At 38.1% G+C, this 115,343-nt stretch carries 98 protein-coding genes and 1 tRNA gene (2 of these 99 cut by a window edge); 46 read left to right on the plus strand and 53 right to left on the minus strand.

Features of this window, described 5'->3' with window-relative positions; genetic code table 11:
• The 3 genes in view from Q2T41_RS10830 to Q2T41_RS10840 are tightly spaced (at most 40 nt apart) and all read right to left on the minus strand, a layout consistent with a single transcriptional unit that may run on beyond the window.
• On the minus strand, positions 1-1,652 hold the 5' portion of the coding sequence (locus tag Q2T41_RS10830) for a hypothetical protein (protein WP_304436098.1). The gene continues 130 nt to the left of window position 1, outside the view; 1,652 of the gene's 1,782 nt are visible here — the first part of the coding sequence; its start codon is at positions 1,650-1,652; the stop codon falls past the left edge of the window.
• Positions 1,653-1,661: 9 nt separating this feature from the next.
• Positions 1,662-2,963 carry a DUF4249 family protein gene (locus tag Q2T41_RS10835; RefSeq protein WP_304436099.1) on the minus strand — a complete coding sequence of 434 codons (1,302 nt, stop codon included), beginning with the start codon at positions 2,961-2,963 and terminating at the stop codon, positions 1,662-1,664.
• Positions 2,964-3,003: 40 nt separating this feature from the next.
• Positions 3,004-5,739: a TonB-dependent receptor gene (locus Q2T41_RS10840; RefSeq protein WP_304436100.1), complete on the minus strand. Its 2,736-nt coding sequence runs from the start codon at positions 5,737-5,739 to the stop codon at positions 3,004-3,006.
• 1,211 nt (positions 5,740-6,950) lie between these two features.
• Between Q2T41_RS10840 and Q2T41_RS10845 the strand changes: the two genes are divergently transcribed.
• The 11 genes from Q2T41_RS10845 to scpA all read left to right on the plus strand — a co-directional run bounded on the left by Q2T41_RS10845 (position 6,951) and on the right by scpA (position 30,993).
• Entirely contained in the window at positions 6,951-13,646 is a 6,696-nt protein-coding gene (locus tag Q2T41_RS10845) for a choice-of-anchor L domain-containing protein (protein ID WP_304436101.1), read from the plus strand.
• A gap of 44 nt (positions 13,647-13,690) precedes the next feature.
• Entirely contained in the window at positions 13,691-18,664 is a 4,974-nt protein-coding gene (locus Q2T41_RS10850) for a T9SS type B sorting domain-containing protein (protein ID WP_304436102.1), read from the plus strand.
• A gap of 30 nt (positions 18,665-18,694) precedes the next feature.
• The gene (locus Q2T41_RS10855; RefSeq protein WP_304436103.1) at positions 18,695-19,633 is read left to right on the plus strand and encodes a PorP/SprF family type IX secretion system membrane protein; all 939 of its coding nucleotides are present in this window, start codon (positions 18,695-18,697) and stop codon (positions 19,631-19,633) included.
• A gap of 12 nt (positions 19,634-19,645) precedes the next feature.
• Positions 19,646-21,601 carry an OmpA family protein gene (locus Q2T41_RS10860; RefSeq protein ID WP_304436104.1) on the plus strand — a complete coding sequence of 652 codons (1,956 nt, stop codon included), beginning with the start codon at positions 19,646-19,648 and terminating at the stop codon, positions 21,599-21,601.
• 186 nt (positions 21,602-21,787) lie between these two features.
• A complete protein-coding gene (locus Q2T41_RS10865; protein WP_304436105.1) occupies positions 21,788-24,424 on the plus strand; it encodes a PAS domain-containing sensor histidine kinase in 2,637 nt (878 codons plus the stop codon).
• 7 nt (positions 24,425-24,431) lie between these two features.
• Entirely contained in the window at positions 24,432-24,857 is a 426-nt protein-coding gene (locus tag Q2T41_RS10870) for a response regulator (RefSeq protein ID WP_304436106.1), read from the plus strand.
• A 222-nt stretch (positions 24,858-25,079) separates the two neighbouring features.
• Positions 25,080-26,030: a DUF4382 domain-containing protein gene (locus Q2T41_RS10875; RefSeq protein ID WP_304436107.1), complete on the plus strand. Its 951-nt coding sequence runs from the start codon at positions 25,080-25,082 to the stop codon at positions 26,028-26,030.
• A 144-nt stretch (positions 26,031-26,174) separates the two neighbouring features.
• Positions 26,175-26,327 (plus strand): YqaE/Pmp3 family membrane protein, encoded by a 153-nt coding sequence (locus Q2T41_RS10880; protein WP_089258762.1) that lies wholly within the window; start codon positions 26,175-26,177, stop codon positions 26,325-26,327.
• Positions 26,328-26,550: 223 nt separating this feature from the next.
• Positions 26,551-27,354, plus strand: a complete 804-nt coding sequence (locus tag Q2T41_RS10885; protein ID WP_304436108.1) for a DUF6503 family protein — start codon at positions 26,551-26,553, stop codon at positions 27,352-27,354.
• Positions 27,355-27,464: 110 nt separating this feature from the next.
• Complete coding sequence (locus Q2T41_RS10890) at positions 27,465-28,838, plus strand: methylmalonyl-CoA mutase subunit beta (RefSeq protein ID WP_304436109.1); 1,374 nt, start codon at positions 27,465-27,467, stop codon at positions 28,836-28,838.
• Positions 28,831-30,993: a methylmalonyl-CoA mutase gene (gene scpA, locus Q2T41_RS10895; protein WP_304436110.1), complete on the plus strand. Its 2,163-nt coding sequence runs from the start codon at positions 28,831-28,833 to the stop codon at positions 30,991-30,993. The genes Q2T41_RS10890 and scpA overlap by 8 nt, the downstream gene beginning before the upstream one ends.
• 58 nt (positions 30,994-31,051) lie before the next feature.
• On the opposite strand, the gene Q2T41_RS10900 is transcribed toward scpA, so the two are convergent.
• Positions 31,052-32,296 carry an MFS transporter gene (locus Q2T41_RS10900; protein WP_304436111.1) on the minus strand — a complete coding sequence of 415 codons (1,245 nt, stop codon included), beginning with the start codon at positions 32,294-32,296 and terminating at the stop codon, positions 31,052-31,054.
• A 242-nt stretch (positions 32,297-32,538) separates the two neighbouring features.
• Here Q2T41_RS10900 and Q2T41_RS10905 point away from each other — a divergent pair, with 242 nt between their 5' ends.
• A complete protein-coding gene (locus tag Q2T41_RS10905) occupies positions 32,539-33,114 on the plus strand; it encodes a RidA family protein (protein WP_304436112.1) in 576 nt (191 codons plus the stop codon).
• A gap of 69 nt (positions 33,115-33,183) precedes the next feature.
• Positions 33,184-33,255, plus strand: a tRNA-Arg gene (locus Q2T41_RS10910).
• Positions 33,256-33,286: 31 nt separating this feature from the next.
• On the opposite strand, the gene Q2T41_RS10915 is transcribed toward Q2T41_RS10910, so the two are convergent.
• On the minus strand, positions 33,287-34,024 hold the full coding sequence (locus Q2T41_RS10915) for a DUF4488 domain-containing protein (protein ID WP_304436113.1): 738 nt from the start codon (positions 34,022-34,024) through the stop codon (positions 33,287-33,289).
• Between the two features lie 478 nt (positions 34,025-34,502).
• Here Q2T41_RS10915 and Q2T41_RS10920 point away from each other — a divergent pair, with 478 nt between their 5' ends.
• The 6 genes from Q2T41_RS10920 to rimK all read left to right on the plus strand — a co-directional run bounded on the left by Q2T41_RS10920 (position 34,503) and on the right by rimK (position 41,325).
• On the plus strand, positions 34,503-35,915 hold the full coding sequence (locus Q2T41_RS10920; RefSeq protein ID WP_304436114.1) for a type III PLP-dependent enzyme domain-containing protein: 1,413 nt from the start codon (positions 34,503-34,505) through the stop codon (positions 35,913-35,915).
• 119 nt (positions 35,916-36,034) lie between these two features.
• Positions 36,035-36,973 carry an agmatinase gene (gene speB / locus Q2T41_RS10925; RefSeq protein ID WP_304436115.1) on the plus strand — a complete coding sequence of 313 codons (939 nt, stop codon included), beginning with the start codon at positions 36,035-36,037 and terminating at the stop codon, positions 36,971-36,973.
• A complete protein-coding gene (locus Q2T41_RS10930) occupies positions 36,960-37,937 on the plus strand; it encodes a deoxyhypusine synthase family protein (protein ID WP_304436116.1) in 978 nt (325 codons plus the stop codon). The genes speB and Q2T41_RS10930 overlap by 14 nt, the downstream gene beginning before the upstream one ends.
• Positions 37,938-37,939: 2 nt before the next feature.
• Entirely contained in the window at positions 37,940-38,263 is a 324-nt protein-coding gene (locus Q2T41_RS10935) for a hypothetical protein (RefSeq protein WP_089258780.1), read from the plus strand.
• A gap of 125 nt (positions 38,264-38,388) precedes the next feature.
• On the plus strand, positions 38,389-39,915 hold the full coding sequence (locus Q2T41_RS10940) for a GNAT family N-acetyltransferase (protein ID WP_304436117.1): 1,527 nt from the start codon (positions 38,389-38,391) through the stop codon (positions 39,913-39,915).
• A 39-nt stretch (positions 39,916-39,954) separates the two neighbouring features.
• Entirely contained in the window at positions 39,955-41,325 is a 1,371-nt protein-coding gene (gene rimK, locus Q2T41_RS10945) for a 30S ribosomal protein S6--L-glutamate ligase (RefSeq protein WP_089258784.1), read from the plus strand.
• A 17-nt stretch (positions 41,326-41,342) separates the two neighbouring features.
• Here rimK and Q2T41_RS10950 read toward each other — a convergent pair whose 3' ends face one another.
• Positions 41,343-42,290 (minus strand): NAD-dependent epimerase/dehydratase family protein, encoded by a 948-nt coding sequence (locus Q2T41_RS10950; protein ID WP_304436118.1) that lies wholly within the window; start codon positions 42,288-42,290, stop codon positions 41,343-41,345.
• A gap of 64 nt (positions 42,291-42,354) precedes the next feature.
• Here Q2T41_RS10950 and Q2T41_RS10955 point away from each other — a divergent pair, with 64 nt between their 5' ends.
• Together Q2T41_RS10955 and Q2T41_RS10960 are read left to right on the plus strand one after the other, a co-directional pair.
• Positions 42,355-42,855, plus strand: a complete 501-nt coding sequence (locus tag Q2T41_RS10955; protein ID WP_304436119.1) for a hypothetical protein — start codon at positions 42,355-42,357, stop codon at positions 42,853-42,855.
• Entirely contained in the window at positions 42,842-43,336 is a 495-nt protein-coding gene (locus Q2T41_RS10960) for a nuclear transport factor 2 family protein (protein ID WP_304436120.1), read from the plus strand. The genes Q2T41_RS10955 and Q2T41_RS10960 overlap by 14 nt, the downstream gene beginning before the upstream one ends.
• A gap of 49 nt (positions 43,337-43,385) precedes the next feature.
• Here the strand turns inward: Q2T41_RS10960 and Q2T41_RS10965 are convergent, their stop codons facing one another.
• The 4 genes from Q2T41_RS10965 to Q2T41_RS10980 all read right to left on the minus strand — a co-directional run bounded on the left by Q2T41_RS10965 (position 43,386) and on the right by Q2T41_RS10980 (position 47,811).
• Positions 43,386-44,090: a hypothetical protein gene (locus tag Q2T41_RS10965; protein ID WP_304436121.1), complete on the minus strand. Its 705-nt coding sequence runs from the start codon at positions 44,088-44,090 to the stop codon at positions 43,386-43,388.
• A gap of 133 nt (positions 44,091-44,223) precedes the next feature.
• Positions 44,224-44,598, minus strand: a complete 375-nt coding sequence (locus tag Q2T41_RS10970; RefSeq protein WP_304436122.1) for a hypothetical protein — start codon at positions 44,596-44,598, stop codon at positions 44,224-44,226.
• Between the two features lie 125 nt (positions 44,599-44,723).
• Positions 44,724-45,533 (minus strand): SDR family oxidoreductase, encoded by an 810-nt coding sequence (locus Q2T41_RS10975; protein ID WP_304436123.1) that lies wholly within the window; start codon positions 45,531-45,533, stop codon positions 44,724-44,726.
• Positions 45,523-47,811 carry a M28 family peptidase gene (locus Q2T41_RS10980; RefSeq protein WP_304436124.1) on the minus strand — a complete coding sequence of 763 codons (2,289 nt, stop codon included), beginning with the start codon at positions 47,809-47,811 and terminating at the stop codon, positions 45,523-45,525. Before Q2T41_RS10980 ends, Q2T41_RS10975 begins: the two co-directional genes overlap by 11 nt.
• 120 nt (positions 47,812-47,931) lie before the next feature.
• Between Q2T41_RS10980 and Q2T41_RS10985 the strand changes: the two genes are divergently transcribed.
• On the plus strand, positions 47,932-48,396 hold the full coding sequence (locus tag Q2T41_RS10985; RefSeq protein WP_089258801.1) for a CBS domain-containing protein: 465 nt from the start codon (positions 47,932-47,934) through the stop codon (positions 48,394-48,396).
• 62 nt (positions 48,397-48,458) lie between these two features.
• On the opposite strand, the gene Q2T41_RS10990 is transcribed toward Q2T41_RS10985, so the two are convergent.
• The 7 genes from Q2T41_RS10990 to Q2T41_RS11020 form a co-directional block, all read right to left on the minus strand.
• A complete protein-coding gene (locus tag Q2T41_RS10990) occupies positions 48,459-48,809 on the minus strand; it encodes a hypothetical protein (protein ID WP_089258803.1) in 351 nt (116 codons plus the stop codon).
• Positions 48,810-49,301 carry a DUF6265 family protein gene (locus Q2T41_RS10995; protein ID WP_304436125.1) on the minus strand — a complete coding sequence of 164 codons (492 nt, stop codon included), beginning with the start codon at positions 49,299-49,301 and terminating at the stop codon, positions 48,810-48,812.
• A gap of 52 nt (positions 49,302-49,353) precedes the next feature.
• On the minus strand, positions 49,354-49,734 hold the full coding sequence (gene gloA2 / locus Q2T41_RS11000; protein ID WP_304436126.1) for an SMU1112c/YaeR family gloxylase I-like metalloprotein: 381 nt from the start codon (positions 49,732-49,734) through the stop codon (positions 49,354-49,356).
• A gap of 98 nt (positions 49,735-49,832) precedes the next feature.
• Positions 49,833-50,060 carry a hypothetical protein gene (locus tag Q2T41_RS11005; protein WP_304436127.1) on the minus strand — a complete coding sequence of 76 codons (228 nt, stop codon included), beginning with the start codon at positions 50,058-50,060 and terminating at the stop codon, positions 49,833-49,835.
• Positions 50,061-50,227: 167 nt separating this feature from the next.
• Complete coding sequence (locus Q2T41_RS11010) at positions 50,228-50,404, minus strand: hypothetical protein (protein ID WP_304436128.1); 177 nt, start codon at positions 50,402-50,404, stop codon at positions 50,228-50,230.
• 6 nt (positions 50,405-50,410) lie between these two features.
• Positions 50,411-50,629 (minus strand): DUF6500 family protein, encoded by a 219-nt coding sequence (locus Q2T41_RS11015; RefSeq protein WP_304436129.1) that lies wholly within the window; start codon positions 50,627-50,629, stop codon positions 50,411-50,413.
• 22 nt (positions 50,630-50,651) lie between these two features.
• Positions 50,652-51,236 carry a pentapeptide repeat-containing protein gene (locus tag Q2T41_RS11020; protein ID WP_304436130.1) on the minus strand — a complete coding sequence of 195 codons (585 nt, stop codon included), beginning with the start codon at positions 51,234-51,236 and terminating at the stop codon, positions 50,652-50,654.
• Between the two features lie 219 nt (positions 51,237-51,455).
• Between Q2T41_RS11020 and Q2T41_RS11025 the strand changes: the two genes are divergently transcribed.
• Positions 51,456-54,044, plus strand: coding sequence for a cyclic nucleotide-binding domain-containing protein (locus tag Q2T41_RS11025; RefSeq protein WP_304436131.1), 2,589 nt, complete (start codon positions 51,456-51,458; stop codon positions 54,042-54,044).
• 9 nt (positions 54,045-54,053) lie between these two features.
• Here Q2T41_RS11025 and Q2T41_RS11030 read toward each other — a convergent pair whose 3' ends face one another.
• Genes Q2T41_RS11030 through Q2T41_RS11060 form a run of 7 tightly spaced genes read right to left on the minus strand, consistent with a single transcriptional unit; the run spans position 54,054 to position 59,846 of the window.
• Positions 54,054-55,601 carry a M20/M25/M40 family metallo-hydrolase gene (locus Q2T41_RS11030; protein ID WP_304436132.1) on the minus strand — a complete coding sequence of 516 codons (1,548 nt, stop codon included), beginning with the start codon at positions 55,599-55,601 and terminating at the stop codon, positions 54,054-54,056.
• Between the two features lie 58 nt (positions 55,602-55,659).
• Positions 55,660-56,100, minus strand: coding sequence for an SRPBCC family protein (locus tag Q2T41_RS11035; protein ID WP_304436133.1), 441 nt, complete (start codon positions 56,098-56,100; stop codon positions 55,660-55,662).
• Between the two features lie 11 nt (positions 56,101-56,111).
• Entirely contained in the window at positions 56,112-57,077 is a 966-nt protein-coding gene (locus Q2T41_RS11040; RefSeq protein ID WP_304436134.1) for a 2-hydroxyacid dehydrogenase, read from the minus strand.
• The gene (locus Q2T41_RS11045; RefSeq protein ID WP_058104161.1) at positions 57,070-57,564 is read right to left on the minus strand and encodes a VOC family protein; all 495 of its coding nucleotides are present in this window, start codon (positions 57,562-57,564) and stop codon (positions 57,070-57,072) included. Before Q2T41_RS11045 ends, Q2T41_RS11040 begins: the two co-directional genes overlap by 8 nt.
• Before the next feature lie 3 nt (positions 57,565-57,567).
• On the minus strand, positions 57,568-58,731 hold the full coding sequence (locus Q2T41_RS11050) for a mandelate racemase/muconate lactonizing enzyme family protein (protein ID WP_304436135.1): 1,164 nt from the start codon (positions 58,729-58,731) through the stop codon (positions 57,568-57,570).
• Complete coding sequence (locus tag Q2T41_RS11055; RefSeq protein WP_089258823.1) at positions 58,728-59,615, minus strand: sugar phosphate isomerase/epimerase family protein; 888 nt, start codon at positions 59,613-59,615, stop codon at positions 58,728-58,730. Before Q2T41_RS11055 ends, Q2T41_RS11050 begins: the two co-directional genes overlap by 4 nt.
• Before the next feature lie 21 nt (positions 59,616-59,636).
• Positions 59,637-59,846, minus strand: coding sequence for a CDGSH iron-sulfur domain-containing protein (locus Q2T41_RS11060; protein ID WP_304436136.1), 210 nt, complete (start codon positions 59,844-59,846; stop codon positions 59,637-59,639).
• 18 nt (positions 59,847-59,864) lie between these two features.
• Here Q2T41_RS11060 and Q2T41_RS11065 point away from each other — a divergent pair, with 18 nt between their 5' ends.
• From Q2T41_RS11065 to recQ, 6 genes are all read left to right on the plus strand, one after another.
• A complete protein-coding gene (locus Q2T41_RS11065; protein WP_304436137.1) occupies positions 59,865-60,020 on the plus strand; it encodes a hypothetical protein in 156 nt (51 codons plus the stop codon).
• 34 nt (positions 60,021-60,054) lie between these two features.
• Entirely contained in the window at positions 60,055-60,690 is a 636-nt protein-coding gene (locus tag Q2T41_RS11070) for a CatA-like O-acetyltransferase (protein ID WP_304436138.1), read from the plus strand.
• 44 nt (positions 60,691-60,734) lie between these two features.
• Entirely contained in the window at positions 60,735-61,427 is a 693-nt protein-coding gene (locus Q2T41_RS11075; RefSeq protein ID WP_304436139.1) for a GNAT family N-acetyltransferase, read from the plus strand.
• Positions 61,428-61,681: 254 nt separating this feature from the next.
• A complete protein-coding gene (locus Q2T41_RS11080; RefSeq protein ID WP_089258831.1) occupies positions 61,682-62,014 on the plus strand; it encodes a single-stranded DNA-binding protein in 333 nt (110 codons plus the stop codon).
• Between the two features lie 192 nt (positions 62,015-62,206).
• The gene (locus tag Q2T41_RS11085) at positions 62,207-62,428 is read left to right on the plus strand and encodes a GIY-YIG nuclease family protein (RefSeq protein ID WP_304437433.1); all 222 of its coding nucleotides are present in this window, start codon (positions 62,207-62,209) and stop codon (positions 62,426-62,428) included.
• A 259-nt stretch (positions 62,429-62,687) separates the two neighbouring features.
• Positions 62,688-64,772: a DNA helicase RecQ gene (recQ, locus tag Q2T41_RS11090; RefSeq protein WP_304436140.1), complete on the plus strand. Its 2,085-nt coding sequence runs from the start codon at positions 62,688-62,690 to the stop codon at positions 64,770-64,772.
• 16 nt (positions 64,773-64,788) lie between these two features.
• On the opposite strand, the gene Q2T41_RS11095 is transcribed toward recQ, so the two are convergent.
• The 11 genes from Q2T41_RS11095 to Q2T41_RS11145 all read right to left on the minus strand — a co-directional run bounded on the left by Q2T41_RS11095 (position 64,789) and on the right by Q2T41_RS11145 (position 78,162).
• Positions 64,789-65,940, minus strand: a complete 1,152-nt coding sequence (locus Q2T41_RS11095; RefSeq protein WP_304436141.1) for a T9SS type B sorting domain-containing protein — start codon at positions 65,938-65,940, stop codon at positions 64,789-64,791.
• 26 nt (positions 65,941-65,966) lie between these two features.
• Positions 65,967-67,562, minus strand: a complete 1,596-nt coding sequence (locus tag Q2T41_RS11100; RefSeq protein ID WP_304436142.1) for a hypothetical protein — start codon at positions 67,560-67,562, stop codon at positions 65,967-65,969.
• 35 nt (positions 67,563-67,597) lie between these two features.
• A complete protein-coding gene (locus Q2T41_RS11105) occupies positions 67,598-68,161 on the minus strand; it encodes a phage tail-like protein (RefSeq protein ID WP_304436143.1) in 564 nt (187 codons plus the stop codon).
• A gap of 118 nt (positions 68,162-68,279) precedes the next feature.
• Positions 68,280-69,566, minus strand: a complete 1,287-nt coding sequence (locus Q2T41_RS11110; protein WP_304436144.1) for a serine hydrolase domain-containing protein — start codon at positions 69,564-69,566, stop codon at positions 68,280-68,282.
• A gap of 92 nt (positions 69,567-69,658) precedes the next feature.
• Positions 69,659-70,795 (minus strand): T9SS type B sorting domain-containing protein, encoded by a 1,137-nt coding sequence (locus tag Q2T41_RS11115; RefSeq protein WP_304436145.1) that lies wholly within the window; start codon positions 70,793-70,795, stop codon positions 69,659-69,661.
• A gap of 4 nt (positions 70,796-70,799) precedes the next feature.
• Positions 70,800-72,491 (minus strand): hypothetical protein, encoded by a 1,692-nt coding sequence (locus Q2T41_RS11120; RefSeq protein ID WP_304436146.1) that lies wholly within the window; start codon positions 72,489-72,491, stop codon positions 70,800-70,802.
• 44 nt (positions 72,492-72,535) lie between these two features.
• A complete protein-coding gene (locus Q2T41_RS11125; protein ID WP_304436147.1) occupies positions 72,536-73,231 on the minus strand; it encodes a hypothetical protein in 696 nt (231 codons plus the stop codon).
• Between the two features lie 30 nt (positions 73,232-73,261).
• Entirely contained in the window at positions 73,262-73,894 is a 633-nt protein-coding gene (locus Q2T41_RS11130) for a phage tail-like protein (protein WP_304436148.1), read from the minus strand.
• A gap of 325 nt (positions 73,895-74,219) precedes the next feature.
• A complete protein-coding gene (locus Q2T41_RS11135; RefSeq protein WP_304436149.1) occupies positions 74,220-75,053 on the minus strand; it encodes a phosphatase PAP2 family protein in 834 nt (277 codons plus the stop codon).
• 75 nt (positions 75,054-75,128) lie between these two features.
• Entirely contained in the window at positions 75,129-76,031 is a 903-nt protein-coding gene (locus Q2T41_RS11140) for a histone deacetylase family protein (RefSeq protein ID WP_304436150.1), read from the minus strand.
• 7 nt (positions 76,032-76,038) lie between these two features.
• Positions 76,039-78,162 carry a Tex family protein gene (locus Q2T41_RS11145; protein WP_304436151.1) on the minus strand — a complete coding sequence of 708 codons (2,124 nt, stop codon included), beginning with the start codon at positions 78,160-78,162 and terminating at the stop codon, positions 76,039-76,041.
• A 187-nt stretch (positions 78,163-78,349) separates the two neighbouring features.
• Here Q2T41_RS11145 and Q2T41_RS11150 point away from each other — a divergent pair, with 187 nt between their 5' ends.
• Positions 78,350-80,908 (plus strand): hypothetical protein, encoded by a 2,559-nt coding sequence (locus tag Q2T41_RS11150; RefSeq protein ID WP_304436152.1) that lies wholly within the window; start codon positions 78,350-78,352, stop codon positions 80,906-80,908.
• A 79-nt stretch (positions 80,909-80,987) separates the two neighbouring features.
• Here the strand turns inward: Q2T41_RS11150 and metG are convergent, their stop codons facing one another.
• Positions 80,988-83,078 (minus strand): methionine--tRNA ligase, encoded by a 2,091-nt coding sequence (gene metG, locus Q2T41_RS11155; RefSeq protein WP_304436153.1) that lies wholly within the window; start codon positions 83,076-83,078, stop codon positions 80,988-80,990.
• A gap of 170 nt (positions 83,079-83,248) precedes the next feature.
• Here metG and Q2T41_RS11160 point away from each other — a divergent pair, with 170 nt between their 5' ends.
• A complete protein-coding gene (locus Q2T41_RS11160) occupies positions 83,249-83,413 on the plus strand; it encodes a hypothetical protein (RefSeq protein ID WP_304436154.1) in 165 nt (54 codons plus the stop codon).
• Positions 83,414-83,471: 58 nt separating this feature from the next.
• On the opposite strand, the gene Q2T41_RS11165 is transcribed toward Q2T41_RS11160, so the two are convergent.
• Both Q2T41_RS11165 and Q2T41_RS11170 read right to left on the minus strand, forming a co-directional pair.
• The gene (locus tag Q2T41_RS11165; RefSeq protein ID WP_144804155.1) at positions 83,472-85,175 is read right to left on the minus strand and encodes a DUF1501 domain-containing protein; all 1,704 of its coding nucleotides are present in this window, start codon (positions 85,173-85,175) and stop codon (positions 83,472-83,474) included.
• Positions 85,176-85,186: 11 nt separating this feature from the next.
• Complete coding sequence (locus Q2T41_RS11170; RefSeq protein ID WP_304436155.1) at positions 85,187-86,680, minus strand: DUF1800 domain-containing protein; 1,494 nt, start codon at positions 86,678-86,680, stop codon at positions 85,187-85,189.
• Positions 86,681-86,867: 187 nt separating this feature from the next.
• On the opposite strand from Q2T41_RS11170, the gene Q2T41_RS11175 reads away from it, so the two are divergent.
• Together Q2T41_RS11175 and Q2T41_RS11180 are read left to right on the plus strand one after the other, a co-directional pair.
• The gene (locus Q2T41_RS11175; protein WP_304436156.1) at positions 86,868-87,227 is read left to right on the plus strand and encodes a YraN family protein; all 360 of its coding nucleotides are present in this window, start codon (positions 86,868-86,870) and stop codon (positions 87,225-87,227) included.
• Between the two features lie 95 nt (positions 87,228-87,322).
• Positions 87,323-87,982, plus strand: a complete 660-nt coding sequence (locus Q2T41_RS11180; RefSeq protein WP_089258864.1) for an aspartate kinase — start codon at positions 87,323-87,325, stop codon at positions 87,980-87,982.
• Here Q2T41_RS11180 and Q2T41_RS11185 read toward each other — a convergent pair.
• The 7 genes from Q2T41_RS11185 to mfd form a co-directional block, all read right to left on the minus strand.
• Positions 87,979-89,298: a thioredoxin-like domain-containing protein gene (locus Q2T41_RS11185; RefSeq protein ID WP_304436157.1), complete on the minus strand. Its 1,320-nt coding sequence runs from the start codon at positions 89,296-89,298 to the stop codon at positions 87,979-87,981. The genes Q2T41_RS11180 and Q2T41_RS11185 overlap by 4 nt on opposite strands.
• Positions 89,299-89,414: 116 nt before the next feature.
• On the minus strand, positions 89,415-89,759 hold the full coding sequence (locus tag Q2T41_RS11190; RefSeq protein ID WP_304436158.1) for a tellurite resistance TerB family protein: 345 nt from the start codon (positions 89,757-89,759) through the stop codon (positions 89,415-89,417).
• 4 nt (positions 89,760-89,763) lie between these two features.
• Positions 89,764-90,093, minus strand: a complete 330-nt coding sequence (locus tag Q2T41_RS11195; RefSeq protein ID WP_089258870.1) for a TerB family tellurite resistance protein — start codon at positions 90,091-90,093, stop codon at positions 89,764-89,766.
• Positions 90,094-90,187: 94 nt separating this feature from the next.
• Positions 90,188-91,456, minus strand: a complete 1,269-nt coding sequence (locus Q2T41_RS11200) for a serine hydrolase domain-containing protein (RefSeq protein WP_304436159.1) — start codon at positions 91,454-91,456, stop codon at positions 90,188-90,190.
• 53 nt (positions 91,457-91,509) lie between these two features.
• Complete coding sequence (gene yiaK / locus Q2T41_RS11205; RefSeq protein WP_304436160.1) at positions 91,510-92,523, minus strand: 3-dehydro-L-gulonate 2-dehydrogenase; 1,014 nt, start codon at positions 92,521-92,523, stop codon at positions 91,510-91,512.
• Between the two features lie 148 nt (positions 92,524-92,671).
• Positions 92,672-93,004: a TerB family tellurite resistance protein gene (locus Q2T41_RS11210; RefSeq protein ID WP_304436161.1), complete on the minus strand. Its 333-nt coding sequence runs from the start codon at positions 93,002-93,004 to the stop codon at positions 92,672-92,674.
• On the minus strand, positions 93,004-96,372 hold the full coding sequence (gene mfd / locus Q2T41_RS11215; protein ID WP_304436162.1) for a transcription-repair coupling factor: 3,369 nt from the start codon (positions 96,370-96,372) through the stop codon (positions 93,004-93,006). The genes Q2T41_RS11210 and mfd overlap by 1 nt, the downstream gene beginning before the upstream one ends.
• Before the next feature lie 236 nt (positions 96,373-96,608).
• Here mfd and Q2T41_RS11220 point away from each other — a divergent pair, with 236 nt between their 5' ends.
• The 8 genes from Q2T41_RS11220 (at position 96,609) to Q2T41_RS11255 (ending at position 102,066) form a co-directional block, all read left to right on the plus strand.
• A complete protein-coding gene (locus Q2T41_RS11220; protein ID WP_304436163.1) occupies positions 96,609-97,505 on the plus strand; it encodes a hypothetical protein in 897 nt (298 codons plus the stop codon).
• A complete protein-coding gene (locus Q2T41_RS11225) occupies positions 97,444-98,157 on the plus strand; it encodes a hypothetical protein (RefSeq protein ID WP_304436164.1) in 714 nt (237 codons plus the stop codon). The genes Q2T41_RS11220 and Q2T41_RS11225 overlap by 62 nt, the downstream gene beginning before the upstream one ends.
• 365 nt (positions 98,158-98,522) lie before the next feature.
• Positions 98,523-98,798: a DUF6973 domain-containing protein gene (locus Q2T41_RS11230; protein WP_304436165.1), complete on the plus strand. Its 276-nt coding sequence runs from the start codon at positions 98,523-98,525 to the stop codon at positions 98,796-98,798.
• Positions 98,799-99,164: 366 nt separating this feature from the next.
• Positions 99,165-99,377 carry a hypothetical protein gene (locus Q2T41_RS11235; protein ID WP_304436166.1) on the plus strand — a complete coding sequence of 71 codons (213 nt, stop codon included), beginning with the start codon at positions 99,165-99,167 and terminating at the stop codon, positions 99,375-99,377.
• An 18-nt stretch (positions 99,378-99,395) separates the two neighbouring features.
• Positions 99,396-99,539: a hypothetical protein gene (locus tag Q2T41_RS11240; RefSeq protein WP_304436167.1), complete on the plus strand. Its 144-nt coding sequence runs from the start codon at positions 99,396-99,398 to the stop codon at positions 99,537-99,539.
• Between the two features lie 226 nt (positions 99,540-99,765).
• Positions 99,766-100,086 carry a hypothetical protein gene (locus tag Q2T41_RS11245; protein WP_304436168.1) on the plus strand — a complete coding sequence of 107 codons (321 nt, stop codon included), beginning with the start codon at positions 99,766-99,768 and terminating at the stop codon, positions 100,084-100,086.
• Position 100,087: 1 nt separating this feature from the next.
• On the plus strand, positions 100,088-100,498 hold the full coding sequence (locus tag Q2T41_RS11250; protein ID WP_304436169.1) for a hypothetical protein: 411 nt from the start codon (positions 100,088-100,090) through the stop codon (positions 100,496-100,498).
• 218 nt (positions 100,499-100,716) lie between these two features.
• Positions 100,717-102,066 (plus strand): dihydrolipoyl dehydrogenase family protein, encoded by a 1,350-nt coding sequence (locus Q2T41_RS11255; protein ID WP_304436170.1) that lies wholly within the window; start codon positions 100,717-100,719, stop codon positions 102,064-102,066.
• Here the strand turns inward: Q2T41_RS11255 and Q2T41_RS11260 are convergent.
• The gene (locus Q2T41_RS11260) at positions 102,063-102,866 is read right to left on the minus strand and encodes a TspO-related membrane protein (protein WP_304436171.1); all 804 of its coding nucleotides are present in this window, start codon (positions 102,864-102,866) and stop codon (positions 102,063-102,065) included. The genes Q2T41_RS11255 and Q2T41_RS11260 overlap by 4 nt on opposite strands.
• A gap of 60 nt (positions 102,867-102,926) precedes the next feature.
• Positions 102,927-103,598, minus strand: coding sequence for a ligase-associated DNA damage response endonuclease PdeM (gene pdeM, locus Q2T41_RS11265; protein ID WP_304436172.1), 672 nt, complete (start codon positions 103,596-103,598; stop codon positions 102,927-102,929).
• Positions 103,599-103,674: 76 nt separating this feature from the next.
• On the opposite strand from pdeM, the gene Q2T41_RS11270 reads away from it, so the two are divergent.
• Positions 103,675-104,106, plus strand: coding sequence for a lipocalin-like domain-containing protein (locus tag Q2T41_RS11270; protein ID WP_304436173.1), 432 nt, complete (start codon positions 103,675-103,677; stop codon positions 104,104-104,106).
• A gap of 55 nt (positions 104,107-104,161) precedes the next feature.
• On the opposite strand, the gene Q2T41_RS11275 is transcribed toward Q2T41_RS11270, so the two are convergent.
• The 3 genes from Q2T41_RS11275 to Q2T41_RS11285 are packed head-to-tail and all read right to left on the minus strand — an operon-like array spanning position 104,162 to position 109,404.
• Entirely contained in the window at positions 104,162-106,630 is a 2,469-nt protein-coding gene (locus Q2T41_RS11275) for a ligase-associated DNA damage response DEXH box helicase (RefSeq protein ID WP_304436174.1), read from the minus strand.
• A 30-nt stretch (positions 106,631-106,660) separates the two neighbouring features.
• Entirely contained in the window at positions 106,661-108,382 is a 1,722-nt protein-coding gene (locus Q2T41_RS11280; protein ID WP_304436175.1) for an ATP-dependent DNA ligase, read from the minus strand.
• Complete coding sequence (locus Q2T41_RS11285) at positions 108,379-109,404, minus strand: ligase-associated DNA damage response exonuclease (RefSeq protein ID WP_304436176.1); 1,026 nt, start codon at positions 109,402-109,404, stop codon at positions 108,379-108,381. Before Q2T41_RS11285 ends, Q2T41_RS11280 begins: the two co-directional genes overlap by 4 nt.
• Before the next feature lie 102 nt (positions 109,405-109,506).
• Between Q2T41_RS11285 and Q2T41_RS11290 the strand changes: the two genes are divergently transcribed.
• A complete protein-coding gene (locus tag Q2T41_RS11290; protein ID WP_089258909.1) occupies positions 109,507-109,929 on the plus strand; it encodes a tellurite resistance TerB family protein in 423 nt (140 codons plus the stop codon).
• A 46-nt stretch (positions 109,930-109,975) separates the two neighbouring features.
• Here Q2T41_RS11290 and fbp read toward each other — a convergent pair whose 3' ends face one another.
• Complete coding sequence (gene fbp, locus Q2T41_RS11295; RefSeq protein ID WP_304436177.1) at positions 109,976-110,986, minus strand: class 1 fructose-bisphosphatase; 1,011 nt, start codon at positions 110,984-110,986, stop codon at positions 109,976-109,978.
• A gap of 108 nt (positions 110,987-111,094) precedes the next feature.
• Here fbp and Q2T41_RS11300 point away from each other — a divergent pair, with 108 nt between their 5' ends.
• From Q2T41_RS11300 to Q2T41_RS11310, 3 genes are all read left to right on the plus strand, one after another.
• Entirely contained in the window at positions 111,095-111,574 is a 480-nt protein-coding gene (locus Q2T41_RS11300) for a GNAT family N-acetyltransferase (protein ID WP_304436178.1), read from the plus strand.
• 42 nt (positions 111,575-111,616) lie between these two features.
• Positions 111,617-112,864: an aspartate kinase gene (locus Q2T41_RS11305; RefSeq protein WP_304436179.1), complete on the plus strand. Its 1,248-nt coding sequence runs from the start codon at positions 111,617-111,619 to the stop codon at positions 112,862-112,864.
• A gap of 80 nt (positions 112,865-112,944) precedes the next feature.
• Positions 112,945-114,774: a GNAT family N-acyltransferase gene (locus Q2T41_RS11310; RefSeq protein WP_304436180.1), complete on the plus strand. Its 1,830-nt coding sequence runs from the start codon at positions 112,945-112,947 to the stop codon at positions 114,772-114,774.
• A gap of 1 nt (position 114,775) precedes the next feature.
• Here Q2T41_RS11310 and Q2T41_RS11315 read toward each other — a convergent pair whose 3' ends face one another.
• Positions 114,776-115,276, minus strand: coding sequence for a GNAT family N-acetyltransferase (locus tag Q2T41_RS11315; protein ID WP_304436181.1), 501 nt, complete (start codon positions 115,274-115,276; stop codon positions 114,776-114,778).
• An 11-nt stretch (positions 115,277-115,287) separates the two neighbouring features.
• Positions 115,288-115,343: the 3' portion of a DUF6428 family protein gene (locus Q2T41_RS11320; RefSeq protein ID WP_089258921.1), read on the minus strand. The gene runs 433 nt beyond the window's last position; 56 of the gene's 489 nt are visible here — the last part of the coding sequence; the start codon falls outside the window, past its right edge — the gene reads right to left on this strand; its stop codon occupies positions 115,288-115,290.

Below are 115,343 nucleotides of genomic sequence, written 5' to 3' on the forward strand. Positions count from 1 at the left end.
GTACTTTCGTTAATCCTTAATTGCGGTTGCCAAAACAACAAGTTTCTATAGTCTGGTATACGTTCATAAGAGGTGTCTTCCGTTAGATATTTTTGTACAAAATAATTTTTTTTGGACACTGGCCTTTCAAAAGGAACTACGGTACTATTGGGGGCGCTATAACCTTCAACGTAATCTCCCTTAAAGGTTTCAATAGATACAATTCCTTGATAGTCTTTTTGGCCCAAACGAAACTGATCTCTTATCAAACTAATTTTTTCAATGGTACGGGCATCCATAGTTTGTATATCACTATGTTGGGGAATAAATACGCCATCCACCAAAACAATAGCGGGAAAATCGTTGTATTGCTCATTATAGTCCTTAAAATCTTGGGAAACCTTTATATAATCCTTACCCTGGTCGTTCTTTCTATAACCGGAGTATTCGACCACTTCTTTTAGGGTTTCCTCAAGAGTAGGGAAACGGGTATACTCTTCTAAAAAAACTACCTCTGGTATTCCTCCGTCAAATGGGTCAATGGGATCGCTGGCCAGAATAGAGTCTGGTTTTGCGGTAAAAAACTGGTTTTCTATTTGGTTTGCAATGCTACGGTCCTTTATTGATTGTGCCATTTTATCGGTGAGTACAAAATCTGAAAATGATAAACCTGTAAGGTCCAATTTTCTTGTACTGGATTTTTCAATCGTATAGCTTTTATCTTGATTTTCTATTTGAACTATAGCCATGGCATGCTTGTGGTCCTTAATGAAATAGGAATAAAAATTACCCTTATCGTCCGTTTGTGAAAACTTCAGTAAAAACTCTTTACCAGGTATTGAAATGACTACGGGTATATTGGGTACAGGTACCTTAGTCTCCTTATCCACAACTTTTCCAAAGAAAAGTTCACCACGCTGTTCCGGTAAAAAAATACTATCACCTACCGCTTGTGTAATCTGTTTATTGGCATTAAAGTAATTTGTGGCATACGTGGTAGCCTCTAAAGCGGTCATACTGTTAAGTTCATCAATTTTCTTGACTTTTATGCTATAGGTTCCATAGCCTAATGGACCTTTATAATTTTTAATGGTCAACCCTACTTTTTCCCTTGTTTGGTAGGTAGATTTATTGGTAGAAAGGGCTATTGTGGCAGAATCTATGCTCCTTTTTGTTTCCTTTTCATCCACATAATTTTCTAAATCCGTATTGGACATGGGGAGTAGGGCAGTTTGGTCCGCTAAATAAGGGTTTATAATAATAATATCATCTTTAAAGACTTGGGAAAGACCAGCGTTTTTCATCCACTGTGTATACCCTAATAATTTGTATTTACCAGATGGAATTTCAGTGGTTATGAAAAAATCTCCTGCACCATGGCCTTTTGCCAGTTTAATCTTGTGTTCAAAAATGAATTGCTTGGATTCGTTGACCAATGCCACGTAACCAATTTTACTCACATCTGTAAGTTTATTGGTCTGTGCATTGAAAAAGTGTACACTATAATACAAATATTCACCAGATAGAAGAATAGGTCCATTGTGATCAATATAGGCTTTTTCTTGGGGTACTTTTTTAAGTTTTAAAAGATCGGCACCATCCTTTATTACATATTGGGCTTGAGCATAAAAAACACTCAACAGAAATAAGATGGCTATAGTTTTTGTTTTCATATCATTAATTTATTCTTCCCAAAAATCGGGTACTATATTACTCCCTAATAGTGTGCAATCTCCGCATATCTTTGGTACAAATAGATGAGGTCCAAAACATTGCTCCGTATCAGAATTAGGGCCTACATAACTGATTAAATCAAGGTTTACCTGTTCTATAATGGACTGTGGGCAGGGATTGGGCCCAGAAGGACCACTATAACAATACGATTCGTGAGATTCCGGCGCAGTTTTTACTGCGCAGTTAAAAGGATAAGGAGGTAAAGGTTGTCCCTCATATAAATCCGTATAATTAAGGAACAATCTCTTTTTGGAAACAGAAACAACATCAAAAAATCCAATAACCGTTCCCTGGCTGCCATCATCCAAGGAGAGATTTCCTTCTAAAAATCCCGGTTGCACCTGTGAAAAAATGTTGCCGGACTGACTAAAATTATTTAGTTGTTCGTAAAAACCGTAGGATTCTGAACCTGCGACGGACTGCGTTACCTCTATGCTATATCTATGGGTTAATATGTAATTGTCCTTGGCTACAAAGTGAACCATGAAATTATTTATACCACTACTGTTCGTATTGGTATTTTGAGTCTGTATAATGGTGTTGGACGATGCATAGCCGTAACAGGTTTGTTGTTCGTTTACCCGATCCACGATTTCTAGGTCATAAGTTGGTACAGGTAAGGCACAAGGGTCGTAATTCGTTAATTTAAAATCTTTCTGGGTCCAGTTTGGAGCAATAATCTTATAGGTTTCTTCATAGGTGTAGCGTAAGTTTTTTACATTGCCCTCAACCCTGGAATTGTTCAGGAAAATGCCAATTCCTTCAATGCCCGAGGCATTGGTGGTTTTAGCGGCATAAACATCTGCAATAGTGGAAATTCCTTCAATTTTCATGGCTTTGGATGAATATGTTGATCCATCTGTCGTTGCTATGTTCAAAGCATAGGTATTAGAAGGATCGGCAGCAAATTCAGTACTGCTTTCATATATTCCCGGGCTAGTTTCATTAAAGCCATAGATGGTTCCAGATCCGTCTACTATGGATACCGTGGCATTACGTTCATAAGGGACCAAATCCCTGTTGATATCACGTATAGGAACATATGGATTGTAAATGGAATCTATGCCAAGGTCCGTTAGGGTATCCATTCTGCTCAGGACCACACGATGTGTTTTAAGTTCGTTGGTCAACGTAGCCTCTACTATTAGGATTTTTCTGGTAGTGTCATTGGAACCAATTCCTAGGTCTACCTCGTCAATGCAGGAAACCAATAGTGTAAAAAGGGTTATGATGATCGCTATTCTTTTCATTGAATATTGTTTATATCAGAGGGACTTATTAACGCTATCTTTAAAATTTAAAATTGTAGGTGATAGATGGTATGGGGATTGCAAAAATTGAACTTTGTAATGCTTTGACCTCACCATCATCTGTAACAAAAAATACGGAGTAAGGATTGTTTCTCCCTAAAACGTTATAAACCGAAATGGTTACAAAACTATGTGCCAACTTATTTTTTTTATGGTTTCCCTCAATATTCACCCCTAGGTCCAATCGGTAGAAATCAGGAATCCTAAAAGCATTTCTATCGCTAAAGGCTACATAATCAGAATTGTTATATCTAAATGTACCTATAGGGTAAGTAATGGGCCTACCGGTTTGGTACACGAAATTGGCAGATACACTATACCTTCTTGAAAATTTATAATTGGTCACTAAACTTACATCATGGGGCTTATCAAAATTTGATGGAAAGTAGTTGCCATTATTGATACGTTCTTCGCTAAAATCACTATCAAATTTATAAAACGATCTAGAATACGTATAGCCCAACCACCCGTTTAAGTTTCCGGATTTCTTTTTTAATAAAAGTTCCACACCATACGCTTTTCCATCACCCTGTAACACTTGGGTCTCTACATTTTCGTTCAAAAAAAGATTGGCGCCGGTTTTAAAATCAAGTACGTTCTGCATTCGCTTATAATAGCCTTCCAAACTAATTTCAAACATATTGTCCTTTAAATTCTTATAAAAACCTAATGAAGCTTGATAACCAGTTTGTGGTGAAATATTTAAATCTGATAACTTCCAGGTATCAATTGGCGAAACTGTGGTATTGTTGGATAGGGTGTGCAAAAACTGATATGAATTATTGATACTAGCCTTTATCGAAAAATCCGGGGCCAATAGATATCGGGCAGAAATTCGAGCTTCTGGTCCACCATATGTTTTAATGGCTTCTGCACTTCCATAGGAAAGGGTATCTTGAACAGTAGATTCGTTTTTTGGCGAATTCTCTTCATATGTACGTTGGGTGGCAGAACCTAGAGCGGCAAAGCCTGCAAGTCTTACTCCCATGTTAACGGTCAACTTATCGTTAACTTTAAGTTCGTCCCCAATAAAAAGGGCGCCCTCTATAGCTTGTTCCTCATCAATATAAATTGGGGATATTGCAGAGGAATTGTCCTTAGGTTCCAAACTGCCCGGGTTTACACCATAATATTTGGCGGAGATACCGTAATCCAATGTATGTTTATCATTTGCTGTCTTGCGTATTTTATACTTTACTTCCGTTTCATTTATACTGTAGTCCAAATCAAAATCTGTATTGGAGGAGCTTTCATAATCAATTCCAAACCCATAGTTACTATTGGCTATTATTAGGGCATTTGTGGTCTTGTCATTAATTCTGTGATCCCATCTGGCGGAAAATAGTCGGTTACTATAATTATAAAGAGAGTCTGAGGTTATACTGAAGGCATCACGACTATAATATGCGGTGGCCTTTATTTCATTGTTATCGTCCAATTTATCATGGTATTTTACAATACCGTCAAAAAAAGATGCATTACTATTCTTTAAAGATTCCTCGTCCAAGGATTTTAAAATCCAATCTGCATAGGCGCCCCTACCTCCTATGATTAAAGATGAACGGTCTTTCTTTAAGGGTATTTCCAATGCTAAATTTCCGGTGACGGGCCCAATGGAACCTTCTCCTGAAAATTTTTCAACATTTCCATTTTTAGTGCGTATATCAAATACAGATGATAGTCTTCCTCCGAATTCTACCGGGATTGCTCCTTTGTAAATTTCTACACCTTTCGTCGTAAAAGGGTTTAAAGCTTGGAATATGCCAAAGAAATGTTGTGGGGTATATATGACGGCATCATCTAGCAGAACAAGATTTTGGTCCGTTTTACCGCCACGTACGTTTAGGCCAGTGGCACCTTCCCCTGCGGATGAAATTCCGGGTAAAGCTTTCGCAACTTGCAAAATATCACGTTCTCCAAGTACCAATGGTATATTTTTGGAGGTTTCGGAATCTATCTGTTCGCTACCTGTAATGGCCTCTTCCACATTTTTAAATGCATCGGCCTCTACCACAACCTCGTCCAATTGTTGCAGTCCTTCTTCAAGAAATAAATTTAAAGAACCGTTATTGTACATGATGATCTCCCTTTCCGTAGATGCTATACCCATGGCCCTAATATTTAATATATGATATCCCACAGGTAATAATAAGGTATAGGTTCCGGTAGCATCTGTAACCGTAGCTAGATTGGTGCCCTTAACGCGTATGGTCAAATCCTGTATTAGTTCTCCGCTCTTGGCATTTATAGCCTTACCGGTTAATACATAACGCTCTTGAAGGTCGTTTAAGTCACTCTTGCCAATTTTTGCAACAGGATAGGTTTTTTTGGTTTGCGAAGTGGTATAGAAAGGAGGGGGTGGTGGAGCCTTAACTTTTGGTTCGTTTGTGCCAATTTGGTCGGTATTTGTTTTGTTTCCGAAAAAACCTTCAGGTAGTTCGTCATAAATTATCGCATTCTCCAAAAGTACGATATGTTGTTCATCTTCAATTATATAATAGTTCAATGAGGTTTTGTTAAGGGCCAAATCAAGAATATTTTTTAGGTCAGAATCGTCAAATGCCAGAGTGACCGAATCATTCTCAATCCATGGGTCTAAATAATAGAATGAATAATTGGTCTTACGTTCAATATCCATTAAAAGCTTAGCTAAGGGGATATTGTTATAATTACCTGACAAGGTTTTCGTTTCCTGACTTACAGCGGTAATAAACATGAATGAAAACAGACATGTAAATATTGTACACTTTATAAGATTTTGGCTTTTATAAAAAAGACGGAAAATAACATTAGGTGTACCTGTACAACAGTGTTTTTGTTTGGTGGTCATGAAATGTAATTGGTTGGCTAGCTACAATATAGCGAAAGGACCATTATAATAAAAACTTGTTCCGTATATATTCTTATGATGCGAGGATAATTATGGGTATAGAAATTTTAGGGTAACAATTTTATGAATTTAAGGACTCTTTAAAAATATATCGGTGTCAAAATTCATTAATGGACTACACCACAAAAAAGGCAATTATTTAGACAAGTCTAAATTTAGTGTTTTTTTAGTTAAAAAATCTTAAAAAAATGGTTTGGTATATTTACTAAAGTAGGAAAAATACTATAATTATTCTGTTGTTACTGTGTTTTATTACACTTTTCGAGTGATGAAATAGGTATAAAATGTATTAGTTACTAATACGTGATATAATAGTATTTTATTTTTCATCCTCTTGGTTTTTATAGAAATCACTATAAAATGGAAACGTGCTATACATCGATAATACGTATAAAATACTGAACTATTAAGTGGTTTAAAAAGTTATTCTGTGTTTTAAGTATGTTGGGTTATTATAAATATTTGGATTTCGATAATTACGCAAACGTTATAGTTATCAGGCAATAAATATATTGGTATGATTTTGCATGATTTTATTACAGTGGTAAAATAAGAAAATAATTTTCTAAAAAGTATATTAATCTTAATTAAAAAGTAAGTAAAGGACTACGTCTACTTTACTTAATGAACGAATGACATACAAATTTCGACAATACACAACAAAAAAGTGATTCCTGCCTACACCATACCATACTTTTATACAACTACGAAAGTTCCCTATTTTTTCGTAGGCTATCTATGAAAGAAAATTATTTAAACTTCATTTTAAAAGTAACAGCTATAATACCAATATTTTCAGAATATAAGGTTATAGGTAAGCTGTACTTAAAAACAAAATATTACTCTCATTTATTAGAATGGGCTAACAATTTAATGAAGAAGCTTTTTCGGATTAAGAAAAACTTTATAGTTGGGATTATACACATTAAAAGGTTCAATTCAGTTAGAAATGCATCATTAAAATTGTCATTGACCATTAAATGATTAGTTGTTAATAGGGTTAATAATTTTTGTTAAAATTTTTATGTAGTACTATTATGAAAATATCCATTATATCAGTTTTAAAAAGTTTAGCTTTCTTATTGTTACTATTGGTATGTCATCATTCTTTTGGGCAGACAATATTTACCTCCGGAGCTAATAATACAACACTCTTAAATCAGTTAGATGGTCCTGGAGTTATTTTGTCAAACGCCACTTTGGAAGCCGGGAATAGGGCTACTCAAATAGGAATTTTTTCAAATGCAATTTCAGGAGGTAATTTTGAAATTGATGAAGGAGTGGTTCTTTCTACTGGTAGTGTAGACCAAGCTTTTCGAGCAAATTCTGAAACTCAGTCAACGATTAATGCCCCTGGTGTTACTCAATATAATGATTCAGATATTGTTAATATTAATCCAAATGCTAATTATGATGTTGTAGTTTTTTCTTTTGATGTTGTATTGGAACCTGGGTATCAGGATCTATTGGTAAATTTTCAATTTGGCTCCGATGAATATCCTGATTATGTAGGCAGTCAGTTTAATGATATTTTTGGTCTTTTTGTTACTGGACCAGGAATAACAGGTTCTGTTAATATTGCCAATGTTCCAGGAAGTGGTAATCCAGTTGCGGTAAATTCTATAAATGCTGGGTTTCTAGGTTGTCAAGATGATGCAACAGCAGAAGATCTTACTCAGTCTGCACTATATATAAATAATGGTCATAATACGAATGGAGCTATATGTAATACTAACCCAGGCCCCTTTACTGTAACAACGGAATATAATGGATTAACTAATCAGTTACGGGGAACAATATTAAGTTTAGTGCCTGGATCGGTTTATAGATTTAAAGTTGCAATTGCCGACACTGCAGACGCGTCGTTGGATTCTGCAGTTTTTATGAATATAATTTCGGCCTCATTATCAATTACAGCTAATGATGATAATGGTACATCCATTAAAGGAGTTGAAGGGGCTGCTGTTAATAATGTTTTAGCAAATGATGAGTATGGTATTAATACACCTAATTTATCCGATGTAATTATTTCTCAAATTAGTACTACAAATCCTGGTGTTACTATTAACACTTCAACTGGTGAAGTAAATGTTAGTTCAGCGGTGCCAGTAGGAACTTATGAATTGGTATATCAAATTTGTGATGTTGCAAATTCGTCTAGTTGTAGTACGGCCAGTGTATTCATCTATGTTTTGGAAGATACAGATGGTGATGGTGTTGCTGATGCGGATGATATGGATGATGATAATGATGGTATTTTAGATACAGTAGAATGTACCAATTTATTGCTGCAAGGTGGATTTGAAAACTTGACTGGGCTTAGTAACGGAAACAATATAGGTGTTGATATTGCTCCTTGGGTTTTGGGAGGTGGAAACCAAGCCAATGTGGTACAAGTAGACGGTGCTGGTGGTTTCGACTATGGAAACGGTGGGCCTTTTGAAGATGCAAACCCCGAAACAGGTTCTGGTGTTTCTCAACGTTATTTAGACATAGCTGGGGGTTCTAACGATTTTTATCAATCCTTTGTAATAGATGGGACTGCAGAAATTACGTTTTCAGGTTACTTTTCAGCACGAGATAATCTATCTGGTAATGGCAGTATTTCTATCCTGAGCGGTGTAGGAATAGCTGGTACCCTTATAGATGGTTCAGGAACATTGGTAATTAATTCTGATGGGGATTCTCAAAACAAACCATGGACGTATTTTGAAAAAATAATAACACTACCTGCAGGAACCTACTCTTTTGTAGTTTCTATGGATGAAAACTTAAATTTTGACGAAGGTAGAGTTAAAAATTGTTTTGATACAGATGCAGACGGTGTACCGGATTATTTAGATTTAGATTCAGATAACGATGGTATATACGACGCAATAGAAGCCGGTCATGGGCAGACACAAACTTCGGGAAAAGTAGATGGTGCTGTTGGTGCTGACGGTGTTCCTAATGCCGTTCAAGATGGAGGACTAGAAGATAGTTCTACAGTAAATTACATTGTAGTAGATTCTGAAGCAACACCAGATAACATTCCAGATTATTTAGATTTAGATGCAGACAATGATGGTATTCCTGATAATGTTGAAGCCCAAACTACTGCAGGCTATGTTACTCCCAATACAGATGATTCTGCAACTTATATTGTAAATAATGGAGTAAACTCCGCCTATTTAGGAGGTCTGATTCCAGAAAATACAGATGGCACAGATGTACCAGATTATTTAGATTTAGACAGTGATAATGAAGGTGGTAATGACACTGCTGAAGCAGGATTAACGTTAGCAAATAGTGATTCTGATAGTGATGGTTTAGATGATAATATTGATACTTCTGCAGATTATTCTGATCCAAATGGAAGTATAAATGACCCAACAGCTTTACCTAATACACAGAATACTACAACACCAGAGGTTGATTATAGAGATGAGAGTCCTGCGGCGATAGTAGCGAACGACGATGCCACACCAGCGGACCTTACCGCCGTAAACGGATTCACGGGCGGCGATGCCGGCGACGTGACTACGAACGATCTACTTAACGGCGTATCGGTCGATGACAACGATATCAACATTACGATCACGGATATAGACGGACTGACGGGCGTAACGATCGCTGCCGACGGTACGATCACCGTACCAGCAGGAACAGCGGCCAGAACCTACAATGTAGAATACAGCATCTGTGAAAAGCTGAACACATCCAATTGTAATACGGCCATCGCAACGATAGTGGTAGAAGCTGCGGCGATAGTAGCGAACGACGATGCCACACCAGCGGACCTTACCGCCGTAAACGGATTCACGGGCGGCGATGCCGGCGATGTGACTACGAACGATCTACTTAACGGCGTAGCGGTCGATGACAACGATATCAACATTACGATCACGGATATAGACGGACTGACTGGCGTAACGATCGCTGCCGACGGTACGATTACCGTACCAGCAGGAACAGCGGCCAGAACCTACAATGTAGAATACAGCATCTGTGAAAAACTGAACACATCCAATTGTAATACGGCCATCGCAACGATAGTGGTAGAAGCTGCGGCGATAGTAGCGAACGACGATGCCACACCAGCGGACCTTACCGCCGTAAACGGATTCACGGGCGGCGATGCCGGCGATGTGACTACGAACGATCTACTTAACGGCGTAGCGGTCGATGACAACGATATCAACATTACGATCACGGATATAGACGGACTGACTGGCGTAACGATCGCTGCCGACGGTACGATCACTGTACCAGCAGGAACAGCGGCCAGAACCTACAATGTAGAATACAGCATCTGTGAAAAGCTGAACACATCCAATTGTAATACGGCCATCGCAACGATAGTGGTAGAAGCTGCGGCGATAGTAGCGAACGACGATGCCACACCAGCGGACCTTACCGCCGTAAACGGATTCACGGGCGGCGATGCCGGCGATGTGACTACGAACGATCTACTTAACGGTGTAGCGGTCGATGATAACGATATCAATATTACGGTTACCAATGCGGGAGGACTAACAGGTGTAACTATTGCTGTTGATGGCACATTAACAGTACCTGTAGGAACCCAAGCTGGTTCTTATAATGTAGTGTATACGATCTGTGAAAAACTAAATTCTTCAAATTGTAGTACGGCAACAGCAAATGTTGTTGTAGAAGCTGCTCCTATCAATGCTATTACCGATGATTTTTCTGGTAATCCTGTAAATGGAAAAGATGGTGGGACCATAGGTGATGTAACCACTAATGATACCTTGAACGGTGTTGCAGTTGACGATAATGATATTAATATCTCGGTTACGGATAATGATGGGTTGACCGGTGTGACCATAGCAACGGACGGAACATTGATCGTTCCTGCGGACACCCCTGCAGGAACCTATAATGTGGAATATAGTATCTGTGAAAAACTGAACACTTCAAATTGTGATACGGCCATTGCAACGATAATAGTAGAAGCTGCTCCAATAGTGGCCAACGACGATGCCACCCCAGCGGACCTTGTTGCCGTAAACGGATTTACGGGAGGTGACGCTGGAGACGTGACCACCAACGATACCTTGAACAGTGTTGCTGTTGACGATAATGATATTAATATTACCGTAACAAATAATGGTGGTTTGACAGGAGTTACTATTGCAACTGATGGTACTATTTCTGTACCTGCAGGTACAGCGGCCGGTAATTATAGTGTGGTGTATACAATCTGTGAGAAACTTAATACTGCAAATTGTAGTACGGCAACAACAACAATAATTGTAGAAGCAGCTCCAATAGTCGCAAATAATGATACTACTCCAGCGGACCTAACCTCCGTAAACGGATTTGCTGGTGGTAATGCAGGAGATGTTACTTCCAATGATACCTTAAACGGTATTTCAGTGGACGATAACGATATCACCATTCTAATAACGAATACAGATGGTCTTACAGGGGTTACAATTGCTACAGATGGTACGTTGACGGTACCAGCTGGAACTCCGGCTGGAACATATGCAATTGAATACAGTATTTGTGAGAATCTGAACACAGCAAATTGTGATACGGCAATCGTAAATGTGGTGGTAGATGCTCCACTCATTGTAGCTAACAACGATGCCACTCCAGCTGACCTTGCAACCGTGAACGGCTTTGAAGGCGGAGTTGCCGGAGACGTGACCACCAACGATACGTTGAACGGAGTTATAGTCGATGACAACGACATCAATATTTTGGTTACGGATGATGATGGATTGACAGGCGTAACGATAGCAACGGACGGTACGTTGACAGTGCCTGCGAGCACTCCTGCAGGAACCTATAATGTGGAATACAGCATCTGTGAAAAACTGAACACTTCAAATTGTGACACGGCCATAGCAACGATAGTTGTAGAAGCTGCACCTATTGTAGCTAATGTCGATACTACACCAGCGGAGCTTGTACCCGTAAATGGATATGAAGGTGGAGTTGCCGGTGATGTAACGACGAACGATACCTTGAACGGAGTTGCGGTAGATGACAACGACATTAATATAACGTTAGATACAGTTAGTAATACTATAGGCGCTTCTGTTGATGCTAATGGAAACATATCTGTACCGGCTGGAACAGCTGCAGGTACATATAATATAGACTATACTATTTGCGAAAAATTAAACACCGCCAACTGTAGTACCGCAACAGCCTCAATTAGTGTTGAAGCTGCACCAATAGTTGCAAATGATGATGCTACACCGGCAAACCTTGCTTCCGTTAACGGTTATGAAGGCGGTATTGCAGGTGATGTAACCACCAACGATACCTTGAACGGTATACAGGTCCAAGATGCTGAAATTACTATTTCTTTGAACGATGACGGTGGATTGTCTGGAGTAACCATAGAATCGGATGGTGTAGTAACGGTACCGGCTAAGATCAAAGCAGGGACTTATAATATAGAATATACCATATGTGAGATACTAAATCCTGGTAATTGTAGTACGGCTACTGCTACTATAGTAGTGGACCCAGCACCAATTGTTGCTGTTTCTGATGATTTTTCAGCTAATCCCGTAAACGGTAAGGATGGTGGTTCCGCTGGGGACGTAACTCTTAATGATACCTTGAACGGAGACCCGGTCATAGATAATGAAATAAATATTTCATTGATTGATAATGATGGTTTGGTCGGGGTAAATATTAATGCGGACGGTACTGTGAACGTTCCGTCTAACACACCAGCTGGAACTTACAATATTACCTATAGCATCTGTGAGAATTTGAATCCTACAAATTGTGAATCAACTACGGTAACCATAGTGGTTGCTTCCGCTCCAATAATTGCAAATGATGATGACTTCACTGTTAATCCAATTAATGGTAAAGATGGTGGTATTGCAGGTGATGTAACTTTAAACGATACATTGAACGGTAGTCCTGTCAATGATGGAGATATTACGATTACCGTTACTGATAATGATGGATTGAACGGTGCAAGCATTGGTCCAAACGGAAATATTACCGTTCCGGCCAATACACCCGCAGGAACTTATGATGTGATATATAGTATCTGTGAAAATTTAAATCCTACCAATTGTGAATCCGGTACTGCTATTGTGGTTGTTGAGCCTTCGGTTATTGATGCGGTCAATGATGATTTTTCAGGTAATTCAATTAACGGAAAAACTGGGGGTACGCCCGGTGATGTTACCGCTAACGATACATTAAACGGAGTATTGGTAAATGATGGGGATATTACGATTACCGTTACCGATAATGATGGATTAACAGGAGTTAATATTGCGTCAAACGGAAACATCAATATTCCTATAAATACACCTGCCGGAAGTTATTCCATTAATTATAGCATTTGTGAGAATTTGAATCCAACAAACTGTGATGCGGCCACCGCAATCGTAGTGGTTGGCGCCTCACCTATTGTTGCGGTGAACGATGATTTTAGTACTAATCCGGTTAATGGTAAAAATGGAGGAACGGCCGGTGATGTTACATTGAACGATACCTTGAACGGTACAAATGTATCGGATAGTGATATAACGATAACGGTAACCAACAACGATAATTTAACAGGGGTTACCATAAATGCTAACGGTACGGTAAACATTCCTGCAAATTCCCCTGCGGGCACATATACCTTGGAATATCGCATTTGCGAAAATCTAAACCCAGGTAATTGTGCTACGGCAAATGTAGTTGTAGTCGTGAATGCATCTCCAATAGATGCCGTGAATGATGATTTTACCGGAATGCCATAAATGGCCAGGAAGGTGGCGCTGCGGGCGATGTAACCCTAAATGATTTGTTGAACGGAGTGTCAGTTGTAGACGGCGACGTGGTCATCACAATAACTGATAATGGTGGCTTAAGTGGTGCAAGTATTGATGCTGATGGTACGTTGAACGTTCCCGCAATCACGGCGGCGGATACCTATACGGTAACCTATTCAATCTGTGAAAAACTTAATCCATCAAATTGTGATTCTGCTACCGCTACCGTATTGGTAGAACCTGCAGTATTAGGTGCTACAGATGATGATTTTTCAGGAAATCCTGTTAATGGTCTTGAGGGCGGTATTGCTGGTGATGTAACAGCGAACGATACGTTGAACGGACAACCTTTGGACGATGGTAAAGTATTCATTACCGATGACGGCGGTATGACCAATGCCAGTATAGACAATGACGGTAACTTTATAGTACCGCCAAATACCCCAGCCGGCACGTATACCGTGGTTTATACGATCTGTGAAAATTTAAATCCTACCAATTGTGATTCTGCTACCATAACCATAGTGGTATCTGCAGCACCAATAGATGCCGTTGATGATGATTTTTCAGCATCTCCTATCAATGGTTTTGATGGCGGTACAACGGCAACTGTTTATACAAACGATGAATTGAACAATGCCGCTTTTGTTTCATCTAGCGTAATTCCTACTATTATCAATGATGGGGGAATAACCGGGGTAGTTATCAATACCGATGGCACTCTGGATATACCGGAAAATATTGTTGCCGGTACATATACCATTGGTTACCAAATTTGTGAGGCTATGAATTCAACAAATTGTGATACGGCAACGGTAACAGTGGTTATGCAGGCACCGGTAATCAATGCAAATACCGATGACTTTACATTGGCAACGGTGAATGGAAATTTTGGTGGATCAGCGGGTAATGTATTAGGTAATGATACCCTCAATGGTACATCGGTAGATGCAAACGATGTTAATACTACCCTATTAAATGATGGAGGTATTGCCGGACTGACCATTTCTGCCAATGGTTCCGTGAATGTGCCGTCAGGAACAGCTGCGGGCACTTATACTATTGAATATAATATTTGTGAAGTGACCAACCCTTCAAATTGTGATTCGGCATTTGCTACGGTTGAAGTAAGTGCGGGAGACCTTAATGCCATAAATGATGATTTTTCAGGAAACGCAATCAATGGTTTTGATGGTGGTAGTCCTGGTAACGTCATACCAAATGATGAACTTGACGGGAATCCGTTCTTGGCAAGTGAAGTGAATATAGCCATTATAGACGATGGTAGAATTACCGGAATTAGTATTGATGCCAATGGGGATATTAATGTCCCTGCTGGTACGGCCGCAGGAACTTATGATGTTATTTATCAGATTTGTGAAAAATTAAATCCAGGTAATTGTGACAATGCTGTTGTATCCATTGTTGTGACTCCACCAGTATTGGACGCGGTTAGCAATGATTTCTCCACAACTCCAGTGAACGGATATACCGGCGGGTCAAACACTACGGTTTTTGATAATGATACGCTGAACAACGCCCCATTTGCGGCTACTGATGTTGAGTCAGCTATTCTTGCCAATGGAGGATTGAACGGAGTAACCATAAACCCGGATGGAACTGTTAACATACCATCAGGAACGGTTGCCGGAACTTATGTAATTACGTACCAAATCTGTGAAGTGTTGAATCCTACAAATTGTGATACTGCAGATCTAACGGTTGTAGTCAATGCTGCACCTATAGCTGCGGTAACGGACGACTTTTCCACGAACGAGGTCAGTGGGCAAAATGGGGGTGTAGCAGGTGATGTAACTACAAACGACCTATTGAACAATGATCCTGTAATTGATGATGAAATTGATATTATTCTGGACGATAATGGTGGGTTGTTCGGTGTAGCGATCAATAATAATGGAGGTATAATAGTTCCGCCGGATTCACCAGAAGGTACTTACACCATTACCTATACAATTTGTGAAAACTTAAATGTTGGAAATTGTAGTACTACAACGGCAATTATAACCGTTGGTGTAGCAGATTTAGATGCCGTTATTGACGACTTTACCGGTACACCTGTCAACGGAAAAGATGGCGGTGTAGCAGGTGATTTGACTGCGAACGATTTCTTAAATGGTGCTTTGGTAGATGATAATGATATCAACATTACCCTAACCGATGATGGTGGTATTTCAGGTGCAATTGTCAATAATGACGGAACCCTAGTCATTCCGCCAAATACTCCGGCAGGTACATATACGTTGTCCTATAACATTTGTGAGGATTTGAATCCTACTAATTGTGATAATGCCAATGTGGACATTGTAGTGGCGGCATCTGCACTGGTAGCCAATGATGATGATTTTAACGGAAACCCTGTCGTTGGAAAAGATGGCGGTATTGCAGGAGATGTTACGGCTAATGATGAATTAAACGGAAGTGCCGTAGATGATGAGGATATTTCACTTGCGCTAACGGACAACGGTGGTCTTTCTGGGGCAGCGATCAATAATAACGGTGAAGTAATTGTTCCACCTAATACTTCAGCAGGGTCGTATACGCTGACCTATTCCGTATGTGAGAATCTTAACCCTACCAATTGTGGGTCCGCAACGGTTACCATAACGGTTAATGCAGGTAATCTGATCGTAAACCCAGATGATTTCAATGCTAACCCGGTAAATGGTAAAGAGGGTGGCATTGCAGGTGATGTAACCATAAACGATCAGTTGAACGGTGTTGGCGTAAATGATGCGGATATTGCGCTCAATATTGCGGACAATGGCGGTTTATCTGGTGTAGCGATCAATAATGATGGAACCATTATTGTTCCTCCAAATACTCCAGAAGGAGTTTACACGATAAGTTATTCTGCCTGTGAGAATCTTAATCCATCCAATTGTGCTACGACCAATTTCACGCTAGTTGTGGAAAGTGCCATAATCAATGCCGTTGATGACGACCTAAGTGCAACTCCGGTTAATGGTAAAGATGGCGGTATTGCGGGCGATGTTACCATAAATGATATGTTGAACGGTGTTACCGTAGAGGATACTGACATTAATATTGCAGTGGTCGATAACGATGGCTTAAATGGGGTAGGCATAAATCCTGATGGTACTGTAGTTATTCCACAAAATGCACCGGCAGGAAATTATACAATTACCTATTCAATTTGTGAAAACTTAAACCCGGGTAATTGTAGTTCGGCTACAACGGTTATCGTAGTTTCCGCAGCGGTATTGCAAGCAATTGATGATAATTTCAGCAATACGCCAACAAATGGTATTACCGGGGGCGTAGCAGGAGATGTTACTGTCAATGATCAATTGAACGGTACACCCGCAGATGATGCCGATATCAATATTGCTCTAACGGATAATGGTGGCCTCATTGGTGCTACGATGAACAATGATGGTACGATCGTAGTTCCTCCAAGTACCCCTGCCGGTCCGTATACCCTTACATATACAATTTGTGAGAATCTAAACCCGGCCAATTGTAGTAGTGCCTTTGTAGAAATCGTAGTTGGTTCAGCTAATATAGAAGCCGTAGATGATGATTTCAGCAACTCATCGGTAAATGGTGTTGATGGAGGTATTGCAGGGGATTTAACGGAAAACGATACAATAAACGGTATGCCGGTAGACGATGCGGACATTAACAGTACGTTGAATGAGAATGGTGGTTTGGACGGTGCTGTTCTTAATGAGGATGGAACCCTAACTATACCTTCAGGAACTACGGAAGGGACCTATACGTTGTCATATACTATTTGTGAAATCTTGAATCCATCCAATTGTAGTTCGGCATCGGTAACAATCCAAGTAGATAATTGTTTAAGTGTAGCTACGAATGATTGTGATGGTGATGGCTTGACCAATGAACAAGAAGTAGCAATTGGTACAGACCCCGAAAATGGAGATACGGATGCCGATGGTATTACAGATGGACAAGAAATAACGGATAATACCGATCCTTTAAATGCTTGTGATTCCATTGGCGGCACACCTCCTTCAAACGTAGTTTGCGATACTGATGGAGATGGTATCTTGGATGATCAGGAAATGATCGATAATACCGACCCTCTGGATGATTGTGATTCAGTTGGCGGTACACCTTTGAATACTTCAGATTGTGATAATGACGGACTAACCAACGGTGAGGAGGCAAGTTTGGGTACCGATCCAAATAACCTTGATACCGATGGTGACGGTATTGGTGACGGTCAAGAAGTTATTGATGGTACCGATCCCCTGAACGATTGTGATTCTGTAGGCGGTACACCTTTGGCTGCAAGTGATTGTGATAGCGATGGACTTACCAATGATGAAGAAATACTATTGGGCACGGACCCAAATAATCCGGATACGGATGATGATATTCTTAACGATGGTTTGGAAGTTAGCATTGGCACCAACCCTAATGAGGCCGATTCTGACGGAGATGGTATACCTGATGGACAGGAAGTTGAGGAAGGAACCGATCCTTTGAACGATTGTGATTCAGTAGGCGGAACGCCGTTACCTACAAGTGACTGTGATGATGACGGACTTACCAATGATGAGGAAACAGCACTTGGTACCGATGCCAACAATGCAGATTCTGATGGTGATGGTATCAATGATGGACAAGAAGTTTTAGACGGAACCGATCCACTAGATGGCTGTAGTTCTAAAGGAGGAACGCCTCCGGTAGATACCGTATGTGATATCAGTATTGAAAGTGACCTTATAAATCCAAATACAAATGATGGAGCGTTCACTATAAATAATATTGAATCTTTCCCTAATAATACAGTGAAAATCTACAATAGATGGGGCGTATTGGTCTTTGAGACCAAAGGCTATGACAATGTAGAAAATGTCTTCAGGGGCATATCTAACGGTAGGGTTACGGTGAAGAAGAACGAAGAGCTACCTGTAGGTGTCTATTATTATATCATTGAATATGCTAACAATGAAAGTTCAAGGACAATGAACGGTTACCTATATATCAACCGATAGGTAAAACATTATAAAATTTTAAAAATTACTATGAAAAGATTTTTCTTACTTACACTAGTAATGGCCGGTTCCATTTGGTGTTCCAATGCTCAGCAAGATGCCCAGTATACCCAATACATGTATAATACCGTGGCGGTAAATCCTGCATATGCGGGTAATAGGGGCGTGCTAAGTATTGCAGCGTTACATAGGTCGCAATGGGTGGGTATAGATGGTGCGCCAACCACCCAGACCTTGAATATCCACACCCCAATATCACAACGTGTGGGGCTTGGACTGTCCATTGTAAACGATGAAATAGGTAACGGTACCAATCAAGACACGTATTTTGATGCTGTATTTTCCTATACGGTACCTACTTCGGAATATGGCAAATTGTCCTTTGGACTTAAGGCCGGAGGTCATTTATTAAATATTGATTTTAATCAATTGAGAAATTATGATCCTTCTAGCGCCGCAGTTGGTCAGAACAATATTGACAAGCGTTTTTCCCCAAATTTTGGGGCGGGTATTTATTACCATACCGAGGAGTTCTATGCAGGAATTTCGGTGCCTAATATTTTAGAAACGGAACATTTTGACTCATCAGGTTCCAGCGCATCCTTTATTGCACAAGAGCGTATGAACATTTATTTTATTTCAGGATATATTTTTGAAATTAATCCAGATGTAAAGCTTAAGCCCGCAATATTGTTTAAGGCGGTGGAAGGTGCACCATTACAAGCAGATCTTTCGGCTACGGTACTTCTAAACGATAAAGTTTCATTGGGTGCCGCCTATAGATGGGATGCCGCATTAAGCGGACTCGTAGGGTTTCAATTGAACGATAAAATAATGTTGGGACTTGCCTATGACCGGGAAGTAACGGAACTTGGCAATACCGCCTTTAATGATGGCTCGTTTGAAGTCTTTTTAAGGTTCGAATTCCTTACCCGATACAAAAACATCATAGCACCAAGATTCTTTTAAACTATTCTAGAAATGACCGAACGAACAAACTACGTATATTTTCTTTTCCTCGCAATTGTATTGGTGGGTACCGCTACACATGCACAGGATAGAAAAGTGAAAAGTGCACAAAACGAATTTAAGAATTATGCGTATGCAGAGGCTATAGAGGCATATGAACAATTGGTAGAAGATGGTTATGAAACCAAGGACATCTACAAGAACCTTGGTGATTCTTATTACCAAAAAGCAGATTATAATGCAGCTGCACACTGGTATGGTCAATTGTTTGCTCTAAATGATTCCACTATAGAAGCGGAATACGAATACCGTTATGCACATACCTTAAAATCTGTAGGTGATTATAAAGCTTCCAATGAATGGATGAAAACCTTTAGCGCAAACAATCCACAGGATTTAAGGGCCATCAAATTTTTGGAGGACACCCAATATTTGGAAAACATAAAGGCAAAAGCCAGTAGGTATGACATTAATAACGTGGCGATCAATTCACCTGCATCAGATTTTGCACCATCGTTAAAAGGATCAGAGCTTGTATTCTCAACCGCTAGGGATTCTGGAAAAATTTCCAAGAATTTACATAAATGGAACAATAGGCCCTTTTCCAATCTTTATAGCGCCACGGTTCTAGAAGATGGCACATTTACCGATCCTATGCGTCTTTCAAAGAAGCTGAACAAAAAAACCCATGAAACCTCAACTGCTTTTACAAAAGATGGTAAAACGGTTTATTTTACGAGGAATAACTCTAAAAACGGAAATTTTGCAAGAGATGATAAAGGGCTTAGTAGGTTAAAGATTTATAAGGCAACCCTTCAAGATGGCGAATGGATGCATATTACCGAATTACCTTTTAATAGTGATAACTATTCCGTAGCGCACCCAACACTTAGTGCAGATGAACGTAAAATGTATTTTGCCTCAGATATGCCCGGTACTTATGGCAAGTCGGATATTTTTGTGGTTAAAATTAATGAGGATGGTAGTTTTGGGACACCTAAAAATTTGGGTAATCAAGTAAATACGGAAAGTCGAGAAACCTTTCCGCATATAACTCAAGAGAATATTCTATATTTTGCCTCTGACGGTCACCCGGGATTGGGCGGTTTAGATGTTTTTGCAACACGCATTAACGATCATTTGGATCAGGGTTTTGTGGTAAATGTAGGGGAACCTGTAAATAGTGAACAGGATGATTTTTCATTTGTCATTGACGAAAATTCCAAAACAGGATTTTTTGCATCTAATCGTGAAGGTGGTGTAGGTAGTGATGATATTTATTCGTTCAAGGAAACCGAAGAAATTGTCCTGGAATGCCAGAAGGAAATTAAAGGTATCGTGTCGATAAAAGATACAGGTAAGGCATTACAAGGGGCCAAAATAACGTTGTATGACGATAAGGATAACAAAGTGGCAGAATCAATTTCCGGTAAAAAAGGAGGGTTTAATCTAGTTGGTCCTTGTGGAACAGGGACATACAGGGTGGAAGGTGCTAAATTAGATTATGAGAAAGATGCTACGTCTTTTATGTGGAATGGCACAAAGGCCGCAGATGAAATTGCATTGCAACTTGCCCCTGTGGTCAAGACCCCTTCAATGGGCTCTGACTTAACAACTTTTCTAGGCTTGTCTCCAATTTATTTTGATCTGGATAAATCTTTTATAAGGCAAGATGCCTTAACCACTCTTAATGAGGTCATAGCCTATATGAAACAATATCCGGAAATTAAAATTGAGGTTCGCTCCCATACAGATGCTTCTGCAGGTACTGCGTATAATTTAAGATTAAGTGAACGAAGGGTAAAGGCAACTCTGGCGTATTTGGAAGAAAATGGCATAGATAAGGCTAGGCTTAGTGGGCATGGTTTTGGGGAAACGCAGTTGTTGAATGATTGTGTAACCAAAGATGTGTGTAATGATGCACAGCACCAGATCAACCGTCGTTCAGAGTTTATAGTGGTGGAATAATGTGAGTTTTATACCTATTTTATAATAGTAAGACAAATGTAAGTACTACAATTTAAAAGACGTAAAACTATTTAAGTGATCTAGTTCTAAAAAAAATGAAACTACATTATCTGAAAATTAAAAACTTATAATTGTAATCCTTTTCTTTTAAAAGACCGTATTTTAATTGTTTAAAATATTAAATATTTGGCCCAATCAAAGATTCATACAGAAACTCAAGAGAAATATCATAAAATTTTCATTGAGCAAACGCCTAGTGCTATTGCAATGCTTAACACTAATATGATTTACTTGGCAGTATCTCAACGGTGGCTCAAAGATTATTCATTAGAAGCTGATAATGTTATTGGTAAATCCCATTATGAAGTTTTTCCTGAAATTGGTGATGACTGGAAAAAGAATCATATTAAATGTCTTCAAGGAGCTATTGATACTTGTGAGGAACACCCTTTTCAACGTGAAGACGGAACCATACAATGGATATATTGGGATGTGCGTCCTTGGTATAATGAAAGGAAAGAAATTGGTGGGCTTTTAATGCATACGGGTGATATTACCCAACAAAAGGAAAAGGAGTTTGAAAAAAAGCGTATTGAAGAAATACTTGAAAAATCCAATGAGATTGCCAGAATAGGAACTTGGGAATTAAATTATCAAACTTATGAGGTTTTTTGGAGTAAAATAGTTCGTGAAATATATGAGGTTCCAGATAATTTTGTTCCAACTATTGAAAATACCCAACATTTTTACAAAGAGAAGAGTAGAAATAATTTAAAACTTTTAATAGAGAACGCTTTAGAACATAGTTCGCCTTTTGACTTAAAAATTGAGATTACAACGGCAAAGGGTAATTCTACCTGGATAAGGGTTGTAGGGCAACCCGAGTTTGTTAATGGACAATGCATAAGAATTTTTGGAATAATCCAGGATATTGATAGGGTAACCAAGTCAGAACAGGCATTAGTTGTTGCCCATTCTGAATTGGAAGGAATATTTACTTCAAAAACTATTGCAATCATTTCTACCGACAAAGATGGATTTCTTAGAAGGTTAAATAATGGTGCGGAACAATTATTGGGTTATTCATCCGAAGAGATAATAGGACTAAAGAGTACTATATTTATAACAGAGGAGGAAATGAAGCGGTTTGAACGTGAAATGGCTAACACTTACCGTACTAATAATTTATCCAATCAAAAAATTAATGAGGCAAAAGAGTGGACCTTTAGGAGAAAGAATGGTTCAACATTAAAAGTTCTAATTGCAATTTCTGTTATTGAAAACAATAGGGGAGAAAATCAAGGTTTTGTGTTGGTTGCAACTGATATATCCAAACTTAAGGATGTTGAAAATGAGTTGCTCAAAAAAAATGAATTACTAAATTTTGCGGAACAGATTACCTTATTAGGTCACTGGCAATGGAATACTGTTCTAGATAAGGTAAAATGGTCTGAAAACCTTTATGAGCTAGTAGAACTTGATAAGAATACTTTAGACTTAAAGTTCGACACATATTTCAATTTTGTTCATCCAGATGACAAGGAAATGGTTAAAAATTATTTTGATAACGCCATAGCCAATAAAAAATTTTACAATTTTACACATAGAATTATTACTACAACTGGAGTTGAAAAAACAATTCAACTTTTAGGAAAGGTGATAAAGAACCAATTCAATGAAGTGGTTGAAATAATTGGAACAGGACAAGATGTTACTGAAACTAAAATGGCGGAAAGAAAATTCAAAGGCCTTTTAGAATCTGCCCCGGATGCAATGGTCATTGTTAATAAGAAAGGAGCAGTTCAGTTGATAAATAGGCAGGCAGAAAAATTATTTGGATATCTTCCAGAAGAATTATTTGAAAAATCAGTGAAACTTTTAATACCAGAATTATTCACAATAAAATCCAATCAAGAGGACGAAAATTTTTACGGCACCTCTATTTCGAAAGAAATGAACGAAGGGGTGGAACTATATGGCATTAAAAAAAATAGCCATAAAATTCCAATACAAATAAGTTTAAGCCCACTTTATACAGAAGAAGGGTTATTGATCTCAATTGCTATTCGTGATATTACAAAACAGAAGCTAGCTGAACAACGAATAATTGAGTCAAAAGAAAAGCTAGAAGTTATTGCTGAGCAATTATCAAGACAAAATAAACAACTGGCCGATTTCAACCATATAACTTCACATAATTTAAGGGCTCCAGTGGCCAATCTTACATCGCTCTTACAAATTTATAAGAATGCTGCTTGTGACAAGGAGCGGGACGATATTTTTGGCAAGTTTGAAATGGTTATTGATCACTTGTCAATTACCTTGAATACACTTATAGAAGCATTAAAAACTAAAATAAGTAATTCTGAAGAAGATTTGGAATACATTGATTTTGAGTCGGTTTTAAACAATACGAAGGAAATTTTAAGTGGTGCAATTTTGCAATCACAAGCAATTATTAAGGGCGATTTTTCCAAAATTCGAAACCTCAAGTATAAACGGATTTATATGGAGAGTATTTTTCTTAATATTATTGGAAATGCAATCAAATATAAATCGCCTGATAGGCCACCAAGAATAACTGTTCATACAGAGATCGAAAATGGTTTTGTACTACTTAAATTTCAGGATAATGGTTTGGGTATTGATTTAGACAGACATGGTCATAAGTTATTTGGCCTTAATAAAGTTTTTCATAGACACCCGGATGCAAAGGGTGTAGGTTTATTTCTGACAAAGACACAAATTGTTGCAATGGGGGGAGAAATTAAGGCCAATAGTAAATTAAATGAAGGTACTGTTTTTACCATAAAGTTTAAGTAATTTTAATATGACCAATCAATTAAATGCCTGGGTAGTAGATGATGATGAAATATACAAATTCACCGTTTTAAAATCTTTAGAATCACTAAATCTACCTTTAAATTTAATAACATTTCCTGATGGGGAAAAAGCTTTTAATGCTATTCAAGATAACCTTACTGATGGCGCCAAATTACCGGATATAATTTTTTTAGATATAGAAATGCCTATAATGGATGGTTTTCTATTCATAGAAGAATTTTTAAAGGTTAAGTCGAAGATAAGTAAGCAGATAGAAATTTATATGGTTTCATCGTCTCTTGATCCTAAAGATATCCAAAGAGCTAAAAATATAGGTGCCATTAAGGACTATATTATAAAACCTGTTGCTGCATCATCCTTTAAAATAATTATGAACAGTTTTTTTGAGAACAGAAACTGTTTCAATAAGTGAGTCAGCGCCCTTTAATTAAGCTCAAACTAGTCCTTGGTGGAGATTTAAAATTAGGGGTAAGTCAAATTGATTATCTCATTTAAATGAATTTTATTCTTGTTAACTAATTTATAGTGAATTGGTTCTCAAATACTTATTTTTTACTCAATAATTTTAACATTTCTTTAGTTAGGGTTTTTTTGTTCTGAATTGTTTTACACCCAAACAATAAAAATTAAAAGAATGAAAAATTATTTGAAAACAGTTACAGTTGCTTTTATTTCAACATTGATGGCCGTTTCTTGTAGTAATAATGATGACGGAGATGTAAATATGGATGCAGAATCCTATGATACCACTTTTAAGATTACCGATGCTCCAATTGATAATGCCAATGTAGAGGCTGTGTTCGTTACAGTATCCAACGTAAAGGTTGACGGAACTTCTTTGGAAGGCTTTAACAAAACTACCTTTGATTTATCTGCACTTGTCAATGGAAAAACGCTTACTCTAGGTAATTTGGAGTTAGAAGCAGGCTCCTATTCCAATATAGAACTTGAATTGGATTATGAAACCGATGCCGATGGTAACTCTCCAGGATGTTATGTTGAGTTGGTCAATGGTGAAAAAGACCAATTGGAAGCTACGGCCAGCAAAATCTCCATTACCGATTCTTTTGAGGTGTTGGCTACGACCACCAACGAAATCATTATAGATTTTGATTTAAGAAAGACCATTAAGGAAGAACAGGGTTCCGCTAATAGTAATTTTGAGTTTGTATCCATGCAGGAACTGTCTTCCGGTATAAGAACGGTCAATAATGATAAGGCGGGCAATATTTCGGGTTCTGCAAACGATCCGGAAAATACATCGGATAAAATTATTGTATATGCCTATGAAAAGGGAACATTTAACGCTGATGTAGAGCGTAGTGGTCAAGGGGAAAGCAATGTATTATTTGCCAATGCGGTTACAAGTTCTGAAGTAAGCGGTTTAAATAACGCTTATAACTTGAGCTTTTTGGAAGAAGGGGAATATGAACTTGTATTTGCTTCTTACACACAAGAAGGTGAAGGTTTTGCATTCAATGCCTTACTTGAGGCCGAGTCCACTACAGGTCTTGACCTAGGTGCCATTAGTATAACTTCTGCACTTCAGATTAGCGCAAACGTAACGATTACGGGTACCAAATAATAGTATAACATTAAATAAATAAAAGCCCTGACATTATGATCAGGGCTTTTTTTATTGTATTTCGGTTCGAGTTACGATCTCAAGGTATAGAGTTAAATGGTTCAGTATTAAGAGCCTAATTTTGTATTAAATAAAAAATATACAATGTCATTATTAACAATTATCTTAAATATATTATTACCACCATTGGCCGTATTTATGAACCATGGTATAGGTACAACCCTTTTAATAAGTATTTTATTGACCTTACTTGCATGGTTGCCAGGTGTAATCCATGCCTTTATCGTAAATCAATAAAGTAAATCAAATATTTATCTTTCCTACTTGTGTGTATGGTAAAGATAATTAAGGTCGAATGGCTGTCAGCATTGCGTTGATGGTTTGTTCGACTTTTTATTTGTAATATGTTTAACTTTTACCTGTAGGTAATAATAATACCTTTATCAAATTCATATTTTAGTACCATAATAAGTATGTATTTTTAGGTGTTATTCCGTTGATATATAAAATTGTATAGCCAATGAATCATTATTATAAGACTGCGTTGATTGCCTTGTCACTTATAGGCTTAAATTGTAAAGATCAACCCAAGGAAAAGGGCTCGGCAGCAGACGGCACTGTTGAAACGGTTAATGATAATAATGGTGAAATAATTATAGAGGAGGCTATTAAGGCACATGGAGGCCCTTTATATGATAGTGCCAACTACCAATTTGTTTTTCGAGATAAACGCTATACATTCAACAATAAAAATGGGAATACCTATACGGTTCATTCTATTGATAGTGTTGGAAACCGTATTGCAGATTATTTAAAAAACGGCACGTTCAAAAGAACCGTTAACGAAAACCCTGTTACGTTGTCTTTAGAAGACAAGACCAAGTATAGCAATGCCTTAAACTCTGTTGTTTATTTTGCTACATTACCCCATAAGCTAAAGGACAATGCCGTAATAAAACAATATGTTGGTGAGGCCGTGGTAAAAGGGGAGGATTATGATGTTGTCAAGGTCACGTTTGAACAAGAAGGGGGTGGTGCGGACCATGATGATATCTTTATGTACTGGATCAACAAAAAATCGCATTACATAAACTATTTGGCATATAGTTATAGTGTAAATGAAGGAGGTGTTAGGTTTAGAAGTGCTTATAACCCAAGAACCGTAGACGGTATACGATTTCAGGATTATATAAATTGGGAGGCTCCAATAGGAACTTCATTAGGCGACCTCCCAGCTTTATTTGAAAAAGGTCAACTAAAGGAATTGTCCAGAATTGAGACCGTGGATGTTCAGAATATGGACGCCAAGGATATAGAGGAATAATCTCGGCTAATTAATGCATCACTTATTGTTATTGTATCTTTGACTATGCTGTTTAACCTATGTGGTTACAGCTCATTTTCTAATGTGTTGACACCTAAAAGCAACCGCACATGAATGGTAAAACCTTGTTTGACAATTTTCGGGAAATTTCCGCAAAAGAGTGGAAACAAAAAATTCAATATGCTCTAAAAGGTAAAGAGTATAATGAAGAAGTTGTTTGGGATACTCCTGAAGGCATCAAGATAAAACCTTTCTATAATTCAGAGGATTTAGGGAATACCACTCCATTATCCGCTACAGGCGATTCATGGAAGGTTGGCCATTTAGTTTATGCCGGCAATGCAAGAATGGCAAATGCTAACGCCTTAAGACATATTGAAAGAGGGGCGGAGGCTATTACTTTTTTAATTCCTAATGATACCATTGATGTGTCATCACTTTTGGACAATATTGATATCAATCTTGTCAAAATATACTTTGATATGCAATTTTTGTCCAAAAGCTATATTTCAAATTCAATACACCGTTGTCCAGATGCTTCCAAAATAAGTTTTGGGATAGATCCTGTCGGCTATTTGGCAAGAACGGGTAATTGGCACCATTCTATGAAAGAAGACCTATTGGCGGTAAAGGATATTCTTTCCCTAAATATTGAAAATGTGCTACAGGTTAATGTTGGGTTATATGAAAATGCAGGGGCGGATATTGTACAGCAATTGGCATATGCCATGGCCCATGCCAATGAGTATTTACATATGTGTCAAGAGCAAGGTGACCTCCATCGATTAAAAAAAATGGAGTTTAAATTGGCGATAGGGGGAAATTACTTTTTCGAAATTTCAAAAATTAGGGCGCTTAGAAAACTTTGGTCTACTTTGATAGGTGCATACGAAATATCCATTCCGTGCCACATCATATCAACACCTTCAAGAAGAAACAAAACGGTATATGATTATAATGTTAATATGCTTAGGACTACGACGGAATCAATGGCAGCCGTTTTAGGGGGGTCGGATACGGTTTTTAATATGCCGTATGATGCGATTTTTAAGAAGGAAAATAAGTTTTCCAATCGTATAGCTTTAAACCAATTACTTCTTTTGAAGGAAGAGAGTTATTTCGCTAAAGTAAAAAACCCGGCAGACGGCAGTTATTATATAGAGACCTTGACAGATCAATTAGCCGAGAAGACATTGCTGTATTTTAAACGTATTGAAAAGGAAGGTGGATTTTTAAAACTGCTAAAAAGTCATACTATACAGCAACAGATTGCAATTGCCGCCAAAAAACAGCAGGAAAAATTTAATTCCAAGCAAATGGTTTTAGTAGGTACCAATGCTTTTGTAACTAATACGGATACAATGTCCAATGAGATTGAACTTTTTCCCTTTGTCAAAAGAAAACCAAGAAAGACATTGATACTTCCTATAATCGAAAAAAGATTGGCAGAAGAATTAGAGCAAAACCGTTTGTCTCATGAGTAGAAAGGACATGCAGCATATTCAATTGGCGGATACCGTTAAACCCGCACCCTTGGGCCAAACCGTTAATAAGGACAAATCATTTTTTGAAACAGCTGAAACCATCCAAATCAAACCAAAATATTCAAATGTGGATTTGGCCCATGTAGAACATTTGAACTTTGCCGCAGGTATTCCTCCATTCTTGCGTGGACCATATACCACTATGTATGTTCAACGTCCATGGACCATACGACAATATGCAGGGTTTTCTACGGCAAAGGAAAGTAATGAATTTTATAGGAAAAATTTAAAAGCCGGGCAGAAAGGATTATCGGTTGCGTTTGACTTGCCCACCCATAGGGGTTATGATAGTGATCATGAGCGTGTAATAGGTGACGTGGGCAAAGCTGGAGTAGCCATTGATACGGTAGAGGACATGAAAATACTTTTTAAAGGTATACCGTTAAATGAAATATCCGTTTCAATGACCATGAACGGGGCGGTTTTACCTATTATGGCCTTCTTTATTGTAGCTGCAGAAGAACAAGGGGTTTCTCTACAACAATTATCAGGCACTATACAGAATGATATTTTAAAGGAGTTTATGGTACGCAATACCTATATATATCCTCCAAAGGCTTCCATGCAAATCGTTGCAGATATCTTTGAATATACCAGTAAGCATATGCCCAAATTTAATAGTATAAGTATTTCTGGGTATCATATGCATGAAGCAGGTGCCCCAGCACATTTGGAGCTGGCTTACACCCTTGCGGACGGATTGGAATATATAAGAACCGGATTAAGGGCAGGATTGCAAATAGATGATTTTGCTCCAAGACTCTCTTTCTTTTGGGGTATTGGTATGAACCATTTCATGGAAATGGCAAAAATGCGCGCTGCAAGAATGCTATGGGCAAAAGTGGTTCAGCAATTTAATCCCAAGAACGAAAAATCCTTAATGCTTAGAACACACTGTCAAACCAGTGGTTGGTCCTTAACGGAACAGGATCCATTTAACAATGTTGCCAGAACCACTATAGAAGCAGCTGCGGCGGTTTTTGGGGGGACCCAAAGTCTGCATACCAATGCTTTGGACGAGGCAATTGCCCTACCTACGGATTTTTCTGCACGTATTGCCAGGGAAACCCAATTGTACCTTCAACAAGAGACCCACATAACTAAAACAGTAGACCCTTGGGCAGGTAGTTATTATGTTGAAAAACTTACCCACGATCTTATCCATAAAGCATGGGAACTTATGGAAGAAGTGGAGCATTTGGGCGGCATGACAAAAGCAATAGAGACCGGAATACCCAAAACCAGAATTGAAGAAGCCGCCGCAAGCAAGCAAGCAAGAATAGATAGCTTGCAAGATGTTATTGTGGGTGTCAACAAATATCAACTTCAGGAAGAAGACCAATTACAGATATTGGAGGTAGATAACAAAGAGGTAAGAAGACAACAGATAGAACGTTTAACCACTATAAAAAAACAAAGGAATACGGCGAATGTTGAGCGTTCTCTAAAGGCATTGACGAAGGCTGCTAAAATTAAGCTTGAAAAAAGGGATACGAAGGAAAATTTACTAGCTTTAGCAATAACAGCTGCCAGGGAAAGAGCTACACTAGGGGAAATCAGTGATGCTTTGGAAAACGCCTTTGGTAGGCATACGGCAGTAGTAAATTCATTTACGGGAGTGTATTCAAGAGAAATAAAGGAAGACAAGGATTTTAAGAGGGCACAGGAACTTGCGGATAAATTTGCAGAGCAAGACGGTAGACGCCCTCGTATTTTAATTGCCAAAATGGGACAAGATGGTCACGATAGGGGCGCAAAAGTAGTGGCTACCGGTTATGCCGATCTAGGATTCGATGTAGATATTGGTCCCCTTTTTCAGACTCCAAAGGAAACGGCAAAGCAGGCCGTGGAGAATGATGTGCATATTTTGGGTATTTCTAGCCTTGCAGGCGGACATAAAACTTTGGTACCGGAAGTAATCAAGGAATTGAAATCTTATGGCCGGGAGGATATTATAGTAATTGTGGGTGGGGTAATACCCAGACAGGATTATGCTTTTTTGGAGCAAGCGGGAGCTACGGCAGTTTTTGGACCGGGAACAAAAATAAGTGAGGCGGCAATTCAATTGCTCAAATTACTTTTAACTACCAATTAAAACTAAAATTGGCCGAATATATGGTATATCCGGCCAATTTTAAGTTATGGTATTTTGGTTACGCTACGGCAACCTCTACTTCACTCTTTCTGTTTTTTAACCAGAAATATAATATGGTGAACAATACGATAAGTATGGCTGGAAATAGAACCATTGTACCTAATGTTTCCTGACCGGAAACCAGTTCCAGTTCATCACCAGTAAAACCCTGTGCCTCTGCTGCAGCTCTGTCGGCATCGATCCAACCTCCAATAATCGGTTGAAAAATTGATGTGGAAAACATACCAATAGCACCTATGATAGACATGCCCAAAGCACCGGTTTTGGGAGTTTTGGTTGCAGTAAGCCCAATCATGTTTGGCCAGAAATAGGCAATGCCCAATGCAAATATTACGGCCGCTACATAAGCCATGGTCCCTGTTTGTGTACTAAACAGATATATTCCTATGGTTGCCAAGATGGCGGAACCTAATAATACCCCCGTTTGGTCAAATTTAGCGACCATGTTACCACCAAAATACCGTGCTATAGCCATTAACCCTGCTGTCAAAGCTAAGATCAATGTAGGCTCTGCTCCACTTTTGGAAAGTATAAGCCCTACCCATTGGTTTGGTCCAAATTCTGATATAGCCGTTAATGCCATACATACGGCAATGAACAGGAACAATGGGGTGAACATACCTTTTAAATTACCACTTATAGTAGCCGCTTCCTCAATTTTGGCTTTTGGCCATGTCTGTCCATAAAACAAAAAGGCATAAATAATGGCGGGTATTAATAATAACCAAACTTGACTTTGACCGGTAATATCTAAATTTGTCATAAAACCGGAAAGTAAACTACCTACTGCAATACCTCCTGGAAACCACATGTGAAAGCGGTTCAACATTTTACTCATTTTATTGCCTTTGTAAGCATCAGCTATCATAGGATTACAAGCAGCTTCCGTACAACCATTACCCAAACCAATTAAAAGGTTGGCAATCAAAAGGCCCATATAGCTGCCAGAAAAAATCAGTAATATAATACCTATGGTATGCGCGAAAAATGCAAACTGCATTATGGCTTTTCCGCCTACTTTATGATAGATAAGACCACCTATGACCATGGCAATCGGGAAACCCGCAAACCACATAGAGGTAATAAGCCCCGCTTGACTGGCACTGAGTTCCAGCTCAGTTTTAAGTTGGTCCAAAATACCTGCCGCAATGGCAAAAGAAAATGCCGTGGTAATTAATGCAAAACAGCTGGCATAGAAGAGCCTATTCGCATTTACTGTAGGAGTTGTACTAGAACTTTCCATATTTGTATTGATTTAGTTGATGTTTTGGTTAATATGCTAAACTAATAAAAATGAAATTATAATGGTGCTTTTTTAGTAAAATGATACTATAAGAGCGACATACGACATAAAAATTACTATTTCCAGAAATTTTAATGCTATTTATATAATCATGATTATTTAAGTTTTTACGCCTACTATGTTGATTCTTAACTATTAACTACCTTGTATTTCGTAAAGGGAACCCGTTAAATATTATATCCATGAAAAATGTAATCTATTTATTTATTGTTTTAGTATGGTGTAGTTGTACCAATCTGGATAGAAAATTAGAAGAGAGCACAACATTGAACAGCCAGGTTATACAAAGTAATTATGATCCAGAAGCTATTTTAGATAGTTTGGGTATATCATTACGGGATATAGGAAATCCTTTGGCAAATTATGTGCATGCCGCTAGAAGTGGAAACTTAATGTTTCTGGCAGGTAAAGGGCCAAGGCAAGCCGACGGTGAAAATATAGTTGGGAAATTGGGGCAGGATTTAAGTGTAGAGGAAGGGAATCTAGCGGCACGTGAAGCAGGAATTAATCAGTTATCCGTGTTAAAGGCAGAATTGGGGTCCCTTAAAAAAGTAAAAAGAATTGTAAGTGTTCACGGAATGGTAAATGCTACTGCTGATTTTACCGATCATTCCCAAGTAATCAATGGATATTCAGATCTTATGGTAGCGGTTTTTGGCAATCAAGGTAAACATGCGCGTGCCGCCATTGGTATGGTATCTTTACCCGGTAACATGGCGGTTGAGGTTGCAATGGTCGTAGAAGTGTATCCGGAATAATAAATGTTACGCATTAATTTTATAGGAATATTTAAAATATTTTTATTTTTACCGTCTTTTAAAAATCTTGGCCTCGTAGTTCAATGGATAGAATAGAAGTTTCCTAAACTTTAGATGCAAGTTCGATTCTTGCCGAGGCTACTTTTTAAATAAAAATTTGATCACGGACCAATTACTGTCTCTTGTCCCAAATTTCATACATAGGCTCTCCTTTACTGTTTTTACCGGTATGGTGCCAATCATCATCCTTAAGATTATAATTAAAGTTTAGGGTAGCGCCAACCCTGGTGTCATCCTTTGAGAAAAATTCTATCTGTTCCGTATATATACCATCTTTTGCACCATATGTTCCACCTCCAGTTCCAGAAAAGCGAAAGGATTGTGTCTCATAGGCAATCCATTGAAAAGTACCGTTAGTCAATAACTTTAATGTCTTTCTTGTATTGCTTTCCCCGCGCCTTTCCTGACCGTTATCCGGGCCCCTAGTGGCAAATAGCCATGCTCCGTCCAATTCTTGATTACTATTGGCCGTAGGTTTTAAGGTTAAATTTTCTGTCCAGTATAATTTTAAATTTTTTCCATCAATTGTATAAGGAATGGAAAGTTGGGTCTGTGCATCTTTATTGTAGTCAGAATTAAATTCTAAACGCAGTAAAATCTGTTTTTCTGATCCGGTCGTTTCATAATCCACAAATCCGCCTAAAGTTTTAATGAACGTAGCAGGTGTTATTTCATATTCGTTATAGACAAAATAATCGTTAAAAATTTTTACTTGATGTACCTTTTTTACGCCATTGGTCTCAACCGTATCCGTATAAACACCAGGCATAATTTGGCCATTTACGCCTAAACTGATTGATAAAAACAGCATAATGATAAGCCGAAATGGAGTATGTATATTGTTTTTCATTATTTTTCGTAGTATGAGCTTGTTTTTAAACTATTAAAAATAAACTAGTTACATGAGTTTTTAAAATTTAATTCAGGTAAAAAAAATTTTTTTTGCCACTGGTCGTAAAAAAAATAAAAAGCCTTGTTTTTTCAATTTTTTTGATTTCATTTGTCGTGTCCTAACACACTACTTTGTGGGTTGGAGATTTCAGGCTTTTAGCTGAACATTATGTATCGTTATTCTATGTTCGGGTTTGAGGGAAATTGGAAGTGTTTCCCGCAAATGGCTTATAAGATAGGTTGCCGATTAGTAAAGCAAACTTCCAACAAATACAACGCTATCATGCAAAGCCAGCATGATTACTTCTTCATTCCTACTACACAAAAACAGATTTTAGTCTGATTTTTTTATTATGATGGTTACGTTTTCTTAACTTTCAAAGCCTAGAGTAGTTGTTATATTTAACAAAATACATTTTTCATTATAATTTTATTTCATGAATACCAAATACATTGATCTAATTGATCAAACTTATTATTTTCCCCAAGAAGAGTTTAATCTAGATGGTGAATATCTAAAGTTTCACGGCATACCCTTACATGAGCTAGTGCAAGAGTATGGTAGTCCTTTAAAGTTTACATACCTGCCCAAAATTTCAGAAAATATATTACGGGCAAAAAATTGGTTCGCCAATGCCATTGAGAAAAATAATTACAAAGGAAAATACCATTATTGCTATTGTACCAAAAGTTCGCACTTTCAACATGTCATGCATGAAGCCCTTAAGAATAATATCCATATGGAGACTTCTTCTGCATTTGATATCAATATCATTGAAAAATTAAAGGAGGACGGTAAATTAAATGACCAAACCTTTGTCATTTGTAACGGATTTAAGCGTGAAAAATACATTGACAATATTGCACGGTTGATCAATAACGGGCACCAAAACTGTATTCCTATCATTGATAACTATGAGGAAATAGACTTGTTGACAGATGTTATTGACGATACATTTAAAGTGGGTATACGTATTGCATCAGAAGAGGAACCAAAATTTGAGTTCTATACTTCTAGGTTGGGTATAGGGTATAAGAATATAGTTCCATTCTATGAAAACCAAATAAAGGACAATGATAAGGTAGAACTAAAAATGCTTCACTTCTTCATTAATACCGGTATTCGCGATAATGCCTATTATTGGAACGAACTTGTTAAATGTTTAAAGGTGTATGTCCGCTTAAAGAAAATCTGTCCATCCTTGGACAGTTTAAATATTGGAGGAGGTTTCCCTATAAAAAACTCATTGGCCTTTGAGTATGATTATCAATATATGATCAATGAGATCTTGAACCAGATCAATATTACCTGTTCAGAGGCAGATGTGCCGGTACCCCATATTTTTACGGAATTCGGTAGTTTTACTGTAGGTGAGAGCGGTGGGGTCATTTATGAGATTTTATATCAAAAACAGCAGAACGATAGGGAAAAATGGAATATGATCGATTCTTCGTTCATTACCACGCTACCAGATACTTGGGCCATTAACAAGAGATTTATCATGCTTCCCATAAACCGATGGAACGATGAGTATGAACGCGTTCTATTGGGGGGGCTTACCTGCGACAGTGATGATTATTATAATAGCGAACAGAATATGAACGCCATCTACCTGCCAAAATATAAAAGGGAAAAACCATTATATATAGGATTTTTCAATACAGGGGCCTACCAAGAAACTATTGGGGGTTATGGCGGGTTGCAGCACTGCCTTATACCACAGCCCAAACATATTTTAATAGATAAGGATGAAAGCGGTAAATTTTCCTATAAACTATTTAAGGGGCAACAAAAAGCGGAGGACCTTTTGGGAATTTTAGGATATGATGTGGATTCACCAGTCCAATAGCATATTTTCCTATCTTTAGGAGAAGATTAATTATAGGAAAAAAATATTTAAACAATAGAATACTTTTTAAAATTGAACATTTTTTCAAAACAAAACCACTTAACAATAGCTAAAGTAACATGAGTACATCTAAGAATTATGCGGGTATTTCCGATGAATTCGCCCAACTGGAAAAATCAAAGATTATATTGATCACTGTTCCTTATGACGGAACCAGTACATGGGGAAAAGGAGCGGATAAAGGCCCTGAAGCTTTTTTGGAAGCTTCTGAGAATATGGAATTGTATGATATTGAAACAGATTCTGAAGTTTACAAGCAAGGTATTCATTTAACCAGCCCAATTACCGTAAACAGCTCACCGGAGGCCGTGGTAAAAGAGGTGCATGCTATTACAAAGGATTTTATCAAGCGTAATAAATTCGTAACCTTATTTGGAGGTGAACATTCCATTTCCATTGGTTCAATAAGGGCTTTCAACGAATGTTTTGACAACCTGACCGTTCTTCAGATAGATGCCCATGCAGATTTAAGGGAGTCTTATGAAGGTAGCAGATACAATCATGCCTGTGCGGTCTATGAGGCCAACCAAACCACTAATTTGGTGCAGGTTGGTATACGTTCTATGGACAGTATTGAAAAAACATTAATGGATCAGGATAAAACGTTCTTTGCCCATGATATGGTGAACGACGAATATTGGATGGACAAGGTTATAGATACCATGACAGATAATGTTTTTATCACTTTTGATCTTGATGCATTTGACCCTTCAATTATGCCGTCTACAGGTACTCCAGAACCTGGTGGATTGTTTTGGTACGAAACCTTAGAGTTCTTGAAACAGGTATTTGAAGACAAGAATGTGGTTGGTTTCGATATTGTTGAACTATGTCCTAATAAAAACGATCGATCATCTGACTTTTTGGCGGCCAAATTATATTACAAAATGCTTAGCTATAAATTTGCCGGGCAAGATATAGATCAGGAGTATGACAATACTTATGATATCGATTACAAAGCAAATACAAATTCAAAATTTGAAGATGACGAAGACTAAAGGTGCTATCACCAATTTTATAGAAAAATACTATTTACACTTTAATGCCGCTGCCTTGGTAGATGCCGCAAAAGGATATGAACAACAATTGGACAATGGAGCCAAAATGTTGGTTTCCTTGGCCGGAGCCATGTCTACGGCAGAGCTGGGCAAAATTTTCGCAGAGGTTATTCGCCAAGACAAAGTGCAGATTATTTCTTGTACAGGTGCCAATCTAGAAGAGGATATCATGAACTTGGTTGCACACTCACATTACAAGAGAGTGCCCAATTACAGGGACTTAACTCCACAAGATGAGTGGGGCCTATTGGAAAAAGGCCTAAATAGGGTAACAGATACTTGTATACCGGAGGAAGAGGCCTTTAGAAGGCTACAACAGCATATATTTAAGATTTGGAAAGATGCTGATGATAAAGGGGAACGTTACCTGCCCCATGAATTTATGTACAAAATGTTACTTTCCGGAGTGTTAGAGGAATATTATGAAATAGACCTAAAGGATTCTTGGATGTATGCCGCAGCTGAGAAAAATCTACCTATTATTTGTCCAGGTTGGGAAGATAGTACAATGGGTAACATTTTTGCTTCCTATGTGCTAAAAGGGGAGTTGAAGGCCAGCACCATGAAATCTGGAATAGAGTACATGACCTTTTTGGCAGATTGGTATTCGGATAATTCTGAAAATGGTATAGGTTTCTTTCAAATTGGCGGTGGTATAGCAGGAGATTTCCCAATTTGCGTAGTGCCTATGTTATATCAGGATATGGAGCGTACTGACACACCTTTTTGGAGCTATTTCTGTCAAATAAGTGATAGCACCACAAGTTACGGTTCATATTCCGGAGCCGTACCTAACGAAAAAATAACCTGGGGAAAGCTAGATATCAATACCCCAAAATATATTATTGAAAGTGACGCCACAATTGTTGCGCCCTTAATTTTTGCTTACCTATTAGACATGTAGTTATGGACAAGAACGCACATTTAAAAAAAGTCATTGTGGACTTTAAAAAATTGACACCAGAGGTACTTAAACTTTTGGTGGAAAGATATCCGGATGGGTATGATGACCGCAATATCATCTCATTTAGAAATGCTCAAGGAGAACGTATAGAGGCAGTTGAAGTATTGACCGAGGATACTAAGTACTTGGTAAAGATCAGCGCCAAATTAGAGTATACCATGGAGAATTATGACGAGGACGATTATGAGGATTTTGATGATGACGATCCAACTGCGGTAGTTGAGCCAAATCCTGAGGATATGGTCGATGGCGATGATGAAGATTAATTTTATCATTTAATCGATTATGGCCGTTGCCCAGGCCCAGCAAATTTCCGGTCTAATTAAGATAGACCGGATCACTTATTTTTTCCCTAATTTAAATAGATGATCGTTGTATTTACAACAGGTATATGAACATAGATGAAATTGAGAATATTGAATTAAAGTTTTTAGATCTTGATGATTATCAAGAACTAAAGACCGCCATGATATCCGCATATACCAATATGCCCGGATCTTATTGGAAAGAGGAGCATATAAAATCCTTAATAGATAAGTTTCCAGAGGGGCAAGTGGTCATTAAAATCAATGGTCAATTGGCCGGTGTGGCATTATCAATTGTAGTAGACTATGATGCTTTTGACGATAACCATACCTATGAGCAGATTACGGGTAAATATACGTTTGACACCCATGATGACGAAGGGGATGTTCTCTATGGTATTGAAGTATTTATTAAGCCAAGTTTTAGAGGTCTTCGTTTGGGCCGTCGTTTATATGATTATAGAAAAGAACTTTGCGAAAAGTTAAACTTAAAGAGTATCGTTTTTGGCGGTCGTATGCCCAATTACCATGAATATGCATCGGAACTATCACCAAAGGAATACATTGACAAGGTTCGTAGAAAAGAAATTCAAGATCCAGTACTGAACTTTCAGATCAGTAATGATTTTCATCCCGCTAAAGTAATGAAGGGGTATTTGGACGGGGACAAAGCTTCCCAGGATTTTGCTATTTTAATGGAATGGGATAATATTTATTATCAGAAACCTTCCAAAAAAGCGGCTACGAAGAAAACCGTTATCCGTCTTGGCCTTATCCAGTGGCAAATGAGACCGTACAAGGATTTGGACGAACTCTTGGAACAAGCGGAATATTTTATAGATGCCGTATCCGGTTACCGCTCGGATTTTGCTTTGTTTCCAGAGTTTTTCAATGCACCGTTAATGGCGGTAAACAATCACATGTCCACTTCAGATGCTATTCGGGAATTGGCCAAGCATACACAGGCAATTGCCCAAAAATTTTCTGAATTTTCCATATCCTATAATATCAATATCATAACAGGGAGTATGCCAGAAATCATAGATGGCCGCCTATATAATGTTGGGTACCTTTGTAGACGGGATGGTAGCATGGAACGTTATGAAAAACTACACGTTACGCCAGATGAGGCTAAGGTGTGGGGTATGCAGGGAGGAACGCAATTAAAGGCCTTTGATACGGATTGTGGTAAAATTGGCGTTTTGGTCTGTTATGATTCTGAATTTCCGGAATTAAGCCGTTTATTGGCAGATGAGGGTATGGATATTTTATTTGTTCCTTTTTTGACCGATACGCAAAACGGATATTCAAGGGTGCGTAACTGTGCGCAGGCAAGGGCAATTGAAAACGAATGCTATGTGGCTATTGCCGGTAGTGTTGGTAATTTGCCCAATGTACAGAATATGGATATTCAGTTTGCCCAATCCATGGTTTTTACTCCATGTGATTTCTCGTTTCCTACCAACGGAATAAAAGCAGAGGCAACCCCTAATACGGAAATGATCCTCATTGCAGACGTAGATATTAGCTTGCTTAGGGAACTTAACCAATTTGGGGCCGTACGTAACCTTAGGGACAGAAGAACCGATCTGTTCGAATTAAGAAAGAAATAATTAAAGCTCCAAAATACAACGGAGACAAAATAATAGAATTTGGATAATTTAAAGATTATAGGTAGTGAAGAGTGGTGTGTGTTCAATGAACTGGGTATACCGGCAATTAAGGCTAGGGTAGATTCTGGGGCTAAAACGTCTTCCATACAGGCTACCAATTTAAAAATTGTAGTAAAGGGCGGACATGAATGGGTAAAATTTGAGGTGAGCCCATTACAGGAAAATCGTAGTATAGCCATAGAATGCCAAGCTAGGTTGGTAGATCGCAGGATGGTAAAAAGTTCTTCCGGAATTTCTGAGGAACGTTTGGTCATAAAAACCCCGGTTACCATTGGTGAAGATACTTTTGATATTGAGCTGACCTTGGCAAATAGGGATACAATGGAGTTTCGTATGCTATTGGGTAGAGAGGCACTGAACGAACGTTATATTGTCAACCCTGCAGTAAATTATCAATTACAATCATTTGAGGAAAGTGCGGTCAATAAAAAATATGCACCTTATTTTAAGGAAAAGACAGGTTTAAAAATTGCCCTTTTGGCAAGTAATCCCAATTTATATAGTAATAAAAGAATTATTGAAGCAGCCGAGGCCAGGGGGCATGAAATTGATTTTTTGAATGTTGAGCAGGCCTATATGAAGCTTGATGCACGTTCCCCGGAAATTAGATATAGAGGAGGTATCATTTTAAAGGACTATGATGCGGTAATACCACGTATTAAGCCTTCGGTTACCTTTTACGGTTGTGCATTGATCCGTCAATTTAATAATTTGGGGGTATACTGTCAAAATTCTGCAGAAGCCATTACACAGTCCAGGGATAAATTGTTCGCTTCACAATTGTTTTCAAACTATGATATCCATATCCCTATTACCGGTTTTGCAAAATCACCCATGGATACCAAGGATTTGATCAAAATGGTGAACGGAGCTCCGTTGATCATTAAATTATTGGAAAGTACCCAAGGTAAGGGAGTTGTTTTGGCCGAAACCAACAAGGCTGCAGAAAGTGTTATCAATGCCTTTAAAAGTGTCAATACCAATATATTGGTCCAGGAATTCATAAAAGAGGCCAACGGGCAGGATATTCGCTGTTTCGTGGTCAATGGCAAAGTGGTTGCAAGTATGCAACGACAAGCCCAAAAAGGTGAATTTAGGGCCAATATACACCAAGGAGGAACCGCTTCCATTATTAAAATCACCGCAGATGAAAAGAAATTGGCATTAAAGGCGGCCAAAGTTTTGAATTTGGCGGTTGCCGGGGTAGATATTATCCGATCTAATAAAGGACCATTATTGCTTGAAGTAAATTCTTCTCCCGGTCTGGAAGGAATAGAAAATGCTACCGGTAAAGATATAGCCAATGCCATGATCATGGCGATTGAAAAGCGATTGAAGTTTAGTAGTTGACCAATTTGAAGAACAGGCTAAACCCTGTTCTTCAAATTTTCCAACATGGTTTTCGTTGTTTTTTCAAGATCAAATTCTGCCTTCCAGTTCCAATCCTTTTGTGCATTGCTGTCATCAATACTACTTGGCCATGAATTCGCAATTTGTTGCCTAAAATCCGGTGCATAGTCAATCGTAAAATCAGGTATTATAGCCTGGATACTGGCCGCTATTTCCTTTGGGGTAAAACTCATGGCTCCCAGATTATATGAAGACCGTTCTTTAATCTCATTCTCTGGGGTTTCCATAATTTGTAGGGTTGCCCTAATGGCATCGTCCATGAACATCATGGGCAATTTGGTATTTTCTTCCAAAAAACATGTATAGGTGCCCTGTGTTAACGCTTTATGGTAAATTTCCACGGCATAATCCGTTGTGCCGCCACCCGGCATCGTTTTCCAACTGATCAGTCCGGGATAACGAATACTGCGCACATCTACACCAAATTTTTTAAAGTAATATTCGCACCAGCGCTCCCCGCTCTGTTTACTGATTCCATAAACGGTACTAGGTTCCATGATGGTGTTCTGTGGGGTATTGTCCTTTGGGGTATTTGGGCCAAAAACAGCGATACTGGAGGGCCAAAATATCTTGGTTATCTTTTTTTCCTTAGCTAGATTAAGTACATTGAAAAGGGTGTTCATATTAAGATTCCATGCACGCATGGGAAATTTCTCCGCTGTTGCACTTAACATTGCGGCCATTAAGTAAACCTCTGAAATATCATAATAGGCAATAACCTCTTCAAGGGCATCATAATTGGTAGCATCCAAGATTTCAAAAGGCCCAGATTGCATTAAATCCTCGTTACCTTCCCGTATGTCGCTAGCAATAATATGTTCACTACCGTATTTTTCTCTTAAGGTATAGGTGAGTTCTGTTCCAATTTGACCACAGGCGCCGATAATCAATATATATTTTGACATTTAAATATGCGTTAAATGAATTGCCGCATAAAGATACCTTTTCTTAAAATTTGTACATTCGCTTATGCCTAAAATATTAGCTTATTTAGTTGTACTGGTCTTAATAGCTTCATGTAAAGACCCTGTTTCCGAAACCGCCGAAGCACAAGGTTCCGGCTGGGAGATTGTTGTAGATAGCCTTCCTGCCAAAAGTCCGGTAAATTCAAAAGCACAATTACTTTTGAGCGATTGGAAGGAATATGTAGCCGTTGAGCGTAGTTTTGATAAACTGTACACGACGGAGTTTAGAGAGGACTTCGTACTTATAATGGAAGAGTTGATCGAGAACCAAAAGAAAATGGAGGATAGTGTATATCCTGCTTCACTTGATATACCGCAAATTAAAAGTAGACAAAAGGTATTTAAGACGTTTATATTAAAAACAAAAGGAGATTTGGAATACCGACAGAATCCAAAGGAATCCATTATACAAATGATTGTGGCCTTCAACAATTTACGAGATCAGGTTAATGTGGTGGTTAACAATACCCTATTGGAAGAATTACGTGCAAATGAAGAAAATTAAATTGCTTTTTATTTTAGTATCCTCGTCCATGTTTGCACAGAACAATACGAACATGGAAGTCTCACGTGCTCTTGATGATTGGCATGCAGCCGCAGCAATGGCAAATTTTAAGTCCTATTTTGAACTTATGACGGATGATGCCGTTTTTATAGGGACGGATGCCGGTGAAAATTGGCAGCGGGAAGAGTTTATGGCCTATGCAAAACCCCATTTTGATAAAGGCCGTGCATGGAATTTTACTGCCGTAGAGCGTAATATTTATGTTGGCGGAACAAATGATATTGCCTGGTTCGATGAGTTATTGGACACCCAAATGAAAATTTGTCGCGGTTCTGGAGTACTAAAAAAAGTGGACGGGCAGTGGAAAATTGCCCACTATGTGCTATCTATCACCGTACCCAATGCTATTGTTGAGGAGTTGGTAAATTTAAAGAATGAGAAAGATAGTCTTCTTCTGGTTGACCTAAGGTCCAAATATTAAAAAAGGCGAACAAAAACTGTTCGCCTTTTAATTCAAAACCTTCTATTTATTATTTTTTATCCTCAGGGGTATCTTTTCTAGAGGTCAACGCTTGTTTACTTAAACTTGCCAAGTTAAAGTTTGGGTCCATGGCCAAAGCTTCATCCATTGAGGCAATAGCGGCATCAATATTATTTTTATCCATATTGTATTGAATAAGGCCCTTGATATGGAGAAAGGCAGCTTTCAAAGAAACCTCATACGGTTGTTGGCGCTCATAAAAGGCATATTTCATATCATCCGTTGCATTGGCAATACCATATTCCACATGCTTCATGGCCCCGGCATTATCACCTAATTGTACCTTAAGGTCTGCCAATTCATATGCCAAATATGCGTTTGGGTCTCTTTGGTTTAAAATCTCAAATTGTTCCAAGGAACGTTTGGGTTGGTTCAATGCTTTTAGGGATATAGCCTTTACCTGTACCGCTAGATCAGAATCCGTATCATTCTTTTCAATGCCTATGGTGTTCAATGCTTGTAAGTGTTGATTATCATTGGCATATATATAGGCCAAGGTATCCATTCTTTCCTTGGAAGGAGATAGTACATTTAAATGGGTAAGGGCATTTATTACACCATCTATATCACCCTGTAGGCGCATTTGGTCATAAAATGCCTCATAATGTTTCTGCAATTCTGTCTTGGTCTGTGCAATGGCATAACTGCCTGAAAATAATAATGTTGTTAACACTATTAATACTGTTTTCTTCATCTGTTTAGATTCTTTTTAAGGTGCGCTAAACTATTAAAATAATTTGTATCCTCCTGTTAAGGAAAGGTTTAAATGTCCGGAAAAGAAAAAGGCGCTTATAAAAGCGCCTTTCAAATTTTTATAACATTGGTTTCTATACCAGTTCCATCCCTTTTTGTTTGGTACCGAACATTTTTAATAATTGAGAATAGAACCCTACGCTCTTGTTATCTTTCTCTATACAAGTTGCCAAAAAACTTCGCAGGTTTTTAAACAGCAAATTGGTATAGATGGTAGGCAAGTACGTGTTTACCCGTTTAGGATCATAGACGCTCTCATCTTGGATTACTTCCATTTGAATTCTATGGCGATGATAATCAATGGTAACGTTCGTTGCATTATAGTATTTCTTCAATAAGGCAATATGTAATTGCTGATATCCTTTAGATGCCGTAGGATTTTTACAGCTTAGGGAGATGAGTTTCTCTAATTCAACTAAAACCCTCTCCCTTAAATTCGACTTTTCCATAACATTTTGGTTTTAAATTGAGGTATAAAGGTATGTTATACATCGATAACTACTTGTAAACCAATAATATATTAACGGTAATTAAGTGCTTTTGTTGTGAAATAGTTAATAGGTGTTGTAAAAATTCAATTTATAGTTGTGAGAAAATCATAATTATTAATAAGAAAAATACTACAAGATTTGACTTTTTTGTACGTTTTCCCAAAAGTTTGGGTATAGTGTGGTAAAGGGAGATTGCGTTTTATGGCCTCTTGAGTGTAGTAGTCCTGTTTTGTTGGATGTTCAGGGTATACCGCATTGATCGTATCCCCAAAATGGTCCGTTTTAATGATCGTTTCTATAATACCGATGCAATCATCTAAATGAATTAAATTTACCGGAGCCGTACCCCCGTTTAGATTTTGCTTTCCTGCCAGCATGGTAATTGGATGTCTGCCAGGACCGATCAAACCTCCAAAACGGATAATGGTCGTTTTAAGGGAGCTGTCATTTTTGAACAATTGTTCACATTGCACCAACTGTTTTCCGGATGAGGTGTTTGGTACGGGCAGACTTTTTTCGTTGACCATACCTTTCACATCTCCATAGACGGCCGTACTACTGGCGAATATAATATTTTGAACGGATGATTTTTTAATAGCCTCGTGAAGCAATTGTATTTTTGCGATATAGCTTTCTTTAGGACCTTTTCCCCTTAATTTTGGAGGGATATCAATAATCAAAGTTGTTATTGTACGTAGAAAATCTTCTATTGGGCCCTGTATATTATTTTCGGTCAGGGTAATAGAAAAAGGTTCAATTCCATTCTTTTTTAGCAACTGTAATTTATCCTTGGATGTAGTGGTGCCTTTTACAACATACCCCTTACCAATTAAACTAGCTGCTAAAGGTAGGCCTAACCAACCACAGCCTATGATGCCTATTTTAGTAGTCAAACTTAAATTTTTGAATAGTTAAAATTGCATCGTTCAAAACAAAGGGCATTGGTATGTTTTGGGAAGGTCTTTGCGGAATGGTAAACAAACTATTGCCTAACAGATCATTGGAAGCTTCATATACCGTTAATTCCAATTGTTCTGACTCTGGTAAGGTTAAATCTAGTTCAGTATACTTGATATCACTAATATAGTGGGTGACCAACCTACTATTTCTTCCGTCTTTTAATGCAAATGTGGATAATGGTATACCGTTGACCTCAGCGCTTAAAATTTCCGAATCGTTTCTAAATATTTCTAATCTATTAATGGACCTTTTTGGAGTTAAACATATTCTTAGGTTTCGTATTCCATTAATAACGGTATCCAATTGTATATCCATTTGTAATGGTTCAATTTGTTTTAACGGTGCTTTTTGGGTGTAGGTAAAACCAGAACTGTATTTACTGCTTAACGTATTTTTAGTCAACACGCTATCTGCATTGTTGGTCATTGTAATATACTGCTTTGTCCAGTTAGAAGGTACATGTTCGTAAGTTGCCCACATTGCTTGGTTTTCATCCGTATTATAAACATATAGCAAGCTGGTTGGTTTTGGATTGTTTTCAGAAAAATCGGAATTCATGTGGGCGGACACCAAAAAACCTATTCCCAACAGGAAGCTTAAAAATGCCAAGGCCGCTTTTTTACGATATCTGGTAAACAATGGTAATAATAGGAAAAAGGTCAGGGTTGACAACAAGGTTGTGGCAACCATCATTTTAAGACCTAGGCCAATAGGAAACATTTTTATAAATGGAGAAAAAATAAATAAGGCCGGGAGCCCTAGAAATACCAGTAAATAGGAATTTGGGTTCTTTTGGTTTATGTGTATATACAAAGCAACAAGAACGCTAAATACGGGAACAATAAAAAATGCCGCTCCCTTTAAATATACGGCAATTAAACCACATAGTACCAACCATAAAAAGATTGGGGCAACCAACAAGTTTGCCGTTTTTACGACCTTAAATTTATAATAGGCGTAGAAACAAATACCTATTGAAAATAGCGTAAATGCCATAATATAGGCATGTCCATTATAGGTAAAACCATGTAGCATGTCCTTATAACCGGGGTATAGCCATTTTAAAACAGACCAGCTATAAAATCCTACTACGCCATTTACAACAAGGGTAAAAAGTACTGGTATCCAACCTTTGAAAATATCCTTTACATTCAATACCTTCTTTTTAAAACCTAAAATGAGTAGCATTATAAAGCATAGTATGGCCAAGCCCAACATGGGCATTATCCATGTAAAGGGGTAGGAAACCATTTTAAAAAAAGGCACATTGAAATAGACATTGTCACTCAAACTTTTTATACTGCTTAAATCTGCATTTGCAAAGTGTATTAATAAGGGCATAAGATAGCTACCTTGGTGTGCCAATGTGTTCCGGTCCAAGCGTTCGTAATTGTCCATTACGGTATGGTAATCGTAATGGTCATCTATAAAAGCAAAGTTAAATCCTTCAATATCCGCGTTTTCCCTAAATACAGTAAGGTCCGTATCATTGGGCAACATTTTATAGATACTGTAAACCAAAGAATTTGCCACAGGAAAATCTGGATTGGCCGCAATGAATTCCGTAATCATATTACGGTTGCCCCTATTGGTTTCCATAAGCATATAACTAGGTCCGCCGCTGCCACGTGCTTCAAAATTAAGTACTAACCCTACATCCTTTAACCATTCATGCCGATCTACAAAAAGTTGGGCTCCGTTCAAACCTAGTTCCTCCGCATCTGAAATTAAAATGATAATATCATTTTTGGGCTTGGTATCACTTTTTAAATAAGCGCGTATACCTTCTAAGATTGTTGCTACCCCACTTGCGGCATCACTTGCCCCTAGTGCAGAATGTGGGTTACTGTCATAGTGGCTCAGTAACAACAAGGCTTTGCCATTTTCACTGCCCTTGATTCTGGCAAGAATATTTTCCGCTTTGCTAAGATTGGACCAATCTCCCGCGGTATAGCCTTCTTGAACGGAGGTTTCAAGCCCTAGTTCATTGAGTTGGGAAATGATGTAGTTACGAGCTTTGACATGACCGGGAAAACCAACACTATGTGGTTCTAAGGAAAGTTGTTGTACATGTTGTAACGCCCTGTCTGTAGAAAAGTTGGTTTGCGGAACTTCCATGTCCGTTTGATACTTGGGCAAAAGGGAATTAAAACTCCAATAAATAGCAAGTACTATCAGGAGTAGTGTTAATACGGTTGGTGTTTTTCTCATAATTACGGTATTCTTCTTTAAAGTCACAAATTATTAAAAATTACGTTGCTTATATCTAATATTATTAGTAAATGTCAAATATTTTGTTATCTTTATTAATCAACCTTTAAATAAACTGTTATGGGAATCAAAAGCTTTCAAGGTGTTAGAAAGGTATTTAAAAAAGAATTTGAGGCCCCTATTTTGGTAGCCGATTACATGACCACAAAGTTAATCACTTTTTCTCCAGAAGACTCTATTTTGGCGGTAATGGAGAAATTTGCCAAACATCATATTTCCGGTGGACCGGTTTTGGACAGTAACGGGTTTTTGGTTGGAATCATCTCTGAAGCGGATTGCATGAAGCAAATATCCGAAAGTCGTTATTTTAACCAACCAATATTGGATAAAAGCGTTGAAAAATTTATGACCAAAACCGTAGAGACCATACCACATGATATATCCATATTTGATGCTGCAGGAATCTTTGCACAACATAACAGAAGAAGGCTACCGGTAATGAAAAATGGTATTTTGGTAGGGCAGATCAGTAGAAAGGATATTGTGATAGCAGCCTTAAAACTTAGCGGACATAATTGGAAGTAGTTTAAATTTTTATATGAATAATAGCTATGGGCGCTTCTATTGAGGTGCCTTTTCTTATTTGTTTATTCTCGCTTTACAATCATATAAAAATCATTGTCCAAAGGTAAATACCCTAAATCATATAAAAAATAATAGGTAGTTCCTTTTTTGGTAGTATATAGATTGGTGACATAGTCAAAATCAAAACCCTTGTTCATTAAACGAGTTCTTGTGGTCTTGGTTTTGCCATTGGTAAGTTTATAACTATCCAATATTTTATAATTCTTGCGCAACCTGTTGTTGATATTCCGTATTAAATTCTTGCTTTCCGGATTTACCTTGTTATTATAGGCATTGCGACAATAATCGTTACAGAATTTCTTGTCAATTCTGCCAAAAACTTCCTTACCACATTCTAAACATTCCCGTTTCATCTATTGCCTATGGTAGTTAAATTTAACCTCATTGGATTTTCCATCACCTTCACCTACATCTACATACATGTTTATTTCCTTATCAGAAATATACTCAATGGTAAAATCATCAAAATATAAGCGGTCTTCCATTATTTTGACCAACTTAAAATCTACCGTTTCATCCTTTTCTTCCCAACCATTTAAGTCAGCGTCAAAATGTTTTAGTTGAAGGAGCAAAGTACCATTAGTTTCAATAATATGTCCAAACTCATAAAAACCTACCGCACCATCTGCAATCAAACGAAATGAAAACATCATGGAACCGTTTTGTGGCGGACTCCATATTTCCTCTACAATACCACCAAATGCTTCACCTTTCCAATGGCCGGCCAACCATGAAATAGTGTCCAACTTAGCCGTTGGGCTCAACATTCCTTCTTCATATGAAACGGTTTGTTGTGATTGTAGCCAAATAGAGGCAAAAAGAAAGCATAACGTAATTGGTTTCATTAATCTGTATTTGTAAACAAGATACAAATTAAACGTTTACAAACATTTAGGGTTATTTCTCATAAAATTCTATGGGAAGCTCATCCGGATCGGCAATAAAAGTGAACCGTTTATGTGTATGCTCATCTATTCTAATAGGTTCTGCAATTACATGTTGCGATTTGCAATGAGCTATGATTTTGTCCAAATCATCTACTTCAAAGGCTAAGTGGCGTAGCCCACAGGCTTCTGGCCTAGAAGGTCGTTTGGGAGGGTTGGGGAAGGAAAACAATTCAATAACATAATTTCCATTCAATGCTAAATCTAGTTTGTATGATTGCCGTTCTTTGCGATATACTTCACGGATTATCTCTAAACCTAAAACATCCGTATAAAATTTTTTGGAAATTTCGTAATTAGAGCAAATTATGGCGGTATGGTGTACTTTGTTCATTGAGAATAATTTAAATCCATTTTTTTTGAAAGTATTGTGCTGGGTAATATCAACCTTTTAATAACCATGATGTACTCATTTTATTTTCTAAGAAATATTTACTCAACTTCTACCTTTTTATAAGTTTCATATAAATCTATTGCCTTTATATAATCCTTAGCACCGGCCATAGTCATATCCGTTACAAAGCCATCTAGTTTTGGGTAATTTATCTTAATCCAGTTTATAAGGGAATCTTTTTCTTGGTTCCAGTTATTCCAATTTACCCCAATGTATTCTAACTCCCTAAATGTGGTTATTTTATCATTTGCAAAGGATATTTCCACTTTATATTTTAAGGGGTTGTTTTTTAAAAATGCGTTTCTCTTATTTTTTTGGGCAACTGTAGCAATAACAACCTGGTTTTTTTCTTCTAATGCAATGATTTTATAAGAGGATTTAAAAATAGAATCCCATTTAAAGAATTCATGGAAACTATTATGGTTATAGGGGGTTATATAATCCCCGAAATTAAGGTAACACTATCGTGTAGTACATTTTTTAAAGCATTATAATTACCTGTATCCAGAGCATTGTAGTATATTTTTGTAGCCTCTTTATAATTTGGACGTTGACAGGCGCAACTGATCGATACACCCACAAAACACAGCGTAAACACTAAATATTTCATTTGTTGTTAGCTTAACGATTTAATCATCCCCTTGATTTTTATTGCTTTCTCAAAATGATCTAACCTATGTTCCAAGATCCACCATTGGGCCACCTCCATTAACAGTTTTGGGTTGTCATTTTTATTTTTAAAGAATACATAGAAAGAGAGTCCTACATTTTCTCCTTTAGCGGCAATTTTTGAATCGCAAACCTGAATAATTTTTTGTTTTATTTCTTGGGTCATTATAGGGTGCCTTTTTTAGATGTCAATCCACGATGTTTAGTTTATACTTATGCAATAATCCTTGCAGTGTTTCCCTTGAAAAAACAGCCTCCTTTACCATATTGTTTTCTGGGTCCAAACTAAAATTTGTCGCTGTACTAAAATCTGCCTTTTGCAGATTAGTTCGCGAAAATATGGACCGTTCCAGATTACATTCCAAAAATTTGGCATTGCTTAAATCACAATCGCTAAAATCTACTTCTTCTAGGTTACAAGACTTAAATTGTTGACCGATCAACTTCATTTCTACAAAATTTGCAAAACTTAGGTTACAGTCCGCAAAATACATTTGCATTAAAAAAGGATTGCAGGTGTTGAACGCTAACCCCATTAATTTACATTGTGAAAATGTTATTTCCTTAAATGTGGTATTCACAATGTTTGCATTACTTAGGTTGCAATCAATAAATTCACATTCCAAAAAAGTCTGGTTGTCCAAATAACCTTTATTAAAATTGCATCTTTCAAAAATGCAGTTTTCATATTCTGCCCTTGGTAACCGCTCGGAGGAATAATTTTCTCCCATAAAGGTTTTGTCCACTATTAACTTTTCCACTACATTTTTCATTTTACTGGCCATCTTGCTGACAACCGCTTAAAGACGATATTTTTGGGAAGATAGCAAAAGACCTGATAATAAAATAATGGTGTATTTGAATTTGGTAATTCTAATTTTACAAGGCCTATTTTAAGGTTTTGATCAATTTAAATTTCTTAAAATGATAAATTGATTTTAATACCGTGCAGACTTCATTTTTTAAGTTTAATGCCTTAAGTTAGGAGGCCCATGGAACACCAAACTAGACTTTTAAAGCAAGAAATAAATACCCAAAAACTACAGGAATATTTTCCCAATGGTCAAATTAAAACGTATTCTAAAGGGTACGCCATTAGTTATATCCATAAAAAAGTGTCAACATTTAGATGGTTGTTAGAGGGTAGTGTCAATTACTATATTTCATTGGAAAATCCAGAAAGCGATATTCTGGTCTGTCAAAATTCCGAACCATTTTCAACCATAGGACTAAATGGGTTCAATACCCCTAAAAGATTTACTTATAAGGCAATTGTAGCTTCCACACAAGCAACTTTTTTTGAAATACCGTTTAAGGAACTAAAGGCATATTTGCAAAAAGGACATCAGAACATACTCTTAAAAAATATAGGCTCAAAACTTTATCATGTTTTGCGCACGGCATTGTTAAAACAGACAGAATTATTGAATCCTGTGCGTTTTCAACCCTTTGTGGAGGACCGTCAGTTTTTTATTTCACCAGTAGCGGAGCAAGAGGCCATTGTTTCGTTAATGAGACGCTCACCATTTTTGGATTATTTTGAAGAAAGGAATTTAATGGCTTTGGCCGCACTGGCGGAACGTAGGGAATATGAACCGGATGAAGTGCTCTATGTACAGGATGGTTCCAGTAATGGACTTTTTATATTAATACATGGTGAAGTTACCATTAAACGGATAGAGAACACTATTGAAATTAAACAACGGTCCATTAAAAATTCCGGCTTTGTATTCGGATGGTCTTGCCTGTTAAAAGAAAAGGATATATGTTCTGCAATAACGAATACAAAAACATCTGCTTATTTTATTCCTGAGGGCGATTTAATGAAACTCTTTCAACAGGACGATATTTTTGAGGGTCAATTTTATCAACGGTTATTGTGGTTAATAGGCAACCAGTTAAATGCTGCCTTTGTTCGTTATGTAGGACTATTGGGCAAGCATAACCTACAGGCCGTATATCAATTGATCAAGAATAACAAATCCCGTTTGTTGTTATCATCGCCATTACATCAAGTACCACATCTATTAAAGAGCAATACTACAAAACAATTGGCCTATGGGGCTTTGGCCAAATTGGTTAAAAGTGGAACATCCTTAGAGCGTCATATAGCTTCGTTAAGTTTAGAGCTGTTGGGAGAAGACCAAAAGGAATACGAATTTCTGAGCGGGTTACAGGAAATTTATAAAAGTGTTGCCGAAAAGAACAGCAAAGATGTAAAACAAAATAGAAAATCCTGTGCGGAGCTAACCATTAAGGTATTTAATAACGTGCCCCATATCATTGAAGGATGGGAAAACCTACCGGATAATACCGGAAATATCTTTATTTACAACCATTTGGTCAATGATGCACATTATACCCTGAACAATAATTTTCAGATTACGCTAGATTCACACTTTCTTAGTGCCATGGTTTTGTACAAGAAATACGGTGAGCCAGGTATTAGAACGGTACGTATAGGAAAAGGACAGGAATACGGGCATCAAAATTATTATGATAACCTGGGCTATATTAATGTTTATACTAAAGAGTCTGAACAACCCTCAACCGATAAGAAAGAAGAAGCAAGAAGCATTTTTTACCGCGAAGCTACCAAGCATCTAGAACAAGGATACAATTTGATCATTAGTCCAGAAGGTACTTCCTATAGAACGGAAGAATCTCCGGGGCCTTTTAAAATGGGAGCATTTAAATTGGCTTTGCACACAGAACCGGAACCGTACATAGTACCTGTGGTCATGGTCAACTTTGACCATCGTTTAGGGAAATCATTATACTATTGCGCAATACAAAAACCTTTTTTGTTAAGTGAGAAAGTAGCCAGTAAGAGTAATCAAGATCTGTATGCCTTTTTACAAAAATATCAAGATGAATATTCATCCTATGTACAAACTGCCATTGAAAGGGCAGATGAACTCAATGTGTCCAATTCAGGATCGGATAATCTTGAAGAGCCACCTGCAATTTGGTGTAATGAAATAAAACGACTTAAAAGGCGAATCGGCAAATTGGAAACCCAAGAAAACCTTATTGCCTTTTATGGAAGTTCTTCCGTGCGGTTATGGGTGAACATGCAACGGGACCTAAGCCCGTTCAATGTGGTCAATTTAGGATTTGGTGGCTCCACCTTTGCATGGTGCATTCATTACTTTGATGAGATCTTTAAAGAAGCCCACCCATCCAAAATTGTATTATATGCAGGTGAAAACGATTTAAATGATGGCAAAACTCCGCAAGAGGTACTTTCGGGATGCATGGAGTTGGTAACAATGATTTATGATAAATATCCTGGTGTAGAGCTGGCATTGATTAGCCTTAAACCAAGTGTTGAGCGAGAATATCTTATTCCGTTGATCATGGAAACCAATTTAATGTTGTCCAAGTATATTATTACGGAACTTAATGCTCAATACATTAATGTGTTCGCACAAATGATCACTACAGATAATAGGCCTATTCCAGAGTTATACCTTTCTGACGGATTACATTTGAACAAGCAAGGCTATGCACTGTGGAGTACTGCTATTAAAAAAGCACTCCAAGCAGCGGATAGCCTTGAACTTGAAAATCAGTTTTAGATGGTACCGTTAATCTTGTCCGCCTTTACGTTGTGGCGTTCTTGGTGTTGGCCATTCTCCTTTTTTGCCTGATCTTGGGTTAATGCCCAAAACAGCTTTTTCACGAGATGTTTTTTCTGGGTCTTCGCATGCCATATAGGTAAGAATAGCAGTTAATATGGCGTTGTTGCGTACATCGTCAAAAACAATTTTATCGTAGGTGTCCAAATTGGTGTGCCAAGTATAGTTCCAATAATCCCAGCTCAACGAGCTTAGCGAAAACGCAGGGGCACCTGCCGCTACGAAAGATGCATAATCTGATCCACCACGACCGGGCGAACCGGGGAATGTAGTTTCTATTTCGTTTTTGTAGGTTTCCGGTACGGCTTCTAACCATCGCCCCAAATAATCATATGCATGAAGAAATCCTTGCCCGGATAAACGAACCACACGGCCCGTACCATTATCTTGATTGAATAATGCTTGTACACCGGCAACAATTTCTGGGTGATCCTCAACAAATGAGCTAGAACCATTTAAACCTTGTTCTTCACTTCCCCAATGCCCTACCAGAATAGTCCTTTTTGGGTTTGGATATACTTTTTTCAGAATACGTGCTGCTTCTAACATGGTAATGGTACCTGTGCCATTATCGGTTGCACCTGTACCGCCGTCCCATGAATCAAAATGAGCGGAAAGAACCACATACTCATCTGGGAACTCGGTGCCGGGTATGGTGGCTATGGTATTAAATGTAGGTACAACGCCCAAGTCTTTTGACTCTGCCACTATTTTAATTTTGGTATCCGCACCATGCTCTACCATCCTGTACAGCATTCCGTAATCTTCTAATGAAATATCTACAGCAGGAATTTTTTCAGTACCTGCACTAAAAATCTTATTTGCACCAAAACCCTCGGACCATCTTGATTGAGCAATACCTACAGCACCGGCTTTTTCAAATGCTGTATTGATGTTTCTACTGGTATATCCCGTATTATTAATATTCTGTCTCCAGATTTTCTCCAATGAATCGCGCTCGCTTTTCATTTTTTCAAAAGATGTTTTTGTCGCGTATTCTTCCCAGTTTTCATCTGGTCTGCCCGTAGGTTGCAACATGCTTACCATTACTATTTTCCCTTTTACGTTAGGTAGCCATTTTACAAAGGACAATGAATCTGTAAAACTTGGCAGTGTAATTAATGAAGCCGTAACACCTTTAGAGCTAGTGCCTGGGTTCCATGCCAATTGTGTTGCATGTAATGATGCTACACGAGGTGAAACCATATCTACATGGGTAATACCTCTTTGCCATCCTTTCCAGGTTCCCCATTGCTGATTTTCTGCAGAAATCCCCCATTTTTTGTAGGTGTTTACCGCCCAATCATGGGCACTTTTCATTTCTGGCGTACCTACTAATCTTGGACCGTTGAGGTCCATTAATTCGTAAGCCAATTGTTCTAGCTGACTGTTTTCAATGCCTTCTTTCTCTATGGCATTGACCATGTCCTCTACAGTTTGTGAAATTGCAAATGTAGAGCATAGGAAATATGCCCCAATGAGTAGTACTTTTTTCATGTTCAAGTTAGTTTAGTTCTTTGAACTAAGGTACTCATTTAAGGGCGATAGCCCGCTGTTAAAATTTATGGGATTTTAAAAATTGGACAAGACTTTCCTGAATTAAATACTCCCAACCCGCTTTGCCACTTTCTTTTTTAAATTCAGGAATATCGGTCGGGAAATCTTTAATAACTTCACCGGTAAGGGTAAGAAGGGTGCCTAGTTCATTTTTGGACAACTCAAAAGTACTGATGCTTTCTCCGGGATATTCATCAAATGACCAACGATAACTTATTTTGGATGGCGGTGTAACTGCTATCACTTCCCAGTTGTGGGTAAAATTTCTTCCTTCGTTGGTAATAAGAAAGCTGGTGGTAAAACCAACTTCTGGCTTAAAGTCCGGAATAACAGGAAAGTACCATTTTCGCATGTATTCCACATGTGTCAATGCTTCCCATACCTGCTCCATTGAAGTGTTAAAAAGATGAGTGACAATTATAGGTTCATTGTTTCTCATAATATTATGCTTTAGTTGTTCTCCAGTTCTTTTTTATTGAAAACACAATTTTCCATAGGAGCTTCATTACGTAAAATTGCCAGGGTATTTTGAACCGTCATTGTACACATTTTAGTATACGTTGTTTTGGTTAGGCTGCCTAAATGTGCCGTAATCAATACATTTTTTAATTGAAGTAATGGATCATTTTCCACTGGTGGTTCTTCTGCCAGAACATCGGCAGCGAAACCTGCTATGCTATGACTTTGCAGGGCATTGAACAACTCCTTTTGATCTATGATTCCTCCTCTGGCGGTATTGATCAACAACGCATTGGTTTTCATTAATGAAAAGGCAGCGGAATCAATTAGTTTTTCTGTTTTAGAGGTCAAGGGCAGGTGTAAGCTAATTGCATCTGAAGTGGTTAAAAGCTGTTGAAATTCTACAAATGAGAAGGGTACATCTTCTTTTTTTGAGCTCCAGTAAATGATATTCATGCCTAAAGCCTTGGCGATATGTGCTACTTTTTTTCCAATATTTCCCATACCGATAATCCCCAAAGTTTTGCTATGGGTTTCATCGCCAACATACGTTCCCCGGTCTCCCCATCTATTTTCTTTGACCATGGTAACGGCATTGTACAAATTTCGCTGAAGCATTAATAACAGGGCAATAGTGTGTTCTGCAATGGTATCGGCATTGGAATTTGGGGCGTTTACCACTTTAATTCCTCGTTTGGTGGCACTTGATACATCAATATTGTCCAAACCAACACCACAACGGGATATTACTTTTAAATTGGGCAACTGTTCCATGAACGAATCACGTACCTGACCTTTTCCTCGTGTAATGATGGCATCAATAGCATTATTTTCTATTTGATGCTTCAGTGATGCTTCATCAAACTCTGTCAAAATATTCATGTCCGAAGCATTTTCCAACATACTCATAGCATCTTCGGCAACCGTTTCCAGTAAAAGAATATTCTTTCTATTCATCTGATTTATGGTAAAGCGTGGCGTCTTTGGATTTGTATCCACGGAAATCATTTCTGCCCGATACATAAATTCCTTCTTTGAACAACTCGTCTTCAAAAATCTTTGGGTCTATATAATCACCGGGAACGGAAGAGAGTTCTACCAAATTCCCCGATGGGTCACGAACAAACATTTGTATGGCGCCGTCCGGCAGTTGGCGTACATTGCCCCACGGTTTTATATCAATGACACCAAGCTCTTTCATTCTAAAAAATAGGGTGTTAATGTCATCTACCTGAACACAGATGTGACCTCTAAACGAATACGCATCTTCCCACTCGGTTAAATGCAATTGTTGTTCCTCGTTGAATTTAAAAAATGCCGTGGGATAATCAAATAAGAATGCGGGTATGGCTTCCAAACCGAGTTCTTCCTCGTAAAATTTACAAGCTTCTTCTAAATTGCTTACCACCAGTGCAACGTGATTAATATGTACTGCCTTTGCCATAGTTTATTGTTTAAAGTCTTTTACAAAATCCCAATTAGGGGTTAAACCGAGTCCGGGTTTGGTGGGTGCATTGAGCATACCTTCATTATCCACCGTAATTTGTTCCTCTACCAAATCATACATCATAGGGTTACCGCCCAACGAAAACTCTATTACATTGGCAGAAGGGGAAGCGAATGCCACCGAAAGTCCCGCCATAAATGAAAATGCTGATCCCCAACAATGCGGTGCCAATTCCAGTTGATAGGTATGTGCCAATTGTGAAACCCGCATGGCTTCTGTAATACCGCCAATTATGGCGCAATCTGGTTGTAACACATCTAACGCACGTTCAGCTATTAAATCGCGAACATCAAAAGCGGTGTATTCGCTTTCACCAGCAGCAATGGGTATAAAGGTATTGGCGCGTACTTCCGCAGTACCTATTTTATTATCTGGACTAATGGGTTCTTCAAACCAATATAGGTTGCAGTCTTCTACACCCTTTGTAAACTGCTTGGCTTCGGGTACGCTAAAAGTACCATGGGCATCGGTCATTAATTTTATATGATCGGGCAAGGCTTCACGTGCTGCTTGAACTCTTTTTACACTTTCGGCTACAGTTTGATCCATAATACCCACACGCATTTTTACACCGCTGAACCCTTTTTGGGTATACCCCAACAGTTGTTCGCCAATAGCATCGGCTTTTGCCCAACCACCACTGGCGTATGCTGGCATTTTATCGCGACAGCTACCACCCAACAATTCTACCACAGGAGCATTTAAAGCCTTTCCTTTAATGTCCCACAGCGCGGTGTCTATTCCGCTCATGGCAGAAATGGTCAATCCCCTTCTTCCTAAAATGGGAAATTTACGACCTCTTGAAAGGGAATAATGATCTCGTGTGCCGTTGTATACGTGTTCCCAAATACGGGAGATATTTCGGGCATCCTTACCTATTAATTGTGGTTTTAGTTCGTTTTCTATGCAGCTGACTATAGAGGCACAAGACCCGGAAGAACCTACAGCTGCCTTTGCTTCGCCAAAACCTTGTAACCCAGTATCGGTCGTTACCACTACCAAGGTCATATCAAAATTTGTCAATAGACCATAATCTGAAAAATGTTGTTTTTCTTTTGGTATTGGACAGCGTAACCAAAACGCTTCTATATTGGTGATTTTCATTTAATAAGCTCTTTTAGGGTGTCTATGGATTTTTTGGTCAGCATGGTGTAAAACTCATCGGTGACGGCAGAACTACCGTGATCTTCCAAGAATTTCTTTTGTTCTGCAGTGAGTCCCTCAGGATTTGTTTCTATGGAATTCGGATACGGATTGGCAGGTGTTCTATCTAACGGTGAACAAAATTCTACAGATAGCACCTTGTCATATTCAATCTCTTTTAACGTATTTATGATTTTAGTCCAGTTGAGGTGCCCCATGCCCGGTGCCATTCTATTATTATCGGCAACATGAAAATTTACCAAACGCTTGCCTACTTTTTTAATGGTATCGAACATATTGACCTCCTCTAAATTCATATGAAATGTATCTAGGCAAACTCCACAATTAGGACCAACAGCTTCTGCAAGTGCCAATGCTTGTTCGCCCCTGTTGATAAAATAGGTCTCAAAACGGTTAATGGGCTCAATGCCTATTTGTAAACCGTGGTCTTCGGTATATTTATAAATTTCTTTAATGCCTTCTACCGCCCATTTCCATTCCTCTTCAGGTCTGGCATCGGGTACAATTTTGCCTACGGTTGCCGGTACCAATGAAATGACTTTACCGCCCAATTCATATACCATTTTGGCAACATCTTTTACGTATTGTATAGACATTTTACGTTGCGCGGGGTCTTTTGCCAGTAAATTGCGCTGTTCTAGCATAAGCGTAACCGAGCCCCAACATTGTATGCCGTAGAGGTCTAACTGCAACTTTGCCTTTTGGGTATCATAACTTTCTGGTGCACCCTGTATTTCTATATGCGTATAATCTAATTTGTTGATCCTATTGAGTGTGTGCTCTAACGATTCTGCACGCATCCAATTATGTATGGCTAATTCCATGGGTTGGTAAGGTTGTATTGTTTATCCGATAAATTCTATATTTCTATGTGATCCATCACAAAAAGGCTTGATATTAGAAACACCGCATCGGCAGAATCCGGTAGTACCTTCTTTAGTTACAATTTCACCCGAGGCCAATTGTATTTCTAGATTTCCTTTAACTTTTAGCGGACCATTGTTTGCAACGATGATTTCGGTTATGCAGGGGTCTTTTGATTGGTTTTCATTCATTGTTATTGATTTATGTTGATGAACAATAAGTTTGTTCAAAATTTTAGAAGTTTTAAGGTAGGAAAAAAATGCATCTTACAGGGAATATGTAATTACCTAATTATTAATAATTATACCCAAACACCCATAGACCATATTCCATTTTATATTAAAACGGGTACGTTGTATATTTAACCTCTTAAATGTAAACGTTGAATTAAAGGATATAATGAAGAAGGAGCTGAATATTGAAGAATGGAACAGGGCAGGACATTTTAATTTCTTTTCCCAGTTCGATGAACCTTTTTTTGGCGTTACCGTGAGGGTTAATTGTGCTAAGGCATATGAGTATGCCAAAAACACCGGGAATTCCTTTTTCCTGATCTATTTGCATAGGACATTGAAAGCAGCCAATAAAATACAACCTTTTAAATATAGAATTGAGGAGGGTAAGGTTTTCCAATATGATGATGTGCATGCTTCACCTACTATTGCCAGAACCGATGGCACCTTTGGTTTTTCCTATATGCCATATCAAGAATCTTTTTATGATTTTAAAGAGCTGGCAACAACTGAAATTGACAAGGTGGCCCATTCAAAAGGATTAGAACTGCCCCAATGTGGATCAAACGTTATTCATTGCTCCAGTATGCCCTGGTTAGATTTTACATCCGTTTCCCATGCCAGGCATTTTAAATTTGAGGATAGTTGTCCTAAAATTTCATTTGGTAAGATGACCGGTGAAGGTGAGGATAGGTCAATGCCTATATCCATTCATGTGCACCATGCATTAATGGATGGCTATGAAATTGGTTTGTTCGTAGAGGAGTTTCAAAAACTAATGAATTTGGAAGGGGAATTTTAATTTAAAATAGAACGTCTTATTAATTATAATCAATCATTGTTTACATGTCCAATCTAGAAGATCAACTTAAAAACCCAGTATGGTATTCGTTAAATGAAACCCATAACAAGTATCTTATTGCGTATGAGGGGGTTCAATTTTATGATCAAGAAGTATGTACGTTCGGCTCTTTTTTTGATGAGGCAAATACATTGGGAGCTTCAAGACATTATGTGGAATCTACGGATAGTTTCTTCTTCGTTTCCGAGAATAAAACGCCCATAATTGATGAATCTAAAATTGTTTTGGAGAAAAAAATAGAGGGTTGTCAAATGGTGCTTAATCAACTTCCAGAAATAAAGATTTCCGAAGATATTACTTTATTGGGCAGGGAACATATGGATGAAATCTATAATTTAATTTGGTTGGTAATGCCAGGTTATTATAGAAGAAGAACTTTTGAAATGGGCAACTACTATGGTATTTTTAAAGAAGGAAAATTGGTTGCCGTAACCGGACAGCGTCTTCAAACCGATCTATTCATTGAGATCAGTGCAGTGGTCACACATCCGGATTATACCAGAAAAGGTCTGGCAAAACAATTGATTGCATATACCACAAACCAAATCTTAAAGGTAAATAAGAAACCAATATTACATACCAATAAAGGTAATTTGGCCATTCCGCTTTATGAAAAATTGGGGTTTGAATTAACTAGGGATATGAATTGGTGGTCCTACCGTAAAATCGGCTCTTGATTTTAGCCATAGAACTAGTTGAAAAACGTAGTGTTTCTTAATTATTTCCACTTAATGGCCATATTTTATAATTAAATATTTATGTGTAATCATCATTATAACAGTATCATATCTGTTTTTAAACGACTGTAAACGAATACAAACGATAGTAAACGTTTAATTACCGATTAATCTTTTTAGGCTGAACTAGGTTTGCAGTGTCGGGTCAAGGAGACTTGATAGTATAAACTGTTTAACCATTAAAATTTAGTAAAATGAACGCATTAAAAAACAAAGTACAGTTGATTGGTAATTTAGGGCAAGACCCGGAAATCGTTAATATGGAAGGCGGAAGTAAATTGGCAAAATTCTCGATAGCCACTACAGAAAATTATAAGAATGCCCAAGGTGAGAAGGTAGAAGACACCCAATGGCATAATATTGTTGCTTGGGGTAAGACGGCAGAAATCGTGGAAAATTATTTAACAAAGGGAAAACAGGTGGCCATAGAAGGTAAACTTACCCATCGCTCCTATGAAACCAAGGAAGGAGAAAAGAGATATATCACTGAGATTAGATGTAATGAGTTGTTGATGTTGGGGAAGTAATAACACTCTTACTTTTTTCAACTGCGCTCAGGATGATATTTTAACAAGTTGTTTTATTGGGGCTTCAAAATTTTTATCCAATGAATCTTTGTCAAATTTTGAACATTAATTTGATAACAAATTACATGCGAAAAATGCTTGTCGGTCTGAGCGCAGTCGAATACCCAATATTTGTTAGAGAATACTTATGTAGTGTATAGTTTACGTGGTTCAGATGATTCATTTTACATCGGTATTTCTAGTGATATAGAACATCTATTGGTTTATCATGAAATGGGATACTTTCATAGTTGTTATACTTTTAAGAGGAGACCTGTAAAACTCGTTTATTCTTTAAATTTTACTGATGTTATCCAAGCAATATTATTTGAAAAAAGAATTAGGGGTGGGCGCGGGCTAAAAAAATTGCATTGATAAATGAAGATTTTGATATGATTCAAATATTATCGGAATGTAGAAATTTTACACATTCTAAATATAATTCAGATTCGTGTTCCTAAGTCCTTCGACTGCGCTCAGGATGACATATTGCCATTTTATAAAAGGGGACCGTATCAAATATTGATTTTGTTAAATAAATTTTTCACTACTTAAAGTTTAGATTTCAATATGATGTCAGTCTATGTACAGTCGAAGACTATTATGGTAATTAAACTTCTTATTTTTGCATTACATGATAACTACAGAGCAAGATTTACTCCCATTATTAAAAAATCATTTCGGTTACGATGCATTTAAGCCAAATCAGTTGGTCATTATTAAAGATGCCTTGAACAAAGAAGATGTATTGGCTATAATGCCTACAGGTGGTGGTAAGTCGCTTTGTTATCAGATGACCGCTTTGGCTTTAGAAGGAACTGCAATTGTGATTTCACCGCTAATAGCTTTGATGAAAGATCAAGTAGATGTGTTAAAAGCCAACGGAATAGCAGCTGCATATTACAATAGCTCACAGTCCCAGGAAACACAACAGGAAATTCTTCAGCAATTAGAGAAAGGGCAATTGAAACTATTTTATGTTGCTCCAGAAAGTTTGGGGTTCCTAAATGGAATTTTGGAACAGCTTAAAATTAGCTTGTTCGCCGTTGACGAGGCACATTGTATTTCGTCTTGGGGACATGATTTTAGACCGGCCTATACCCAACTGGGAAGTTTAAAGAAAAGATTCCCAAATATTCCGGTCATGGCACTTACGGCAACGGCCGATAAGACCACCCAAGACGATATCGTTGATCAATTGAGAATGCCAAATGCCCAGCGCCATTTAGCTTCGTTCAACAGACCAAACCTATATTTGGAGGTGAAACCGGCCCAAGACCGTATAAAACATATCCTGCAATTTCTGGACGAGCATCCGTTTGAAAGCGGAATTATCTATTGTTTAAGTAGAAAAAGTACCGAGTCCATTGCAGAGAAGTTGCGTAATGCCGGTCATAAGGCCAAGGCATATCACGCTGGTATGTCGTCTGAGGAACGTTCCTTGGTACAAGAGGAATTTATAACGGACAAGGTTCCTATTATTGCGGCCACAATTGCTTTTGGTATGGGAATAGACAAAAGTAATGTGCGTTGGGTTATTCACTATAATCTACCAAAGAATATAGAGGGGTATTATCAAGAGATTGGTCGTGGTGGTAGGGACGGACTGCCAGCACATGCCTTATTATTTTATAGTTTTGCCGATGTAGCACAATTACGCAGATTTATAACACAAAGTGAGAATGCAGATGTTGAATATGCCAAGTTGGAACGTATGCAACAATTTGCGGAAGCTTTAAGTTGTAGGCGTATAGCATTATTGAATTATTTTGGGGAACAAGTTACCAAAGGTTGTGGAAATTGTGATATCTGTACATCACCTCCGGCGTATTTTGATGCTACCCAATTGGCTCAAAAAGTTTGTTCCGCTGTTGCACGGTTAAAAGAAAGGGAACCTATGGGTGTGGTCATTGATGTTTTACGTGGTGCGCAGAATGCACAGGTTTTGGAAAAGGGATATCAACATATAAAAACCTATGGTGCGGTCAAAAATATATCTTGGCTAGACCTACAGCAATATGTAATACAGTTGTTGAACCAAGGGGTGTTGTTCATAAATTTTAGGGAGGGTGCAAGACTGGGATTGACCCCTTTGGCAAAAGAGGTATTGTTCATGGGCAAAAAAATAGATCTATCCGTATTACAAAAAGCTTCCGAAAAGAAAAAAGTAGTTGACAAACCCATTTCTAAACGTACGGATCTGTTCGATAAATTACGGGTCTTACGTCAACAAATTGCTGTAGAACAGAACGTACCGGCCTATATTGTATTTGGTGATGCCAGTTTAAAGGATATGGAAGCCAAATTGCCCACCACTACTACTGAATTTATGGAGGTAACCGGGGTAGGGCAAGCCAAATTGGATAAATATGCCGATGTATTCATAGAGGAAATTAGTAAGCATCTTGGAACAAAAAGGACCAAACGGAAAACCCACGACCATACCTTTGAACTATTCAATGACGGTTTGACGATCGCTGAAATTGCCACCGCTAGAAACCTATCTGAAAATACTATCTACGGACATTTAATGAAAAAGCATGCAGAAGGTGAGGATCTTGATTTAAATCAGTTTGTAAGTGTCGATGAAATTTCCAAAGTGGAAACCGCCAAAACAGAATTAACCGAAGCTAAGGGCCTAAGGGATTATTTTGAATTCTTTGAAGAGCAAATACCATACTGGAAAATCAAACTTTGCTTATATCTTTTAGAAAGTTAGCTTACGGTATACTTATTTATCGGTCTATATATAAAAAGCCTTGTATAGAGAATTCACCACCATTAACATTGGCAATGTAAAAATAAATACCTTGGGGCAATCCTTTATTTCTACTGATAGCGCTTATATTGGTTCCTGTAAAACCATCAAATTCGTCAGTATAATTTTGAGCTTTATACACTAACAGACCATTTCTGTCATAAATTTGAAGTTCATTATTTTCATATTCTGCCAATTCATCAATGATGAATGTATCGTTGATTCCATCCCCATTTGGACTTACCAAATAATGATATCCTTTCATGGAAAGTTCGTTTTGAGGTTGTCCTTCAGTTTTAATGACACCAAATGTTAAAGCGGCATATTCATTGGGTATAAATGTTTGCGAGGTGACAAAACCATTGTCCAAGTCACCAACACTATTTATGCTACCCAGATTTCGCCATGTTGAAGTGGCTATTTCGAACCCTACGATGCAAATATCGGCACTTTTTTCAGCTATGGTTTCCAATGCGCTACTATCGTTCCATTGCAACGTTACCGATGTATTGTTATCACCTTTTAACAACCAAAATTCATTGGTGTTGATCGCTATTACTTCGTTATCAGTATTAAACGGGTTATACAAAGTTGCATTATCAAAGATATAGCAACCTGTATATGTTGATGGCGATCCGGTAGTAACAACCGACATAGGCCTTAACAATACGTCATCACCAACAGGGAATATAAAACTAGTTTCTACGTGAGTTTTCACAAAACCATTTACTTTGGAAAAATTACTGGACCCATTGTAAAAGGCACTTTCGCCAAATTGCAAATAATTTTGGTCTATAGCTTTACTTGTCTCTATATCCCCAACAATGAAATTGGCGTTACTTTTTACGGCAATAGGGGTGTTCAGGACAATACGTTCTTCATTGGCAATTTCAATATCATATAGATTCAGCTCATTAGATCCAGCTACGTTAAAACCAGAAGTTCCATAAAAACCTACTAACCCTTCATTACTTTGAAATGATCCTTCATTGACAATAGAATTGAATATACCTACTTGGCTGTTGGCATGTATTTGTAAATCTCCGGTGTTATGCATTTGTTGTGCTTGGATGACCAATGTTGTCATCACGGCCCATATCAATAAATAAAAATGTGTATTCTTTTGCATAATTTGCTAAGCTGTCTGTTAAATAATTATAATGCTCTTTTTAATTTTAGCTGGGCATTCAGTACTTGTGTTACACCAATGGCGGCAACAGCTCTTGCTATTCTTAATTCTATGACATCATTGCCATTACTAGTGTATTCAAAAAATCTACTGGTAGGGGCAGAGGTAAGGTTGATTACGTTTGGCCAAATATTTAAAATTGGGGTAACACGGTTTCCATTGACGTAAATGGCAAATCTATTCTTGAAAATTCCCAAGGTTTCCAAAATTTCCCATTGAATTTCACCTACGTATCTAGCTCCCGATACATTACTTATTAAAGGGTTAAAGGTATGTGCTACAAGACTTAATTCTAAGGCACTGGAACCTAAAAGGTCACTGGTGCTGAATACACTTGATTGGCTTAAAATTTCTATCTGTAAGTAAGATGCCAAGGCAGATGTGCTAAGGGTAGTGGTTGTAGTGGGACTATCTAAATTTTGGACTATTGCCGTGGTCCCATCAATACCATCCGCACCCTGTAGGCTCAATAGCCAATCCGATTCCGTACCGGTATATCCGTCCGCTACGGCAATTTCGTAGGCGCTTGCCCCATCCGTACCGTTGGTGCCATCGTTTCCCGCCGCACCCTGAAGGCTCGATAACCAATCCGATTCCGTACCGGTGTATCCGTCCGCTACGGCAATTTCGTAGGCACTTGCCCCATCCGTACCGTTGGTGCCATCGTTTCCCGCCGCACCCTGTAGGCTCAATAGCCAATCCGATTCCGTACCGGAGTAACCGTCCGCTACGGCAATTTCGTAGGCACTAGCCCCATCTCCACCGTTTGCGCCATCGTTTCCGTCCGCACCCTGAAGGCTCAATAACCAATCCGATTGCGTACCGGTATATCCGTCCGCTACGGCAATTTCGTATGCACTAGCCCCATCCGTACCGTTAGAGCCATCGTTTCCGTCCGCTCCTTGTAGGCTCAATAGCCAATCCGATTCCGTACCGGAGTAACCGTCCGCTACGGCAATTTCGTAGGCACTAGCCCCATCCGTACCGTTTGCGCCATCGTTTCCGGCCGCACCCTGTAGGCTCAATAGCCAATCCGATTCCGTACCGGTGTATCCGTCCGCTACGGCAATCTCGTAGGCACTTGCCCCATCCGTACCGTTTGCGCCATCGTTTCCGGCCGCACCCTGTAGGCTCGATAACCAATCCGATTCCGTACCGGTGTATCCGTCCGCTACGGCAATTTCGTAGGCACTTGCTCCATCCGTACCGTTGGTTCCATCGTTTCCGGCCACACCCTGTAGGCTCGATAGCCAATCCGATTCCGTACCGGTATATCCGTCCGCTACGGCAATTTCGTATGCACTAGCGCCATCCGTACCGTTGGTGCCATCGTTTCCGTCCGCACCCTGTAGGCTCGATAGCCAATCCGATTCCGTACCGGTGTATCCGTCCGCTACGGCAATTTCGTATGCACTGGCCCCATCCGTACCGTTGGTTCCAGCGGCACCTTGCAGGCTCGATAGCCAATCCGATTCCGTACCGGTATATCCGTCCGCTACCGCAATTTCATATGCGCTAGCGCCATCCGTACCGTTGGTTCCAGCGGCACCCTGTAGGCTCAATAACCAATCCGATTCCGTACCGGTGTATCCGTCCGCTACCGCAATTTCGTATGCACTTGCTCCATCCGTACCGTTAAAGTTAGCAGTTGTAAAGTTGAATTGTCCGTGTATGTAATGGTTATGGTACCGTCATTATTATCTGTTGTAGAAGAAATACCAAGACCGTCATTACCAGGTAATCCTTGCTCCCCTCTGAGTTCCGTAAAATTTGGGGAAGTAAAGTTCGTTCCATCGGGGCCATTTATAGTGAAAGAGCCATCCTCATTATCTATTATTGATAGCGAACCAGATGTAGTATTACAAAGATTTTGCCACGAAGTTCCATTATATTGGAAAACGCATTGTGCATCTGTATTATATATTAAAGCTCCGTTAAGAGGATTTATCTCATTCATTTGGGCCGTAGTTACCCGTGTAAGCACCAATGCTTTGGTAGTACTCTCCAATTCAAGAATTGATGCGTTGTCAATAGTACTTGCATTATCACCAATTTTCATTTGTGCAAAGGAACAAGTAGAAATTGTAAAAGAAGCAATAAGTAAAAAGTAGGATTTTGTAAAATTCATAGCCGTATTAAATTGATTGGCTAAGAAAGTCATTACGATTATTTTGTATTAATTTTTGTTGTGATTTGTAAGAAAATAACTATATAATAAGGGAAAATTGTTGTAGGAAATTATGTGTAATTTATACAGTTATGCATTGATTTAGAGTAGTTTAATCGTCAATAGAGGCGAATAGCATTTGTTTAAATTTCCAACCGGTAACATCATTGACAGGTCCTCTAGTTTGTTTCATAATGAGGCCAATAACATTCTCTTTTGGGTCCGCGAAATATTGGGTGTTAAAATAACCTCCCCATTCAAAAGTACCCGTACTACCTAACCCACCTTCTATTTCACCTTTTTCATTTACGAGCGAGAAAGCTAAACCGTGATGCTTGGGCCCGTTCCAAATTGTTCCTATTTGGTTTCCTAATATGCTTCTAACAGTAGTACGACTCAGTAATCTTATACCGTTGTATTCTCCGTTGTTAAGATACATTTGTAAGAATTTTGCATAATCCTTGGCAGTACTTGAAAGCCCAGCTCCCCCAGAAAAAAATGTTTTTGAACCCTTAATAGGATAATCCGTATCATAAAATGTGACAGGATATTTTATCCATTGATCGTTTTCTTTTTTTTGTACGGTAACCAATCTATTATAGTTTTTCTTTGGTTGATAAAACCATGTATCATCCATATTCAAGGGTTCAAAAATTCTAGTCCTCAAAAATTCATCAAATGGCATTCCGGAAATAATTTCTATAAAATAACCAAGGACATCCAGTCCTTCACTATAGGTAAAAGCTTCCCCTGGTTCATGATGTAGAGGTAATTTCGCTAATTTTTTTACGCTTTCCTCAATGGTTATGTTCTTTGTGGTAAATAGATCGGTTATACCGGCGTTGGCATAAATTTTCTTAAAACGTGGGTCTCCATCAATTTCTCCATAACCAATACCGGATTTATGGGTGAGTAAATCTCTTATGGTAATTTGGTTTTTTGCCGGTTTGGTCGTATAAGTTCCATCTTTTTCATTGTAAGTATCCAATACTGTTGCTTCTCCAAATTCTGGTATGTATTTGGATATGTTATCATCTAACTGAAATTTTCCTTCTTCCCAAAGCATCATTACAGCAGTAGAAGTAATGGCCTTAGTTTGGGAGGCGATACGAAAAATGGCATCTTTTTCCATTTTAACGTTCTTCTCATTATTGGCCATGCCATATGCTTTATGAAATACAATCTTTCCGTTTCTTGCAATTAAGGCAACTGCTCCAGGAATATTGCCTTGGTTGACTTCCGTAGATATCATTGAATCTATTTTATTCAAACGTTCGGGCGACATACCTACCTCTTGTGGAGATGCATGCTCCAACACGGGAGATTTTAGTGCAGAAGGTGTCTGGGCCAAACTCACGCTAATGGTGAATAGGAAACAAATTAAAGAATGGAATTTCATTTGTACGGATTTAGTTGCTAGACTAAAGTACTGAATGTTTCAATAATTTGTGTGCTTATCACATTTGTATATCAAATAGTTAATTTACGGTTTTATCGATCAAGGAAAAGAAATCCTTGGATGGTAAATTTTTCTTCACCCACCTCCACTAGATAAAAATATATGCCCTCCGGTAGTCCTTTGGTTCTGCTTATGGCCGGAATGGTAAAACCTGCTTCCCCGAAAAATTCATTGGTATAATTTTCTTGTTCAAAAACCTTAAGCCCGTTACGGTCAAAAATCAGTAATCTGTTTGTTTTAAATTCGGCTAATTCCGGAATAAATAGAAAATCGTTGATACCGTCGCCATTTGGGGTAACCAAATAATGGTATCCCTTATGGGAAATTGCTGTATTTCCTTGTGTTATGCCGAAAGTAATTGCACTATAATGGTCAGGAACGAACTCATAAGATGTTATTATCCCTTGGTCAAGGGTACCGGTTCGATCTAGCGCTCCTAAGGATTGCCATAAATTCAATTCTTTGTTGAAACCAACAATGGTAAGGTTGTCCAGATTATTGGTCATCTTACTAATAGCACTCCTTTCGTCCCAACTTATCGTAATGATTGCGGAATCGTTACCTTCTAAAACCCAATATTCATTTTCGCTAATTTGCCCTATACCTGTTTGTCCCTGATCTATAAGGGGATAATACCAAGTGCCGTTTTCATAAAGATAGGCACTTTTAAAGGTTGTGATAGAGTTATTGGTTTTTAGACCCAATGGGCGCAAATAAAATTCGTCCCCTATAGGAAAAAGAAAATTCTGTTGACCGTATACAGAAACAAAGCCATTTACTTTTGAAAAATTAGATTCTCCATTATAAAACGAATCCGTGGTTAATCTTAAATCTGGAGAACTAGTTGATTTTGAACTTATAAAATCTCCATATATAAAGTTTATGTTATGGTTGACCTGAACCGGTACTTGGAGTAATACACCTTGGTCATTATTGATTTCTATATCATGGAATGAAAGAGGGGTTGTACCATAAATTGTATTCAAGTTTAATCCATAAAAACCAACTAACCCATTGGTATTATTAAAATTACCGTCATTTTTTAAATTTGAATAAAAACCAATTTGACCTTTTTCATGAATTTTAAGGTCACCAATATTTCTTATATTCTGTGCATAGGTATACTGTAGAAATAATATATATAGAGTAAACAACGGTAGTATCTTCATGATGTCAAAAATCCATTATGTTGAAATAGCAGGTCCGATCTATATAATTATCTGAAGGAAAAGTTCCGCCAATTTCCTCTATGATGGCAATACTGAAGGTGGTGGTCGTTTGTGATGTTACAAATATATTGATGTCACGGGTGCCAGATTCAAAAACACTTAATTGAATTGGATAGTTTGCAGTTGATCGTGTCGTAGACATTGTAAAGGTATATCTACCCACCCCGTTTTTCACTGCACTGCTAATACCAATGGATAATATGGAATTTGTTGAAGGTATTAAAGTGCCATATGCTTTTATGGGATTGTTGAAATAAGCACCTCCGTCTGTACCTGTTGAAATACTATTATTGGCATTTGTGCTGATTACATTGACAGTTTGTGTGGCACCATTCTCACTATTGTGGGTTATTACTCCTGTGGTGTTATTTTGGGAAATTGTGGTCTGTGTTTCCAGATCGGTAATAGGAAGCTGTCCTAAGTTACCATTACTATCCGTAATGACTATATTGTCCGTATTGGAACCTGGACCTAAGGAACGCACCCTAAGATTTCCGTTAATATCCATTTTAGAAGTGGCTGTAGCAACGCCTACGCCAACATTGCCATTTGCGTTTATAGAAAGATTTGCCGTACCGCCAGTACTTCCTGATCCGTTTAGGTCACTATAAAAGTTTATAGGCGCGTTATTTGTGGCCATGCGAATTGCATCTCCTGAGATATTGCTATATAACCCAAGGTCATTGGTCGTAGTAATCGCAGTGCCGCCTTTCTGTATAACTCCATTGGTAATATTTATTCTACCGCTTACATCCATCTCCTGTATGGGGGAGTCAGTGCCTATGCCTACTCTATTGTCATTACCGCTGATCACTAAAGTATTTGCATCAAAATTTAGGTCAAAGTTATTTTGGGTAACCGCCCTATTGCCAGAAAGACTACCGTCATCCGTATATAAATTGGTGGCAGTACCTGATGCCAATTCCGCTAGTGCATCTTCTACGTTTGTTGAAGTAAAATTATTTAAACTGTCATCTATTGAGATTTCATCTGCATCCTGCAATTCATTGGTAGCACTAAGATCGTTATCCGCTGTAATGTGGTTGTTGATCAAAGTTGTATTGGCGGTTATATCCGCAGATTCTTCCAACGAGGATAAATCTGCAGAGAAATTTGTGGCACCTTCCGCAACAGTTAAGTCCGTACCATCAAAACTCACACCGGTGATGTCATCATCTCCAACGGCTGCAATTTCGTTATCTACATATGTTTTAACGGCAAGTTCGGTAGGGAATTTCGTGTTGGTAGCATCGGATAAAGAGCTATCGGTAGATTTGTTTTCGCTATCTTCCTTCTTGTTCAAGGCATCTAGGTTTATGGTGAGCCATGAAGTACCGTCATATATTTTTGTGACCTCGGCACTGGTATCAAACCAAATATCATTTAACAACGGTCCTGTAGGTGCAGTGGCAGAAGTGGTTACCACGGTATTTCTTACCAAGACCCTAGTACCTTTATGGTTAATGACCTCTTCTTCTTGCGCATACATTCCCACCTGAACAAAATATAGTAGGAACAGGGCAAAGAACCGATATTTAGTACCTTTTGAGAAAATTGTGTGAACGTTAAATGTGTATACTGGTTTTTTAAGGGTCCCGTTCCTGCATACTTTAATAAATGAGTATGTTGAGTTCATAAGTTAAATTAAAATGGAACGGGGTAATAGATAATTGTAAAACACTATTTTACATATTGCACCTCTATAGTATCACCGGCATAAACAGCCCAGTCATTTGGACTTGTGGTATTTGGAACCAAAGTAACCGTAGATGCAGCCACCGTATAATCAACATTGGCAATTAATTTTGCTCCATTTCTGTATACCCAAACTTGGCTGAAAGTAGGTAAAACCGGACTTCCGGTCAAAGGATATGCTACCTGTGCGGCCGTTGCGGTAAAACTTTCCTGTCCGCTTTGAAGCAAATCAGTTGCCAATAATTTCTTGACCGCCCCAGTGGCCTCGTCCCTAACTAAGAGCGTATACCCTGTACCCGTGCCATGGTCAGAAGTTGTAGTAGCATCTGTAGAAGGTGTCTCGGTAGAAATCAATTCAATGCCGTCCAACCCAAATACATTACCGTCAACATCTATAAAAGTATCATTGGTCAATGTACCACCCAATTGCCAAGTAGTAGTAGTAACATTATTTGTAGTATTGGAAAGCATGGTAATGCCATTCTGCGTTTGTAAATATTTAATGGTTCCATTGTTGTCAATGACTCTGACCGCTCCTGCCGTAGTGGTAGTACCGGGAACTACATCACTTTGTTTTGTAACATCACCTGTAGTTTGTTGTGCGCTCAATGTGGCACCTGCAAACATGATTAGGCCAACGGCCAAACCTTTGAAAATGTAAGTTAATTTTTTTGTAATCATGATTTTTAATTTTGGGGTTATTAAATTCTATTATAAAATTTGTACAATACGTATATTGTCATTTTGATAGCATATAATTTCATTTTCCAGTTCTATGGTTGTGGAATCAATAGCTCTAAATGCAATCCTAATACCATTTCTGTAGACCGATATTTTTTTATCGTCCACTATTGGTGCAGGAGTATTAAAGCGGGTTTGACCGTTGCTGGCAACTATTACAATCTGTTCTTGCTGGCTTAATCCGTCTGCCCCTGCAGGACCTTCTGGACCCGTATCTCCTTTTTCTCCTTTTGGGCCTGTTAAATTGGGGGAAGTAAACACGCTTTCATTACCATAGTTAATGGTAAAACTACCATCTTCATTGTCAATGAAAGAAAAGGTGCGTAAACTACTGTCACAAAGATTGATCCATTTATTTCCGTCATAGGAATGAATACAACCTGTGTCAATATTATAGGCCATACCACCTGGTAATGGTGCTATATTCATCATTTGCTCATTGGTTAACCGAGTAAGTACAAGTACTTTGTTGGTACTTTCCAATTCTAATAGAGATGTATTTGCTATAGCATCAATATTATCCCCAATTTTAACTTGGGTAAAACCAAATGATACAAGCAACATGGTGAGTGCTGTAAAAATGTAAGTTTTGTTAGTTTTCATAGCTCCATGCATACTAAGAGCTAAATATTGAAGAATGAATGAATTTTCAAAATTAATGTTGTGTATTGTAGGAAAATAACACTTAAGCACTACAAAGTTGTGGTAAGAAAAAACTTATAAAAATAATATTAAGGGTTTTTATAAATTTAGTATAAAGTAGATTATGAATTTTAAATTGGCTATATCAATAAGCTACTGAAATATTAAAACTTACGTCATAATAGAATGCGTAAGATTTAAAAGGATATGACTGTGCAGAATAAAAATTAATTCTGCACAGTCATTAAATATTGTAGGAAATTATAAAACGGCAGATTGCCTATCGCTAGAAATTAATGGTCACACCCATTTGGCCCGGTCCAAAATTAAGATTCCAACTTACCATTTTGTTTTGGTCGTTGTATTTCTCATCATATTTTTTATCCAAATATTTATCAATGGATTCTACTGTAGCAATACTTATTGCAAAAGCAAAAACCATATCGCTTAACCAATGTTGTCCATCCCAAACACGTGAAATGCCAGGTATGGCACCAATGGTATAAATTCCCGCTTTTAGCCAAGGGTTCTTAAATTGCTTACCAATGGCATATGCATTTGTAAATGCCAGTAAAGCATGACCAGAAGGAAATGAATGGAAATTTCTGCTGGGGTTAAATGGGTCAAATGTATCTTTTCCTAAATTGGCTACAGGTCTTGCCCTGCCCACCACGGATTTTAATACTTGTTGTAAAAGTCCTGCAGAAGAAGCGGACGAAATCAACAATACCCCGGTTCTTCTTAGTTTTTCATTCTTTGTAATCAATCCGGTAAAATATACTCCTGATGTTGCTAAGTAATTGTTTTCAGGACTACCATATAACTCACCATAATCCCTAATAAATTGTGGTATACCTTCCCTGTTGTTCCTAATGAACCTAGATGTATTGTCATCGGCCAAATATACCAAGCCCGTACCGCCAACGACCGCACCAAATTGGGCCCATTGTTTTCCTTGCCAATGTATTGGACGAGTATAGCTATGCCCAACTCCCATAAACATATTACCTACGTCATAGGTAAACATTTTCCAGCGTGTATCAATGGTGTCGTTATTAATATTTTGGGCAGGTACATATGAACAACATATTAAGTTTAAGAGAATTACGAGCTTTTTCATGCCGTAAATTTAAACTTATAGCCTATTTAATAATAATCTTAATGAATAAATATTAGATTGTAAAGGTTAGTTCTGTTAAAAATACAAGGATTGCGCAACTTTAAACGTATTGGCATGCGCATTTACTATTCTTTTTATTTCTGAGGAATAACCACCGCCCATACTACATTGCACAGGAAGATTTAAGTGTTTACAGGTTCCCAAAACATATTCATCGCGCTTTTTGCAACCCTCCATTGTTAATCCTAATGTGCCCAATTTATCTGTTTCCAACACATCTACGCCACAGAGATAGAAAACAAAATCGGGTTGTACATGGGTAATTAAACTAGGTAAGGTTTCCTCAAGGATGTTTAGGTAACTAGTGTCATTGGTACCTTTAGGTAACGGAATATCCAAATCCGATATTTCTTTTTTGAACGGATAGTTTCCCGCGCCATGCATGGAAAAGGTAAAAACAGATGCATTATCCTTAAAAATCTCCGCCGTTCCGTTTCCTTGGTGGACATCCAAATCTACGATGAGTATTTTTTTTGCAAGTTTTTGGTCCAATAGATATTTTGCCCCGATTGCTTGATCGTTAAGCATACAAAAGGCTTCTCCATGGTCACTGTAAGCATGGTGTGTTCCACCGGCTATGTTCATGGCAATACCATTTTTTAATGCATATTCACAACCCTTTAGGGTACCATCTGCAATAATTCGTTCTCTTTCCACTAAATCTTCAGAAAGCGGAAAACCAATTTTTCTTGCCGCTTTAGCCCCTATTTTTAAATTCAGGAGGTCATAAAAATATTCTGCATCATGTACGGCAACAATATATTTGTCATTGGGCAATTCAGGTTCAAAAAAATTATCTTTCGTGCAGGTGCCCTCATAAATAAGCTGTTGCGGTAATAACTCATATTTCATCATGGGAAAGCGATGCCCTTCCGGTAACGGATGTTTATAAATAGGGTGATAGGCTATTTTTAGCATATCAATATTAATTATGCAATTTTAATTGAATGCGCTTTCTCTGTACATCAACATCGAGCACTTTTACAATTATTTGTTGATGAAGATGAACATGTTCGTTTACATCATTAACAAATGAATCCGATAGATTGCTTACGTGGATCAAACCACTTTCCTTGATTCCTATATCTACAAAACAACCAAAGTTGGTAATGTTGTTTACAATACCAGGCAGCAATTGACCACTGCGTAAATCCGTGATAGAAGTAATGTTCTCATCAAAAGTAAAGACCTTTGCCTTTTCCCTTCTGTCCAAACCTGGTTTTTCCAATTCTGAGCGGATATCCTTTAGTGTTGGCAGACCCACATCATTGGTGCAATATTTTGCTAACTCTATCTCTTTCAATACCGATTTGTTGCCAATTAAAGTTGCAATTTCAGTATTGTTGTCCAAGGCCATTTTTTTAACGATACCATAACTTTCTGGGTGTACGGCAGAATCGTCCAACGGATTTTCCGCATTTTTAATTCTTAGGAATGCAGCGCCTTGTTCAAAGGCCTTGCTTCCTAATCTTGGTACATCCAGTATTTCCTGCCTACTTTTAAAGGCACCCTTTTCCTTTCTTTGTGCAACAATATTCTCTGCAAGTTTTGCACCTATTCCAGATACATAGCTTAACAATGGTACACTGGCAGTGTTAATGTTAACTCCTACCATATTAACGCAACTTTCTACTACCATATCCAATGAGGTCTTTAATTTTGTTTGGTCCACATCATGTTGGTACTGCCCTACACCAATAGATTTTGGGTCTATCTTTACCAGTTCCGCCAATGGATCCGCCAACCGTCTACCTATAGATACCGCTCCACGAACGGTAACATCGTAATTTGGAAATTCTTCACGTGCAATTTTAGATGCGGAATAAATAGATGCACCTGCCTCGCTCACCACAAATACTTCAACAGGATTATTGAAAATAACTTTTATGACCAATTGTTCCGTTTCTCTGGATGCCGTACCGTTACCTATGGCAATAGCCTCAATTTTATAGGCATTTGCCAAGGAGCTTAACTTTTTAATAGCACCGGTAAAGTCATTTTGTGGCGCATGTGGATAAATAGTCTCATTATGTACCAAGTTTCCGTTTTCGTCCAAGCATACCAGTTTGCAACCGGTCCTAAAACCTGGATCAATGGCCAATATGCGTTTTTCGCCCAGGGGTGCCCCCAATAATAATTGTCTAAGATTATTGGAGAAAACGTTAATGGCGGCATCATCTGCTTTTTCCTTTGCTGCTTTTAAGAGTTCATTGGTCAAGGAGGGGAAAAGCAATCGTTTATAAGCATCATCTATGGAAAGGTCAATTTGCTGGCCACATTCATTGTTCGTTTTTATGATCCTGTTCTTAATGCGATCAATGAGACGCTCGTAATCCAGTGTAATTTTGACCCTAATAAATTTTTCCGATTCTGCACGGAGTATTGCCAAAAGCCTATGAGACGGACATTTGTTCAAAGGCTCGCTCCAATCAAAATAATCACGATATTTCTGAGCCTTTTCTTCCTCTTTTTTTGTGGAGATTACTTTGGTGGTAATTTGGGCGAACCTAGCTAATTGTGATCTTATGGCATTTCTGACATCTGTACGTTCATTGATCCATTCTGCTATAATATGCCGCGCCCCTTCCAATGCATCGTCCTCATTTTTAATTACTGCACTTAGGTATTTTGATGCCGTAAATTCAATATCATCTTGGCGTTGCGCCATAATGATTTTCGCCAAAGGTTCCAATCCGTTTTTACGGGCAACTTCTGCTTTGGTCTTTTTACTCTTTTTATATGGTAGATAGAGATCTTCCAATGATGTAAGATCTTCGGCATTTTCAAATTTTTGTTGTAGGGCGGTAGTCAAGACCCCTTGTTCATCAACTGCTTTTATAATCGCTTTTTTACGTTTTTCAAGAGTCTCATATTGTTCCTTTAATTGAACAATGGTGCCTACCTGAACTTCATCTAAATTACCTGTGCGTTCCTTTCTGTACCGTGAAATGAAAGGTATGGTGCAGTCGGCATTTAAAAGTTCGATCGTGTTTTCTATTCCTTTTTTGGGGAGTTGGGTATGTTTTTCAATGTAGGTTACTAACTGCATATGGGCTATAATTAAAGCCTTTAAAAATACCCATTATTAGGTATTGAAATCAAGGCATTCCTATTATTTATTTGTAGGACCTGCCCCCGGTGTGTGTTTTTCTTTCCCCCTTAGGTACACAAAATATTATTGAACTGGCAACCATTGCCGCAACCTCTTTTTTAATTAAACCAAAAAACACTGTATTATGAAAATCAAGGTATGTACAATTTTTTTTACACTATTGCTCGTATTGGGCTGTAGTAAAAGCGATGACACCGTAGAACCGGACAAGCCCATTCAAAAAGACCCGCCTAAGGAAGAACCTGCCATTGCGGTGCTGACCGGAAAATTCATAGATGGCGAGGTTGGGGGTCTAACTTTTACAACCGCTACCCAGTCAGGTATTACCAATGAAAAAGGAGAATTCACCTATGTTTCCGGAGAAGAGGTTACTTTTAAAGTAGGGGATATTATTCTAGGAAAAGTCCTGGGGCAAGAACTGGTTTCACCTGTTACCTTAGCACAGGAGATAGATGCAGATGCTACCATTGCAAGCCCTATGGCTAAAAATATTGCCGCATTTTTACAAACCTTGGACGAGGACCAAAATCATGATAACGGTATTGAACTAACTGCTGATGTGGTCAGTGCGATCGGTGTACAAAGTTTGGATTTTTCAGGATCTATTTCCTCGTCATTGGCAGATATGGTCATCAACATTTCCAAGCAGACCGGTAAAATGTTCAATATTGTGTACCCTGAACAAGCTGCTGAAAATATGGCCAATGCGCTTGATATGGAATATACACCTGTTCCAAATTTATCCCTTAGCCAATTATTGCCCTTGCTACAGTCCCTATATGCGGCACAAATTCCGCCATCTGCAGTTTATAAAAATACTATGGACGAAAACGGACTATTGGTCTCTACGGCAATAACGTTACGATATTCTGGAAGAGTAGTTAGGGAGCTGCAATATCAAAACCATAATGAAAAAGGTCTACCCACCACTATACTTAAAACAGAGGTTGGACCGGGACTAATAACTTCATCGTGGAGTTATCCCATATCCGAAAAAACAGAGGCACAAGAGCTGGTCTATAACGGTATGGACCAAGTTGAGCGTTTTAACATTATTGACCCCAACCAAACGGTAGAGCACTATTATGTGATTACGGAACGTAATGATTTGAACCAGGCCGTGGTCTTTAACGAAACGATAAGGGAAAATTTAAATATCTATGTTTCTGAAAAGCAGTTTACACATACTTATGAAACAGGTATGCTTATAACGGAACAATTAAAAAGTACCTATACAAGCAATGATGAATTAAATCAATATTCTTCCCTTAGTGAGTATGAAAACACTACTACTTTTACTTATGATGCACAATTGAACTTCTCCACTTTGGATAGTGAATATTCTACTAATTTTACTTCTCAATATCAAAATGAAGATCCATATGTCAGTAGTTCAAGTTCAAAACAGCATACTGATTTTGTGTATACTCCTGAACATACCTTAAAGGAAAGAAAATTGACCGGGCAAATTACATCTAATGATATTTCACAGACTTTGGAGCAAGTGTATCTTTTTGATGCCAATGAACTTTTAACGGAAAGTAGGTACAGTAATAGTTTTGGCAATGAATCCATCTCCTTGTACAATGAAGGATTTCAGATTAGTTATGAAAGTTATTTTGAAGGACTGTTAGATGTTAGGGTTACCTATAACGTAGTTGGTTCATTTGAAGAAACCAAATATGTCTATTACGAAAATGGGGAATTGGACTATTCATATAAACAAATCTGGATGCTTATGCCCGCAGGATATTATGATATTGTCAAAACCGAATATTTTGATGACCAAGGAAATATTACCAAAACAACTGATTCTGAATTTTATGAGGATGGGGGCATCTATACCACTACTTCATATGATGAAAATGGTGAAATTATATGGAAAGACTATTATAATGAAGAAGGGTATTGGGTAAAAGAGGAATATTATGAAAATGGACTTCTTGATTATACCTATATTTTTGAATATGATGGTAATGGTTTGCGGACTAAGGCCGAGGGGTACAACGCGCAAAACGTACTTGAGTCCATTTATCTGTACAATGAATTTGGAGGGTATAGCTCTATTGAGTTTTTTGACAATGGTGTGTTAACGGAATCCTTAATATATGCTTATGATGACCTTGGTACCCTGACCCAAATAGAAACATTTGATGCCAATGGCAACTTAGTATACCTTGATAAATATGACCAATATGGGTATTTGGAGTATTATGATTTTTATGAGGATGGTATTTTAATTCTACGTTCTTACTTTAATACGCTGAACCAAAATACAAGGACGGAATATTATGAACAAGGAGAGATTAGCTATTATTACATATTTGCATATGATACCAACGGAATCATAATAACAGTTGAAGGATATTATGGCACCAATGTCTTGTTCAGTATTGAGTATTATGAAAATGGAGATTTGGTACGTATAGATTATTATGATGAAAACGGTAATATCATAGATTCTTATGACCCTTCTGGTAAATCAATGAGCCAATTGGTCAATACCGCATCAAAATACAATGCAAAAGCCAAAAAGATCAATACCATAAGGAATCAGGTGGCCAAACATAACAAAATGATAAAATTGCGTAGTGCTAAAATTCTACATGATAAACATGAAGGTACTACCGTAAAAAAGATTGTTAAATCTAAATATGCCGTTAAGGACAAGGCAAGATTATAGCGCTTTAGAATATTTTATCTAATACAGAAAAACCCCTTGGCGACTAATCGCCAAGGGGTTTTTTGTCTTGGAATTTTTTTTAGTTTATACCCAGACCATTGGATACCCCATCCTCGTCAGGATTTACAAATACCAATTTTCCTTCATTATTTTCCGTCATCAAAATCATGCCTTCACTCTCTACACCGCGAAGCGCTCGAGGTGCCAAATTAATTAAAACAGTTACTTTTTTACCTACAATTTCTTCTGGTGTAAAACTTTCTGCAATACCTGAAACAATTGTTCTTACATCTAAACCGGTGTCTACCTTAAGGACCAAAAGCTTTTTGGCCTTGGCCATTTTTTCAGCTTCGATAATGGTTCCTACCCGCATATCCAATTTTGAAAAATCATCGAAGGTAATCGTTTCTTTTTGTGGCATTAGTTTCTTGTTTTCGTTTTCGTTCGCTTTTTTGGTGGCCTCCAATTTGTCCAATTGTGCCTGTATTTCACTATCCTCAATTTTTCTGAAAAGCAATTCTGCCTGATGTATTTGATGCTTTGGTCGTAGCAAATCGTTTTCACCGGAAACATCGTTCCAACCTATACTTCCATTTTGCTCAGTCTCGGATGTTGAGGTTAAATTTAAAATATTCCTTAGCTTTCTAGCAGTAAATGGTAAAAAAGGTTCGCTTAATACAGCTAAACCAGCAGCAATTTGCAAGGCTACGTTCATAATTGTTTTTACACGTTCTTCATCAACCTTAATTACTTTCCAAGGTTCTGCATCGGCTAAGTACTTGTTGCCCAAGCGTGCCAAGTTCATAAGTTCTTGTCCTGCTTCCCTAAAACGATAACGTTCAATGGAGCTTGCTATTGATTCTGGAAATTTACGAAGCTGTTCTAGTGTTTCTAAATCAACATTAGAGAAGTTGCCAGCAGCGGGCACTTGCCCATCATAGTATTTATTGGTCAATACTACTACACGGTTAATGAAATTTCCTAAAATGGCTACTAATTCATTATTGTTCCTTGCTTGAAAATCTTTCCACGTAAAGTCATTGTCCTTCGTCTCGGGAGCATTTGCAGTCAGGGTATAACGCAATGAATCTTGTAACTCCGGAAAATCAATTAAATATTCATGTAACCAAACCGCCCAGTTTTTGGATGTGGACAATTTGTTCCCTTCAAGATTTAGAAACTCGTTTGCAGGTACATTATCCGGTAAAATATAACTACCCTCTGCCTTTAACATGGAAGGAAATATAATACAGTGAAACACAATGTTGTCCTTTCCGATAAAGTGCACCAATTTGGTATTCTTGTCTTTCCAATAAGGCTCCCAATCCTTGCCTTCACGCGCTGCCCATTCCTTTGTAGAGGATATATACCCTATAGGGGCATCAAACCATACATATAATACTTTACCTTCACCACCTTCCACAGGTACGGGAATACCCCAATCCAAATCTCTGGTTACCGCCCTTGGTTCCAGCCCGCCGTCTACCCAAGATTTACACTGCCCATAAACATTGGGTTTCCAGTCATCTTTATGACCTTTAAGAATCCACTCCCTTAAAAAATCCTCGTAACGGTCTAAAGGTAAAAACCAGTGTTTGGTTTCCTTAGTGGTGGGTACTGTTCCGGTAATGGTAGATTTTGGATGAATCAGGTCCGTAGCGTTTAAACTTGACCCGCAGTTTTCACATTGGTCCCCATATGCCTCCTCATTGCCACATTTTGGACAGGTACCAATTACAAAACGGTCCGCCAAAAATTGTTGTGCCTCTTCATCATAAAGTTGTGCCGTGGTCTCTTCTATGAAATCTCCTTTTTTATAAAGATTGACAAAAAATTCAGATGCCGTCTCATGATGTACAGGTGCAGAGGTACGTGAATAATTATCAAAAGTAATCCCAAAATCCATGAACGATCGTTTAATGATCGCATGGTATTTATCAATAATATCCTTTGGAGTTACCCCTTCCTTTTTAGCTTTCATGGAGATGGCCACACCATGCTCATCGCTTCCACAAACAAAGGCCACATCTTTACCTATTAAGCGAAGGTAACGGGCATAAATATCTGCCGGCACATATACACCTGCCAGATGGCCAATATGTATGGGTCCATTGGTATAGGGCAATGCTGCGGTAATGGTATATCTAGAGGGTGATTCTATCTTGGACATCAAAAATAAATTAAGCTGCAAAAATACTGAATTTGATGCGAGATTTACCAAATTCTTGTCAATTGTAAGTTGATGTGTTTCATAAAAAAGTACCTGCAACGGCAATAATTATACGAAAGCCCAGATTTAACGGTTGTATTATAAAGGATTGTATATTAAAGTAATTGGACATGAGTACAGGAAAACCCACAAAACTGATTTTAGACAATGATTTTAAATTAGCAGGAACTGCTAAGGATAAAAAGGATATTACCTTGGTACACAAGGATAAAAACCATAGGGTAAAAAAGGAACTATCTTTCCAAGCAGGAAAAAAGAAATCTAAATTGGCATAATAAAATTGCCCGATGCATTATCAATGTTATCGGGCAATTATAATGTTTGGGAAACAGTTTAAGCTACCATCACCGATTTGCTCATTTTTTGATTTTGTACACTTATACGATAAATGTACTTACCGGTTGACAGTTGTTCGGGCATGCGCTCTCGTATATTGATTTCGGTAGAACCTTCAAACATCATTTCATTAAAAACGGTGCCTACGTTCTGACCTAGAATGTTATATAATTGAATATCCACATGGGCGGAAAAAGGCATTTCCAAATAAATATGCGGGGTACTGTCCGTAGGGTAAAAAGGTTTATGTACCACTGCATTCAATAAATCTGGATTAAAAGGGGTCTCCGCATCCTCATCTGGACGTACCGGTGGAGTAACTTCCCCATCACTATACGCTATATCTGGAAAGGGTTCGCCACTACAACTAAAGCCTAGATTTACAGGTACGTAGGGTTTGTAATTCAATAAATGTGCCTGTACCAATGGTATGTCCACACACAACCATTCTGCAAGAACCGTTGCGTACAAATCCCTAAAATCCATCGTATACTCTAGGTTACCACGACCGTCCGGGTCATCTAAGGTAGGGTGGTCGCCCACAAATGCACTACCGTTAAGACCAGACCCAAAAAATAGGGTAGGAGAGGCCTTTCCATGATCAGTACCATTTGAGCCATTTTCAAAAATCCTACGTCCAAATTCAGAGAATGTCATGCTCAATACCTTATTGTCCTGTTGGGTAAAAGCTAAATCTTCATAAAAATTGTTTACTGCAACGGATAGTGTTGTCATTAGACGGGCATGAGCTTCCGGTTGGTTGCCGTGGGTGTCAAAACCACCCATACTAATCATATATACCTTGGTACCCAAATTTCCTTTGATCAAACGGGCCAACAAGGCCATTTGTCTTGCAAAACCATTATCCTGGTATTCTACCTGATTTTGTCCACGCTCATATGCTTCATGGATAATACCGGAATATTCATACGTAGTGTTGGCTACCCCCCTTAAAAATTTAAGTTGATCACCATACATACAATTGTTGAATAGATTGTCCTCCAGACCATAGACCACACCAGATTCCGCAATTTCTTCCAATTGGTCTATGTTTGAGGTTACAAAGGCGTAATTGGTTTCATCTCCTTGAAAGACCAAACTACCAAATTGACCAATTTGAATGGCTGCTGGTGCTGCTGGCGGATTTATAAGATAATCTGGGTAGATACTTTCAAAATGTCTGCCCATCCAACCGGTTGTTTCACCGCTAAAGCCTGTTGTATTAATATCGGTATTTGCAAAAATGTCAGAACCTGTAAAGTGCGATAAACTTTGGCCTTCATAACCCACACCGTGTACGGCCTTGAACTGTCCTTCCTGCCACATGGGGGCAAGTGCGTTCATATATGAAGGTACCCCAAACTCATCGGTAAGTTTCAGGACTTTACTTTCCGGCACATAAATGTTTGGCCTGGCATTGGCATAACTGTCATATTGCTCTAAAGGTATTATGGTGCTAAGACCGTCATTACCCCCAGAAAGGCGAATCAATATTAAAATGTTGTCGGTTTCTGCCGCCGCTATACCTGCTGAAAGTGGGGAAGGGGAAGAGGCGGTCAACATATTGGCACCTAACATCATTGAACCTGAACCGGCAATACCCATTGCCTGTAAAAAGGAACGTCTGCTCCAGGTTTTGTGTTCGTCATCATGGCCTTCATGTTGAAGACCTTTATATGGAGAGTGGTGTGAATTGCACATAGTTGTAGGTGTTATTTTAATTGAAACTCGGGTTGTCTTGCTAAATACTGTAGTAATAGATATACTTGAAAAGGGGCTTGTGGCCACGTGGCCAGGGTCCAGGATTCTTGGTTTCCCCCTTCATAATACACTTCTTCTATATCACTTCTAAAAATTGCAAATGCTTTTTCGTATTCAGGCTCGTTCAATAATCCTTTTGGTAAAATGAAATTAATAATTGGTCTAGCTACAGCATCAGGATTTGTGCTTGTTAAACCGGCATCACCAGAAATTTCAAGTCCTAACCTTCTAAATTGTTCATTGTCTGCCATATAAAAACCTTCAATGATACTTTCAATGGTAAGCCAACGCCCGATCATGAAATTGGTATTGATCCATGACCTGTCCCGTTGCCATCCGGCAACATCAAACGGTTCAAAGATTTCTTGGCTTAACAACGCACTATAATTCACCATTTCCGCAACATTGGTATCCGTATACGAAAAATCGGTTTCCTTTAATGTATTGAAATAAAAGTCGATTGGGCTTTTAATGATGACCCCTATAGCTTCATCATCAAAAAAATGCTGACTTTTGAACAATTGCCTTAGGACCGGGGCAATTTCAAAATTACTGGCTTCAAATGTGGCCGCCATTCCATTTATAATGGTCTGGGCATTATTGGCTTCGTCCCTTGAATCTGGGTGCACAAAAAATTCGTATAGCTTACGGCAAATAAATTCCGCTATTTGGCCTGATCGTTGAGCAAAAAGATTGTCTATGACTTCATCATATCCAAAATTTCCGGTTTGGCCAAATATGGTTTTTGATCCTGCATCATGTCTAGTGGGGTCAAAAGTGACCGGGGAACATCCTATTTCCCCTCGTTCTACATAGCCGCTAAGGGCCCTTGCCGTTTCTATTATGTCTTCTTCGGTATAGGCAATTCCTTCGCCAAGTGTAAAAAGTTCATACAGCTCTCTGGCATAATTTTCATTGGGGTTGTTCCCATTGTTATATACCCCGTCCAAATAATATAACATGGCATTGGTAAGCCCTATTTCATGGACAAAGGTCTTAAAGTTGCCTAAACTGTTGCGTTGTAGGCAATTTATGTACTCATAGAGGTATGCGTTGCAATTGTATACTTCAAGTTCCGTTACAAAATGATTGCTCCAAAAGAAACTAAGTCTATCCCTAAGATTGTTGTTCAATAAGGCATTGGCATAAGTTAGCCTAAACTCCCTCTGCTGTTGATTTCGTAATTGGTTACGGGCCTCATCGTCCTCTGGGTAATTTGCGTTGGTCCAATTTGCCCAAGTTGGGGCAGGTGTGGGAGGCATATTCAAAGCCTGGTCTACTAAATTGTCGATAACATTACCGGCACTTTGACCAATGGTTTGATTTATAGTAGATACCGAGGCACTGAAACCCAATCTTCTATATAAGTGCGATGCTCTTATTTGATCTAACGGTGCATTGTATGGAGCAAGAGTAGAAGTATTACAATTAATGAAATATTCCATAATCTTAAATAGGCGTTTGTATTACGTTCGTAGAGTTGGGGCTTCTATGCTAAACGTTTCGAAATTTGCTATAGTATTATAAACTATCTATTTTCGATACTTCGTCTATCAAATAACGATATTTTAAGCCAATTTAGCGTTGAAACACCGTTATTTTCGATGAATTACACATTTATGCAACTATATTATGGGGAAACATAATGAATTTGGAAAGGAAGGTGAGGAAATAGCGGTAGAACATCTTACCAAGATAGGGTATGACATCCTATATAGAAATTACAGATACCTCCAAGCCGAAATTGATATTATTGCAAAAAAAAATGATGATCTCGCCATCGTTGAGGTCAGGTCCCGACGGTCTGATTATATTGAACCAATAGCCGAAACCGTTACCCCTAAGAAAATAAAACTTTTGGTTATGGCGGCCAATCATTATGTAACGGAGAACAATTTAGATGTTAATGTACGCTTTGATATCATTACCATTTTAAAAAATAAGATGCGTTTTGAGCTTGAACACCTAGAGTCCGCATTTTACCATTTTTAGGTAATAGACTGGTTAAGTAGATTTTATATAAAAACATTTTGTTTTATTTATAACAAGTTGTTATATTTGCACTATAACAGCAACCAAACAACAAAATGAAGACAATATCATCAGTCGTAGAAGAGTATATTAAAAAGAAACCATTTTTACAGAGTGCATTGGCTCAAGGAATCATCAACCTTACCTCATTATCACGTATTGTGAAACCGGAAATTGAGCATGAGCTAGGCAAGGATATACGTAACGGTGCTATTGTAATGGCCTTAAAAAGATTGTCCGATGATCTTGAATTTAGGGCAACACATAAAATCTTAAAGGTTTTGAAGAATATTGGTGAAATTACCGTTCGTTCTTCCTTGACCGATTATACTTTTTTGGCATCGGATAAAATATTGGTACACCAAGCCAAATTGTTGGAAGAAATCAACAATAATCAAGATGTATTCTATACTTCTAGCCGTGGTGTCAATGAAATTAATATCGTGATCAGTAATGTAATGGACAAAACCGTTGAATTATTGTTCAAAGATGAGAAATGCACGCAAAAAGCAGAAGACCTTTCTTCCATAACCGTAAAGCTACCTGCAGAAAATGTATCTGTTCCCGGTATTTATTATTTTATTTTTCAACGTTTGGCATGGGAGGGCATTGTACTTTATGAAGTTATCTCTACTACCAACGAGTTTACGATCTTGGTCAATGATGAACAGGTGGATATGGCCTTTAAAACCATAAAGGATTTAAAGTCGCTCTAATTTTCCAGAAAATCTATCAGTTCCTTATCGGATTCGGGTTTGGCAATAATTCGTTTTTCATTGTCCAGAACAATGTAGGTTGGAGTGCTCTGAATACCAAACGTTTGAGCATATTCACTCTCCCACTTACCTAATGCAATCGTATGGTTGAAATCCGGTAAGGTGGCGGACACTTTTTTCCAGTTGGTTTCATTATCTTCCAAGCCGACCGCTATGATTTTTAAGCCATTGAATTTTTTTAGTTCCTTGTGCAGTGCAGGTAATTCCTTTAGACAATGTGAACAGGTACTGCTCCAAAATACAAGAAGGTAGTTTTCTGCCTTATCCATGGTAGATAAGGAATGCGTTTTACCATTTTTTTGCCAAGATATATCTGGTGATATAGCACCAATCCTTAGTCTAGAAGCCATGGTAATTTCATTTACCATGGATTGATTGCCATTTGCAATGGCCAATTTTTTTAAATGATGTTCAAAAATATAATCCGCTACGTTGGACATCGCGTTGACATCAGCTATTTTCCATAACTGGTGCATAGCTTTCACTTGAAAGGATATTGGGGTGGCATTTATAAAATTGGCGGTTGTTTCTATATTTTTTATCACCTCTTGGTCTAAATTTTCCGCACTGTTAATTGTCAAAGGCAAAGCGGAAAAAACATAGCTTGAAAATTTGTCCGTTAAGAAATTGGAACCTTGCAGAATTTCGTCATTGACTTTTAAATGATCAAAATGATGAGTTTTTTTATGTTTTAGAAAAAGTTCCAAACTTTCATATTGGCCTGGTATATATGGTCTATTTGCTTTGATGAAAATATGCGCAATGGTGCCATTGAATTTTTCTTCGTACGTTTTTTGAACGTTGTTCAGGTTTACAGTGAGCGTCTTAAACTTCTCTTTTGAGGTATTTCCGTTCTCATAATACTCCATTAATTGGTCCTGAGCTTCGGTAATGGCGTTAAAATAATTATTGTAGGCCTTATTTTCCTTGGAACTGGTAATGTTTAGTCCCTGATCCAAACTAAAGTTAAAAGTTATTTGTTCCTTTTTATCATATATAATGTCAATATAAAATTCATCTTGCGGTACTGCATAGACTAATCTGTACATGCCCGGTTGCGCAGTTATGGGCATGGTCAAGGTAAAGGTACCTTCCTTAATTGAAGTATCTGTCACATAGCGTTCCCCTCCTGGGGTAAGTTCATAAGCTATAAGCCATTTAAAATCCTTGGCAGGCGAAAAATTACCTGAAATGGTTCCTTGGGCGTTTGTAAACCAAACACCTAGCAAAATATATAGAAATAATAATGGTTTCATAACTGGTCAAAAGCAATTAACGGGCCAAAATGTAGTGTTAATACCTTTTTGTGAGATAAAGGCGTATAATGCAAAATTAATAATTGCAGATCAATAGGAATTTTTAGAGATGAAATTTATGAAAAGTTGTCTTTTATCGTTGAGCGCTCTATGCCCATATGGTCTAGCGCTTCCATAATTTTAATGATTTCCTTTTCATGTACATAGCCGTCTGCAATTGCTACTTGATCCAGTAGTTGGGCCAAAACCTGTTTTTTATCCAAAGGCATATTGCCCAGTACTCTATAAGCTTCTTCTTTGTTTAAATCCCTTGCTTGACCAATAAAAAAAGCGTTAAAATCAAATCGCTGCATGAGTTCGGTCAATAATCTCATTTCGGCCGGATCTACCTTACTGTCCGCCAAAATAACATAATCTACCATTTTGACCAGGGCCAATTTCTCTTCTCTAGTAAAAGTCATACCATTAATCCGTTTCTTCGCCTATACCAATATTGATAAATGTTTCTATGATCAGGTCCATTTCCTTTTTGTGGACAGATCCATCGGAAATGGCAACTTCATCCAAAATTTCCGCTAGTGCCTTTTTTTGCTCATAGGGAATGTTGTATAGGGTAACAATGGCATTGTCGTAATCCAATTGCTTAGTTCGTTCAATGAAAGCATCATCAAAACCAATTACTTTTTTTAACCTATTAAGTATTTCCAGTTCTGCGGGGTGAACTTTACCATCTGCATTTATAACCTCGTAAATCATCTTTACAAAGGCCGCTTTTACAAACTCTTCAAATTTCATGCGTATGTTTTAAAAGCAGAAAGATAAGTAAAAAGCAAGAATTTATAGGGTTCAAGGCTTACCAATTCATTCAGTTTATAATAACATTGGTCTTTTATTCATTAAACGGATACGGTCCATAAACGGCATCCCTGAATTTTTTGTGCAAACCAATTTGGTCATATGGGAACAGTTGCACAAAAAGTACAGCGGTAAGTTCATTGACGGGGTCTACCCAAAATAAAGTCGATGCCGCACCATCCCAGTAAAATTCACCTACGGTTCCATTATTTTCCTCGGGCGTTTTGGGCGGTGCTACACGAACGGCAAAATCAATTCCAAATCCTACCTGACCTTTTGATGGTAGCCAAGAGCGTTCTGTAATACTGTCCGCCAATTGATTGGTTGCCATTAGTTGTACTGTTTCCGGTTTTAATATCCGGACATCATTCAATTGGCCTTCATTGACCAGCATTTGGGCAAAACGCATATAATCGTCCAGGGTAGAGGTGAGCCCGGAGCCACCCCTGGTCAGTGGCCAATGTTCAGTATAATTGTCATAGGTAATAGTATCTTGAACCAATACACCCTCATCTTTCCTAATATAAAGTTTGGCAAAACGTTCCCTATCCTCCTCAGGAATAAAATAGCGTGTCTCTGACATTTTTAACGGATCTAGAATATGGTTGCGGACATACTCACCATAGGGTTTACCAGATATTCTTTCTACCAATAGTGCTTGTACGTCAACGCTTGGTCCATATTCCCATTGGGTGCCGGGTTGAAACCATAATGGAATTTCTCCCATTTTCTGGGCCATTTCCGTAAGGGTATTTTTACGGTTCATGGCATCCGCTTTTTTCATTAGGGAACTTAAGCCCGGTATATCGTTTCTGTTGGGAAAACCTGCGGTATGTCTGGTAATGTCCCTTATAGAAATTTCCCTATGCAAATCTATCGTCTTTATATTGCCATGTTCATCTACCCCGTTATAAACTGTCATGTTAGTAAATTCCGGAATGTATTTTGATATTGGCTCATCCAATTCAAAGAGCCCGTCTTCATATAAGGCCATTAATGCCGTACCGGTAATAGGCTTGGTCATGGAGTAGATTTGGACAATTGTATTGCGGTCCATAGGTTTTTTTGCCGCTATATCTGCAAAACCAAAGGCATTGAAATACACTTCTTCCCCATTTTCGAAGATAAGTGCGGAAACGCCGGCTATATTTTTGGTATCCACAAAATGGTTGAGAACCGAATCTATTCTTGCCTTAGCCAAAGGAGTAATGATGGCAGATTCTGTAGGGCTTGTTTTTTTGGGAGCTTCCTTGCAGTTTATAACAAAAAACGGCACTAATAGTAGATAGTATATACCTTTCATAATATGTGGAAATGATGTCTCTTAAATGTACTAAATATAATCCAGTCAATTATCTAACGCGCCAATGCTAAAATCTCATTCCATATTTTACTGCTCACCTTCATGCCCTCTTTCCTGTTCTTTGTTCTTACCGCCAGGGTACGTTCACCGGGATAAAATGTTGCGCCCCCTTTTTTCATGGGGTCCACATCTTTAGTGTAGGCTATGATCTCATTAATAAGTTCTTCCTGAAGCTCCTTATCTGAGAATACACTGGGGTCAATACATAAAAATACTTGTGAAATTGCTGTCTCGCTGCCTTTTTGGCCAATTTTAAAAGTGGAATTTCCTGCGGACAAAAGCGTAGCCAACATATCTAAAATCATGGATAGGGCAGAACCTTTCCAATATCCAACGGGAATTGATCGGCCAGAGTCAATAATATCCTTTGGGTTTTTGCTTAATTGATCATGGGAATCCCACCCTCCATTAAAAGGTAAGGTTTCATTTTTTAAAAGTAAATTTTCCATTTTGCCAAATGAATATTGGGACATAGCCATATCCAAAACAATATGGCCTTCTTTTCTAGGTATGGCAATAACCAATGGATTATTGCCTATGCGATTATGCTTACCACCCCAAGCAGGCATGTTTGGGGTGGTATTGGTGAACATTATGGCTATACAGTCCTGGTTTGCCGCTTGCCAACCGTAGGTGCCACCACGCATCCAATGATTGGTATTTCTTAAGGCTACCAATCCCATGCCGTGGTTTTTGGCAAGCGAAATTGTACGTTCCGTGGCAGTAATGGCATTTAGGACACCAGATCCCAAATTACCGTCCCAACGCTCCATACTACCCATCTCAGCAATTTTTTCTGGAATCGCTTCAATATTTATTAATCCCCTGCGCACATAATCAATAAAAACGGGTATTCTATTGATACCGTGAGATGATATGCCGTCTAACGTACTTTCCGTATGTATTCTGGATAATGTATCTGCTTGCTGTTCCGTAAATGAATATTTAAGAAATACTGATTTTAACATCGTTTGCATTTCTTCCTTGGAAATTAAGACCTCGTTCAAGCCAGTAAATTTTATCTTGGTTACAACAACAAGATACGTAAGTTGAAAGGTCTTTTAAAACTATGGACGATAAAACCTGGTAGTATATATATTTGGCTTAACCGTATGGTTAACATTTAGTCAGTAGTCTATACGCTATTGCCCAATGTTAGCCTTTTTTTGCCTTAATCATTCCTATGGCATTAAATATATGGTTGATTACGTCATTTTCTTTTTCATGGATATAGCCATCGGCCAAGGCTACCTCCTCTAGAATTTGTGCAAGGCTATCTTTTTTGTCCTGGGTCATTTCTTTTAAGATATGTACACTCTGGGCTGTATCTATGGTACGGGCCTGCATTAGAAAATTACTGTCAAAATCTATAATGGACATTAAATTGCTCAATGCACTGATCTCGCCTTGATGTATTTCGCCATCTGCAACAATTACGGCATCAATTACGTTGACCATGGCCAACTTTTCAGATAAATCAAAATTCATTAAACTAGTTGTTTTTCTTTTATTTCAAAAGGCTTTAATGCCAAATAGGCACGGTCTACGGACCTTATGTTTTCAAATACCAATAATAAGCGTAAGCCATTACGGGTCTGTTTTTCCTTGATCTTACATTGCTGTGCGTGAGATTGTACGTATTGCAATACTTTTGTAAATGTGCATGTCTGGTAGAATGCTGATTGCTGGTCGCTTATAAAATACCCGATCATTTTACCTTTCTTCATTACTATTTTTTCCAAACCAATACTATTGGCAATCCATTTTATACGTACGGAATTTAATAGATCTGCCGCTTCGTCCGGTAATTCGCCAAAGCGGTCAACCAATTGCGATTCAAATTTTTGAAGCGCCCCTTCGTCCTTTACTTGGTTTAAGTCTGTGTATAAGGTAAGCCTTTCTGTAATATTATTGATGTAATCATCAGGGAAAAGCAGTTCAAAATCAGTATCTAACTGAGTTTCCTTTACAAATACCTTTTCATGGGGGCCCTCAACTTCATCATATAGGTCTTTAAACTCGTTTTCCTTAAGTTCATCTATAGCTTCCGCCAATATTTTTTGATAGGTCTCAAAGCCGATCTCATTTATAAAACCGCTTTGTTCGCCGCCCAAAAGGTCTCCTGCACCCCTTATTTCCAAATCTTTCATGGCTATATTAAAACCGCTGCCCAATTCCGTAAATTGCTCTAAAGCCTCTATTCGTTTTCTGGCATCGGTAGTCATGACCTCATATGGAGGGGTAATAAAATAGCAGAATGCCTTCTTATTGCCACGCCCTACACGACCACGCATCTGGTGGAGATCACTTAGGCCAAAATTATTGGCGTTGTTGATGAAAATGGTATTGGCATTGGTAACGTCCAAGCCACTTTCAACAATAGTGGTGGAAACAAGAACATCAAATTCACTGTTCATAAAGCCCAGCATTAATGCCTCTAGTTTTTTACCGTCCATTTGACCATGGCCTATACCTACCTTTGCATCGGGCACCAAACGCTGGATCATTCCCGCAACTTCCTTAATATTTTCAATTCTGTTATGTATAAAGAAAACCTGGCCGCCACGTTCTATCTCATAACTCACGGCATCGCGTATAATTTCCTCATTAAAACGAATGACCTGACTTTCTATTGGATATCTATTTGGTGGTGCCGTAGTTATCGTGGAAAGGTCACGGGCCGCCATAAGACTGAATTGTAGCGTACGGGGAATGGGAGTTGCGGTCAAAGTCAAAACATCAACATTTTCTTTTATCGATTTTAATTTGTCCTTGACAGCTACACCAAATTTTTGTTCTTCATCGACAATTAATAGACCTAGATCTTTAAATTTTACGTTTTTATTTACCAGTTGGTGGGTGCCTATGATAATATCCACTTTACCTTCTGACAATTTTTGTAACGTTTCTTTTTTCTCCTTGGCCGTTCTAAACCGGTTTAAATAATCTACCGTAACGGGCATATCCTTCAACCGTTCTGAAAATGTCTTATGGTGTTGAAATGCCAATATAGTGGTCGGTACCAAAACAGCAACTTGTTTGCCGTTATCCACAGCTTTAAAAGCGGCCCTTATGGCAACTTCCGTTTTTCCAAAGCCTACGTCCCCACATATTAAACGGTCCATAGGCCGTTCACTTTCCATATCCCTTTTTACATCTTCCGTGGCGGTACTTTGGTCCGGGGTATCCTCATAAATAAAAGAGGCTTCCAGTTCATTTTGTAAATAGCTATCCGGATTGTACTGGAACCCTTTTTCTAACCTACGTTTTGCATAGACTTTAATAAGGTCAAAGGCAATCTTTTTAACCCGGGTCTTGGTCTTGTCCTTTATCTTTTTCCAAGCGCCGGAGCCTAATTTGTATATTTTTGGCGGAGCACCATCTTTACCGTTGAATTTTGAAATTTTATGTAATGAATGTATACTAACGTACAGAATGTCTCTTTCCCCGTACATAAGTTTGATGGCCTCTTGCTTTTTGCCTTCTACATCTATTTTTTGAAGTCCGCCAAATTTACCGATACCATGATCAATATGGGTAACATAATCCCCAATTTCAAGTTTGTTAAGTTCCTTTAGGGTAATGGCCTGTTTCTTGGCGTACCCATTTTTTACATGGAATTTATGGTAGCGCTCAAATATTTGATGATCCGTATAACAGACCAGTTTCTGGTCATCGTCTACAAAGCCCTGAAATAAGGGAAATACTATGATTTGATAGTGAACTTGCTCATTGACTTCCTCAAAAATATCATGAAAGCGTTTTGCCTGTTGTTCGCTTGCACAGAAAATGTAATTGGTATACCCCTGTTCACGATAATTGTTCAGGTTTTCAATAAGCAGATCAAACTTTTTGTTGAACGATGGTTGGGGTTTTGTGTGGTAGGCTATAATACCGGCATCATCTTTTTTGGCATCCATGGTAATACAGGTAAACTCTGCTAAATGCTTTTTAAACTCAGCACCACCCATAAACAATTCTTCTGGTTGGGCATGTTTTATGTCTGTGGATAGTTTGGTAAATGCCTCTTTTGCTTTTTCAAAAAAATCATCTAAACGACCGTAAAGAAAATCGGTGTTTTTGGAAAATACCAATGTTTTGGAAGCCACATAGGATAAAAAGCTTTGCCTTTTCTCGGTCAAAAACTTATTGGCCATATTTGGAACCACGGTAATTGATTTTACCTTTTCCTTGGATAGCTGTGTTTCTACGTCAAATGTTCTAATACTATCGATCTCATCGCCAAAAAACTCTATCCTATAGGGTTCGTCATGTGAGAACGAATATACATCCACAATGCCGCCCCTAACAGAAAACTCACCGGGCTCGGTAACAAAATCCACCCGTTTAAATTTGTATTCAAAAAGCACTTCGTTTAAAAAATCAAGAGAAAGGGTATCTCCCAATTTCATTTTTAGGGTGTTTTTGTCCAATTCCTTACGGGTCACTACTTTTTCAAAAAGGGCGTCTGGATACGTGACAATAACCGCCGGTTTTTTTCTGGAATTTATCCTGTTTAAAACCTCTGCTCGTAATAGAACATTGGCGTTATCCGTTTCCTCAATTTGGTATGGTCTTCTATAACTGCCGGGATAGAACAATACATCGTTCTCGCCTACTAAACGTTCCAGGTCGTTCAAATAATAGGCGGCCTCTTCCTTATCATTGAAAATAGCCAAAAATGGGCGGTCAGCGTTTTTAAAGACATTGGCCAATACAAAAGATAATGAAGATCCGGTTAGTCCTTTTAATTGTATCGTTTCAGTTACCGAATTTTGAGATTGGGCAATAGTATTCAGCAATTTCCCGGTTTGGGGAGACTGTTCATACCGTTGTAGGATTGAAGAATGACTCAACAGAAAAAGATTTTTGCAAATATACGGATACGGTCATTAAAGAAATGTGGTTGAAGACGTAATTTCAGGATGTAAAAGGTTTATGGAATATTTTTTATTTTCAAAACTATATTCCATCTAATCCAAACACAGGTAGTTCGTCGATAAAATCAAACATTTCATCGTAAAAACATAAAATCCTCTATTTTGATAAGGGTTTTTTAGGTGCATTTAAGGTCAAGTTTTTTTTAAATTGAATGGAAACTAAATACGCCGGCGGGCAACAGTGTAGTATTAAGATTACTACCAAAATCGTGTATATAGATGGGAATTCCGTTTTAGTAACCGAATATTCTGGATGTGATGATAGCCCAATGCAAAAAACGGCACGTTCCCTAACCACGGCTTCTAGTGATTGCCCAGACGGAGATGATGGCGAAGTGGCTGTAATATCGGTGACTAAAAAGGCCTTTCTAATAGAAAACAGTATAATATCAACACAACTTGATCCTTGCTCAGCTCAGATTTTAACTGAGCTGAAAAACTTACAACAAAATGATATGGCCATGATTATTTCTAGGTTCGGCACCCCTAATTCAGTTTATGATTGGGTGATAAAAACAGCAAATCCTTTGATTAATTCCAATAACGATGCTGAAACAGATTGGAAAAGGGATTCAAATGACAACGCTTTAGATTACAATTATTTGACCCATATTAAACCAAACTACATTAATCAGGCCACACAAATTGCAATAGCTAGAACAATACTTCATGAAATGTTACATGCCTATCTAATTAGTCTTGTAGACGATGCTCTAATTACTGGTTGCTCAGAAGTCACCAATTTTCCAATTCTTTGGAATGCCCTTGTTAATAAAACATATAATAACAATCCCAATAGACTTCATCCTGAAGAAATTTCAAGAAAGTTCATTACGCCATTGCAAGATGCTTTAAAGGAATGGGATGGAGCCAAAGAATCCAACCGATATTATGAAGATTTAGCATGGGGAGCTTTATTTGATACCGATACTTTTAAATACTTTCATCCTATAGGCTCCGTAAGCCGATTAAGAATAATGAATATAAATGCAGCTGAAGACAACAATAATATTTCAAACGGAACTTCCCCAAAGGGTACAAAATGTTAAGGCTTTAAAACGAATAGTATTACTTTTTACAATATGCTTAATGCATTGCTCCTGTAAGGCACAAAATGTTTATGATTTTAAATTGGATACGGTAGATTATGATATTCTTCGTGCCTTTTTAGAACAAGTTGAAGCTTACACATACGTGGATAAGCATTTCTTCAATAAAAATAGGATTGTTGATTTTATTGGCAGGTTTAAATATCATGTGAAATTTCAACGAAATGCAGATAGTATATGTAATTTTTCCAAGGATATAGATAAAAGAAAATTTTACTGTCCTTTATCGAATAATTTTGCTTATTTCGATGGATTAATAGATGAAGGTAATTTGAAATATTTACTTAATAACTACGATAATAGCGGCGAAGTACAGACCATGGAAATTGATTCAATACTATTCAAAAAGCCATTACAAAAACATTCTGAAAATTATTATCAAGATATTGATTATAAGAATGGTTTTGGTAGAGCCGAAACTTTGGAATATCCAAGTGTTAGAATTGAAAATCTATATTACAACGAGGATAGGTCAGTTGCAATTATAGCATATTCTATTTATAACAATTCAAGGGAGTCCATCAATAACTATTATATTTTTAAGAAAACAGATGGTATTTGGTGGAAACCTTTAGGTTCTTTTAAACTATGAACAATACGGCAACCATCATCCGCTCTTCGAAATTAGCGACTTCGAAGAGCCAAGTTTTAAAGTGGATTATGAAATAGTGAAGTGCGAAGTTGCAAACTTTACATAGAGGGGATTGCCCCGACGTTACCGGAGAGGGTACGGTAGTAGTTCTGCCAAGAAGCGTGATAAACAGCATAAAAAATGACCTGGGTCTAAGCTATTTTATTAATGAGTTTTATTGAATTTCGGACAGTGAGAACATGGAAGAAGTATGAGCGCTTAATAATTTTATACTGGCCATTACGGTTAATGGGGTAATTGATCCGTTGGCGAAGGAATTTGGGCTTAGAGCTCTTAAAGCTTGGATGAATGAAGGTACTGTGGATTTGTTTCAAAGACTCTTTTTTGAAAATGAAATTTATGAAAGGTTGTTAGCGGCGATGTCGCCAAAAGAAAGACAGATTTACGATAATGAATTGAATAATACTCAAAAAACGCTTTATCTAACTAGCGCGGTACAAGCATATATTTATGCTGAAATTTTTTATGATAGACCAGTTCGGAATAGAATTGGCGATGCTGTAAAGCACTCAATGTGGAATGCCTTGAGCACCTCTAGAATTGGTGAGGAGCTTACCAAAAAATTGACAGATGCTCATTAAGATATCGAATATGATGAGAATTATTCGAACCACTACAAAGAAACAGGAATGGATTATTTCAACAATAATGTCGGAAGAAAAATAGGAAGGAATCAATCAACAGGAATTTTTATATTGATAGAAGCCGCAAAAAATACTGGGGATCTTAGGTATTTAAGTAATCTTACTTTAAAAAATGGTTTTTATAATGCGACCAATAGTTCAATTCTGATTCCAACTAATCAATAATTTAAAAATAAAATGTTTAAGAAAATTATGCTTTTAGTTTTGATTATTTCTTTTTTTTCTTGCAAAAAGGATCACAAGAGAATCAAAATTTTAAGCTTCAAACAAGAAGAAAGACTTTTAGTTGAACCTTATGGTTTCATGCCCTATTCCATGTTTAATTTAAGGATAAAAGGATATGTAAATGATACAATTTATTTGAGAACTGAAGGGGTCTATAACTTGGAGTTCAAGCTACATGGTAAGATAGATACTCTATGGAGTAGTGATTATTATGGCGAGGGGCCAATTGAATGTATATTTCTGCCATATAAAGCAACTGAAGGACAGTTAGATATTGAAATGAAATTATAGGCTTTACCATTTGGTCCAATGGAAGTTTGTAAGAGTATGATGACGGAGGCTTGGATGGATGGGGGAAGTGTGGATGTTGATGATAAAATAATCAGTCAATTAATAGGCAAGGCAAAATGTATTTTCACAAATCTGATTTCATCAACCGCAACTCCGAACTAACAGAGCATAACTCATAATTTTTTAACATCATTTTCTTCCGATATGTTCAATGAAAAATTTGTGTCAATTAAACAAAAGTCATCTTTGAAAAATTCAATAAATGGATGTAATATAATATGAGTTCAAGTGTGAAGGGAATAACCTATCCATCTGGTTCCAATTCTTATAATATAGACATCTTACAATCATTTATCGATGAGGCTTCGGACGTTGAAATAGCTCTGTAATGCTTCATGAAATGGTGCATGCTACTCTAAAAGTTCATCAAAGTCACGAAGGGTTTACTTCCTTCATGGATATTTATAAAGATTACTCCAGAGAGGAATATGGTTCAGAACTCCATCATGGAATAATGGCCGAAAATTATATTCAACCTATAGCGAACGCTTTAGCTCAATTTGATCATAATAGAGAGCATATGGAAATCTATACCTTGATAGCCAATACAGGCATTCCAGAAGTATATAGGGAAAGAGGAGTTACGGATTCAAAGATAGCAACGGCAAAACAAAAATTAAGAAATAGAGCCAATTCAAATTGTAATTAATATGAAAAAATTCATCGTTAAAGGGGCAATACTTTTTCTATGTATTTCAATCTGTATTTTCCTTTTCATCTATATTAAAAATAGACAAAACACCAATAATATCTTTTATATAGTTTATCAATCGCTGGACAAAGGCAGAAAGACCTCATCCTATAAACTATTTAAATATGGAAAAGACTATGGAATTGCTTATGAGAATCGTGATAGTTTGGGTTTAAAGATGATACGACAAGGCTTAATCTCAATGAAAGAATTTGAAAAAATAAATAAAATAAGTACGGATTCATTGGGAGTTTTATTGTTTTCTCAAATCTCATACCCTAAGGATAAATATATTAGTATTGAAGCAACTGATAGTGAATGGAAAAAAAGTGAAGTTTTGCCATATGAAGTAGTAGTCGATAGTTTTTAAGGCTACAGTAATAAGTATCAATATTGAAAATGTTACCCATATAAGGATACCCAAGCAACGGATACCACTCATTTTAATCGAATATGGGTTACATTTTAACCCATAATTGTCAGAACTTCGAAAACGATAAAAGAAGTAGGTCTTTCCTTAGATGAAAATGTTGTTTTACAATTTGGTTCTGAACTAAAATACCGTGACCTAAACATAACTAAGTACTCATGGAGAAAAAGAAATTTGATGTTTTTGTAATAGGTAGCGGTATTGCCGGACAAACGGTGGCCAAAGCATGTGTAGAAGCAGGAAAGAAAGTGGCCATTGCAGATATTCGTGAATTTGGAGGTACTTGTGCCAATAGAGGGTGTGATCCCAAAAAGGTGTTGATCGGTGCCACGGAAGCATTGGAACAGGCAGAAAATTTAAAAGGAAAAGGACTGCGAACAAAGACCCAAATTGATTGGAAGCAATTACAAAAGTTTAAAAAAAGCTTTACCGATAAAATACCTGCTGGCACAGAAAAGGAATTAAAGGATCTTGGAATTAAATTATATCATCAATCTCCAAAATTCTTGGATGAACACACCTTATCCATAGAGGGTAAAACGGTTTCCGCGGAAAAGATTATCATAGCAACAGGTTTGGTACCTAGACCCCTTTCCATTACTGGAGCCAAACACCTTATGGTCAGCGACGATTTTTTAGATTTAAAAAAACTGCCCAAACATATTGTCTTTATTGGAGCAGGATATATAGCCATGGAATTTGCACATATTGCGGCAAGGGCCGGGGCTGCGGTTACAGTCTTGGATACAGGAAAGAGAGCTTTGAAAGCTTTTGATCCGGACTTGGTCAAGGAACTGACCAAATATTCCGAATCGCTGGGAATTAAGTTTGTGTTTGGGGCCAATCCCATTGCATTGAAAAAGAAGCGTAAGCGATATAAGCTTACCTATGAAACAAAAGGAGGTGCCAAGTCCATAAAATCCTATGCGGTTTTCAATACTGCGGGCAGGGTACCTGCAATAAAGGAACTGGATTTGGAAAAAGGTGATGTTGCTTTTAATAATGCGGGTGTGGTTACCAATGCCTATCTGCAAAGCACCAGCAATGCCAATGTATATGCCTGTGGTGACGTATCCGATAAAAATTTGCCTTTGACCCCATTATCCGGTAGGCAAGGCTATGTGGTTTCCGAAAATATTTTAAAAGGTAACTCCAAGGAACTAAGCGTTCCTGTAATTCCTTCAGTGGTATTTACTTTACCCCATTTGGCCACTGTTGGATATTCGGAAAAAGAGGCCCGTGGTAGGTATAAAAAGATAAGGGTAAATTATGATGTTGTACCCGGTTGGTTCAATGCAAAACGGATCAATGCGCCACTGTATGCCTATAAGGTAATCATGAACGATCGTACAGGTGAAATTGTTGGGGCACATATTCTAGGTCCCAATGCCGGGGAGACTATAAATATGTTTGCATTGGCCATTAATAAAGGAATGACGGATAAGGATATAAAATCTACACTTTTTACCTATCCTAGTTGGACCAATGATTTAAAAAGTATGGTTTAAGGTCTTTGACCTAACCGTTCCTGAAGTTTTTTAAACGGATTTGTTTTTCGGTTTTTATACCCATGAACCATGATGGCCATTAACAATAGGATACTGCCCACCAAAGCGGTATTTGCTATCGTGGAATACGTGTCTTGGTGCCTAATATAAATGGCAAATAATGCCCAGATTCCTACTGCGGCAAATTCTCTCATATTTCTTTTCCAGACCATTATCAAGTTAAGAACTATGGCTACAATAATCATATTTATGGTCCATGCCTGTTCTGAAAGTATACCGCCGTTCCAATCAAGCTTACTTAGATATGCCGAGATATTTGCAATTGTAGCTACGGATATCCAGCCACTGTATATACAAATAGGCCACCAGATAAAGGCAATGGTCGTTATGGGCGCATCCCAACGTTCCATATTGGTGTTTAAAATAATTTTTATGAGAGAAAGTAAAATGCCTAGCATAATCAGGACAGACAAGCTTGTATAATCATAAACAAAGGCAAACACCCAACAGCAATTTAAAATATTGGCTATTACAAACCAATACCCGGTTTGCTCAATAAACATACTTTCCTTATTACTGAAAAACGCACGCTTAACTTGAAAAATACCGTATGCCAACAGTGCCAAGAAAATAATGCCCCATATGGCAAAGGCATAGCCTGCCGGCGTAAACAGATTTTCATAACGTGCACTTATTTCCCCGATCGTGGTATTATTGAACGACATGGACTGGGAAATGTAATTGACCCCAATGACCAATAGTACCGATACTAAATTTAAAATGGCCAGTTTTTTCTTCATAATGTCTAAAGCTAGCATGATAAATTTAGAGAAAAGAACTTTTTTAAGGAATTAAATGCACTATTTACTACGCCGCCGTTTTTTCTTCACCTCTTTAATGGGTACGGGAAGTACCGCATCTCCTAAAAGGGCATAGACTTCGCAGCCATTGCATGGTTCTAAGGTAAAAGTGCCGGTAAATTCGCCAAATGCGGGTAAGATCATTTGGTGTTCAGTTTTGTAAAAACAAGGAAGTTTTACGGTTTGCCGTCCTAATCCACTTAATTTAATGGCTGGGTGAATATGGCCGGAAAAATTAAATAGTCCGTCACGTTCCATAGGGTGGTGGGTCAATAAAAAAGAACCTAGTACCATTTCTTCCACTACGTTTATCCCTATTGCCTTGTACTTTAATGGGGACAATATATCATGGTTGCCGCTGACCAAAATAATATCCAAGGTTTTTTCTTGTACCCAATTCTCGAAAATTTCCCATTCCCTATTTAACGATGAGTGGAACAGATCACCCATAAAGACTAGGGTCTTTGGTTTAAAATATGCAATGGACTCATCCATCATATCAAAATTTTTTTGAACTGCGGCCTGCGGTACGGCCGCTCCATATTTTCTAAAATGCGATACCTTGCCCAAATGCACATCACTTACCAAAAGCATGGAACGTTCTTCCCAGAAAAGTGTTCCGGAGGAATGCATTTTAAAGGATTGATCACGAATTTGAATGGGGTGGGCCATAAACCCACAAAGATAATAAATAGAAAGTCGATCCGTTATGTCTTGGTAATTTTAAACCAACCTTAATAATATCTGAATGAAAAAAGTATTTATTTTATGTAGTATAATAGCATTGGGCCTATTTACATCTTGTAGTAACGATGAAAATACGGAAGAATCTGAAAATGCGTTAATTGGATCATGGCAACTTGTTGCGGAATACGATAATGATGAGGCTTATGAATTGACTACGTGTGAACTTGAACAGACTATTGTCTTTAAAGCGGACAACTCTTATCAATACATAAGCTATTCTCCTACGGATGATGAGGGAAGTGAATGTGCGGTAGATGATTATTCTACCATTGGTGACTGGTCTATTACTTCTAAAGGAAAGATGATGATTTCAGATGATTATATAGAAATAGAAGTAAATTATACCGTATCTGGAGATACATTTACGATGTCCTATACCGATTCTTATGATGGCGAGGATTATTCGGTAAAAAGTGTCTATACCAAAATTTAAATTATTGAATATCAATATTGTTGACCCACTATGGCCAAAGGTTATAGTGGGTTTTTTATTTTTTCATTAGCAGGGCGGCCATTTTTTTTATACGATCTTCTAATTTTTCACTTGATAATTTTTCCCTGTTCATACGCTCGGTAATCAATGGAAAAGAGAATGGTGTAGCCTTATCACATTGTTTCCATATAATGTTCTGTGTGGCAATACGCTCTAACGATAACCGTAAACGTCCTTCTTCCAACTGATGTTCAAAGGTTTCTGTAAAAGCTTGTTGGTAAAGCAGATTCTCCGGTTCGTAATCACGAAAGACATCGAACAGTAATTGCGAGTTGCTCTGCAAATGTTTCATTTTGATGTTCTTTTTAGGATAGCCGGTAAAAACCATACCACTAATAATGGCCACGTCCCTAAATTTACGCCGTGCCATTTCCGTGGCATTTAGACTTTTTTGCAAATCGTCCAGCATATAATCCGTGGAGAACAGATCATTGTCAAGAACTTGTTGTATATCTATGGGTTGGTCGGATAAAAGCTCAAAGCCATAATCGTTGAAGGCCAAGGAAAAAGTTATGGGCGTCAATAAACTAATACGGTACCCTAATAAACTACCCATGGCCTCATGCACGAACCTACCTTCAAACGGATAAAAGATATGGGTATACCCTTCGCGGGTCTTGAAGGATTCTATTAAAAATTCATTGGGCCTGGGCACTATACTTTCTCTCCTCTGACGTTCAAATAAAGGGGCCAACGCCCGTATTTCTTTAGATTGTTTTTCTTTTGGTTCGCTAGAACTATAGAGTTCCTCCCTTAGTAATTCTGACATTTGTGCGGACAGGGTGAGTCTACTGCCCATCCAACTTGTAATTTTATTCGTTTTTTTATTGGAATTCCTTACTTGTACGGTCATATCCTTGATCCGTATAAATTCTAAATTCCTACCGGCAAAGGTAAATACGTCACCCCTGTTCAATTTAGATATAAAAAACTCTTCTACAGAACCTATATATCCGCCTTTTTGATATTTTACCGCTAAATTGGCATCGCCCACAATGGTGCCGATCTGAAATCTATGGCGCATGGCTACACCTTTATTGGTTACGGTAAATTTGCCATCTTCCTCAACTTCTACCTTTTTATATTCATCATAGGACTGTAGGCTTTGGCTGCCCATTACCAAAAAATTCAACAACCATTGCCATTTCTCCTCGGTTATCGCTTGAAAACAGAACGTTTCCTTAATCTCCCTGTAAATTTCCTTGGGGTAAAAACCATTGGATATTGCCAAAGTGGTCAAGTATTGCAGCAATACATCATAACTATTTAGATAGGGCAAACGGTCCTCGACGGAATTAAGTTTTACCGCTTTTTGTAATGCCGACGCCTCTATAAGTTCTATGGCATGTGTAGGTAAAAAGTAAATGACACTTTCCTTGCCCGGTCTATGTCCGCTGCGGCCCGCCCTTTGTAAAAACCTTGCCACCCCTTTTGGCCCGCCAATTTGAACTACCGTTTCTACCGGTGCAAAATCAACACCCAAATCTAAACTTGAAGTACAAACAACTGCTTTTAAATCTTCATTACGGATCGCATTTTCTACCCAAACCCTTGTTTCTTTATTAATGCTTCCATGATGCATTGCCATTTCACCGGCATATTCAGGATGTTTTTCGAGTATGTTTTGAAACCAGATTTCACATTGGCTGCGTGTATTGGTAAACAATAAGGTGGTTGTACTGTGGTTGATTATTGGTACCACATCTTCCAATAAATGCAAACCCAAATGACCACGCCATGGAAACGTCTCCATTTTTTTGGGTATGATGCTCTTGACCGTGATTTTTTTATTGATATTGGCCTTGATCAAAATAGAATTATCAAAGGCATTGGTGCCGGGACCCAACAAAACTTCACGCGCTTGTTCCAAATTACCAATGGTGGCAGATATTCCCCAAATGCGCAATTCTTTTGAAATACCCTTTAAACGAGAAAGGGCCAGCTCCATCTGTACGCCTCTTTTGGTACCTAAAATTTCATGCCATTCGTCGACTACGATTGCAGAGCAGTCTTTAAAAATTTTATTATACCCCTTGGTGGCCAATAGTAATTGCAAACTTTCTGGTGTGGTAATGAGCAGGTCTGGCATTTGTTTCTTTTGCCGTGCCCGTTCTTTCGTAGATGTATCACCTGATCGGATGCCAACGGTCATTTGTGTGCCCAAGTCTGCCGTTACCCTTTCCGCAGATTGTTTTATTTCTTGGGAAAGTGCACGTAGGGGTGTTATCCAGACCGCTTTTAGTCCCTTTTTATGTTTGGTCCGGTACTGCGGATTCTGTTTCATATAGTTCAATACTATAGGAAACCAGAGTGCATAGGTCTTGCCACTTCCGGTGGGGGCGTTCAATAATCCGTTTTTACCCTGTAGAAAAGCCTTCCAAGTATCTTTTTGGAATTTAAACGGTTTCCAATGTTGTTCTTGAAACCATTCTTGGGCAATATTAAACAATTCTTCTCTGTTCATTATCTGGTATAACCATCAAATTACTTGTAGCTATTTTTCAACGGATTCCTTACTTTTCTGTTCCTTTTTTTTTATTTTGGATTCTGGGGCCGTACCTGGAATCAGTTGTTTTAGATCTTTCAAGGTATTGGCCTCATGGATATTCTTATCTTTTCGCCAGCGTAACATTCTTGGAAACCGTGTAGCGACACCACTTTTATGACGTTTTGACAATGCGATACCTTCAAAAGCAATTTCAAATACATGATACGGAGTTACGCTTCTAACAGGACCAAAGCGTTCCAAGGTATTTTTTTTGATCCAGGCATCCAGTTTTCTAAATTCGGCATCGGTTAGTCCGGAATATGCTTTTGCAAAGGTGACCAGTTCTTTTTCTCCTTCGTCATTATCGTTCCATAAAGCAAAGGTGTAATCCGTAAACAAATTGCTTCGTCTACCATGGCCGCGCATGGCATAGGTCAGCACGGCATCAATGGTCAAGGGGTCCACCTTCCATTTCCACCAATCGCCCTTTTTTCTACCTGCCAAATACGGGGAATCTTTTCGCTTGAGCATTAAACCTTCACTATGCATTTCACGGGCACGTTCCCGTTCTTTTGCAACGTCTTCCCATGATGTGAAATATATAGTTTCCGAAAGATGAAGGGGGATATCACTTCGGCTACGCTCAGCGACCTCACTCCGGCTAAGCTCAGTGACCTCACTTTGGTTTTGTTCAGTGACATTTTTAAAAAGATTTTCCAAAATATGTCTTCGTTCCTTAAAAGGTAATTGGCGTATATCCTTTCCTTCCCATTCCAAGAGATCATAGGCTTTTAAAATGACCGGTACTTTTTTTAGCAATGCAGCAGAAACTGTTTTTCTGCCAATTCTAGTTTGAAGGTAATTGAAGGTACCGATATGATTATTTGGATAGGGTAATATTTCACCATCTATGACCGTACCGTTGGGTATAGTACCAATAAATTTTTCAAATTCAGGGTACTTGTCGGTAACCAATTCTTCGCCACGGCTCCATACAAATAGTTCATCATTTCTAAGGATTACTTGAGAACGAATTCCGTCCCATTTATGTTCCGCAGACCAAGCGGTAACATCGCCTAAATCCTCTACTTCATCTTCTATGGCGTATGCTAAATAAAATGGATATGGTTTTGATAAATAATCACTTTCATTCTCCTCTAAAATGAGTTGTTGAAAGGTAATGGTGTTAGGGTCCCATTTACCCATGAGCTTATAGGCCAAAATATCCTCATCTATTTCTGTAGCTTTGGCCAAGGCGCGCGTCATTAGTTTTTGGCTTACCCCAATTCTGAAGCCTCCGGTGATAAGCTTTGTGAACACAAAACGCTCATAGTAGTTTAGGACCTTCCAGTTCTCGTGCAGATAGTTCTTCTTTTCTTCATCCGATTTTTTCTTCAGCGCAATCATTTCCTGTAGATATTCTGTAAGACTTTTATCCGAAGAAAGTTCCGTGGCGGGGATTATCAATGCGATGGTTTCGGCCAAATCTCCAACTATATGGTAACTTTCCTCAAAAAGCCATAATGGGATATTGGCCAGTTCTGATGCCCATTCCCTTAATAAGGTCGTATTGACAGGTCTTGGAGGCCTACGATGCGATAAAATAGCTATAGTCCATACCTTGTCAACATCACTTGCATTTCTAAAATAGGTGGTAAGCGCCTGAACTTTGACCGTTGTCTTATTGGTGCTATCCAATGCTTTTATGAGTAGAGCAAAATTTTTCATACCGTTGCCGTTGACTTTGAAGCTAACGCAACTTCTGTTTCTTCCTCCCCATATTGTGTGGCTTCCGTACGGGCATCGTAGCCCCGTTCCCGTAGGTATCTGGAAAATATGTCCGTATACCCGTGGGTGCATATTATTTTCTCTGCCCCGGTTTCCTTGATACTGCTCAATAGTCCGCTCCAGTCGCAATGATCGCTGAGAACAAATCCTTTGTCCACGGCCCTTCTTCTCCTTGCCCCTCTAAAGGTCATCCACCCACTGGCCGAGGCCGTTACGTAGGGCACCATTTTGCGGATCCATGTACTGCCATGGGCACTAGGCGGAGCCAGTACAATGTTGCCCAATAATTGATCCTTTTTGGTATCCCTGGTAATCAAGGTGGTTTTTGGAAAATCTACCAAAGGGCGTAGCACCTCTGTCATGTTTTCAATAGCCCCATGGGTGTAGATTTCACCTATATCGGTATCAAGATATTTAAGTAGTCTCTGCGCTTTTCCCAAGCTGTAGCCAAATAAGATAGAGGTTTTGCCTTCAGCCCTGTTCTCTGCCCACCAATTGTTGATATCCGCCAACACCACATCTTGAGGTGTCCAGGTAAAGGCAGGTAGGCCAAAAGTGCATTCCGTAATAAATGTATGGCATTTAATAGGTTCGTAAGGGGTGGAAATACCATCGTTTTCCGTTTTATAATCTCCGGTAAAAACCCATACCTCCCCTTTGTGTTCTACCCTTATCTGAGAAGAACCTATGATATGACCGGCCGGATGCAGGCTAAATTTTACATTGTTTATGAGAAAGGGTTCTCCCCACTGTTTTCCAGCAACATTTATTTCCCCTAAACGATGGGAAATTATAGGTACGTTTCTATGATGCGTAATGTAATGTTTATGACCATAGCGGCTATGGTCTGCATGGCCATGGGATATTATTGCCTTGTCCACAGGTTTCCATGGGTCTAGATATACTTTTGCTTTTTCGCAATAGATACCCTTGTCCGTAAATTGTAAAAGGGGTGTTTTCATAGCTACCGAAAGTTACGAACTTTACAGGTAAACAAAGTTGTGGACAATGTAAACTATGACCTCTAAAAAATTTATATTTGCTCAATAATTAAAAATTACGATATGTCTTTTGCAGATTTATATACTAGTGGTGAGCACAGAAGAAATTTGGCCCATTTTGCCGCATTGGCAACATTGGCATCCATTGACGGAGAAATAAGTGCCGAGGAAAAAGCCTTGTTAGACCGTTTTGCAAGTAAATTGGATATTACCAAGGCGGAATATGAAGAGGTTCTTAAAAAAGAGAACAAGTATCCTATAGATTCTACTCCGGATTCTGAGAAAAGGCTTGAGCGTTTATATGACCTGTTCAGAATAATTTATTCTGATCATGCCATTGATGACGAAGAAATGATATTGATAAAGAAGTATGCTATTGGACTAGGATTTACTGGTGAAAAAGCTGATAAAGTCATTGAGCGTTCTATAGCAATATTTGGCGGAAAAATAGATTTTGAAGATTATCTATATCTGCTAAAGCACTAAATATGTGCGGTTAAAATATAAAAAAGGGAGCGTTACGCTCCCTTTTTTAATGGTATTTATTTAAAAATTCCTGAAGTTTTTCAACCATTTTCCTGCTACCGCAGAAAAACGGTACACGTTGGTGCAACTCGGTCGGTTCTATGTCCATAATACGGCTTTTTCCACCAATGGCCAGGCCATTGGCCTGCTCCGCAAGAAAGGCCATAGGATTGCATTCATAGAGCAATCTTAGTTTGCCACTTTCCGTAACACTGCTTTTAGGATACATATAAATGCCTCCTTTAATCATATTTCTATGAAAATCAGATACCAATGAACCTATGTATCTTGAAGTATAGGGCCGGTCACCCTCTTCCATTTGACAATATTTTATATAATCCTTTACGCCTTGATGAAAATGGACGTAATTTCCTTCGTTGACCGAATAAATTTTACCTTCTTCTGGAAATTGCATGTTAGGGTGGGAAAGGTAAAAGGTACCCAAGGCCGGGTTTAAGGTAAACCCATTAACCCCATCACCTGTGGTATATACCAGCATGGTAGATGTACCATATACCACGTACCCTGCAGCAACCTGCTTATTTCCGGGTTGTAAAAAATCTTCTATGGTTACCGGTGTTCCTACCGGTGTAACCCGTCGGTAAATGGAAAAGATCGTACCTACCGAAACATTTACATCTATGTTGGACGAACCGTCCAGGGGATCAATCAGAACTATATATTTGTTCTGGTTATTTTTGTCATAACTGTTAATACTGATGAAACTATCCTCTTCTTCAGATGCAATACCACAGACAATTTCCCTATTGCGCAACGTCTGTATAAACTTGTCGTTTGCAAATAGATCTAGTTTTTGCTGGTCTTCACCTTGTATATTGGTTTCACCAACTCCACCTAATATATCTATTAACCCGGCTTTACTAACCTCATGGTTTACAACTTTTGCCGCTAGTCTAATAGCGTTGATCAATTTTGATAATTCGCCTGAGGAATATTGAAATGAATCTTGATTTTCAATGATAAACTCTCCAAGTGTTTGGTTTGTTTTAGGTGCCATGCTTTAGTTTATAGTTATTTACAAATATCCGATATTTTGTTAAACGTTCAATTTAGATTTTAATTTCATTTTTTAAATTTATAACTTTGTGTTTTATTTGTAACAATTATGAAATATACAATTCGTGAGGGACAACCAAAAGACATGGAACAGGTTTTGAACTTAATTCATGAGCTGGCTTCTTTTGAAAAGGAAGCACATGCGGTTGAGCTTAGTTTAGAGGATTTACAAAGAGATGGTTTTGAAGATAACCTTTTTCATTGTTTTGTTGCGGAAAAGGAAGATAAAATTGTAGGCATGGCATTGGTTTATCCAAGGTATTCTACGTGGAAGGGACCGGTCATTCATTTAGAAGACCTCATTGTGACCAAAGAAATGCGTGGAAGCGGTTTGGGAACCTCCCTATTGAACGAAGTTGTAAAATACGGTAATGACCTAGGTGTTAAGCGGATCAGTTGGGAAGTATTGGATTGGAACGAGCCCGCCATTGGTTTTTATGAAAGTAAGGGCGCAAACGTAATGCGCGATTGGGATGTGGTTCAATTAGATGAAGCGGGAATAAAAAATTACTTGAGCGCTATTGCTTAGGCATCACATTGATTAAATAAGATTTTAAATATAAAATATACTATGAGGGTTTTTAAATTTGGGGGAGCGTCCGTTAAAGATGCAAATGCCGTTAGAAATGTAGTAAAGGTTCTGAAAGAAGTAGGATATGACAATACATTATTGGTTGTATCCGCTATGGGTAAGACCACCAATGCAATGGAAGACATAATTAATGCCTATTTTCAGGACAAGAACGATATTCCTTCCAAAGTAGCGGAGTTGGTAGACTATCATCACGAAATAGTATCGGAACTATTTCCTAATGCACAGCATCCGATCTATAACGAAATAAAAATCTTAATTGATGAAATCAATGGTTTTTTGGTATGGAACAAATCTCCCAATTACAATTTTGTCTATGACCAGGTAGTGGGTTATGGGGAATTGATTTCCACGACCATCATAAGTGCTTATTTAAAGGAAATAGGCATTGCCAATAATTGGTTGGATGTGCGCAATTTTATTAAGACTGATAGTGTGTATAGGGATACAACCGTTAATTGGGAGCGTACACAGGAAAATGTTACCAAAATCGATAAAAAGGTATTGAACATTACACAAGGATTCTTAGGTAGTGATGACAATAATTTTACCACCACCTTGGGCCGGGAAGGTTCTGACTATACTGCGGCAATCTTGGCGTATTGCCTTAATGCAGATTCCGTCACCATTTGGAAAGATGTACCTGGCGTATTGAATGCAGACCCCAGGTATTTCAAAGAGACCCAACTGCTAAACAACATTTCTTACAGAGAGGCTATTGAGCTTGCCTTTTACGGGGCTTCTGTTATACACCCAAAAACATTGCAGCCGTTACAGCGCAAGGAGATTCCCCTGCATGTAAAATCATTTATAAATCCTGTTAACAAAGGTACCACGGTAGGTAAAGGTGTGGGCATTGAACCAAAAGTACCTTGTTTTATCGTTAAAAAGAATCAAGTATTGATGAAATTGTCTTCTTTGGATTTTTCATTTATCGTAGAAGATAGTATCAGTGAACTTTTTAAATTATTCCATGAGCACAAGATAAAAGTTGACCTGATCCAAAATTCTGCCATTAGTTTTTCTGTATGTGTAGACAATAAATTTGGTGGCTTGGAAAAATTATTACAACAATTGCGCAGCAAGTTTAAGGTTGCATATCATGAAAATGTTTCATTGTACACCATACGCCACTTTGATACCAAGGCCTTGGAATCCTTACAGAACGGACATGAATTGCTTTTAGAACAACGTGGTACGGAAACCGTACAGCTTGTGGTTAAATAACCCTAAGTTGCAACATGGGTTTTTAAAGAACTACCCTTCTGCTATTTTCCTATATTTACGATCTAAATGAGGAAGAGAATATGGGTCTAGTAACCGCTAAAGAAATAGCCAAGGCGATCAACCTTACCAAATATGGTGTTTTAGGAACATTTATTGGTTGGGTGTTAATGAAAGTTACCCGTATATCAAGTATCAACAAGTTTTATGATAGCATTGCGCATTTGGATGGCGAGGCTTTTGCAAATGCTATTTTAGAACATTTTGAAATTGATTACGAAATACCGGAGGAAGATTATAAACGCCTACCAAAAGAAGGACCTTATGTGACCATTAGCAACCACCCATTGGGTGCTATAGACGGTATCTTACTTTTTAAACTAATGGTAAAACAAAGGCCCGATTTTAAGATAATGGCCAATTTTTTATTGCAGCGTATGGTGCCTATTGAGCCTTATATTCTTCCGGTAAACCCGTTTACGGAACACAAGGAGGCCAAGAGCAGTGTAGCCGGTTTTAAGAACACTTTACAACATTTAAGAAACGGTCATGTACTTGGTGTTTTTCCTGCCGGCGAAGTATCCACCATCAAGGACGGTAAACTTATTGTGGACAAACCATGGGAAGAAGCGGTTTTGAAATTGATACGTAAGGCAGAAGTTCCCGTAGTTCCTATTTATTTTCATGCCCGCAATAGTTCCTTGTTCTATCGTATTTCCAAATTTGGCGATTCTCTGCGTACCGCCATGATACCTTCCCAAGTTTTTACCCAGAACAATAGGCCTATAAAAGTAAGAATTGGTCAGCCTATATCCGTGGCTACACAAAAGGAGCAGGAAAGTTTGGTAGAGTATACGGAACTTTTACGCCGTAAGACCTATATACTTTCCAATGCGTACGAAAAGGAACGTTTGATCGATCAGATACCAACTTCACTAAAGTTGCCAAAGCAACCCAAAAAAATAGCTTCTGCGGTACGCAAGGAGGTTATGGAAGGTGAAATTGATAAACTTAGGGAGAAAGATTGCCGTCTTCTTCAAAGTAAAAATTACGAAGTATTCTTGGCCAAGGAAAAGGATATGCCTTTTATCCTAAAGGAAATAGGTAGACAGCGCGAAGTGACCTTTAGGGCAATAGGCGAGGGGACCAACAAGGCCATTGACCTAGATACGTTCGATACGTATTATCATCATCTGTTTTTATGGGATAATGATGTAAAATGTATTGTTGGGGCCTACCGTATGGGAATGGGCTCGGAAATATTTCCAAAGTACGGAATAGACGGATTTTATCTGCAAGATCTTTTTAGGGTAGAGCCAGAATTGTATGATATGATGAAGGATTCCATTGAGATGGGAAGGGCCTACATTACAAAGGAATATCAACAAAAACCAATGCCCTTATTTTTGTTGTGGAAAGGTATTGTGCATACCACTTTAAGATTTCCTGAGCACAAATACCTTATTGGTGGGGTAAGTATCAGTAATCAGTTTTCTAACTTCTCCAAATCATTAATGATCGAATTTATGAAATCTAATTATTGGGATCCCTATGTAGCCCAATACATTAGGCCCAAAAAAGAGTTCAAGGTAAAACTAAAAGATGCGGACAAAGAGTTTGTGTTTGATGAAACACAGGCCGATCTTAACAAGTTTGATCGTTTAATCGATGAGGTGGAGCCCGGCAGCTTACGTTTGCCCGTACTTATAAAGAAGTATATCAAACAAAACGCGAAAGTGGTGGCGTTTAACGTTGATCCCTTATTCAATAATTCTGTAGACGGATTAATGTACATTAAAATTTCAGATTTACCAGAGAGCACCGTAAAACCGGTTATGGAGGAATTTCAGGCAGAACTTGAACGTAGATTGCAAGAGGCACAAAATCCTGATATTGATAGTGAAAACGTGTAGTTTAATCTACGCCAATTACCTTGCTTCTTCTTTCAAAAAGTACATTGTCCATCCATATACCTTTTAATTTACCCACCCGCTCGCGTACTCCTATTTGTCTAAAACCAACAGCTTTATGTACTTTTATGCTACCAATGTTTGTTGGAAATACACCAGATTGTAAGGTCCATATACCTTCCTTCTCGCTCGCTTGGATCAAATGCGACAATAATTGCTTGCCAATACCTTTTCCCCTGCTAGATTGGGATATATAGATGCTTACCTCCGCTACGCCACCATATACACATCTGCTGGAAACAGGGGATAGTGCGGCCCATCCTAAAATTTTAGATTCGTTTAAGGCTACCAACCTACAAATTTCCATATGGGCCCTGTCCCATACTTCATAGGATGGAATTTCAGTTTCAAAAGTAGCTACACCTGTAGCAATACCTTCAGCGTAAATGTCAGCTACAGATTCCCAATCTGTAGCCAACATAGGTCTTATCGTTAGTTTTGCCATCACTATTTATTTTAACAACATCCACTGCCAGGAGCACATGCCGTTTCCGTGGTCTGTTCAGAAGTCT

The sequence above is a fragment of the Maribacter confluentis genome, assembly GCF_030505015.1.
Classification (GTDB): Bacteria; Bacteroidota; Bacteroidia; order Flavobacteriales; family Flavobacteriaceae; genus Maribacter; species Maribacter sedimenticola.

Bases quoted from the DNA above. Each gene is read 5' to 3' on its own strand.
- Q2T41_RS10835 (WP_304436099.1), bottom strand. From the start codon at position 2,963: ATGAAAAGAATAGCGATCATCATAACCCTTTTTACACTATTGGTTTCC.
- Q2T41_RS10840 (WP_304436100.1), bottom strand. From the start codon at position 5,739: ATGTTTATTACCGCTGTAAGTCAGGAAACGAAAACCTTGTCAGGTAAT.
- Q2T41_RS10845 (WP_304436101.1), top strand. From the start codon at position 6,951: ATGAAAATATCCATTATATCAGTTTTAAAAAGTTTAGCTTTCTTATTG.
- Q2T41_RS10855 (WP_304436103.1), top strand. From the start codon at position 18,695: ATGAAAAGATTTTTCTTACTTACACTAGTAATGGCCGGTTCCATTTGG.
- Q2T41_RS10860 (WP_304436104.1), top strand. From the start codon at position 19,646: ATGACCGAACGAACAAACTACGTATATTTTCTTTTCCTCGCAATTGTA.
- Q2T41_RS10870 (WP_304436106.1), top strand. From the start codon at position 24,432: ATGACCAATCAATTAAATGCCTGGGTAGTAGATGATGATGAAATATAC.
- Q2T41_RS10875 (WP_304436107.1), top strand. From the start codon at position 25,080: ATGAAAAATTATTTGAAAACAGTTACAGTTGCTTTTATTTCAACATTG.
- Q2T41_RS10880 (WP_089258762.1), top strand. From the start codon at position 26,175: ATGTCATTATTAACAATTATCTTAAATATATTATTACCACCATTGGCC.
- Q2T41_RS10885 (WP_304436108.1), top strand. From the start codon at position 26,551: ATGAATCATTATTATAAGACTGCGTTGATTGCCTTGTCACTTATAGGC.
- Q2T41_RS10890 (WP_304436109.1), top strand. From the start codon at position 27,465: ATGAATGGTAAAACCTTGTTTGACAATTTTCGGGAAATTTCCGCAAAA.
- scpA (WP_304436110.1), top strand. From the start codon at position 28,831: ATGAGTAGAAAGGACATGCAGCATATTCAATTGGCGGATACCGTTAAA.
- Q2T41_RS10900 (WP_304436111.1), bottom strand. From the start codon at position 32,296: ATGGAAAGTTCTAGTACAACTCCTACAGTAAATGCGAATAGGCTCTTC.
- Q2T41_RS10905 (WP_304436112.1), top strand. From the start codon at position 32,539: ATGAAAAATGTAATCTATTTATTTATTGTTTTAGTATGGTGTAGTTGT.
- Q2T41_RS10915 (WP_304436113.1), bottom strand. From the start codon at position 34,024: ATGAAAAACAATATACATACTCCATTTCGGCTTATCATTATGCTGTTT.
- Q2T41_RS10920 (WP_304436114.1), top strand. From the start codon at position 34,503: ATGAATACCAAATACATTGATCTAATTGATCAAACTTATTATTTTCCC.
- speB (WP_304436115.1), top strand. From the start codon at position 36,035: ATGAGTACATCTAAGAATTATGCGGGTATTTCCGATGAATTCGCCCAA.
- Q2T41_RS10930 (WP_304436116.1), top strand. From the start codon at position 36,960: ATGACGAAGACTAAAGGTGCTATCACCAATTTTATAGAAAAATACTAT.
- Q2T41_RS10935 (WP_089258780.1), top strand. From the start codon at position 37,940: ATGGACAAGAACGCACATTTAAAAAAAGTCATTGTGGACTTTAAAAAA.
- Q2T41_RS10940 (WP_304436117.1), top strand. From the start codon at position 38,389: ATGAACATAGATGAAATTGAGAATATTGAATTAAAGTTTTTAGATCTT.
- Q2T41_RS10950 (WP_304436118.1), bottom strand. From the start codon at position 42,290: ATGTCAAAATATATATTGATTATCGGCGCCTGTGGTCAAATTGGAACA.
- Q2T41_RS10955 (WP_304436119.1), top strand. From the start codon at position 42,355: ATGCCTAAAATATTAGCTTATTTAGTTGTACTGGTCTTAATAGCTTCA.
- Q2T41_RS10960 (WP_304436120.1), top strand. From the start codon at position 42,842: ATGAAGAAAATTAAATTGCTTTTTATTTTAGTATCCTCGTCCATGTTT.
- Q2T41_RS10965 (WP_304436121.1), bottom strand. From the start codon at position 44,090: ATGAAGAAAACAGTATTAATAGTGTTAACAACATTATTATTTTCAGGC.
- Q2T41_RS10970 (WP_304436122.1), bottom strand. From the start codon at position 44,598: ATGGAAAAGTCGAATTTAAGGGAGAGGGTTTTAGTTGAATTAGAGAAA.
- Q2T41_RS10980 (WP_304436124.1), bottom strand. From the start codon at position 47,811: ATGAGAAAAACACCAACCGTATTAACACTACTCCTGATAGTACTTGCT.
- Q2T41_RS10985 (WP_089258801.1), top strand. From the start codon at position 47,932: ATGGGAATCAAAAGCTTTCAAGGTGTTAGAAAGGTATTTAAAAAAGAA.
- Q2T41_RS10990 (WP_089258803.1), bottom strand. From the start codon at position 48,809: ATGAAACGGGAATGTTTAGAATGTGGTAAGGAAGTTTTTGGCAGAATT.
- Q2T41_RS10995 (WP_304436125.1), bottom strand. From the start codon at position 49,301: ATGAAACCAATTACGTTATGCTTTCTTTTTGCCTCTATTTGGCTACAA.
- gloA2 (WP_304436126.1), bottom strand. From the start codon at position 49,734: ATGAACAAAGTACACCATACCGCCATAATTTGCTCTAATTACGAAATT.
- Q2T41_RS11010 (WP_304436128.1), bottom strand. From the start codon at position 50,404: ATGAAATATTTAGTGTTTACGCTGTGTTTTGTGGGTGTATCGATCAGT.
- Q2T41_RS11015 (WP_304436129.1), bottom strand. From the start codon at position 50,629: ATGACCCAAGAAATAAAACAAAAAATTATTCAGGTTTGCGATTCAAAA.
- Q2T41_RS11020 (WP_304436130.1), bottom strand. From the start codon at position 51,236: ATGAAAAATGTAGTGGAAAAGTTAATAGTGGACAAAACCTTTATGGGA.
- Q2T41_RS11025 (WP_304436131.1), top strand. From the start codon at position 51,456: ATGGAACACCAAACTAGACTTTTAAAGCAAGAAATAAATACCCAAAAA.
- Q2T41_RS11030 (WP_304436132.1), bottom strand. From the start codon at position 55,601: ATGAAAAAAGTACTACTCATTGGGGCATATTTCCTATGCTCTACATTT.
- Q2T41_RS11035 (WP_304436133.1), bottom strand. From the start codon at position 56,100: ATGAGAAACAATGAACCTATAATTGTCACTCATCTTTTTAACACTTCA.
- Q2T41_RS11040 (WP_304436134.1), bottom strand. From the start codon at position 57,077: ATGAATAGAAAGAATATTCTTTTACTGGAAACGGTTGCCGAAGATGCT.
- Q2T41_RS11045 (WP_058104161.1), bottom strand. From the start codon at position 57,564: ATGGCAAAGGCAGTACATATTAATCACGTTGCACTGGTGGTAAGCAAT.
- Q2T41_RS11050 (WP_304436135.1), bottom strand. From the start codon at position 58,731: ATGAAAATCACCAATATAGAAGCGTTTTGGTTACGCTGTCCAATACCA.
- Q2T41_RS11055 (WP_089258823.1), bottom strand. From the start codon at position 59,615: ATGGAATTAGCCATACATAATTGGATGCGTGCAGAATCGTTAGAGCAC.
- Q2T41_RS11060 (WP_304436136.1), bottom strand. From the start codon at position 59,846: ATGAATGAAAACCAATCAAAAGACCCCTGCATAACCGAAATCATCGTT.
- Q2T41_RS11065 (WP_304436137.1), top strand. From the start codon at position 59,865: ATGAACAATAAGTTTGTTCAAAATTTTAGAAGTTTTAAGGTAGGAAAA.
- Q2T41_RS11070 (WP_304436138.1), top strand. From the start codon at position 60,055: ATGAAGAAGGAGCTGAATATTGAAGAATGGAACAGGGCAGGACATTTT.
- Q2T41_RS11075 (WP_304436139.1), top strand. From the start codon at position 60,735: ATGTCCAATCTAGAAGATCAACTTAAAAACCCAGTATGGTATTCGTTA.
- Q2T41_RS11080 (WP_089258831.1), top strand. From the start codon at position 61,682: ATGAACGCATTAAAAAACAAAGTACAGTTGATTGGTAATTTAGGGCAA.
- recQ (WP_304436140.1), top strand. From the start codon at position 62,688: ATGATAACTACAGAGCAAGATTTACTCCCATTATTAAAAAATCATTTC.
- Q2T41_RS11095 (WP_304436141.1), bottom strand. From the start codon at position 65,940: ATGCAAAAGAATACACATTTTTATTTATTGATATGGGCCGTGATGACA.
- Q2T41_RS11105 (WP_304436143.1), bottom strand. From the start codon at position 68,161: ATGACTTTCTTAGCCAATCAATTTAATACGGCTATGAATTTTACAAAA.
- Q2T41_RS11110 (WP_304436144.1), bottom strand. From the start codon at position 69,566: ATGAAATTCCATTCTTTAATTTGTTTCCTATTCACCATTAGCGTGAGT.
- Q2T41_RS11115 (WP_304436145.1), bottom strand. From the start codon at position 70,795: ATGAAGATACTACCGTTGTTTACTCTATATATATTATTTCTACAGTAT.
- Q2T41_RS11120 (WP_304436146.1), bottom strand. From the start codon at position 72,491: ATGAACTCAACATACTCATTTATTAAAGTATGCAGGAACGGGACCCTT.
- Q2T41_RS11125 (WP_304436147.1), bottom strand. From the start codon at position 73,231: ATGATTACAAAAAAATTAACTTACATTTTCAAAGGTTTGGCCGTTGGC.
- Q2T41_RS11130 (WP_304436148.1), bottom strand. From the start codon at position 73,894: ATGAAAACTAACAAAACTTACATTTTTACAGCACTCACCATGTTGCTT.
- Q2T41_RS11135 (WP_304436149.1), bottom strand. From the start codon at position 75,053: ATGAAAAAGCTCGTAATTCTCTTAAACTTAATATGTTGTTCATATGTA.
- Q2T41_RS11140 (WP_304436150.1), bottom strand. From the start codon at position 76,031: ATGCTAAAAATAGCCTATCACCCTATTTATAAACATCCGTTACCGGAA.
- Q2T41_RS11145 (WP_304436151.1), bottom strand. From the start codon at position 78,162: ATGCAGTTAGTAACCTACATTGAAAAACATACCCAACTCCCCAAAAAA.
- Q2T41_RS11150 (WP_304436152.1), top strand. From the start codon at position 78,350: ATGAAAATCAAGGTATGTACAATTTTTTTTACACTATTGCTCGTATTG.
- metG (WP_304436153.1), bottom strand. From the start codon at position 83,078: ATGTCCAAGATAGAATCACCCTCTAGATATACCATTACCGCAGCATTG.
- Q2T41_RS11160 (WP_304436154.1), top strand. From the start codon at position 83,249: ATGAGTACAGGAAAACCCACAAAACTGATTTTAGACAATGATTTTAAA.
- Q2T41_RS11165 (WP_144804155.1), bottom strand. From the start codon at position 85,175: ATGTGCAATTCACACCACTCTCCATATAAAGGTCTTCAACATGAAGGC.
- Q2T41_RS11170 (WP_304436155.1), bottom strand. From the start codon at position 86,680: ATGGAATATTTCATTAATTGTAATACTTCTACTCTTGCTCCATACAAT.
- Q2T41_RS11175 (WP_304436156.1), top strand. From the start codon at position 86,868: ATGGGGAAACATAATGAATTTGGAAAGGAAGGTGAGGAAATAGCGGTA.
- Q2T41_RS11180 (WP_089258864.1), top strand. From the start codon at position 87,323: ATGAAGACAATATCATCAGTCGTAGAAGAGTATATTAAAAAGAAACCA.
- Q2T41_RS11185 (WP_304436157.1), bottom strand. From the start codon at position 89,298: ATGAAACCATTATTATTTCTATATATTTTGCTAGGTGTTTGGTTTACA.
- Q2T41_RS11190 (WP_304436158.1), bottom strand. From the start codon at position 89,759: ATGACTTTTACTAGAGAAGAGAAATTGGCCCTGGTCAAAATGGTAGAT.
- Q2T41_RS11195 (WP_089258870.1), bottom strand. From the start codon at position 90,093: ATGAAATTTGAAGAGTTTGTAAAAGCGGCCTTTGTAAAGATGATTTAC.
- Q2T41_RS11200 (WP_304436159.1), bottom strand. From the start codon at position 91,456: ATGAAAGGTATATACTATCTACTATTAGTGCCGTTTTTTGTTATAAAC.
- Q2T41_RS11210 (WP_304436161.1), bottom strand. From the start codon at position 93,004: ATGAATTTTGATTTATCTGAAAAGTTGGCCATGGTCAACGTAATTGAT.
- Q2T41_RS11220 (WP_304436163.1), top strand. From the start codon at position 96,609: ATGGAAACTAAATACGCCGGCGGGCAACAGTGTAGTATTAAGATTACT.
- Q2T41_RS11225 (WP_304436164.1), top strand. From the start codon at position 97,444: ATGCAGCTGAAGACAACAATAATATTTCAAACGGAACTTCCCCAAAGG.
- Q2T41_RS11235 (WP_304436166.1), top strand. From the start codon at position 99,165: ATGCCCTATTCCATGTTTAATTTAAGGATAAAAGGATATGTAAATGAT.
- Q2T41_RS11240 (WP_304436167.1), top strand. From the start codon at position 99,396: ATGGAAGTTTGTAAGAGTATGATGACGGAGGCTTGGATGGATGGGGGA.
- Q2T41_RS11245 (WP_304436168.1), top strand. From the start codon at position 99,766: ATGCTTCATGAAATGGTGCATGCTACTCTAAAAGTTCATCAAAGTCAC.
- Q2T41_RS11250 (WP_304436169.1), top strand. From the start codon at position 100,088: ATGAAAAAATTCATCGTTAAAGGGGCAATACTTTTTCTATGTATTTCA.
- Q2T41_RS11255 (WP_304436170.1), top strand. From the start codon at position 100,717: ATGGAGAAAAAGAAATTTGATGTTTTTGTAATAGGTAGCGGTATTGCC.
- Q2T41_RS11260 (WP_304436171.1), bottom strand. From the start codon at position 102,866: ATGAAGAAAAAACTGGCCATTTTAAATTTAGTATCGGTACTATTGGTC.
- pdeM (WP_304436172.1), bottom strand. From the start codon at position 103,598: ATGGCCCACCCCATTCAAATTCGTGATCAATCCTTTAAAATGCATTCC.
- Q2T41_RS11270 (WP_304436173.1), top strand. From the start codon at position 103,675: ATGAAAAAAGTATTTATTTTATGTAGTATAATAGCATTGGGCCTATTT.
- Q2T41_RS11275 (WP_304436174.1), bottom strand. From the start codon at position 106,630: ATGAACAGAGAAGAATTGTTTAATATTGCCCAAGAATGGTTTCAAGAA.
- Q2T41_RS11280 (WP_304436175.1), bottom strand. From the start codon at position 108,382: ATGAAAAATTTTGCTCTACTCATAAAAGCATTGGATAGCACCAATAAG.
- Q2T41_RS11285 (WP_304436176.1), bottom strand. From the start codon at position 109,404: ATGAAAACACCCCTTTTACAATTTACGGACAAGGGTATCTATTGCGAA.
- Q2T41_RS11290 (WP_089258909.1), top strand. From the start codon at position 109,507: ATGTCTTTTGCAGATTTATATACTAGTGGTGAGCACAGAAGAAATTTG.
- fbp (WP_304436177.1), bottom strand. From the start codon at position 110,986: ATGGCACCTAAAACAAACCAAACACTTGGAGAGTTTATCATTGAAAAT.
- Q2T41_RS11300 (WP_304436178.1), top strand. From the start codon at position 111,095: ATGAAATATACAATTCGTGAGGGACAACCAAAAGACATGGAACAGGTT.
- Q2T41_RS11305 (WP_304436179.1), top strand. From the start codon at position 111,617: ATGAGGGTTTTTAAATTTGGGGGAGCGTCCGTTAAAGATGCAAATGCC.
- Q2T41_RS11310 (WP_304436180.1), top strand. From the start codon at position 112,945: ATGGGTCTAGTAACCGCTAAAGAAATAGCCAAGGCGATCAACCTTACC.
- Q2T41_RS11315 (WP_304436181.1), bottom strand. From the start codon at position 115,276: ATGGCAAAACTAACGATAAGACCTATGTTGGCTACAGATTGGGAATCT.